The organism is Streptomyces venezuelae (assembly GCF_008642275.1).
GTDB lineage: Bacteria > Actinomycetota > Actinomycetes > Streptomycetales > Streptomycetaceae > Streptomyces > Streptomyces venezuelae_E.
In genome coordinates, this window is record NZ_CP029189.1 from 112,111 (window position 1) to 225,330 (window position 113,220).

General features: G+C 72.3%; 97 protein-coding genes and 3 pseudogenes (2 of these 100 cut by a window edge). 46 read left to right on the top strand and 54 right to left on the bottom strand.

What is annotated here, in order from left to right; translation table 11 throughout:
• The 4 genes from DEJ51_RS34815 to DEJ51_RS00455 form a co-directional block, all read right to left on the bottom strand.
• Positions 1–820: the 5' portion of a DNA/RNA non-specific endonuclease gene (locus DEJ51_RS34815; RefSeq protein WP_223835586.1), read on the bottom strand. Its footprint begins 1,064 nt before the window's first position; only the first 820 of its 1,884 coding nucleotides appear in the window; it begins with the start codon at positions 818–820; its stop codon lies off the left edge, out of view.
• Between the two features lie 346 nt (positions 821–1,166).
• Positions 1,167–2,690, bottom strand: a complete 1,524-nt coding sequence (locus DEJ51_RS00445; RefSeq protein ID WP_150255259.1) for an FG-GAP-like repeat-containing protein — start codon at positions 2,688–2,690, stop codon at positions 1,167–1,169.
• Positions 2,691–2,829: 139 nt separating this feature from the next.
• Positions 2,830–6,141, bottom strand: coding sequence for an ALF repeat-containing protein (locus DEJ51_RS00450; RefSeq protein WP_223835587.1), 3,312 nt, complete (start codon positions 6,139–6,141; stop codon positions 2,830–2,832).
• Positions 6,142–6,383: 242 nt separating this feature from the next.
• The gene (locus DEJ51_RS00455) at positions 6,384–6,842 is read right to left on the bottom strand and encodes a hypothetical protein (protein WP_223835588.1); all 459 of its coding nucleotides are present in this window, start codon (positions 6,840–6,842) and stop codon (positions 6,384–6,386) included.
• Positions 6,843–7,171: 329 nt separating this feature from the next.
• Here DEJ51_RS00455 and DEJ51_RS00460 point away from each other — a divergent pair, with 329 nt between their 5' ends.
• Positions 7,172–8,419, top strand: a complete 1,248-nt coding sequence (locus tag DEJ51_RS00460) for an AraC family transcriptional regulator (protein WP_150255262.1) — start codon at positions 7,172–7,174, stop codon at positions 8,417–8,419.
• Between the two features lie 53 nt (positions 8,420–8,472).
• Here DEJ51_RS00460 and DEJ51_RS35685 read toward each other — a convergent pair whose 3' ends face one another.
• Positions 8,473–10,197, bottom strand: a complete 1,725-nt coding sequence (locus tag DEJ51_RS35685) for an IclR family transcriptional regulator C-terminal domain-containing protein (RefSeq protein ID WP_317852441.1) — start codon at positions 10,195–10,197, stop codon at positions 8,473–8,475.
• Positions 10,198–10,205: 8 nt separating this feature from the next.
• Positions 10,206–10,781 carry an RNA polymerase sigma factor gene (locus DEJ51_RS00470; protein WP_223835589.1) on the bottom strand — a complete coding sequence of 192 codons (576 nt, stop codon included), beginning with the start codon at positions 10,779–10,781 and terminating at the stop codon, positions 10,206–10,208.
• Between the two features lie 626 nt (positions 10,782–11,407).
• On the opposite strand from DEJ51_RS00470, the gene DEJ51_RS00475 reads away from it, so the two are divergent.
• Together DEJ51_RS00475 and DEJ51_RS00480 are read left to right on the top strand one after the other, a co-directional pair.
• Positions 11,408–13,300 carry a hypothetical protein gene (locus DEJ51_RS00475; RefSeq protein WP_150255266.1) on the top strand — a complete coding sequence of 631 codons (1,893 nt, stop codon included), beginning with the start codon at positions 11,408–11,410 and terminating at the stop codon, positions 13,298–13,300.
• A 49-nt stretch (positions 13,301–13,349) separates the two neighbouring features.
• Positions 13,350–14,573: an FAD-dependent monooxygenase gene (locus DEJ51_RS00480; RefSeq protein WP_150255268.1), complete on the top strand. Its 1,224-nt coding sequence runs from the start codon at positions 13,350–13,352 to the stop codon at positions 14,571–14,573.
• On the opposite strand, the gene DEJ51_RS00485 is transcribed toward DEJ51_RS00480, so the two are convergent.
• A complete protein-coding gene (locus DEJ51_RS00485; protein ID WP_150255270.1) occupies positions 14,574–15,203 on the bottom strand; it encodes a hypothetical protein in 630 nt (209 codons plus the stop codon).
• Positions 15,204–15,338: 135 nt separating this feature from the next.
• Between DEJ51_RS00485 and DEJ51_RS00490 the strand changes: the two genes are divergently transcribed.
• Positions 15,339–16,016 (top strand): response regulator transcription factor, encoded by a 678-nt coding sequence (locus tag DEJ51_RS00490; protein WP_150255271.1) that lies wholly within the window; start codon positions 15,339–15,341, stop codon positions 16,014–16,016.
• Between the two features lie 82 nt (positions 16,017–16,098).
• Complete coding sequence (locus DEJ51_RS00495) at positions 16,099–17,475, top strand: sensor histidine kinase (protein WP_150261600.1); 1,377 nt, start codon at positions 16,099–16,101, stop codon at positions 17,473–17,475.
• A 60-nt stretch (positions 17,476–17,535) separates the two neighbouring features.
• Here the strand turns inward: DEJ51_RS00495 and DEJ51_RS00500 are convergent, their stop codons facing one another.
• Positions 17,536–18,420 (bottom strand): nuclease, encoded by an 885-nt coding sequence (locus DEJ51_RS00500; protein WP_317852292.1) that lies wholly within the window; start codon positions 18,418–18,420, stop codon positions 17,536–17,538.
• Between the two features lie 501 nt (positions 18,421–18,921).
• Between DEJ51_RS00500 and fusA the strand changes: the two genes are divergently transcribed.
• The 3 genes from fusA to DEJ51_RS00515 all read left to right on the top strand — a co-directional run bounded on the left by fusA (position 18,922) and on the right by DEJ51_RS00515 (position 21,952).
• A complete protein-coding gene (gene fusA, locus DEJ51_RS00505) occupies positions 18,922–20,997 on the top strand; it encodes an elongation factor G (RefSeq protein ID WP_150255274.1) in 2,076 nt (691 codons plus the stop codon).
• 149 nt (positions 20,998–21,146) lie between these two features.
• Entirely contained in the window at positions 21,147–21,689 is a 543-nt protein-coding gene (locus DEJ51_RS00510) for an FABP family protein (protein ID WP_150255276.1), read from the top strand.
• A gap of 23 nt (positions 21,690–21,712) precedes the next feature.
• Complete coding sequence (locus DEJ51_RS00515; protein ID WP_223835591.1) at positions 21,713–21,952, top strand: VOC family protein; 240 nt, start codon at positions 21,713–21,715, stop codon at positions 21,950–21,952.
• Positions 21,953–22,103: 151 nt separating this feature from the next.
• On the opposite strand, the gene DEJ51_RS00520 is transcribed toward DEJ51_RS00515, so the two are convergent.
• Positions 22,104–22,379 carry a hypothetical protein gene (locus DEJ51_RS00520; RefSeq protein ID WP_150255278.1) on the bottom strand — a complete coding sequence of 92 codons (276 nt, stop codon included), beginning with the start codon at positions 22,377–22,379 and terminating at the stop codon, positions 22,104–22,106.
• Complete coding sequence (locus DEJ51_RS00525; RefSeq protein ID WP_150255280.1) at positions 22,376–26,923, bottom strand: RICIN domain-containing protein; 4,548 nt, start codon at positions 26,921–26,923, stop codon at positions 22,376–22,378. The genes DEJ51_RS00520 and DEJ51_RS00525 overlap by 4 nt, the downstream gene beginning before the upstream one ends.
• A gap of 560 nt (positions 26,924–27,483) precedes the next feature.
• On the opposite strand from DEJ51_RS00525, the gene DEJ51_RS00530 reads away from it, so the two are divergent.
• The 6 genes from DEJ51_RS00530 (at position 27,484) to DEJ51_RS00555 (ending at position 34,678) form a co-directional block, all read left to right on the top strand.
• The gene (locus DEJ51_RS00530) at positions 27,484–28,278 is read left to right on the top strand and encodes a polysaccharide deacetylase family protein (protein WP_223835592.1); all 795 of its coding nucleotides are present in this window, start codon (positions 27,484–27,486) and stop codon (positions 28,276–28,278) included.
• Positions 28,279–28,375: 97 nt separating this feature from the next.
• Positions 28,376–29,080, top strand: coding sequence for a DsbA family protein (locus DEJ51_RS00535; RefSeq protein ID WP_190620097.1), 705 nt, complete (start codon positions 28,376–28,378; stop codon positions 29,078–29,080).
• Between the two features lie 124 nt (positions 29,081–29,204).
• A complete protein-coding gene (locus DEJ51_RS00540; RefSeq protein ID WP_150255284.1) occupies positions 29,205–30,125 on the top strand; it encodes a sigma-70 family RNA polymerase sigma factor in 921 nt (306 codons plus the stop codon).
• 77 nt (positions 30,126–30,202) lie between these two features.
• The gene (locus tag DEJ51_RS00545) at positions 30,203–31,408 is read left to right on the top strand and encodes an NAD(P)/FAD-dependent oxidoreductase (RefSeq protein ID WP_150255286.1); all 1,206 of its coding nucleotides are present in this window, start codon (positions 30,203–30,205) and stop codon (positions 31,406–31,408) included.
• Between the two features lie 460 nt (positions 31,409–31,868).
• Positions 31,869–33,935, top strand: a complete 2,067-nt coding sequence (locus DEJ51_RS00550; RefSeq protein WP_223835593.1) for an RICIN domain-containing protein — start codon at positions 31,869–31,871, stop codon at positions 33,933–33,935.
• A 116-nt stretch (positions 33,936–34,051) separates the two neighbouring features.
• Positions 34,052–34,678 carry a hypothetical protein gene (locus DEJ51_RS00555; protein ID WP_150255288.1) on the top strand — a complete coding sequence of 209 codons (627 nt, stop codon included), beginning with the start codon at positions 34,052–34,054 and terminating at the stop codon, positions 34,676–34,678.
• Positions 34,679–34,900: 222 nt separating this feature from the next.
• Here the strand turns inward: DEJ51_RS00555 and DEJ51_RS34335 are convergent, their stop codons facing one another.
• Positions 34,901–35,041: a hypothetical protein gene (locus tag DEJ51_RS34335; RefSeq protein ID WP_190620098.1), complete on the bottom strand. Its 141-nt coding sequence runs from the start codon at positions 35,039–35,041 to the stop codon at positions 34,901–34,903.
• A gap of 264 nt (positions 35,042–35,305) precedes the next feature.
• Between DEJ51_RS34335 and DEJ51_RS00560 the strand changes: the two genes are divergently transcribed.
• On the top strand, positions 35,306–36,250 hold the full coding sequence (locus DEJ51_RS00560) for an endonuclease/exonuclease/phosphatase family protein (protein ID WP_411757373.1): 945 nt from the start codon (positions 35,306–35,308) through the stop codon (positions 36,248–36,250).
• Here the strand turns inward: DEJ51_RS00560 and DEJ51_RS00565 are convergent.
• From DEJ51_RS00565 to DEJ51_RS00595, 7 genes are all read right to left on the bottom strand, one after another.
• The gene (locus tag DEJ51_RS00565; protein WP_150255292.1) at positions 36,245–37,213 is read right to left on the bottom strand and encodes an NAD(P)-dependent alcohol dehydrogenase; all 969 of its coding nucleotides are present in this window, start codon (positions 37,211–37,213) and stop codon (positions 36,245–36,247) included. The two genes, DEJ51_RS00560 and DEJ51_RS00565, sit on opposite strands and share 6 nt — an antisense overlap.
• Complete coding sequence (locus DEJ51_RS00570; protein ID WP_150255294.1) at positions 37,210–37,443, bottom strand: helix-turn-helix transcriptional regulator; 234 nt, start codon at positions 37,441–37,443, stop codon at positions 37,210–37,212. Before DEJ51_RS00570 ends, DEJ51_RS00565 begins: the two co-directional genes overlap by 4 nt.
• Positions 37,437–37,865: a hypothetical protein gene (locus tag DEJ51_RS00575; RefSeq protein ID WP_190620103.1), complete on the bottom strand. Its 429-nt coding sequence runs from the start codon at positions 37,863–37,865 to the stop codon at positions 37,437–37,439. Before DEJ51_RS00575 ends, DEJ51_RS00570 begins: the two co-directional genes overlap by 7 nt.
• 166 nt (positions 37,866–38,031) lie before the next feature.
• Positions 38,032–38,775, bottom strand: a complete 744-nt coding sequence (locus DEJ51_RS00580; protein ID WP_150255296.1) for an SOS response-associated peptidase — start codon at positions 38,773–38,775, stop codon at positions 38,032–38,034.
• 37 nt (positions 38,776–38,812) lie between these two features.
• The gene (locus DEJ51_RS00585; protein ID WP_150255298.1) at positions 38,813–40,816 is read right to left on the bottom strand and encodes a helix-turn-helix domain-containing protein; all 2,004 of its coding nucleotides are present in this window, start codon (positions 40,814–40,816) and stop codon (positions 38,813–38,815) included.
• Between the two features lie 103 nt (positions 40,817–40,919).
• Positions 40,920–42,311, bottom strand: a complete 1,392-nt coding sequence (locus tag DEJ51_RS00590) for an MFS transporter (protein WP_150255300.1) — start codon at positions 42,309–42,311, stop codon at positions 40,920–40,922.
• 341 nt (positions 42,312–42,652) lie between these two features.
• Positions 42,653–43,165 (bottom strand): ATP-binding protein, encoded by a 513-nt coding sequence (locus DEJ51_RS00595; RefSeq protein ID WP_223835594.1) that lies wholly within the window; start codon positions 43,163–43,165, stop codon positions 42,653–42,655.
• Between the two features lie 698 nt (positions 43,166–43,863).
• Between DEJ51_RS00595 and DEJ51_RS00600 the strand changes: the two genes are divergently transcribed.
• Positions 43,864–44,706: a metallophosphoesterase gene (locus DEJ51_RS00600; protein ID WP_190620105.1), complete on the top strand. Its 843-nt coding sequence runs from the start codon at positions 43,864–43,866 to the stop codon at positions 44,704–44,706.
• Between the two features lie 56 nt (positions 44,707–44,762).
• Here the strand turns inward: DEJ51_RS00600 and DEJ51_RS00605 are convergent, their stop codons facing one another.
• Both DEJ51_RS00605 and DEJ51_RS00610 read right to left on the bottom strand, forming a co-directional pair.
• Positions 44,763–45,791 carry a hemolysin family protein gene (locus DEJ51_RS00605; protein WP_150255305.1) on the bottom strand — a complete coding sequence of 343 codons (1,029 nt, stop codon included), beginning with the start codon at positions 45,789–45,791 and terminating at the stop codon, positions 44,763–44,765.
• Positions 45,788–47,119 carry a hemolysin family protein gene (locus DEJ51_RS00610; protein WP_150255307.1) on the bottom strand — a complete coding sequence of 444 codons (1,332 nt, stop codon included), beginning with the start codon at positions 47,117–47,119 and terminating at the stop codon, positions 45,788–45,790. Before DEJ51_RS00610 ends, DEJ51_RS00605 begins: the two co-directional genes overlap by 4 nt.
• Positions 47,120–47,520: 401 nt before the next feature.
• Between DEJ51_RS00610 and DEJ51_RS00615 the strand changes: the two genes are divergently transcribed.
• From DEJ51_RS00615 to DEJ51_RS00630, 4 genes are all read left to right on the top strand, one after another.
• A complete protein-coding gene (locus DEJ51_RS00615; protein ID WP_150255308.1) occupies positions 47,521–47,748 on the top strand; it encodes a hypothetical protein in 228 nt (75 codons plus the stop codon).
• A 78-nt stretch (positions 47,749–47,826) separates the two neighbouring features.
• Positions 47,827–48,849: a sporulation protein gene (locus tag DEJ51_RS00620; RefSeq protein ID WP_150255310.1), complete on the top strand. Its 1,023-nt coding sequence runs from the start codon at positions 47,827–47,829 to the stop codon at positions 48,847–48,849.
• Positions 48,850–49,087: 238 nt separating this feature from the next.
• Positions 49,088–49,543 (top strand): tellurite resistance TerB family protein, encoded by a 456-nt coding sequence (locus DEJ51_RS00625; protein ID WP_150255312.1) that lies wholly within the window; start codon positions 49,088–49,090, stop codon positions 49,541–49,543.
• Between the two features lie 94 nt (positions 49,544–49,637).
• A complete protein-coding gene (locus DEJ51_RS00630; protein ID WP_150255314.1) occupies positions 49,638–49,901 on the top strand; it encodes a GlsB/YeaQ/YmgE family stress response membrane protein in 264 nt (87 codons plus the stop codon).
• Between the two features lie 48 nt (positions 49,902–49,949).
• Here the strand turns inward: DEJ51_RS00630 and DEJ51_RS00635 are convergent, their stop codons facing one another.
• Positions 49,950–50,879 carry a M56 family metallopeptidase gene (locus DEJ51_RS00635; protein ID WP_150255315.1) on the bottom strand — a complete coding sequence of 310 codons (930 nt, stop codon included), beginning with the start codon at positions 50,877–50,879 and terminating at the stop codon, positions 49,950–49,952.
• Positions 50,880–50,885: 6 nt separating this feature from the next.
• On the bottom strand, positions 50,886–51,287 hold the full coding sequence (locus DEJ51_RS00640) for a BlaI/MecI/CopY family transcriptional regulator (protein ID WP_150255317.1): 402 nt from the start codon (positions 51,285–51,287) through the stop codon (positions 50,886–50,888).
• Between the two features lie 739 nt (positions 51,288–52,026).
• Here DEJ51_RS00640 and DEJ51_RS00645 point away from each other — a divergent pair.
• Positions 52,027–53,520: a M1 family metallopeptidase gene (locus DEJ51_RS00645; protein WP_411757273.1), complete on the top strand. Its 1,494-nt coding sequence runs from the start codon at positions 52,027–52,029 to the stop codon at positions 53,518–53,520.
• 31 nt (positions 53,521–53,551) lie between these two features.
• Here the strand turns inward: DEJ51_RS00645 and DEJ51_RS00650 are convergent, their stop codons facing one another.
• Positions 53,552–54,244: an N-acetylmuramoyl-L-alanine amidase gene (locus tag DEJ51_RS00650; protein ID WP_150255321.1), complete on the bottom strand. Its 693-nt coding sequence runs from the start codon at positions 54,242–54,244 to the stop codon at positions 53,552–53,554.
• A 104-nt stretch (positions 54,245–54,348) separates the two neighbouring features.
• Here DEJ51_RS00650 and DEJ51_RS35775 point away from each other — a divergent pair, with 104 nt between their 5' ends.
• Positions 54,349–54,636, top strand: coding sequence for a helix-turn-helix domain-containing protein (locus tag DEJ51_RS35775; RefSeq protein WP_411757274.1), 288 nt, complete (start codon positions 54,349–54,351; stop codon positions 54,634–54,636).
• Between the two features lie 53 nt (positions 54,637–54,689).
• Here the strand turns inward: DEJ51_RS35775 and DEJ51_RS00660 are convergent, their stop codons facing one another.
• Positions 54,690–55,424 (bottom strand): DUF6308 family protein, encoded by a 735-nt coding sequence (locus DEJ51_RS00660; RefSeq protein ID WP_223835596.1) that lies wholly within the window; start codon positions 55,422–55,424, stop codon positions 54,690–54,692.
• 76 nt (positions 55,425–55,500) lie between these two features.
• On the bottom strand, positions 55,501–56,487 hold the full coding sequence (locus DEJ51_RS00665; RefSeq protein ID WP_150255323.1) for a helix-turn-helix transcriptional regulator: 987 nt from the start codon (positions 56,485–56,487) through the stop codon (positions 55,501–55,503).
• Positions 56,488–56,744: 257 nt separating this feature from the next.
• Here DEJ51_RS00665 and DEJ51_RS00670 point away from each other — a divergent pair, with 257 nt between their 5' ends.
• Positions 56,745–59,486, top strand: coding sequence for a M4 family metallopeptidase (locus DEJ51_RS00670; RefSeq protein WP_150255325.1), 2,742 nt, complete (start codon positions 56,745–56,747; stop codon positions 59,484–59,486).
• A gap of 89 nt (positions 59,487–59,575) precedes the next feature.
• Here the strand turns inward: DEJ51_RS00670 and DEJ51_RS00675 are convergent, their stop codons facing one another.
• Positions 59,576–60,478 carry a C40 family peptidase gene (locus DEJ51_RS00675; protein WP_223835597.1) on the bottom strand — a complete coding sequence of 301 codons (903 nt, stop codon included), beginning with the start codon at positions 60,476–60,478 and terminating at the stop codon, positions 59,576–59,578.
• Positions 60,479–61,169: 691 nt separating this feature from the next.
• On the opposite strand from DEJ51_RS00675, the gene DEJ51_RS00680 reads away from it, so the two are divergent.
• Positions 61,170–61,721 (top strand): ribosome-inactivating family protein, encoded by a 552-nt coding sequence (locus DEJ51_RS00680; protein WP_223835598.1) that lies wholly within the window; start codon positions 61,170–61,172, stop codon positions 61,719–61,721.
• A 513-nt stretch (positions 61,722–62,234) separates the two neighbouring features.
• Here DEJ51_RS00680 and DEJ51_RS00685 read toward each other — a convergent pair.
• Positions 62,235–63,029, bottom strand: a complete 795-nt coding sequence (locus tag DEJ51_RS00685; protein ID WP_190620107.1) for a rhomboid-like protein — start codon at positions 63,027–63,029, stop codon at positions 62,235–62,237.
• 123 nt (positions 63,030–63,152) lie between these two features.
• Complete coding sequence (locus DEJ51_RS00690) at positions 63,153–63,677, bottom strand: MarR family winged helix-turn-helix transcriptional regulator (RefSeq protein WP_223835599.1); 525 nt, start codon at positions 63,675–63,677, stop codon at positions 63,153–63,155.
• A gap of 19 nt (positions 63,678–63,696) precedes the next feature.
• On the opposite strand from DEJ51_RS00690, the gene DEJ51_RS00695 reads away from it, so the two are divergent.
• From DEJ51_RS00695 to DEJ51_RS00705, 3 genes are all read left to right on the top strand, one after another.
• Entirely contained in the window at positions 63,697–64,800 is a 1,104-nt protein-coding gene (locus DEJ51_RS00695; RefSeq protein ID WP_411757275.1) for an EamA family transporter, read from the top strand.
• Between the two features lie 288 nt (positions 64,801–65,088).
• Complete coding sequence (locus tag DEJ51_RS00700) at positions 65,089–65,592, top strand: hypothetical protein (protein WP_150255328.1); 504 nt, start codon at positions 65,089–65,091, stop codon at positions 65,590–65,592.
• Positions 65,593–65,703: 111 nt separating this feature from the next.
• Entirely contained in the window at positions 65,704–66,891 is a 1,188-nt protein-coding gene (locus DEJ51_RS00705) for an FAD-dependent oxidoreductase (protein ID WP_150255330.1), read from the top strand.
• A gap of 40 nt (positions 66,892–66,931) precedes the next feature.
• On the opposite strand, the gene DEJ51_RS00710 is transcribed toward DEJ51_RS00705, so the two are convergent.
• Together DEJ51_RS00710 and DEJ51_RS00715 are read right to left on the bottom strand one after the other, a co-directional pair.
• Positions 66,932–67,765, bottom strand: a complete 834-nt coding sequence (locus tag DEJ51_RS00710; RefSeq protein WP_150255332.1) for a polysaccharide deacetylase family protein — start codon at positions 67,763–67,765, stop codon at positions 66,932–66,934.
• 252 nt (positions 67,766–68,017) lie between these two features.
• Positions 68,018–69,016, bottom strand: a complete 999-nt coding sequence (locus tag DEJ51_RS00715; protein ID WP_150255334.1) for an MsnO8 family LLM class oxidoreductase — start codon at positions 69,014–69,016, stop codon at positions 68,018–68,020.
• A 144-nt stretch (positions 69,017–69,160) separates the two neighbouring features.
• On the opposite strand from DEJ51_RS00715, the gene DEJ51_RS00720 reads away from it, so the two are divergent.
• Positions 69,161–70,036 carry a YwqG family protein gene (locus tag DEJ51_RS00720; protein WP_150255336.1) on the top strand — a complete coding sequence of 292 codons (876 nt, stop codon included), beginning with the start codon at positions 69,161–69,163 and terminating at the stop codon, positions 70,034–70,036.
• Positions 70,037–70,046: 10 nt separating this feature from the next.
• Here DEJ51_RS00720 and DEJ51_RS00725 read toward each other — a convergent pair whose 3' ends face one another.
• From DEJ51_RS00725 to DEJ51_RS00740, 4 genes are all read right to left on the bottom strand, one after another.
• Positions 70,047–71,327: an anhydro-N-acetylmuramic acid kinase gene (locus DEJ51_RS00725; RefSeq protein ID WP_150261607.1), complete on the bottom strand. Its 1,281-nt coding sequence runs from the start codon at positions 71,325–71,327 to the stop codon at positions 70,047–70,049.
• A gap of 5 nt (positions 71,328–71,332) precedes the next feature.
• Positions 71,333–72,685 (bottom strand): MFS transporter, encoded by a 1,353-nt coding sequence (locus tag DEJ51_RS00730; protein WP_150255338.1) that lies wholly within the window; start codon positions 72,683–72,685, stop codon positions 71,333–71,335.
• Positions 72,686–72,805: 120 nt separating this feature from the next.
• Positions 72,806–73,507, bottom strand: coding sequence for a cytochrome b/b6 domain-containing protein (locus DEJ51_RS00735; protein ID WP_150255340.1), 702 nt, complete (start codon positions 73,505–73,507; stop codon positions 72,806–72,808).
• Positions 73,449–74,114 carry a molybdopterin-dependent oxidoreductase gene (locus tag DEJ51_RS00740; RefSeq protein ID WP_150261608.1) on the bottom strand — a complete coding sequence of 222 codons (666 nt, stop codon included), beginning with the start codon at positions 74,112–74,114 and terminating at the stop codon, positions 73,449–73,451. Before DEJ51_RS00740 ends, DEJ51_RS00735 begins: the two co-directional genes overlap by 59 nt.
• Before the next feature lie 272 nt (positions 74,115–74,386).
• On the opposite strand from DEJ51_RS00740, the gene DEJ51_RS00745 reads away from it, so the two are divergent.
• From DEJ51_RS00745 to DEJ51_RS00760, 4 genes are all read left to right on the top strand, one after another.
• Positions 74,387–75,613, top strand: a complete 1,227-nt coding sequence (locus DEJ51_RS00745) for a cytochrome P450 (RefSeq protein WP_150255342.1) — start codon at positions 74,387–74,389, stop codon at positions 75,611–75,613.
• Positions 75,614–75,882: 269 nt separating this feature from the next.
• Positions 75,883–76,134 (top strand): EF-hand domain-containing protein, encoded by a 252-nt coding sequence (locus DEJ51_RS00750; RefSeq protein WP_150255344.1) that lies wholly within the window; start codon positions 75,883–75,885, stop codon positions 76,132–76,134.
• A 169-nt stretch (positions 76,135–76,303) separates the two neighbouring features.
• On the top strand, positions 76,304–78,184 hold the full coding sequence (locus DEJ51_RS00755; RefSeq protein WP_150255345.1) for a serine/threonine-protein kinase: 1,881 nt from the start codon (positions 76,304–76,306) through the stop codon (positions 78,182–78,184).
• Positions 78,185–78,439: 255 nt separating this feature from the next.
• Positions 78,440–79,342: an immunity 49 family protein gene (locus DEJ51_RS00760; protein ID WP_223835600.1), complete on the top strand. Its 903-nt coding sequence runs from the start codon at positions 78,440–78,442 to the stop codon at positions 79,340–79,342.
• Between the two features lie 56 nt (positions 79,343–79,398).
• On the opposite strand, the gene DEJ51_RS00765 is transcribed toward DEJ51_RS00760, so the two are convergent.
• On the bottom strand, positions 79,399–80,040 hold the full coding sequence (locus tag DEJ51_RS00765; protein WP_150255349.1) for a GNAT family N-acetyltransferase: 642 nt from the start codon (positions 80,038–80,040) through the stop codon (positions 79,399–79,401).
• Positions 80,041–80,500: 460 nt separating this feature from the next.
• Between DEJ51_RS00765 and DEJ51_RS00770 the strand changes: the two genes are divergently transcribed.
• Positions 80,501–81,163 carry a deoxynucleoside kinase gene (locus DEJ51_RS00770; protein ID WP_150255350.1) on the top strand — a complete coding sequence of 221 codons (663 nt, stop codon included), beginning with the start codon at positions 80,501–80,503 and terminating at the stop codon, positions 81,161–81,163.
• 207 nt (positions 81,164–81,370) lie between these two features.
• Positions 81,371–82,144 carry a class I SAM-dependent methyltransferase gene (locus tag DEJ51_RS00775; protein ID WP_150255352.1) on the top strand — a complete coding sequence of 258 codons (774 nt, stop codon included), beginning with the start codon at positions 81,371–81,373 and terminating at the stop codon, positions 82,142–82,144.
• On the opposite strand, the gene DEJ51_RS00780 is transcribed toward DEJ51_RS00775, so the two are convergent.
• The gene (locus DEJ51_RS00780; RefSeq protein WP_150255354.1) at positions 82,091–82,894 is read right to left on the bottom strand and encodes a helix-turn-helix domain-containing protein; all 804 of its coding nucleotides are present in this window, start codon (positions 82,892–82,894) and stop codon (positions 82,091–82,093) included. The two genes, DEJ51_RS00775 and DEJ51_RS00780, sit on opposite strands and share 54 nt — an antisense overlap.
• Before the next feature lie 167 nt (positions 82,895–83,061).
• On the opposite strand from DEJ51_RS00780, the gene DEJ51_RS00785 reads away from it, so the two are divergent.
• On the top strand, positions 83,062–83,430 hold the full coding sequence (locus tag DEJ51_RS00785; protein WP_150255356.1) for a hypothetical protein: 369 nt from the start codon (positions 83,062–83,064) through the stop codon (positions 83,428–83,430).
• Here DEJ51_RS00785 and DEJ51_RS00790 read toward each other — a convergent pair.
• Positions 83,427–85,163 (bottom strand): HEAT repeat domain-containing protein, encoded by a 1,737-nt coding sequence (locus DEJ51_RS00790; protein WP_150255358.1) that lies wholly within the window; start codon positions 85,161–85,163, stop codon positions 83,427–83,429. The two genes, DEJ51_RS00785 and DEJ51_RS00790, sit on opposite strands and share 4 nt — an antisense overlap.
• Positions 85,164–85,280: 117 nt before the next feature.
• The gene (locus DEJ51_RS00795) at positions 85,281–85,538 is read right to left on the bottom strand and encodes a hypothetical protein (RefSeq protein WP_150255359.1); all 258 of its coding nucleotides are present in this window, start codon (positions 85,536–85,538) and stop codon (positions 85,281–85,283) included.
• Between the two features lie 331 nt (positions 85,539–85,869).
• Here DEJ51_RS00795 and DEJ51_RS00800 point away from each other — a divergent pair, with 331 nt between their 5' ends.
• Both DEJ51_RS00800 and DEJ51_RS00805 read left to right on the top strand, forming a co-directional pair.
• Positions 85,870–86,133, top strand: a complete 264-nt coding sequence (locus DEJ51_RS00800; RefSeq protein WP_150255361.1) for a hypothetical protein — start codon at positions 85,870–85,872, stop codon at positions 86,131–86,133.
• Positions 86,134–86,424: 291 nt separating this feature from the next.
• Positions 86,425–87,936, top strand: a complete 1,512-nt coding sequence (locus tag DEJ51_RS00805; RefSeq protein ID WP_150255363.1) for a hypothetical protein — start codon at positions 86,425–86,427, stop codon at positions 87,934–87,936.
• 28 nt (positions 87,937–87,964) lie between these two features.
• Here the strand turns inward: DEJ51_RS00805 and DEJ51_RS00810 are convergent.
• The 8 genes and pseudogenes from DEJ51_RS00810 to DEJ51_RS00840 form a co-directional block, all read right to left on the bottom strand.
• A pseudogene (locus tag DEJ51_RS00810) lies at positions 87,965–88,266 on the bottom strand (dihydrofolate reductase); the annotation flags it as partial.
• Between the two features lie 121 nt (positions 88,267–88,387).
• Entirely contained in the window at positions 88,388–89,347 is a 960-nt protein-coding gene (locus DEJ51_RS00815) for a nucleoside hydrolase (RefSeq protein WP_150255365.1), read from the bottom strand.
• Between the two features lie 192 nt (positions 89,348–89,539).
• A complete protein-coding gene (locus DEJ51_RS00820; protein WP_223835601.1) occupies positions 89,540–90,898 on the bottom strand; it encodes an MFS transporter in 1,359 nt (452 codons plus the stop codon).
• The gene (locus DEJ51_RS00825) at positions 90,895–91,581 is read right to left on the bottom strand and encodes a helix-turn-helix domain-containing protein (RefSeq protein ID WP_150255367.1); all 687 of its coding nucleotides are present in this window, start codon (positions 91,579–91,581) and stop codon (positions 90,895–90,897) included. The genes DEJ51_RS00820 and DEJ51_RS00825 overlap by 4 nt, the downstream gene beginning before the upstream one ends.
• 176 nt (positions 91,582–91,757) lie before the next feature.
• Positions 91,758–92,078, bottom strand: a complete 321-nt coding sequence (locus DEJ51_RS00830; RefSeq protein ID WP_150255369.1) for a hypothetical protein — start codon at positions 92,076–92,078, stop codon at positions 91,758–91,760.
• 111 nt (positions 92,079–92,189) lie between these two features.
• Positions 92,190–92,342, bottom strand: a complete 153-nt coding sequence (locus DEJ51_RS34340) for a hypothetical protein (protein WP_190620109.1) — start codon at positions 92,340–92,342, stop codon at positions 92,190–92,192.
• A gap of 57 nt (positions 92,343–92,399) precedes the next feature.
• Positions 92,400–92,696 (bottom strand): hypothetical protein, encoded by a 297-nt coding sequence (locus DEJ51_RS00835; RefSeq protein ID WP_150255371.1) that lies wholly within the window; start codon positions 92,694–92,696, stop codon positions 92,400–92,402.
• Positions 92,689–92,979, bottom strand: coding sequence for a hypothetical protein (locus tag DEJ51_RS00840; protein ID WP_150255373.1), 291 nt, complete (start codon positions 92,977–92,979; stop codon positions 92,689–92,691). Before DEJ51_RS00840 ends, DEJ51_RS00835 begins: the two co-directional genes overlap by 8 nt.
• A 137-nt stretch (positions 92,980–93,116) precedes the next feature.
• Here DEJ51_RS00840 and DEJ51_RS00845 point away from each other — a divergent pair, with 137 nt between their 5' ends.
• Positions 93,117–93,530 (top strand): hypothetical protein, encoded by a 414-nt coding sequence (locus tag DEJ51_RS00845; protein ID WP_150255375.1) that lies wholly within the window; start codon positions 93,117–93,119, stop codon positions 93,528–93,530.
• Positions 93,531–93,688: 158 nt separating this feature from the next.
• On the top strand, positions 93,689–94,294 hold the full coding sequence (locus DEJ51_RS00850) for a hypothetical protein (RefSeq protein ID WP_150255377.1): 606 nt from the start codon (positions 93,689–93,691) through the stop codon (positions 94,292–94,294).
• Positions 94,295–94,313: 19 nt separating this feature from the next.
• Here the strand turns inward: DEJ51_RS00850 and DEJ51_RS00855 are convergent, their stop codons facing one another.
• The 4 genes and pseudogenes from DEJ51_RS00855 to DEJ51_RS35780 all read right to left on the bottom strand — a co-directional run.
• Positions 94,314–94,937: an ABC transporter permease gene (locus DEJ51_RS00855; protein WP_223835602.1), complete on the bottom strand. Its 624-nt coding sequence runs from the start codon at positions 94,935–94,937 to the stop codon at positions 94,314–94,316.
• 413 nt (positions 94,938–95,350) lie between these two features.
• Positions 95,351–96,895 carry an MFS transporter gene (locus DEJ51_RS00860; protein ID WP_150255380.1) on the bottom strand — a complete coding sequence of 515 codons (1,545 nt, stop codon included), beginning with the start codon at positions 96,893–96,895 and terminating at the stop codon, positions 95,351–95,353.
• A 195-nt stretch (positions 96,896–97,090) separates the two neighbouring features.
• Positions 97,091–97,426: pseudogene (locus DEJ51_RS34820) on the bottom strand (hypothetical protein); the annotation flags it as partial.
• Positions 97,427–97,429: 3 nt separating this feature from the next.
• Positions 97,430–98,125 (bottom strand): annotated as a pseudogene (locus DEJ51_RS35780) (hypothetical protein); the annotation flags it as partial.
• An 830-nt stretch (positions 98,126–98,955) separates the two neighbouring features.
• Between DEJ51_RS35780 and DEJ51_RS00870 the strand changes: the two are divergent.
• The 4 genes from DEJ51_RS00870 (at position 98,956) to xdhC (ending at position 105,667) form a co-directional block, all read left to right on the top strand.
• Positions 98,956–100,206, top strand: a complete 1,251-nt coding sequence (locus DEJ51_RS00870) for an esterase/lipase family protein (protein ID WP_150255384.1) — start codon at positions 98,956–98,958, stop codon at positions 100,204–100,206.
• Positions 100,207–100,795: 589 nt separating this feature from the next.
• The gene (locus tag DEJ51_RS00875) at positions 100,796–102,271 is read left to right on the top strand and encodes a xanthine dehydrogenase small subunit (protein ID WP_150255386.1); all 1,476 of its coding nucleotides are present in this window, start codon (positions 100,796–100,798) and stop codon (positions 102,269–102,271) included.
• Positions 102,268–104,679, top strand: a complete 2,412-nt coding sequence (gene xdhB / locus DEJ51_RS00880) for a xanthine dehydrogenase molybdopterin binding subunit (RefSeq protein ID WP_223835603.1) — start codon at positions 102,268–102,270, stop codon at positions 104,677–104,679. Before DEJ51_RS00875 ends, xdhB begins: the two co-directional genes overlap by 4 nt.
• Before the next feature lies 1 nt (position 104,680).
• Positions 104,681–105,667, top strand: a complete 987-nt coding sequence (gene xdhC / locus DEJ51_RS00885) for a xanthine dehydrogenase accessory protein XdhC (RefSeq protein WP_150261610.1) — start codon at positions 104,681–104,683, stop codon at positions 105,665–105,667.
• Positions 105,668–105,838: 171 nt separating this feature from the next.
• On the opposite strand, the gene DEJ51_RS00890 is transcribed toward xdhC, so the two are convergent.
• Positions 105,839–106,204 carry a hypothetical protein gene (locus DEJ51_RS00890; protein WP_223835604.1) on the bottom strand — a complete coding sequence of 122 codons (366 nt, stop codon included), beginning with the start codon at positions 106,202–106,204 and terminating at the stop codon, positions 105,839–105,841.
• A gap of 173 nt (positions 106,205–106,377) precedes the next feature.
• Positions 106,378–107,211: a hypothetical protein gene (locus DEJ51_RS00895; RefSeq protein ID WP_150255387.1), complete on the bottom strand. Its 834-nt coding sequence runs from the start codon at positions 107,209–107,211 to the stop codon at positions 106,378–106,380.
• A 141-nt stretch (positions 107,212–107,352) separates the two neighbouring features.
• On the opposite strand from DEJ51_RS00895, the gene DEJ51_RS00900 reads away from it, so the two are divergent.
• Positions 107,353–107,889, top strand: coding sequence for an NUDIX hydrolase family protein (locus DEJ51_RS00900; RefSeq protein ID WP_150255389.1), 537 nt, complete (start codon positions 107,353–107,355; stop codon positions 107,887–107,889).
• 145 nt (positions 107,890–108,034) lie between these two features.
• Here the strand turns inward: DEJ51_RS00900 and DEJ51_RS00905 are convergent, their stop codons facing one another.
• Positions 108,035–108,607 (bottom strand): TetR/AcrR family transcriptional regulator, encoded by a 573-nt coding sequence (locus DEJ51_RS00905; protein ID WP_150255391.1) that lies wholly within the window; start codon positions 108,605–108,607, stop codon positions 108,035–108,037.
• A gap of 146 nt (positions 108,608–108,753) precedes the next feature.
• On the opposite strand from DEJ51_RS00905, the gene DEJ51_RS00910 reads away from it, so the two are divergent.
• Complete coding sequence (locus tag DEJ51_RS00910; RefSeq protein ID WP_150255393.1) at positions 108,754–109,545, top strand: SDR family NAD(P)-dependent oxidoreductase; 792 nt, start codon at positions 108,754–108,756, stop codon at positions 109,543–109,545.
• Positions 109,546–109,685: 140 nt separating this feature from the next.
• Positions 109,686–112,160, top strand: coding sequence for a CehA/McbA family metallohydrolase (locus tag DEJ51_RS00915; protein WP_150255394.1), 2,475 nt, complete (start codon positions 109,686–109,688; stop codon positions 112,158–112,160).
• 134 nt (positions 112,161–112,294) lie between these two features.
• Here the strand turns inward: DEJ51_RS00915 and DEJ51_RS00920 are convergent, their stop codons facing one another.
• On the bottom strand, positions 112,295–113,220 hold the 3' portion of the coding sequence (locus DEJ51_RS00920; RefSeq protein ID WP_150255396.1) for an alanine--tRNA ligase-related protein. Its footprint extends 241 nt past the window's final position; 926 of the gene's 1,167 nt are visible here — the last part of the coding sequence; its start codon lies beyond the right edge, outside the window; its stop codon occupies positions 112,295–112,297.

Below are 113,220 nucleotides of genomic sequence, written 5' to 3' on the forward strand. Positions count from 1 at the left end.
TCCTGACGATCGGCATGACGCTGGGCACGACGCAGCCGGGGTCGGGGGCACCGGCGGTGGTCGTGTCCCGAACGGCGTCGTCACAGCGGATCTTCTTCGGGTTGCTCCAGGAGGCGTTCGGGTCCGTGATCTGGACGCCTGGAGCGGTCACGAACATCTCGTACGACGTCGTGAAGTCCACGGAGGTACCGGCAGCCGGAGTGGAGGCGTAGGCCAGGTCGCCGCTGATGGCCTTGCCCTTGATCATGTTGTCGCCCTTCCCGTACCACGGGGCGGATGTGGTTGCCTTGCAGCCGGCCGAACACGCGCCTCTGAACCTCACGTTCAGGGCGGTGACAGCCCCCGTCGCGTCGGTCATGGTGACCGACACCTTCTCCTTCCACTGGGTGCCCTTGGCGGGCAGGATGGAGCTGCTGGAGACATTGAGCGTTCCGGTACCGACCGGCTTGCCGTTGCTGTCCCTGAGCGTGTACAGGACGGTTATGCCGTACACGCAGTACCCGAAGCGGCCGTACCACCACTGCCCGCGGGTCGTGATCTCGCAGCTGCCCGAGTCGGCGGCCGGGGCCGCCGCCGGCGCGGTGGCCAGGGCCTGCCGCCCTGACGGCGTCACCGGCTCGGCACTCATGGCGACACAGGCCCGTACGGCGCCCGCCCTGCGCTCGTGGGAGCCGGCGGCTGTGGGCTTGCAGTTCTCCCCAGGCGGCACCGTGACGGGCTGAGTCCTGCTGGGGTTGGCGACGGCGTTCAGGACAGCCGGCGCCCTGCCCGGCGCGTCCTGGCCGTCGGCGACGGCGGTGCCGGTCGCAGTGAGGCTCAAAGCGAGCAGAAGTCCGGGAAGTATTCGTCTCGTGCGCGGTGAAGTCATGTCTTCTCTCGGTGGAAGGTCATCCCAGGCGCGTCCTGAAAATGGCCGCGCGATCAGTCGAGCAGCGCTGCGTTCTGACGTTCACGGCGAGGAAAAGCGCCCGTCGGACCGTCGTCATGAGCCGGCGGACGCGAGGGCATGCCGCGGGTGGAGGCGGCATGGACGATTGCGCCGGCGTCGCCCACGGCGCTGAGCGTGGGCGCGGCACTTCGGTCGTTGGAACGCCTCCGCACCCGTCGACAGGGGGCGGAGGCGTTCCCGGCCTCACGTGTGTCAGGCAGGCCGGCTGCCTCACGGGCTAGCTGATGGACTTGATGGCGCCCCATCCACCGGTGCCGACCTGGACGCTGGGCCCGTCGATGGGTCCGTGGATGTCGGCGCCGCCCTTGTAGAACTTGAGGGTGCCGTCGCCGGCGGTGGCCCACATGTCGGCGACCCCGTCGCGGTTGGCGTCCGCGGCACCGGCGATGAGCGGCCGGTTGGCGACGGTGTAGCCCCGGCCGAACTCGGTGCGGTCGCTGAAGGTCTTTCCGTCGGGCTGCCCGAGGTAGACGTAGAAGATCCCGTCCCGGGTGTCGCGGGCCAGCAGGTCGGGACGGCCGTCCTGGTTGGCGTCGCCGAGGGCGCTCAGGTCCATGACGTCCCATCCGGAGGTGCCGATGACGATGGGAGCGGAGACGGCCGCCGCGGTGCCGACGACACCCGGGTACAGGAAGAGCTTGTTGGAGTGCGTGACGACCAGGTCGGGCTTTCCGTCACGGTTGGTGTCGCCGACACCGACGACCTGGGCGCCGGAGGGCAGTCCGCTGCCGATGTCGACCGGCGAGCCTATGGTGCCGTTGCCGAGGTTGGGATAGACACGAAGCTCGCCGCCGACACGGGCGACGACGTCCTCCATTCCGTCGCCGTTCCAGTCGCCCCGATGTGTCACGGAGGATCCTGACCATCCGCCCGTGCCGATGACGGTGGGCGCACCGAGGGCGCCGGTACCCGTGCCGGGGTACAGGAGCAGCTTGCCGTCCTCGTCGACGGCGACCATGTCGGGCTTCTTGTCGCCGTTCATGTCACCGGCGACCGGGGTGACGTTGCCGCTGATCCAGGAGCGCAGGTCGTCGATGCGGGTGGCCACGGCGCCGGTGCGGGTCTCGGTGGCGGGGGTTCCCAGACATCCGCCTTGCCAGGACCGGCTGGTGACGGCGACGAGTTCCTGGGTCTGGCCGTTGGTGCGCAGGACCGGGCCGCCGGCGTCGCCCTTGCAGATCACGGCGTCGCCGGTCGGGGTCAGCGCGATGTTCGCGGAGCTGTCCCCGGTCGCGGTGAATGCGCCGGTGTGCAGGATGTCGGGTACCCAGGTGGTCCTCGTCTGGCCGAAGCCGGCTGCCGTGACGGACTGGCCTGCCGTGACGGGCGTGGTGGCCAGGGCGACCGGCTTCACACCGGCGATGCCGGTGTTCAGTTTGACCAGGACGAGGTCCCGGTCGGGGTACGGGACGAGTTCCACCGCGGTGCGCACGGTACCGGTCGAGGTCTGCGTCAGGTTGGTCCGCCCGACCGTGACGGTGGTGGCGACGGCGGGCTTGCCGGCCGCGGGCTTGGCATCCGCGGCGAAGCAGGAAGCAGCTGTCAGGACCCAGCGCTGGGAGACGAGCGTTCCGGTGCACGCGCGCTCGGAGTTGCCTATCTGGATACGGGCGGTGAAGCCGTAGGCCGCAGTGGCGTCGGGGCCGTGCAGGGCCTGGGAGGGGGAGCTGAGCAGGCTGAGGCCCACCGCGCCGAGCGCGACGGCACCGGAATACTTGGCGCGTCTTGTGAACTGTGACATGTGATTCTCCGAAGGACTGAGACGTGAGGGGCCGGGCGGGGGTCCCGAGGGTGCGCTGCGGTTCGGGGCGCGGCCCCGGCCTGGCCGGACCGCAGGGCGGGCCGGTGCTTGACGTGCGGGGTGTGCAGGGTGTGCGGGACTATCGGCGTACGAACTGGATCGTCACCGGGGAGAGGACGTCGTCGACGACTTCCTCGACCTTCTTCGCGACGGATTTCACGGCGGGGACGACGCCTCCGCCGGCGCCTCGCGTGAGCAGGTTGAGGGCGAAGCCTCCGGCGGCGTTGACGAACTCGCTGCTGGTGAAGCCGTACTCGATGCCGGTGGCGACGGCGCTGACCCCGCCGGCCACAAGGGAGACGCCCGCGAGGATGGCGGAGATGGTGACGGTGAGCGGGGCCGCGGGCAGGAAGACGGAGGCGACGGCGAAGCCGGCCGCGAGCAGGCCGGTGGCCGTGCCGACCGTCCCCGCGGCGTCAGCCCACCACTTGGCGTCTTCCCACCACTCCTCGCCCTCGGTCTGGGATCCGTTCGGATTCACCTGGTCGTTTTCGGGTGCGTCGGACGGGTTGGTCTTGGTGTCGCGGTCCTTCTTCGCCTGCGCGGCGGCCCGGGACGCCTCCTCCGCTATCTCCTGGGCGCGCATGTTCACCTGGATCTGCCGCGCTTGGCTCGCCGCGTTCGCCGCTGCGGTGGCGTTCTGGCCCGCTGTCACCGCCGCGTTGTGGGCGCTGGCTGCCGATCCGCGGGCCTGGGCCGATGACGCCACGGCGTTGCGTGCGGCGTCGATGGCGCGGTTGGCGGAGTAGTTCGCGGCGCGGTAGGCGGTGCGCGCGCTGTTGGCGGCGTTCGCGGCCTTGACCGCGGAGGCCTGGGCGTCGGCGGCCGACTTGTCCGCGGCGTTGGCGTTGGACTCGGCCTGGCCGGCGTAGAGGGAGGCGTCGGCGGACGCCCGGAGGGCCTTGGCGGCCCACTCCTGTGCGGCCTGGCCGGCCTTTCGCGCGTCCGCTGCCACCTGCGACGCGAGAGCGGCTTCCTGCTGGGCCTCCTTGGCGAGCTTGTAGGCGGCAGCGATGACGCCCTTCATGGCCGATTCGTGGCTGAGGGAATCGTGGTCGAGCTGGGCCGCCTTGTGCTGGAGCTCCTCGACCAGGACGCGTTTCATCCAGCCGGGGCCTTCCAGAGCCACTTCGGCGTACGACCGGGTGTAGGGACCGCCGGTGGTGAGGAGGGATCCGGCGGTGACGTTGTCGTCCTCCCTCACGGCCTTCTCGAGCTCGGTGTCGAAGAAGGTCTGCAGTGACTGCGGCGTGTTGGAGTTGAGGGCGTCGTTGCCGACCCGGATGACGCCCTTGCCCGGGTTGGCGTTGAGGATGCGGAAGATGTTGGTGCGGTTCTCGGTGGCCCGGGCCCTGAGTACGCCGGAGGTGTTGAAGTCCCCCACGGCCTGGGCGCCGCCGTTGGCCAGAGCCGCCGCGGCGGCTGCGGCGACCGTGGGATCGGAGACCTTGGAGATGTACAGAGCGGTCTCGCGGTCGTCCTGTGCCTCGGCGAGGGCGCGGTCCAGGTCGATCCACGAGTACACGTCCCAGTCGGTGCCCGCGAGCGCGAACTGGGCGGCTTCCCTCGTCCACGTGCCCTTCGAGCTCAGCAGGGCGATCGCGGCCTTGCGGCCCAGCGTGGCGGCGAGGCTCATGTCATCGGCGGACAGTGCCTGCTCCGCCCGGCTGATCAGGTCCTTGATCGCCGCTTCCGTCTGCTGCTGCTGCGTCCGCCTGCCCGCGGCGGCCGCGCGGTCGGCGGCGTCCGCCGTGGCGAGCGCACGTGCTTCCTGGAGGGCCTGCTTCTTGTCCTCCTCCAGGTTCGCGAGCTCGGCTTCGCGGGCCTTCTTCTCCACCGCCTCGGCGTCCACGACCGCCTTGAAGGCCGCGTCGGCCGCCTTTACCGCCTCACCAGCATGGGCGGTGGACTTGTTCGCGAAGTCGATGGCCTGGCCGGCGTGCTTCACCGCGTCCTCAGCGGCATCGGCGGCCTTCTCGGCGTGCCCGGCCGCCGAGTTCGCCGCGTCACGCGAGGCACGCGCCGAGGCGGCGGAGGCGTTGGCCAGGCTCTGTGCCCTGGCCGCGGCGCTGGTCGCCTGCTGCGCGGCGGTGCCGGCGATCTCGGCCTGCCGCTTCGCTTGCGCGGCCTCGCCCTGAGCCGCGCCCGAAGCGGCGGCGGCCTGCGCGGAGGCGGTGGCGGCCGCCGACGCGTTGCGCGCGGCCGACGCGGCCGCGGCACCCGCACCGGCCGACTGCTGGGAGGCGACGGCCGCCTGATCCGCGGCGGCGGCCGAGTTGCGCGCCTGGGCGGCCGCGTTCCGGGCGGCCACTGCGGCGTTCTTGGCCTCGCCGCTCTTGGAGGCGTCCTTCGCGGCCGCGATGGCGGCGTTGTAGGCACGGGAGGCGGCCGCTCCCGCGGCAGCCGCCGCTTGGGAGGCGGCGGCGGCCGCGGACGAGGCGCGGCGCGAGGCTTCGACGGCAGCGTTGGAGGAGCGGATCGCGGTCCGCGAGGCGGAAGCCGCTCCCTGAGCCGCTGTCGCGGCCTTCGTGGCTGCGGCGGCCGACTTGTCCACGTTGCCCTTGGCCAGTGCGGCTTCGGCAGCCGCGGTCTCGGCTGCGCGCTTCGCCTTGTCCGCGGCGTCGACGGCCCGCTCCGATGCCTCGATCGCCAGATCGGTCTTGGCCCGGGCACGCTGCGACTCGCGTGTGACGACAGCGACGAGCTGCTCGATGGATGCCGCTTCCCGGTCCCTGGCGCGGGCGATGTGCTGCCCGGTGTCGAGGTACCACTGGATGTCGTCGGCGGTGCCGCTGAGGGCGCGGTTCGCGTACTTGGTGACCTCCGGCCCTGCCTTGGCGAGGCTCGCGGTGATGTCGATGCGCATGTCCTCGAGGCGGGCCGTGTACTGCCCCGTGGCGAGGAAGGTCTCCAGCGCGCTCTGGGTGCCTGCGTCGATGGCGGCGGAGCCGTCGCGCTTGACGGCCTTCCCTCCGTTGCCGATCACCGCGAGGGCGGTGATGCGGAGGTCTTCGGATATCGCGGACCGGTAGCCCTCCCGCACGAAGGCGGCGATCGCACCGTCTCCCGCGTCGAGGGCCGCCGAGGAATCCCTCCGTACCGCCTTTCCGCCTCGGGCCAGGTAGGAGAACACGGCGACGCGGTTGTCCTCGGCCGTCGTCTTGGGCAGCTGCTCGGCAAGGAAGGCGGCGATGTCTTCGTCGGTACCGCTCAGAGCGTGGGCGGCGGCAGGCCGCGTCGCCTTGCCGCCGAGCATGTAGGCGCGGACCGCCTTGGCCCGCGGAGTGTCGGGGAGTTGGAGCAGGTCCCCGGTGTTGCCGGGGGCACCGTCCGCGCGGGCCGGCGAACTGAGGAAGGCTGGAGTGGACGCGGCGGCCACAGTGGCTGTCACTGCGGTGACGAAGCGCCGACGACTCCAGAAGGTTGTCTGCACGCAAGAACCTTCGTTCGATCGGTTGGATGGATGTATCGCGTCCGGCCCGGCAAGGGCGGCGGCGCCGTCAGAAGGGGGAGACGTCCCTCAGCACGCCGTGTCGCGGCCTGCTGCGCCGCGAAGGCGGTTCCCCGGCCGCTGGTGCGGCCGGCTGGAGAGCGCTCGGGCAGCGGACCGGATGCTCGGCGCATCAGCGCTCTCTACTTCTGCATCCGGATCTCGACGAGCATGAACTCGCGGCCAGTCGGGTCGGTGGTCTCTCCCACCGGCGTCCACTGGTTCGGCGTGACGGTGAACGACTTCTTCTCGGAGCCGACGGTCATGTCGACCGTGGTGTCGTAGTCGTTGCCCTTGACTCCGTAGACGGAGGGGATCTCAAGCGTCAGGAAGCCGGAGTCGCCGGTCACCTTGAAGCAGACGGGGACCGCGTCCTCCGGACGCCTCATGATCTGCAGCAGCCCGCTCGCACTCCCGCAGTCCGCGAGGGTGACATGTCCGTCTCCTCGCTTCAGGACGATGCCCTTCTCCTGCAGGACGCCGTCCGCGTTCGGGTACCGGAAGTCCTCGACCGCGAACCCCGGCAGTTCACCCGCAGCGACAGCCTGCGGGGCTCCGACAGCCGGATTCGACAGTCCTGAAAGGGCAGCCAGCGCACCCATGGCCACAACCCCGCCCAAAGTGGCGATTCTTCTTATGTAACGCAATTTCCTTCTCCTTCTCGCACGCTATTGACCCGATGCAGCCACAGAGGGCAGCCACCGCTGATCGCACCCGGCCTGGTGGCCGAGTGCGCGTGTACGTCGTATGGCTGAGCGACCGACAATGAGTGGAGTGGGAACTCCAGATCGTTTGCCGTACCGGGATCGGAATACGGCAACAGCACCGATGCCTGACGGTTGCGCGCACGCAACCGCCGGCCCGGTGCGAACAGCACCTCGCGCGGCAAGCTCCGGCAGACACCCCGCAACGACCCCGCACAAGGACGGACATGACGCTAGATCGACCCCTGACACCGGACAACGGCCTCACGCGCCAGGAACAAGGCCCCACGCGCCACGAGGACGCGGCTGATCACCACAGCCGTTCGGGCCGGATATCCGGACACCCCCCGCTGCTGCCGGGAACGACCCCCGCCGCGTTCACCCGTCTCAACGCACGCGCCGCCCGACGAATCGGCGTCAGCCCGGCCAAGTACGCGCCCCTGCTCGGTATGTCCCCCCAGCACCTGTCGGACGACCGCTACCGCACACCGGCATCCACGAACATCCGCATCTGGGAACTCATGGCACTGCAGGCCCCCTGGCACGAGGTCTCGCTGCACATGGCCCACGAGAGCGCCCTGGGAACCCTCGGCATCTGGGACTATCTCCTCACCCAGGCTCCGACACCGCTCGAAGGCCTCCACGACGCCTACCACTACCTCGCCACCGTCGCCGACGCCGGCACGGAGACCATGCGCATCGAACAGACCGAGCAGCACGTGACCATCAGCCACGTCAACGCCGCCGACCTGACCGACGAGGTCGCCTCCGCCATACGCGCCTACTCACTCGGCCTGCTCCAGCAGCGCGTCGGCGAAGCCACCCGGCGCTCCGTCATCCCCACCAAGGTCGCGCTCGCGGCTCAGGCTCCCCAGACCCACCAGGCGCTCGTGGACCTCTACGGCACCCGCGCCATCGACTTCGCGTGCCCCGTCAACTCCATCACCTTCAAGGCCGCGGACCTCACCACCCCCCAGCCCCATGCCCCGGGCCTGTCCGGTCTTCTGCGAAGACACGCCGAACAGACCCTTGCCGACGCCATCCCCCTGCGTGACTGGCTCGACCTCTTCCGCGCCACCCTCCGGACCCCACCCGACGCCGGCATGCCCACTCTGCGCACCACGGCCCAGAGGATGTCCCTCAGCACCCGCACGCTTCAACGCCGCCTTGAGGAGCACCAGACCACCTGGTCGGAGGAACTCCAGGGCCTGCGTCGCGAGCACGCCCTCCGCCTGATCACCACGACGGAGATGACCCTCGAGTCCGTTGCCAGAGAGACCGGCTACGCCGATCCCGGCGGCCTGCGTCGCGCCGTGCACCGCTGGACCGGGCAACCGATCGCCTCGGTCCGCTCACACGGCGACACCGAATCCACTTCAGCGGCCTCTTCCCAGGACCCAAGTCAGGCCGGCGTCGACCGCGGACCGGACCGGCCGGTGTCAGCGGCGCGATCCGGTCCCACGTCACATCTGTGATCACCCATCAGACGGGCGCATCCGATCAACTGATCAACCCGTCGAAAAACGCGTCAGGCCGTCGGCGACAGGATGGTGTCCTCCGGCCGGCGTGCGGTCGGCGGGGTGCTGCCGGTGACGATCAGGGCGAGTAAGACCGCGGCCGCCTCGCTCTGCAGGAGCCGTGCGGCCTGCTTCAGGCGGCCGGGGTCGGGGACCGGGATGGACAGGGCCACGCATTCCGCCTTCGGGCCGGCGGTGATGGGCACCGCCGCGCACACGGTGCCGATCGCGTACTCCTGCAGGTCGAGGAGGGGGGCGTTCGGCGGGCGGTCGTCGAGCTGGTGGAAGAGGTCCTGCTGGGTGGTGAGGGTGTGGGGGGTGAACCGGGTGAGCCGGTGGCGGGCCAGGTGGTCCTTCCGGTCGTCGTGGTCGAGCTGGGTCAGCAGCGCCTTGCCCACCGCGGAGGCGTGGGCGGCGATGCGGAAGTCGACCCACTCCTCGACCACGGGTGCGCCCGGTCCGTCGGCGTACTGGCTGATGGAGACCTCGCCGTCGGTGTAGCGGGCGACGTAGACGGCGGCGCCGACGGCGTCCCGCACCCAGGCGAGGGTCTCGTGCAGATGGCCGCGGCCGTCTCCGTCCGCCGACGCGGCCAGCATCAGGGCGTTGCCGGCGATGTACGCGTCCGGTCCGGTGGGGGTGGCCAGGTTCGCGCGGATCAGCTGCTCCATGGCCCGGGCGAGGACCAGTTGCGGCAGCGCGGTTTCCCGGGCGATCTGGGTGAGGTTCACGCCGCCCGAATAGCGGTTGACGACTTCCAGGACGCGCAGTGCCTGGTGGGCGGATTCGAGTGCGACGGGGGCGGGGCGTCCTTCGGGGGGCTGGCGGACGGCATGGGCCGGCTGCGGCTGTTTCAGTGCTTCGAGGGCCCAGGAGTGCGCCTGGCCGGTCAGGTGCGGCGGGCTGAGCCGGGCGTTCTGCGCGACGGCGACCGCCACCTGCGGGCCGGGGGTGACGACCTCCCCGAGGTCCGGGTGCTCCTTGCGGGGGCGGGCCCCGAGCGCCTGGCGCAGACGTGCGGGGAGCCGGCACGGGGCCCGGCCGGCCCGGCCGGGGCCGGTGGTGAGGGCGGTGAGGTCCTGGGTGGTGATGGGCGGGGTGGTCCAGATGACCGATGCTCCGAGGGCCTCTTCGAGGTTCTCCGGGAACTGTGGCAGCGGCGGCAGGTGCTCCTCCTGGGGGAGGCTGCGGGCCTGGCGCATCCAGTGGCGGGCAGTCCGGACCTCGGCTCGGGCGAGGTGCAGGAGGTAGAGGCAGTGTGCGGCGGTCCGCGAGCCCGCTCCGGCCGCGTACTGGAACCAGAACTGCGCCTCCTCCATGCGGTCGGCCAGGTGGAGCAGGCAGCCGAACAGCAGGGCCGAGTCCACGCCGTGGGGCCAGGAGCCGGCGTCGAGGGCGAGTTCGGCGAAGGCCCGGCTCTCCACGAGGCACCAGGTGAGGTCGTCCAGACCCCGGGCGGCGCGCACGTGGCAGGCGGCGTCCAGGACGAGGTCGTCGGCGGTCGCTGATGCTGTGGACGCGGATGCGGGTACGGGCCACCCCCGCGACGGCGGGGGCACCGAGCCGGGCGGGCCGGTGGTGCCGGCCGCCGAGCGGGCGCGGTCGGCGACGATCCGGCGGGCGATCCGACGACGGGCTGCGCCCTCGTCGTATCCGGCGTACTCCTCCGCGAGTACCGTCGCGTCCGCAAGGGCCGCGTCCAGTTCGCACAGCGGCATGTCGCGGTGGCGGGGCATGTCGCTCACTAGTCCTTCTCCTCTCCGGGGATCCAGTCCACCCCGAGCTTGCGGGACAGGGTTCGGCGTGCGCCGCGGATGTGCGAACGGACCGTCGCGGGGGTGATCCCCATCATCCGGGCGACCGTGTCGGAGTCGTTGCCCATGAGGAAGGCCAGCAGCACGACGTCGTACTGCCGCTCGGACAGGCCCGCGATCGCCGCGTACAGCCCGAGTTTCGACTCCAGCATTTCCAGCCGCTCTCTGGAGGAGCGGCGCAGCGCTGCGAACCACGCCGTCTCCACCATCGCGACCTGCCGGCCCAGGGCCGCCAGCCGCCTTTCGACGTGCTCGCGCAGCACCGCCCAGGCGAAGCCGTGGAGGCTCGCCTCCTTCAGGGCCTGGCGCCACACCTTCAGCAGGAAGGTGAACACGTCGTCGACGACTTCCTCGGCGTCCTTGGGATTTCCCAGCTGCAGGTGGGCGTACCGCAGATAGGCGCGGTGCTGCTGGGAGTGGAAAGCGGTGAAGTCCACCGGCAGCACTCCGGCCAGTTCGCTGGAGACCGCCTGGTCCCCAGACGGATCGAAATCGCCTTCGCTCATACGCTCCCCCACAGCTGTTCGCCGCCGCTCACCGGGGTGGCGGGGACCTCATGGTGGCGGGCTCGGGGAACGGCACGCCGACGGCCGGCGGCTGGTCCGCCGGGCCCCGTCCGTACCCCCGCGCCCGGCGGGCGCATGGGCGCCCTGAACACATCGATCACGAGATGGCGTGCAGTGGTGGCTAACAGCGCGAGGGCGGCCGTCTCGGCAACATTCACGTCGGCGCGGAACCTTTCGAGTGGATCATGAGAGACCGGCATGCCTGCCCCCGAACCGGCAGCCGTGGAGCACCGGGCGCTCCCATTCACCACCCCATCGGAAAGCGAACCCGATCGTGCAAGCCGGTCCCCGGGAATCTTCCGGAGAAAGCGCATCCGCGTCTTCGCGCGCCCCGGTCCGCCCGCGCGCGCCCCGGCGCGCCTGCCGGGCGCGGGCTCCGCCGACACGCGCCCGAACGGGTCTCCTCCGCCTGTTCTGTCACACGATCGGATGCCACTGCGGCCCCATCCGGTGGGACACGTCCCGACTCCCCCCTCACCGGCGCCGGATGCCTGCATGGTGGGTCCAGCTTTCGGCGCCCCGGCCCCCGGGCCCGCGCGCCCGTCGAGGAGGAAGGGGCTGTACCCATGGCGTTCGCGAGGACCTTGCTGCCCGCCGTGCTCTGCCTGGCACTCACCGGGGTGCCCGCCGCGCTCCCGCATCCGGTGGCCGCCGCGCCCTACGACGGCCAGGCCGGCCACGAGAGCGCGCTGTTCGGCGTGAAGGCCGCGAACAACGCGGCGGCCCAGGAGTTCACGGTGGACGGCACCCGCCTCTCCCGGGTGAGCGTCTGGCTGGGCAGCGGGGCGGCGACGGGCACCGTGACCGCGCAGGTCCGCCGGGTCCGGGAGGACGCGGGCTCGGTCATCGCCTCGACGACCCTGGACCTCGCGGCGCTGGGCGGCGCCGGCGCCGGCTGGGTCGAGTTCCCGATGAGCGCCGCCGTCACCGCGGGCACCACGTACCACCTGTTCCTCCAGGCGAGTACCGCGGAGAGCGGGCCGATCGCCTGGTACGGCACCACCCGGCCGGTGCCCGGCTCACTGACCAGCTGGAACTACGACCGGGCGTACTGGGGCGGCTGGCACGCCTACGGCTCCCGGCTCGCCTTCCGCGTCAACCCGACCGGGAGCGAGCGCTGCGGGGAGACCGAGCCCTGCTACGTACCCGTCTCGGCGCTCGCCGCCCGTACGTCGGGGCTGCTGGGCAACCGGGTCGCCACCGAGGCCGTCCTGCCCTCCTTCGCCGTGGGCGCCTCCTACGTCGACGGGAGCAACGTGCTGCGCCTGCCCTCCGGCCGGTGGCGGTACCTGCCCGAGGGGGCCTCGGCGTCGGCGGTGGTCGAAGCGGAGGACCCGGCCGCCCTGGAGCAGATCGAGGAGAGCCGCGCATGGCTGGCGGCGGGCGAGGTTCCCGGGACCACCGCCGTGCAGCGGGCCGCGTCGGAGCGCGCCCTGCTGTCGATGCGGGCGCTGCTCAAGCCGAACGGCGCGTTCGCGGCGGCGTGGGCGCCGCCGTGGGAGTACTCCTGGCCCCGCGACGGAGCGTTCGCGGCGGTCGCCTTCGCCGCCACCGGGCACGACGAGGAGGCGTACCGGATCCTGCGCTACGACGCGCTCACCCAGCGGGCCGACGGGACCTGGGAGGCCCGTACCGAGCTGGACGGCAGCGGGCCGCCGGACGCACGGAAATGGCAGCTGGACGGCAACGGCTGGGTGCCCTGGGCCACTTGGCAGTGGTACCGGTCGGCGCCGCCCGGCGGGCGGGACGAACGGCTGCGCGAGCTGTACCCGATGGTGCGCAAGGCGGCCGACTACGCGGCCCGCTCCCTGGGGCCGGACGGCCTGCCCCCGGCGTCCCCGGACTACTGGGAGCTGGACACGGCCACGGCCAACATCGGTACCGCCGCCCCTCTGCTGGCCGGGCTGAACTCCGCGGCAGACCTGGCCGCACGACTGGGCGTGCCCACGGATGCGGAACGCTGGGGTGGGGCGGCCAGGCGGCTGTCCGCCGCGATCGCCACCTCCTTCGCCCCGCTGGGGTACCAGCGGACCGTGGACGCAAAGCACGGCCGGGACAGCGCGGTGGCGTTCATGGCGCCCCCGTTCAACGCCGCCCCCGACGGTCTCGGCGAGGCGCTGGACTCCACCTACCGGGCGCTGCTGCTGCCGAACGGCGGGGTCTCGCCCGGCAACGACCCCTCCTTCAGCTGGGGTTCGTACGCGTGGACGGCCAGCACCTCCTTCTTCGCGCTCGCCTGGGCCGGTACCGGTGAGCCGGCGAAGGCGGGCCGGGTGCTCGACTGGGTGCTGTCCAAGCGCAACGGGCTGGGCGAACTGCCGGAGACGGTGAACGGGGCGGGGCTGCCGTCCGCCGTGGCTCCCCTGGGCTGGACGGACTCGCTGGTCGTCCTCACCGCACTGGCCCTCCAGGGTTCCGGGCGGCCCGCTCCCCCGGCGACGCGGTCGACGGGGGAGTGAGCGGCACCCGTGACGGGAACGACAGTGGTTGCATCGACAGGAGGCGGTTATGCGGGGCGGGACGATCGCGGTGGTCGGCGGGAGCATCGCGGGGTGCGCCGTCGCGGCGGCGGTGGCGCGGGCGGGCGCCGGTGACGTGGTGGTGCTGGAGCGCACGCGCGGGCGGCTGCAGGACCGGGGCGTCGGCCTGTGCATCCACGACGAGCGGGCCGCCGAGCTCGGCGCTAGCGGAGCGCTGCCCGTGGGCATCGCCGCACACCGGCTGGAGCGGCGCCGCTGGGTGGTCCGCGACGATGCCCACGGGGCGGGCGGCCGGGTGATCTGGGAACAGCCGTTCCCCTTCCACTCCTACCACTGGGGCCTGCTCTGGCACGGCCTTCGGGAGTCCGTACCGGAGTCGGTGGTCTACCGCCACGGGGAAGCGGTGGCGGGAGTCGCGGAGGTCGGGGACGCGGGCGTCGACGTACGGCTCGCGGGCGGATCCGTCGAGCGGTACGACCTGGTGGTCGGCGCCGACGGATACCGGTCGGTGGTGCGCACCGCGCTGTGCCCTGACTCCCGTCCCCAGTACGCCGGGTACGTGTGCTGGCGCGGCAACTTCGACGCGGCACGGCTGGCGGGGCTCGGCAGCAGCCCGGCGGACTCCGTGCCGGAGGCGGTGACCACGGTCTGCTTCCCGGGCGGTTCCTGCGTCGTCTACCGGATTCCGGGGCCCGGCGGACCGCGCGTGAACTGGGTGCTCTACGGCTCTCCGCCGCAGGACGGGCAGCTGCGCCTGGACGATCCGACGAGTTTTCCGCCGGGCGGCCTCACCCCCGCGCTGTCGGGGCATCTGGCGGCGTTGCTGGACCGGGAGTTCCCGCCGTACTGGGGGCGGGCGCTCGCGCTGACGGACCCGGCGGACACCTTCGTGCAGCCGATCTACGACATGGAGACGGCACGCACCGCCGCCGGCCGGCTGGTGCTGGCGGGGGACGCCGCGAGCGTCGTACGCCCCCACAACACGAGCGGGGCCGCCAAGGCGCTCCAGGACGCCACCGCCCTCGCCGACGGCTGGCGGCGCTGCGGGTCCTTCGAGGAGCTGACGCGCTGCTACGAGGGGACCCGCGGTGCCGCCGGACGGGAGCTGGTCGCCCTGGCCCGCCGACTGGGCCGCGCCCAGGTCGAGCGGACCCCGGCCTGGGCGGCCATGGACGGCGAGGGGATGGGTTCCTGGTGGCGGGGGCAGCTCGGCGGGGCCCCCGGTATCGGGGGCCGGACCATGACCCCGTGACTACCGGTCCTTGGTGGTGTTGCTGGTGATCGTGCCGTCCGTGCCGGACACGGTGACCGCGTGCCGGACCCCGTCGGAACCGATGACCACGGCCAGCCAGGCGCTGCCGCCGCCCTCCTGGGCGACCGCGCGCAGACCCGCCACCTTCCCGCCCGGTACGGCGGCGGCGGCCTTCTCGGCGGCCTCGCCGATGGCCAGGGAGGGGATGGGCGCCGGGGCGGGGGCTTCCTTGGCGAAGCCTCCGCGCCCTTCGGCGCCTCCGGGGCGGGGCTCGCCGGGCGTCCTGGGGCCCGCGGGGCGGCCGGGCTCGCCCTGCTGCCGTTCGTGCTGCGGTCCGGCGGCGTGCGGGCCGCCCCGGAGGCCGCCCTCGGGTCCCGGTACGGCCCGGGCCGTGTGCGGACCCCGCTCGACGCGCATGTGGTGGTCGTGGTGTCCGGCGACGGCGACCGCCGTCGCGCCTCCGACGACCACCACCGCGACCGCGCCCGCCGCCGCCCAGCGGGTGCGCTTTCCGCGGGGGACGAGGCGGCCCAGGGCCGCGGACTTCCTGGCTCCGGCCTCGGGGGCGGTCACCGGGGCGGACAGGGCGGCGGTCTCGGCCTGCCCGGACGGCGGGACAGAATCAGACATACATGCACTCCTCAGGACAACCGGGCGCGGTGCGCGGCTCGTTCCAGAGCATGCTGAGCGGAACCTGAAGCCCCGCTGAAGCCACCTGAAGACCTCTTCAGCCAACCGCGGGACGGCCCTGAGATCCTGTCCGGCATGCGCGTACTGGTGGTGGAGGACGAACGTCGGCTCGCCGTGGCCCTGCAGCGAGGGCTGCAGTCGGAGGGGTTCTCGGTGGATGTGGCCCACGACGGGACCCAGGGCCTGTGGATGGCCACGGAGCACGACTACGACCTCATCGTGCTGGACATCATGCTGCCCGGGCTGAACGGGTACCGGGTGTGCGCGAAGCTGCGCGCGGCCGGGAACGAGGCGGGGATCCTGATGCTCACGGCGAAGGACGGCGAGTACGACGAGGCGGAGGCGCTCGACACCGGCGCCGACGACTTCCTGTCCAAGCCGTTCTCCTACCTGGTCCTGGTCGCCCGGCTGCGGGCGCTCGGCCGGCGTACGGGACGCCGCCGGCCCCAGGTGATGCGCTTCGGCGACCTGCTGCTCGACCCCGCACGGCACTCCTGTTCCCGCGGCGGCACGGAGATCCGGCTGACGGCGCGCGAGTTCGCGGTCCTGGAGTACCTGGCCCGGCGCTCCGGCGAGGTGGTGCCCAAGCGGGACATCCTGGAACAGGTCTGGGACAGCGCCTTCGACGGCGATCCCAACGTGGTCGAGGTCCATGTCAGCGCCGTCCGCCGCAAGATAGACGCGCCCTTCGGCCGTGCAGCGGTGGAGACCGTACGCGGAGCGGGATACCGGCTGGCGGCCGACGGTGGCTGAGGCACGGCGGCCCGGCCGGGGAGAGCGCGTGCGCGCCGCCCTGCGCGCGCTCCCGGGCACGGCCTTGCGCAGGTGGCCGGTGCTGCGGCGGCTGTGGCCCACGACGGTGCGGGCGCGGGCGACCGTCGGCGCCAGTGTGGTCGTGGCCGTGGCCCTGTCGCTCGCCTCGTTCGCCCTCCTCGGGCTGCTGGAGGCGAACCTGCTCCGCAACGCCGAGAACGACGCCCGGCGCCAGGCCGAGACCGTGGCGCAGCTCGCCGCCGCCGGGAAGCTGGGCCGGGTCCGGCCGCTGGCCCGCGCCGTCGACTTCGTCCAGGTGGTGGGCGCCGACGGGCGCGTCCTGTTCGCCAGCCCGAACCTGGCCGGCGTGCCCGCCTTCCCGCCGCCGTCGCCCGGCGTCCCGGGCACCCGGTTCCACACGTGGCGGGTGCGCCCGGTGGACGGCGAGTACCGGCAGCGGGTCGTCCAGGTCGTCACGGAGACCCCGGACGGCATGGCCACCGTCTACGCCGGCGCCTCCCTGCGGGACGCGGACGCCGCCGACGACACGACCACCGCCGCTCTCGTCATCGGGATGCCCCTGCTGCTGGCCACCGTCGCCCTGGTGACCTGGCGGGTCACCGGCCATGCGCTGCGCCCGGTGGAGGAGATCCGGGCGGAGGTCGCCGAGATCTCCGCCCGTGGCCTGCACCGCCGGGTGCCGGTGCCCGCCACCCACGACGAGGTCGCCCGGCTGGCCGAGACCATGAACGCCACCCTGGACCGGCTGGAGGCCTCCGGGATCCGCCAGCAGCAGTTCATCGCCGACGCCTCCCACGAACTGCGCAGCCCCATCACCGTCCTGCGCACCCAGCTGGAGGTGGCTCTGGCCGTGCAGGACCCGGAACTGTGGCCCGAGCTGATCTCCGGAGCCCTGGAGGACATCGAACGGCTCCAGCACCTCACGGCCGACCTGCTGCTGCTCGCCCGGATCGACGCCGCCCAGCCGGTGTCCGCCGCCCCGCTGGACCTGACCGCCCTGGTGCGCGAGGTGGTGGAGGGCCGGCTCGGCGACCGGGTCCCGGTACGGCTGCGGCTGGAACCGGATGTCGAGGTCACCGCCGGCGCGCTGTGGCTCGGCCGCATCGTCACCAACCTCGTCGACAACGCGCAGCGCTACGCGGAGGGGCGCGTGGACGTCACGCTGCGCACGACGCACGACGGGCGGCCGGGCACCGCCGTACTGGAGGTCGTCGACGACGGCCCCGGCATTCCGGCGGCCGACCGGGAGCGGATCTTCGAGCGCTTCACGCGCCTCGACGACTCGCGCAGCCGCGACCACGGCGGAGCCGGACTGGGGCTCGCCATCGCGCGCGACCTGAGCACCCATCACGGCGGGACGCTCAGGGCCGAGGCCGGCACGGGCGGAGCCACCGGTGCGCGGCTGGTGCTGCGCCTGCCGACGAGGTCCCGGCCCTGACGGGGAGGGCGGGGTGGCCGCCGGGGCGACCGGGGCGACCGGGGCGACCGGGGCGGCCGCTCACCCCTCCACGAAGAGGAGGTCCTCGCTGGGGTGGGTCATCCGCAGGATCTGGTCGTCCGTGATCTCGACCACCCGGTGCAGACCCGTGAGGACCTCGTCGCCGGGCAGGATGCGGAACCTGTCCCCCGCCCCGGCCAGGAAGGCGGGGAAGCCGGTCAGGGAGCGGTTCGCCGGGTCGAAGTCGAAGTAGTCCTTCAGCCGGCGGAACAGTTTGGGGAGGATCACCACGCCGGTCTCGTCGTGCGTGATCGAGGAGATGCCGTCGATCTCCGCCCCTTCGACGGTCACGTCCTTCGCCCACAGGCCCGTCGGCGGCGTGCTCTCCTTCGCCGCCAGTGCGGCGGCCCTGAGGGCGTCCCGCAGGTCCGTGGGCAGGCCCCCGTAGAAGGTCGGGTAGGCCAGGCCGATCGAGAGCAGGTGGTGGTTGGCGGTCCGCTCCAGCTTCTCCTTGTCCACCTCGATCCGGTAGCCGCTGTACGCGGGCGGGGTGCCCCGGCCGACCAGGGCCACGCAGCGGCCGAACATGTCCGTACCGCTCGTGAGGATGTAGCCGGGAACCCGGTCGGGGGTGGTGGTGACCGTCTCGTCGTCGTGCCGCTGGATGCTGGTGAAGCGGAGCCAGGTCAGCAGGGCGTCGGCGGCCTCGTGCGCGTACGCGAGGGGCTGGTGCCGCTCCGGCCCGTAGCTGCCGTTGGTGTAGTGGGTCTCCAGCGCGTCGATGCCCTCCAGCCGCACGGAGGCACGGCCGTCCGCCTTGGGCAGGACCCCGGTGCATCCCGGTACGAGCTTCCAGTCCGCCACGTCGTCCGGGATGAAGGGGATGGTGTCCCCGTCCGGCCTGGCGCCGCCGTTCACCCGGAACGACCCTCTGATCAGCAACATGGACACGACGACTCCCACGGACGCAACCGAGCGATCACTTTCGGTAGCAGTATGTCACTCAGCGTGCACATTTCGTCCGGTGGGCCGCGCGGGGAAAACCCGGTGCCCCGGCAGGACGTGATCACTAGACTCGCCGTGCGCGCTTCCGACAGGGCACCGCGCACCTGATGCCGAGTGAAGAGAAGGGGAGCCCGCGCCATGTGCACGTACCGCACCGCCGCCTTCGCTCCCCCGACCCGGTACGACGTGATCCCGGTGTCTCGCAGCGGGCGGTGCCGGCCGCGCGGCCGTCACCGTGGCCCCGAGACCCGCTTCTAGGGTTCCGTCCCCTTCCGCCTTCCGTACTCCCGCGAGCCGGTGAGCCCGTACGTCCTCCTGCCCGGACTCCTTCCGGACGCGGCGGCGACGGCCGCCCCGCGCCGCGGCCGCCCGGAAGGCCCGGGGCCGGTATCGGGGAATCGCGCCGCCCTCTTCCTCAGCACACTCGAAAGGCCTCGGGCCATGCGCGCCAACAGGCAGCCCCGTACCACCTCTTCCGCCACCGCCGTCCGCAACCTGGGCATCCTCGCCCACGTCGACGCCGGCAAGACCACCGTCACCGAACGGATCCTCTTCGCGACCGGTGCCATCCACAAGCGGGGCGAGGTCCATCACGGCACCACCGTCACCGACTACGACCCCCAGGAACGCGACCGCGGGATCACCATCTTCGCCGCGGCCGTGAGCTGCGCCTGGGGCGGGCATCGCGTCAACCTGATCGACACGCCGGGTCACGTCGACTTCTCCGACGAGGTCGAGCGTTCCCTGCGGGTGCTGGACGGGGCCGTCGCGGTGTTCGACGCCGTCGCCGGTGTCGAACCGCAGAGCGAGACGGTGTGGCGGCAGGCCGACCGGCACGGTGTGCCGCGGATCGCGTTCGTCAACAAGCTGGACAGGGCGGGCGCCGATCTCGACACGGCCGTCGCGTCGATCCGCCGGCGCCTGGGCGTCGTTCCGCTGGTGGTCCAGCTGCCCATCGGGGCGGAGGACTCCTTCTCCGGCGTCGTCGACCTGCTCGCGATGCGCGCGCTGCACTGGCGGACCGGCTCCGACGGCTACCAGGCGGGCGCGATCCCCGAGCCGCTGCGGGAGGAGGCGGCCCGGCGCCGCCGGCTCCTGGAGGAAGCGGTGGCGGAGCTGCACGCCGAGGCCCTGGAGGAGTTCTGCTCGGCCTCGGCCCTGACGGAGCGGACCCTGGTCCGCGCCCTGCGGGAGCTGACGCTGCGCGGGGACGGCGTCGTGGTGCTGTGCGGATCGGCGTACCGCAACCGCGGGATCGAGCCGCTGCTGGACGCGGTCCTCGCGTACCTGCCGTCGCCCGCCGACATGCCCCCGGTACGAGGCCTGGTGGAGGACGGCGTGGAGCAGGAGCGCGCCCCTGACCCGGCGGAGCCGTTCACGGCCCTCGCCTTCAAGGTGACGGCGACGACGACCGGCCGGCTCACCTACCTGCGGGTCTACGCAGGCACCCTGCGCAAGGGCGCGACGGTACTGGACGCGGCCACGGGCCGGACCGAGCGGGTCGGCCGGATCCTGCGGGTCCAGGCCGACCGGCACGAGGAACGGGAGGAGGCGGTGGCCGGTGACATCGTCGCGGTGGTCGGGCTGAAGGCCGCCCGGGCGGGCACTACCCTGTGCGCGCCGGGCGCCCCGCTGGTCCTCGAACCGCCTTCGGTGGCCGAGCCGGTGGTGTCGGTCGCGGTCGAGGCCCGCAGCAACGGCGACACGGGCCGGCTCTCGGCGGCGCTGGCCCGGCTCGCCGAGGAGGACCCGTCGCTGGTGGTGCGGTCGGACCCGGAGAGCGGCCAGACCGTGCTGTCGGGGATGGGCGAGCTGCATCTGGAGGTCGCGGTGGAGAAGATCCGCAGCGGCCACGGGGTGGAGGTCGTCGTCGGCCGTCCGCAGGTCTCCTACCGGGAGACCGTCGTGCGCGGGGTCAGCGGCCTCGTCCACCGGCATGTCAAACAGGACGGTGGCGCGGGCCAGTTCGCGCACGTCGTCCTCGACGTCGAGCCGCTGGAGGAGCCGTGCTTCGAGTTCCGTTCGACGGTCGTCGGCGGTCGCGTTCCGCAGGAGTACGCGCGGGCCGTGGAGGCCGGCTGCCGGGACGCGCTCGCCGAGGGCCCGCTCGGCGGGTTCCCGGTGACGGGGCTGCGCGTGACGCTCACCGACGGGGCGACCCACTCCAAGGACTCCTCGGAGATGGCGTTCCGCCAGGCGGGCCGGTTCGGGCTGCGCGAGGCCCTGCGCCTGAGCGCGATGGAGCTCCTGGAACCGCTCGCCGAGGTCACGGTGACGGTTCCGGAGGACGGCGTCGGGGGCGTCCTGGGTGATCTCGCGGCCCGCCGCGGCCGGGTCTCCGGTTCCACGGCGGAGGCCGGAACGGCGGTGATCACGGCGGCCGTGCCGCTGGCCGAGCTGTTCGGCTACGCGTCCCGGCTGCGGGGCCGGACACAGGGGCGGGGCACCTTCACCACCCGGCCGGCCGGTCTCGCGCCGGTACCGGCCTCGGTCGCGGGGGCCCTGCCGGTCCGCTGACGGCCGGATGGCCGCCGGGTGACGGCCCGACGGCCGCCCGAGGGCCGTGCAGAGGCCACCCGCCCCGTCCCCGTCCGCCGGGGGCGGGGCGGGCGGACCTGCCGCTAAGCTGCGGAGTTCGGCGGTACCCGCAGACAGACGAGGTCAACATGTTCGAGTCGGTGCAGGAAAATCCCTACCCTGACAGCCACGTCCTCGGCGAGGGACCCGAGCCGCACCCGCTGCTGCGGCCCGTACTGCCCCTGCTGGGACGCTGGCACGGCCGGGGGCAGGGCGAGTACCCGACGCTCGATCAGGACTTCCGCTACGAGCAGGAGATCACCTTCAGCCACGACGGCCGCCCTTTCCTCCGCTACGAGGCACGCGCGTGGCTGATCGACGGATCCGGGGCCGCGCTGCGGCCGGCGAGCCGTGAGACGGGATGGTGGCGGGTGACTCCCGGCGCCGTGCTGGAGGTGGTACTCGCCCACCCGACGGGCATCGTGGAGACGTACGTCGGGCTGGCCTCCGGTACGGAGTTCCAGATCGAGACCAAGGACGTGGCGCTGACCCCGCTGGCCAAGGAGGTCACCGGCACCCGGCGGCAGTACACGGTCGGGAACGGCGAGATGACGGTCGTCCACGACATGGCCGCCGTGGGACAGCCCCTGCAGCACCACCTCATGACGCACCTGCGGCGGCGCCCGTCCTAGGAACCGGGTTCGTCGACGGGGGCGTGCACCCGCGGTTCGGCACCCGCAATTTCATTCTCCCGCTGAGCGGCGGCACCTACGTCGAGGTCGTCACCACACTCGACCGCCCCGCCGCCGACCGCGCGCCCTTCGGCCAGGCGGTCGCGCGCCGCGCCGCCGAGGGCGGCGGCTGGCTCGGCTGGGTGGTCTCCGTCGACGACATCGCCCCGGTCGAGACCCGCCTCGGCCGCACCTTTGCCGAGGGCCATACGGACGCGCCGTGATGGCTGCCGTCTCCAGTCGATTCTCGGGCTTCCGGCTCACGGCCTTCCGCCGGAGGGTTTCCCCCAAGACTGCCGAAGGCGGACGTCCGGCCGGGGTGGGTTCCCCGGCCGGACGTCCGCCTGTCGGATGGTCAGCTTCCGCTGCTTGAAGTCAGGACTGGTGTCTCAGCGGCACGATGTAGGGGTCGAGGCTCGCCCGTACATCGGCATCCGGAACCTCTCGGTTGCCTCCTACGCCGTTCCACCCCTCCAAGTGCCTGATCGCGTGGACCGGAACTCCGAGTCCTAGGTAGAAGCAGTGCACGAAAGCAAAGAAGGTCGCTTCGCTTCCCAGCTCGTCCTTCACCCATAGCGCGATGTCCACCGCGTCGTCACCGCGGATCGCGCGCTCGCGAATGCCGGAGCCGATCAGCTTCGGATTGATCATTTCCAAAAAACGACCTCAACCCTGGTGTAGTTACCCGGAGTTCCTTCCCGCTTAAGGAATTCGACCCGTCCGGTGAAGCCGTGCTTCGTGGCCATCTTACCGGTGAACGTCAGCCGTGCTGCCTCCTCCTCGGTCAGCATGAGGCTCTGGATGCCGGCGTTGAAGCTGTCCAGGTTGTCCTTCATCTCACCGCCGCTCAGCCAGGTTCCCGCCATTCCCTTCGCGTTTCCGCCTACGTGCTCCATCACGTCGTCGATCATGACGCTGCCGACCGGAGTCTTTCCCTCCTCGGCAAGAACGACGAGATGCAGGACTCCCTCCTTGTCGATGGAGCCCGATATCCCATGACTTCCGCTGCCGTAGTCGTCTCCCCATTCAAGGCAAGGGGATGTGCTGGCCGGACCGGAGGCCGCAGCGGCCCGGGGTGCGCTCTTTCCGACAGGGATCTTGGTCTTGCAGGCCTCGCGCAGCTTCTGGAGGGCCTTGTTGGTGATACCCGCGATGGCCGCTTCGGGTACGCCGAGGGTCCGCAGGGCCTTGTAGGCATCGGTGAATCCGATACCCGTCATGACGGCGGCGTCGGCCGCCCGGACGGCGTCCGCGATGGGCTTGAGGATCCTCCCCGCGAAGAGGAGCCCGACGTCCAGGGCCGCCCATGCGCAGCCGCCCCAGCTCCCCCGCTCGAAGCCGGAGGAGAACTTCTCGCCGCACTTGATCCAGTGCCCGAAGAGGATGTCCACCGGATCGATCCCCGCCTGGTACTCGGCGATCGTGATGGTATGCGTGACCTCCTGCGAGAGCTCCTTTGACGGGTACTGCCCCATGTACTTCGTCTCGCCCGCAGGACACGTGGCGCTCGACGGGTCCATGACCGGCGTGTTGCACAGGTACACGTCGAGGTACGCGATGTACCGGATCTTCACCGTCAGCGTGCAGTCGCCCTTGTAGAAGAGGGCGTCGATGATGCCGTCGCAGCCAGCCGTCTTCTTCAGGGTTTCGGGCTTGCCGATGTTCTCGGTGTGGTCGATGACGTAGAACATGCTGCCGATCGACCCGCCCGAACCGTCAGGGACGGTTCCGGCGTTGACCTGCTTGCCCTTGGCGGCCTTCTCGGCCCTGTCGGCGGCCTCCTGGGCTTCCTTGGCGTACTTGTCGGCGTCCTTCGCCGCCTGTTCGGCTTCGGTCGCGGCGATTGCTGCGCGGTCGGCGGCCTCCCGGGCGAGCTTCGCGTCCTGTTCGGCCCGGGTCGCCGCCGCGCGGGCGGCGGCCGCGTCGAGGGCGGCCTGGTCGGCGGAGTCGCGGGCTGCCTTGGCGTGGCCCTCGGAGCGTCCGGCGGCCTGGTCCGCGGCCACGGCGTCGGCCGCGGCCTGACTGGCGAACTCGGTGCTGCGGGCCAGTGACGCAGCGGCCAGGGACGCCGACTTCGCGGCGTCGGCCGAGTGGCCGAGGGCCTCCTTGGCGTAGGTACGGGCGTCCGAGGCGTACTTGGTCGCGTTCGCCGCGTGCTCGTACGCGGCCTTCGTGTCGCCCTTCGCCTGGTCGGCGAGGGCCTTGGCCGCGGCAGCCTCCTCCTGCGCGTTCTTGGCGTGGGCGTCGGCGATGGCCTTCTGCTGCTCCGCGATGGTCTTCGACGCCTGCCCGGTCAGCACGACCAGGCCGGCCGCCGAATCAGTGGTGACGTACGGCGAGCCGAGCTGGACGGCGTCGTTCGCGGGCTTGGCGACCTGTGAGGCCGCCTTGCCGGCGTCGGCCGCGGCCTGGGCTGTGACATGGGCGAATCCCGCCGCCTTGGCGGCCGCGGCCCGGGCCTTGCCGGTCTCCACGTTCGCCTTGTCCGCGTTGGTCTTGGCCGTCTTGGCCTGCGCGTCCGCCTCGTTGGCCGCAGAGACGGCCGCCCGGGCCGAGAACGCGGCGCGTTCGGAGGCGTCGATCGCCTCTGCGGCGGCGGTGGTCGCGGTCCGCACCGCGGCGTCCGCCTTCAGCTTCTCGGCCTGGGCGGCGTCGGCGTCCGAGCGCGAGCGCTTGGCCGCGGCTTCGGCACGGGTCGCGGCCGCGTCGGCCTCGGAGGCGGCCTTCGTCGCCGCGTCGGCCTCGCCGCGGGCCCTGCCGGCTGCCGTCTCCGCGTCGGTCGCGTGCTTGGCCGCCTGGTCGGAGGCCGCGCGTGCGGCGGTCGCCTCCGGGCCCGCGTCGAGCGAAGCGGCGTAGGCGGCCTGGGCGTCGGCCTTGGCGCGCGCGGCGTCGGCCTTCAGTTCCGCTTGCCAGGCGTCGTCGCGCTTGGCCTTGGCGTTGTCGCGGGCCTTGACGGCGCCGTTCTTCCGCTCGACCGCGGTGGCCTCGGAGGCCTCGGCCTGCTCCCTGGCCGTCTTGGCCTTGGTCGCCTCCGCTTCGGCGTTCTTCTTGTGCTGTGCGGCCTCGCCCTGCTTGGCGGCCGCGGTCTCCTTCTCCTTCTTCGCCGTGGCCTCTTCCGCTTCGGCGGCGAGCCGCTTGGCGTGGGCGTTGGCGGCAGCCGCCTTGGCGTCGGCCTCCGCCTTCAGCGCGTCGCCGAGCTTCGCCTTCGCGGTGTCCGCTTCCTTCTTGGCGTTGTCCCGGTGCATCTTGGCCGCATCCGCGGCGGCCTTCGCCTGCAGCTCGGCCGTCTTGGCGGCCTCCCTGCGGAACTCGGCCTTCGCCTGCGCGGCCTGGGCCAGGGCCCGCTGCGCGATGGTGTCGCTGTCCGCGCCGGAGGCACGCGTGGCGGCCTCGGCGGTCTCACCCGCCTTCACCATCGCGTCCAGTGCGGCCACCGAACCCTTGGTGACCTGGGCCTTCTGCTGACCGACCAGCAGACCACGCCCTCGCGGCGCACCGGCGGAGTCCGCGACCGCGTAGGCGGCCTGCTCGGCGGTGTCGCTGCTGGCTGCGGCCTTCTTGGCGGCCGCGGCCTGTGCCTTCAGGACGTCGAGCTGCTTCTTGGCGCCCGTCTGGGCGTCCGTGACGGCCTTCTTCGCCTTGTCGAACTCCGACTTGGGCGGAACGGAGCCGGTGTTGGCGGACGGCTTCACGTCGAACTGCTGCGGGGCCGAGGCGTTGCAGTCCCACAGCCGCGCGTCGACGCTGTTGTCGTACGCCGGCAGGTCCACGCACTTGCCGGTGCCGACGCTCTTCAGGCCGGTGGTGGCGCGCAGGTTGAAGTCCCAGGTCTGGGCCGGCGAGCTGTTGCACGTCGAGATCTGGATCTTGGTGCCGTTGGCGTTCTTGTTCGACGCCACTTCGAGGCACTTGAAGGACTTGCTGTTCCGCAGGTGCAGTCCGTGGTCATCGCCGAAGAGCTGCCACGACTGCGCTCCGCCACCGTTGCAGGTGTACACCTGTACGGGCGTGCCGTCGGCCGTGCCGCCGCCCTGCACGTCGAGGCACTTGCCGCTCGCGCCGCGCACCTGGATCGTCGCCGGGCTCTCGCCGACGGCGCCGACGCCGCCGGGAGACCAGTAGTCCTGGAAGCGGGCGGCGTGGTCGGCCACCCACGAGTGGCCCAGCAGCTCGCCGAGGGCCTTGGCGCCTGCGGTCAGGGACTGGGTGGCGTTCTTGTTCGCTGCCAGGATCTGGTTCCGCTGCGCCTGCTGGGAGGCGATCTCCTGCTGCCATTCGGTGGCGGCCGTCTCGGTGATCCCGCCCAGCACCTTGGCCGGGTCCATCGGGTCACGCCAGGCGCAGGAGGCGAAGCGGGTCTTCAGGTCCTCGACGGCGATGCGGTACTCCGTCGTCCCCGCCTTCGGCGCCGTACGGGCGAACCCTCCGGAAGCGAGGAACAGACGGGCGTTGTCGGCACCCGTCGGCTCCAGGGACCAGTCCGTGAGGTGCTTGTACGCGTCGCGCTCCGCGATCGCGCGGATCCAGGCGTCGCCGGTGACCTGCTGGGGGTCGGGGTCCTTGCCGTAGAGGGGCGCGCCGAGGTTCTTGACGGCGGTGACGGTGGCCGGTGAGGCCTGGGGCGTGGGGTCCTTGTAGAAGTCGCTCTCGGAGGTCCAGAACCGTTCGGCGGTCCACTTGCTCAGCCCGGTCTGGGCGTAGAAGTCCTGCTTGCCGTCACCGGGCGAGCCCGGGGGCCAGTGGAAGTCGGCGTTGTTGATGCCGCCCGGAGTGGTCAGCCCCTCCAGGGGCTTCTTCCACGTGTCCCGGAGGGAGGCGAGCGCCGTCATGGCGCTGCTCGCCGCGTCCTTGTCCTTCTGGTACGCGGCCGCGAGCGGGGTCTGCTCCCAGTGCTTGCGGTCGGCCAGGGCATGGAGCTTGTCCTGCGGCTGGCTGAGGCCGTCCTGGGCGACCTGCGCCATGGCCGGCCCGCCCAGGCGCAGGACGTCGGCCATCAGGCACTGGTCCTGCCGCCACTGCTCGGCGGCGGTGTCGTCGAGCCAGTCCTCGGAGCTGCCGGCCGCGGCGGCGCGTAGTGCGTTGGCGCGTTCCAGCACTGCGGGATGGACGGCCAGACCGGCCAGAACGGCCAGCGTGCCTATGGATGTGACGGCGGGGGTGAGGAGCCGGGATCTGAGCGATCTCCGGGAGAACATGCCTGGTCTTGAGCGCACGAATGCTGTCCTTCACGGCAGATGAAGGCAACCGAGGAGCGGAGCGGATCGAGCTCGAAGACGCAGCACTGCGGTCGGTCCGTGGACCCGAAGGCACACCGGAGCGCACCGGACGATCCGGCGGCCGGTGTTGCGGCGAAGCGAGTTTTCATCCCCCGAAGCGGCGCCCTTCCCCCGGCCGCCTGTGACGCGCGCCATGAGCGGCCTGGTCAGGGCTGCCATCGGCGCGCTGATCACCTTACCCGCGGTTAACTTAGTTCAGCCATACCCAATCTGAGGTAATCCCTGGCGGGGATTCCGAGGTCGACCGCGAGGGCCCGGGTGCAAGTACAAGGACGAGCTGCCGGTGTACCTGCCCCCGGCACCCACCGAGAAGACCCATGTGTAACCAACGTCCGGCAGTTTTATACCTGGGCCCGGGAGTTCACCCGGGTGCACCGGCACGGGCTGCGAGGGCCGTGGCCCGGGCCGGCGCATAGTCGGCTGCAGAGCCGGAGCCGAAGGCCGGCCGGGACCTGAGGGAGTGACCGACCGTGGTGGATGTGGAACGGCGTTCTGCGCTGGCGGGCCTGTTGTGCGCGGGATTCGCGGGATGCGCGGGATCCGCGGGGCTCGCCGGGTTCGTGCCCGCCTCGGCGGCCGCGGCGGCGGGGCGCACCGCAGCGGCCGCCGGTCCCCGCCCGCCGGCGTCGCTGATGGGCGACGAGATCCGCCGGCTGCCCACCGACCGCAAGGTCGTGGCCCTCACCTTCAACGCCGCCTGGGACGTCGACGGGATCGACACGGTGCTGGCCGAACTGCGCCGGCGAAAGCTGCCCGCCACGTTCTTCCCGACCGGCCGCTTCGCCGAGTCCCGGCCCGCGGCGGTGCGCGCCATCGCCGAGGCGGGGCACGGCCTCGGCAACCACTCGTACAGCCACCCCTCCTTCGCGGACCTCGGCAGCGCCGAGCGGGCGGACGAGGTACGCGGCGCCGACGCGGCCATCCGGGCGGCGTCCGGGGCCGAGCCCCTGCCGTTCTTCCGTTTCCCCTACAGCGAGACCAGCCCGGAGTCCGTCGCCGACGTCAACGACCTGGGCTACGCGGCGATCGAGTTCAGCGCCGACACGAACGGCTACCTCGGCCCGCAGGGAGGCATGACCGTGGAGAAGGCCGTCAAGCGGGCCGTGGACGCCTTCGCTCCCGGTGCGATCATCCAGATGCACGTCGGCAGCAACGGCGCCGGCGTCGTCCTCGACGCCGAAGCCCTGCCCCTGATCGTCGACGCCGCCCTGGCCGACGGCTATGAGGTCGTCGACCTGCGCCGGTTCCTCGAAGCCGCGGCGGGGGGCCGTTGACGGCTGCCGTCCTTCGGCGCGGCCGGAAAATACCGGTGCGCGCAGGGGTCGCCGACCACGTACTGTCCCCTCTGTCGATCACGGGGAGGGGTCACTCATGAAGGTCGGATCCAGACGCGGCTTCCTGGTCGGGGCGGCGGCCTTCACCGCCTCGGTCTCCGTCGGCGCCTGCCGCAGCAGGAGCGGCGGGAACGGCGACCCGCTGGACGTCTCGGCGAGCGCGAAGCTGCCCCCGGCCCCCGAGTCGCTGGCCGCCGACGGGACCACCATCGTGCTCGGCGACCCCGGCGCTCCGCTCGCCGTCCGCCTGTACGAGGACATGAGCTGCCCGGCCTGCGCCGAGTTCGAGACGGAGGGCACCGCTCCGTACCTGAAGCGCGCGGCCCGCAACGGCGCGCTGCAGCTTCAGTTCACGCTGGGGTCCTTCCTCGGCCCGGGATCGGAGGTCGCGGCGAACGCCCTGCGCGCGGCCCTCGACCAGCACAGGTTCGCCGACTACCACGACCTGCTCTACCGCGAGCAGAGCAGGGTGCGGAAGTCCGGAGGGTTCACGCGGGACGTGCTGCTGGGCATGGCCATCATGATTCCGGGCCTGCGCGGCCCGGAGTTCGACGCGGCGGTGCTGGAGACGAAGCACCGGGACTTCGTGGAAGCCTCCGACGAGGTGCTCCGCACGTCATCCGTCGTGGGGACTCCGGCCATGGCGGTCGACGGGGCCCTCGTCTCCTCGGACAGCCACGAGCTCTACACCGATCGCAGCCGCCTCTACCGGCACCTCAAGAAGGCGTCCCGGGCCCGGTAGCCGACGGGGCCGCAGTGCCACAAGGAGCCGCGCCCCCTCCCCAACCCGCCTACGGGCGACGCTGGTTGCCGGTCGGTTATCGTCCGACTCGGCACTGGCGGATCGGAACACGGGGATGTGACGGGTGAGCGAGAAGGAAGTTCTGGCGCAGCGCTTCGAGGAGCACCGCTCCCACCTGCGGGCGGTGGCCTACCGGATGCTGGGCTCGCTCGGCGAGGCGGAGGACGCCGTACAGGAGGCCTGGCTCAGGCTGAACCGCTCCGACGCGGCCGTGGTGGAGAACCTGGGCGGCTGGCTGACCACCGTGGTCGGACGGGTGTGTCTGGACATGCTGCGCTCGCGCGGCACGCGGCGCGAGGATCCGCTGTACGACCAGGACGGGCTGGTCCGTCTTCCCGACCCGATCGTCAGCCGTGCGGACGGGCTCGACCCCGAGCAGGAGATCCTGCTGGCCGACTCGGTCGGCATCGCCCTGATGGTCGTCCTGGACACCCTCGCCCCGGCCGAGCGCCTGGCCTTCGTCCTGCACGACCTGTTCGCCGTGCCCTTCGACGAGATCGCTCCCGTACTCGGGCGTTCCGCCGCCACGACCCGGCAGCTCGCGAGCCGGGCCCGCCGCCGCGTCCAGGGCGCGGCGCCCGCTCCGGACCCGGACCGGTCCCGCCTGCGCTCGATCGTCGACGCCTTCCTCGCCGCCTCGCGGGGCGGGGACTTCGACGCGCTGGTCGCGGTCCTCGATCCCGACGTGGTGGCCCGGTCCGACGGCGGCACACTGCGTCCCGCGCTGCTCCGGCGCGGGGCCGCGGAGGTCGCCTCCCAGGCGATCACCTTCGCCCGGTTCGCCGAGGCCGCCCACGCGGTGCTGGTCAACGGGGTCCCCGGGGTGGTCGCGATGGCGGAGGGCCGGGCCTTGTCGGTCATGGCCTTCACGATCAGGGACGGCAGGATCACCGCGCTCGACATCCTCACCGACCCCGCGCGCCTGGCACGCATCGACCTGGGCGTCCTCGACGGGACGGGGGTGACCGGACAGCCCGGACAGTGATCCGCCTCACACCATGTCACACCTGGGGAGGGCGCGGTGTCCTGATGTCGAACCGGTCGAGAAGAAGGAGAGACACCATGACTCAGCACACCGATGTGGTCGTGATCGGCGGCGGATACGCGGGTGTCATGGCGGCCAACCGCCTGACGCAGCGGGACGGCGTGTCGGTGACCCTGGTCAACCCGCGTGCGGCGTTCGTCGAGCGGATCCGCCTGCACCAGCTGGCGGCCGGGACCGACGACGCGGTCGTCGAGTTCCACGAGGTCCTGGCCGCGGGCGTCCGGCTGGTCGTGGACACGGTGACGCGGATCGACGCCGCTGAGCGCAGCGTGACGCTGGGGGCCGGAGCCACGGTCGGCTACGACTACCTGGTGTACGCGGTGGGCAGCGGCAGCGCCGATCCGCGTGTACCGGGGGCCGCCGAGTTCGCCTACCCGGTCACCACCCTGGAGGAGGCGCAGCGGCTGCGGCCGGTCCTCGACGCCGCCGCCCCGACGGCGGCGGTGACGGTCGTCGGGGCGGGCCCGACCGGCATCGAGGCCGCCGCCGAGCTCGCCGAGCAGGGCCGCCGCGTGACCCTGGTCTGTGGCGGTGTGCTCGGCCCCTACCTGCACGGCCGGGGCCGCCGCTCGGTTGCCGGCAGGCTGGCCGGGCTCGGGGTGACCGTGCTCGACGGTCCCGGGACGAGGGTGACGGCGGTGACCCGCGATGCGGTGGAGCTCGGCGACGGCCGCGAGGTGCCGAGCGAGGTGACCGTCTGGACCGCCGGTTTCGGCGTGCCGGACCTGGCCGTGCGCAGCGGACTGAGCACGGACGCCCTGGGCCGCCTGCTCACGGACGAGACGCTGACGAGTGTGGACGACGAACGCGTCGTCGCGGCGGGAGACTCGGCGGCGCCTTCGGACCTGCCGCTGCGGATGAGCTGCCAGGCCGCGATACCGCTGGGCGCGCGGGCCGCCGACACGGTGCTCAGCCGGATCGACGGCGAGCGCCCCGCGACCCTCAACCAGGTGTTCGCCGGGCAGTGCATCAGTCTGGGCCGCCGTGCCGGCATCTTCCAGTTCGCCCACAGGAACGACGTGGCGCTGTGGTTCCACATCGCCGGCCGGCTCGGTGCGAAGGTCAAGGAGCTGGTGTGCAAGGGCACCGTCAAGCACCTGGCCGACGAGGCGGGCAAGCCCGGTTCGTACGGCTTGCACCGCGTCTCGGGAGGCGACCAGCGCGGGCGGCGACTGCGGGCCGAGCGCGGCGAGGCGGTGGCCCCCGCCGGCCGACGGGTCTGACCGAGGCTCGCCCACGGCCGGTCCGGACCGGGTGTCCGGGAGGTGCGTCGCCGTGCCGAAGGTCCCGGCCACCGCGCCGGACGAGCACCGCCCGGCCGAACTCCCGGGGCCCGGGCCGCCTTCCGCGGCGCTCCGGCGCGTACTCCGCCCGCAGCACCTCACGGGTCGTGACCGAGGGAATTCAGCAGGTAGCAATTAGATGAATTCCTGACTGAATTCCCGTCAACAAGCCTCCGGTTCATATCTCGATTTGATAACAACCCGCCCGGAAAGGACTGGACCATTAGGATGCGACGCGCGTAACTCACCTTGATTTATTGCGAGTTGATTGTTCGTCAAATCAGGCCGACAGGTAACGGAATGATTTCTCGGAGCGCGCCCCCGTTTGTCCGAATTCTCCTCAGCATTCGTCTGGCAGGCTTCCGCGCACCCAGTCTTCCGACAACGATTTGAGGTGCCCATGACAGGACGTCGCAGACGGCCTGCCGCCGCCGACCACCGCCGCAAACCGCGCCGGTTGATACTCGTCACCGCCGCCACCGCAGCGGCGGGGCTGATAGCCGCAGGCATCGCCTACTCCGGAATCGGCGACGGCGCCCAGGCCGCGGCGCCCGAGGTGGAAGCAGCGGCAGCCGCTCCGGCCGCCGCACCGGCCCGTGACCACGAGCCGGAACCGATCGCGGCCGCGCCCGCCAACGAGACGGCGCGCGGCATGATCTACGACGGCCTCCAGGCCGCGCCGAAGGGCGACCGGTGCGTGGGTGTCTACCGCACCGACACCGGGCTGTGCACCCACGGCCCCGACGCCCCGCCCAAGGGTGTCGACATCACGAAGGACATCGAGCCCGCCGTCAAGGAGACGGCTCCGGCGGCCGATCCGGCCCGCCCCGCGGCCGATGACCCTGCGAGCAAGGAAGGTGGCGGGCGTCCTCAGGACGCGCCCGCGGCCGACGCGTCGACGGCCACCAAGGCCTCCGCACCCGAACCCGCGGCCGGTGCCGCGGCCGGCAGCCAGACCGTGGCCGCCGGCCCCGCCGGCCAGACCGTCCAGTGCGACGGCGACGGCAGCACCGGCAACCGCGTACAGGTCGTATACGTCCACGCCCCGGGCAAGGACCGCTACTCCGAGTACGTCGCCTCGTTCCGCAAGTGGGCGGCCGACGCCGACCTCATCTACTCGGCGAGCGCCAAGGAGACAGGCGGTGTCCGGCACATCCGCTACGTGACCGCCGCGGACTGCACCCCCACCGTGCTCAACATCGAGCTCCCGGCCAACGCCCTGGCCGAGTTCAGCGCGACCAACAACGCGCTCGCCGCCAAGGGCCTCGACCGCCGCGACCGCAAGTACATGATCTTCGCCGACAGCCAGGTCTACTGCGGCATCGGCACCTTCGCGGGCGACGAGCGTCCCGGCCAGGCCAACCAGAGCAACTTCGGCCCCTCCTACGGGCGCACCGACTCCGGTTGCTGGGGCGGTCACACCGCCGCGCACGAGCTCGGCCACAACCTGGGCGCGGTCAACAACAGCGCCCCGAACACCAGCCGTGGCGCGCACTGCACCGACGAGTACGACGTCATGTGCTACTCGGACACCCCGTACTACCCGCAGATGCGCAACGTCTGCACCAACCAGGCCGCCGAGAACATCCTGGACTGCAACCACGACGACTACTTCCACACCAGTCCCAAGGCCGGAAGCTACCTGGCCACGCACTGGAACATCGCCGACAACCAGTTCCTGATGAAGACCCAGGGCGGCGGCACGGACCCGGGTCCGAACCCGAACCCGACGCCCACCAAGAAGCCCACGCCGACGCCGACCAAGAAGCCCTCCGGCGGACCGGCCGTGACGGCGGCCCAGATCCAGACCACCTCGGTCGTGGTGAGCTGGCCCAAGGTCGACGGTGCCTCCTGGTACGCGGTGCAGCTGAACGGCAAGCACCTGACGTGGGTGCAGTCCCAGGTGCTCCGCATCTACAACCTGCAGCCCAACACCGCCTACAAGGTCACCGTCTCGGTCCGCGACAGCTCCGGCCGTGACAGCGGACCCGGCAAGGCCGCGTCCTTCCGTACGACGGGAGCGGGCGGCGGCACCACCACTCCGGGCACCAAGTACGTGCTCGGCAACGGCAGCAGCGGCATGGCGGCGGAGCTGTGGGGCGGCCGCACCGCCGACGGCACCGTCCTCGTGGGCGGTCGCGCCAACGGGTACGCCCAGCAGCAGTGGTACTTCGACGACGCCGGCAACGGCCAGGTGCGCATCAAGTCCGCGGCCTCCGGCAAGTGCCTCCAGCCGGGCGGCACGCCCGCCGCGGGCATGTGGGTCGCCCAGCAGCCCTGTGCCAACGGCAACGGCGCGCAGGCCTGGAAGGTGACGTCCCGCGGTGGCGCGGTGACCGTGACGGACCCGAGCGGCGGCTTCGCCCTCACCGTCAGCAACCGCCCCTACTACGGGTACTGGCTGCTCGACCTCCAGCGTGCGGACGGCCGCGCGACGCAGGCCTGGACCCTGCAGAAGTCCGGCTGATCACCGCCACGGCGCAGCACGCCCTGACGCCCTGACGGCGTGAACCCACCCCGGCGGACGGCCGCACCGCGCGGCCGTCCGCCGGTACCCCTCATCTTGACCGGAGCACCCCGACGATGCGCATACGAATCGTTTTCTCGGCCGCCCTGGCCGCACTCGGCCTCATGTTCCTGCTCCCCACCGCGGCCCACGCCCACGGTGACACCGTGAAGGTGGTGGTGACCGGGCAACGGAACGGTCATGTCACCGCCGACGTCACCTGGGAGAACGACGGGGACGCCGTGGACGAGGCCGTCGCCGCGACCGTGAACGCGGTCAGCGTGGACGGCTCCCGCACCATGGGGCCCTGGCGCCTGGTGCGCGATCCCGCCGCGGCGCCGGCGGGCTGGACCACGGCCGAGGCGCTGCCGCCGGGTTCGTGGAAGGTCGGCGTCGACGTGGGCTTCCCGGCTCTGGGGCACGGCGAACTCGAAGTGGGCGTACCCGTGGTGGACCCGGCTCCGGTCGCCCCGACCCCGGTCGCCTCGGCCGCGGCGCCCGCCCCGTCGTCCGCGGCGCCGGTGTCCTCGGCCGTCTCGGCGCCGGCCGCCTCCACCGCGCAGGCCGCGGAACCGGCCGCCGATTCCCAGGGGTACGCCGTCTGGTGGACGACGGCGGGTGTGGCCGTGACCGCCGTGGCGGGTGCGGCCGTGGGTCTCCTGCTCCGCCGCCGCCGGCGCGTACGGCTCGACCGTCTCGGCTAGGCCGTCTCGGCTAGCCGTCACTTTCCAGGCTTTCAGATCCTTCGGATCCTGCCCGGCTCCGGGCAGGTCCGCGAGGCCCCGGTCACGGGGGGCCGGAGCGCCAGGGGGTGTTGTGTCGATCGGCTCCGGCCCGATCGGCAGGACACCCCCTGTGCCGTGCTCTACCGGCCCGTGGCGACCGCGGCGGAGACCGCCTCGGCGAGGCGCTCCAGCCCGTGCGGGTTAGCCCGGTGAGTCCGCGTTCCGGGCCACCGCCTGCGCGGACAGGCCCGCGGCGTGCAACGCCGACAGGATCAGCGGGAGATCCGCGTCCTGGTCGGCGCCGCCCCGGCTCGTCACGACCGCGACCCTCGCCGTACCCATGGGCCTCTCCCGTCCACTCCTCGGACCGCCCCGTGCGGCCGCACACCCGGACGATCACTCTTGCACACGCACCGTGGAGGGAACCCGGCCACCCGATCATGCGTCGTATCCGAGGTGGAAGACGGTGCGAGGCGGACAGGCGGGGCTGCGGCGGTGGTGAGCGTGGCGGGAAGCGGTGCACGGCGCACCGCGCGGCGGCGCTGGGGCACCGACGGCCGGAGAGGTACGCCCTGGACGCGCGGACGCGTTCCGGCGGGGCTCGCGCTGCTGAGCGCCGCGCTGCTGGTGTTCCACTCCGCGGTCCCCAACGCGGTGGGCCGCCTGGGCAGTGCGCTGGAGGCCTTCCTGCCCTGGCTGGGCCTCGCGGTCCCGGTCCTGCTCGTCTCGGCGCTGGTGCGCCGCTCGCTCACGGCGCTGGTGGCCGTGGTGCTGCCCGCGGCCGCGTGGGCGGGCCTCTTCGGCGGGCTGCTGCTGCCGGCGGGACGTGTCCCGCACGACATCACGGCCCTCCAGCACAACGTGAGTGACGAGAACCCGGATCCCGCCGGCACCGCCCGCGCCCTGATGGAGCCCGCGCCGGATCTCATCGCTCTGGAGGAGCTGACGCCCTCGGCGCTGCCGGCCTACGAGGCCACGCTGGCGGCCGCGTACCCGTACCACGCGGTCGAGGGCACGGTCGGGCTCTGGTCGAAGCACCCGTTCACCGACGTCGGACGCGTGGACATAAGGCCCGCGGGCATCGGGGAGGGCTGGAACCGCGGTCTGCGCTGCGGTGTGCGCACGCCCCGGGGTGAGATCGCGGTGTACGTGGCGCACCTGCCCTCGGTCCGCTTCCGGGCGAGCGGTTTCGGCTCCGGCCCGCGGGACGAGAGCGCGCGGCTGCTGGGCGCGGCCGTCGCCGCCGAGAAGCTGGAGCGGGTGATCCTGCTGGGGGACCTCAACGGCACGGTGGACGACCGGGGGCTCACCCCGCTGACTTCCCGGCTGAGCGCGCCGCGTCGGGGACTGGCCTTCAGCTGGCCCGCGACCGTCCCGGTCGCCCGGATCGACCAGGTCCTCACCCGCTCGGCGACAGCTGTCGAGGTCTGGACGCTGCCCGCGACCGGCAGCGATCACCTGCCGGTCGCCGCCCGCATCAGGCTGGACGCCTCGGACGCCTCAGGCGCCTTGGCCGCCTCAGGCACCTCGGACGCCGCACACGCCTCATAGCCGGATGGCGAGCTTGCCGCGTACGTGACCGTCCCGCAGGTAGCGGATGGCGTCGGGCACTTCGGCCAGCGGGTAGGTCCGGTCGACGGCGGGGGTCACCGATCCGGCCTCGATGAGCTCCGTGAGGGCTTCGAGGTCGCGGCTGCGCACCAGGGTGCCGTGCGCGCGCAGCCGGTGGCCGACGAAGGGCGAGAGCAGCATCGCGCCCAGCTGCCGCTGGTTGCCGCCGATCCAGTTGCCGCCGCCTTCCCCGCCGACGATGACGAGGGTGCCGCGGGGGGTGAGGGCGCGGCGCAGGCGGGCGATGGGCCGGTTGCCCGCGATGTCGAGGATGACGTCGTAACGGTGGCTGCCGTCGACCGGGTCCTGCTGGGTGTAGTCGAGGACCTCGTCGGCGCCGAGGGAGCGGACCAGGTCGGTCTTGGCGGTGCTGCACACTCCGGTGACGTTGGCGCCGTAGGCCTTGGCCACCTGTACGGCGAAGCTGCCCACGCCGCCGGAGGCGCCGAGGACGAGGACGCTCTGGCCCGCCTTGACCCGTCCGCTGTCCCGTACCGCGCCCAGGGCGGTGCACGCGGAGACGGGCACGGTCGCGGCCTGTTCGAAGTCGAGGGAGGCCGGCTTCGGCGCGAGGGCGCCCTCCTTGGCGCGGGCGTACTCGGCGAACGACCCCGTGCAGTTGCCGTACACCTCGTCGCCGGGCCGGAAGCCGGTGACGTCGGGGCCGACGGCTTCGACCACTCCCGCGACGTCCAGGCCGCGGACGCGCGTCCTGGGTCTGCGCAGACCCGTCACGGCGCGGACCGCGTAGGGCATGCCCGCCATGAGGTGCCAGACGCCCTGGTCGACACCGGCCGCGCGCACGCGTACGAGGACCTCGCCCGGGCCCGCGACCGGCCGTTCCGTCTCCTCCATCCGCAGGACCTCGGGCGGTCCGTAGACGTCCTGGACCATGGCCTTCATTCTTCGTCTCCTTCGGTGGAGGTGTACTGGAACACGGTGTCGAGCGGTACCCCGAACACGCGGGCGATCTCGAACGCCTTCTCCAGGGAAGGCGAGTAGCGGCCCTGCTCGATGGCGATGACGGTCTGACGGGTCACGCCGATCCGGCGGGCGAGCTCGGCCTGGGTCATCTCGCCGTTGGCGAAGCGCAGGGCCCGGATGCTGTTGGTGACCCGGGTGGGCCTCACCACGGGTGGAAGCCGAGCCGGTAGGAGGCGATCTTCGCGGTCGACGCGAGGAGCGCCGACAGGACGAATCCCAGATAGATCGCGTTGGCGATCCAGAACCGGTCCGCTTCGGCCATCGCCAGGAGCATCCCGGACACGGCGCCGATCGCGATGAACGACTGGCCGATGTGCTCACCGAACTGGTTGATCTCCCGGTCCCGCTGGTCCTTGACCTTCCCCTCCTCGGGTGAGAGCAGTGACACGGCGATGTGGAGCACGATCGAGGCGACGATCGCCGCGCCGACCGTCCACAGCAGTGCGGCCGCGTACGGCTGCTGGGCCAGGGGTGCGCTTCCGGAGCGCCCGAGGACGACGGCCAGATACGCCCCGTACGACACCACCGTGACCACGATCATGATCCACGCGCGTTTCTCCTCGACTGCCACTGCCACTCCCCATGTAAAGAAAACCCGACATCGGCAGTGTCAAAGAATCAGGACACCATGTCAATATTTCTTTACCTCGCCCGGCAGCGGAGCGGACGCCGCGCGCGACGGGCCGACGGCGGGAGCGGGTTTCAGGAGCTGGTTGTCAGCGCGCCGGCGCTGGTTGTCAGCGCCCCGGGGCGGACGGGGCTTCGAGGAGCTCGGGCCCGTTGTTGCGCACGTTGTTCACCGCGGTCGACACGGCGCGGACGTCGAGCCGGCCGCCCGCGGGTGCGGCGAGCAGGGCGCGCAGCGCGTCCGGGTCCTGGTGGGACGGGTCGAGCCAGGCCTCGTAGTCCGCCGGGGCGAGCGCGAGCGGCATCCGGGGGTGGACCCGGCCGGCGGCGTCGGTGGCCTCGGTGGTGATGATCGTGCAGGTCGCCCACCACGCCGCCGGATCGTCGTCGGCGGCGACCGCGGGGTCGCGCCAGAACTCGTACAGCCCGGCCATCGCCATCACCTCCCCGTCCTCGGGACGGATGAAGTACGGCTGCTTGTACGCCTTCACGGAACCGGAGGCGGGCACGGGCTCCCACTCGTAGAACCCGTCCGCCGGCAGCAGGCACCGGCGCTTGGCGAAGGCACGCCGGTAGGCCGGCTTCTCGTGCACCGTCTCCACCCGAGCGTTGATCATCTTCGCGCCGCCGGACACGCTCTTCGACCACGAGGGCACCAGCCCCCATCGCAAGGGGCGCAGGTGCCGCTCCAGTACGCCGCTCTCCCGGTCGGCGCGCTCCAGCACCGCCCACACGGCATCGGTGGGGGCGACGTTCCAGCTCGGCTCCAGCGCGTGCCCCGGGTCGGGGGGCGTGGCCTGGAACAGGCCGGAGAGGTCCTCGGGACTTCGGGTGGAAGCGTAACGGCCGCACATACCGTCCACCCTGCCAGCTGAACCGGGTCCGTGCAGGCTACGCCGCGAAGTCCCCCGGGCCGGGGCCGTCGTGGCGGTTCACCTGCTGGATGCGCAGCGCGAGTTGGAGCTCCAGCGCCCGCTCCGGGCGCTGCCAGTCACGGCCGAGCAGGCCGGCGATCCGGTCCAGGCGCTGGACGACGGTGTTGACGTGCACGTGGAGGGCCTCGGCGGCCCGGGAGCGGCTCGCGCCCGCGTCGAAATAGGCCCGCAGGGTGTGGGTGAGGTCGGTGCCGCGCTTCGCGTCGTACGCGAGGACGGGGCCCAGGGTCTGCCGTACGTAGCCCCCCAGATCCGCCTGGTCGCCGAGCAGCACCCCGAGGAAGCCCAGGTCCCGGAGAGCGGCGCCGCTGCCTTCACGGCCCAGGGCACGCAGCGCGGTCCGGCAGCGTCGGGCCTCGGCGTAGGCGTCGGCGAACTCCGCGGGACCGCTGACCGGACCGGCGGCTCCGACGGTGACGGGACCGGCGAGGACCTGGCGCAGCTCGTGCGCGAGGCTCGCGGCGGCGGGGCCGGCTCCCGGGGCGGCTCCGGGGGCGGGGGTGCCGGTGGGGATGTCGGCGGGGGTGCCGGTGGGGATGTCGGTGGGGCAGACCAGGACGACGTCCTCGTGGTGCAGGCCGGCCAGCCCCTTGCGGGCCCGGGCGGAACGGGCGGCGGCGGCCAGCAGCCGGGGCCGCGGCACGGCCCCGGCATGCAGGACGAACACCGCGTGCGGACGGCCCAGGTTCATGCCGAGCCGTCGGGCCCGGGCCGACAGTCCGGCCGGGTCGGCGGCCCGGCCGAGCAGGTCCCCCAGCAGTTCGCCCCGTATCCGGTCCTCGGTCTCGGCGACCGAGCGGCGCAGGAGGAGCAGCAGGGCGGTGACCAGGCTGGCGCGCTCGAAGAGCCGGCGGTCGGCGTCGTCGAGGTCGGCGCGGCCGGTCAGGGCGATGCTGCCGAGCGGTTCCTGCCCGGCGAGGACCGCGCACACCCAGGTTCCGTCGACGAAGACGGCGCGGCCGCCGGCCCGCGAGGCGGCGACGGCCTGGACGGACGGGGGCCGCGGGTCGGTGCCCGCCCGGGCGAGCTCGGCCCCCTCGGCATCGTGCACGAGGGTGCCGCCCTGCAGGACGGCACCGATGGCGGTCGCCACGTCGGTGACGTCGCCGCCCCGCAGCACGAGGTCGGTGAGCCGGTCATGGGCGTCCTCGGCCCGGCGCATGGCCTCGCTGTGCGCCTCGATGGTCTTCGAAGCCGCGTTGAGGTCGACCAGAGCGGTACGCGTCTCGTCCAGCAGGCGGGCGCCGTCGATGGCGATGGCGGCGTGGTCGGCCAGGGAGGACAGCAGGGCGACCTCGTCGGGCGTGAACGTACGGGCGGTGCGGTCGGCCGCGTAGAGGACGCCGATCACCCGGGTGCCCAGGCGCAGCGGGACGCCGAGGATGGCGCGCAGGCCCTCCTCGGTGACGGCGGTGTCGATCGTCGAGGTGTGCCGGAAGCGCTGGTCGTCGCGGTAGTCGCCGGTGGAGTACGGGCGGGCCGTCTCGGCGACGAGTCCGCCCAGCCCCTCCCCCATGCCGAGGCGCACGCGCTGGAAGGCGGCGGAGACCGAGCCGTCGGTCACCCGCATGTACGTGTCGCCCGCCTCCTCGTCATTGAGGGACAAGTACGTCACGTCGGTGCCGAGGAGCAGTTTCGCCCGGTGGACGATCGCCTTCAGCACGGCGTCCGGTTCCCTGAGCCGGGCGAGGTCGCCCGCGGTGTCGAAGAGGGCGGCGAGCTCGGCCTCGCGGCGGCGGTGCTGGCCCAGGGTGCGGCGGATGCGGAGCGCGACACGGGTCGCGTCCGCGATCAGCGCCGCCTCCGCGGCCGCCTCCGGGCCGGCCGCCGCGCCGGGGAGTTCGACGTCCTGGAACGCCTCGGCCGGTGCGCCCTGATCCAGCAGGTCCAGGAGGCTGCGCAGCCGCTGCAGGGCACTGGTGCCGGTGCCGGCGTTCCCGCTGTTTCGGGTGGTGGGCATCGGGTGCTCTCCGTGATGCTCGACGCGGACGGCGGCGGCACCGTTCGAGCCGGTGCCGCCCCCGCTCGGAAGGCCCGTACGGCTCGGAGGGCCTGCCGGAAGGTCAGTTGTCGGCCGGCACCGGGTCGTTTCCGGCCCGACGGGCGGCCGGGACCGCGCCGCGTGCCGGGGCGTGTTCCCGGGCCAGGCTACGCCCGCGGGTCTCCCTGGCCACCAGGACGGTCAGCGTGGTGACGGCCGCCGCCGTGGCCAGGTAGACCGAGACGGGCAGGGACGAGTCGTAGTCGCGCAGCAGGGCCACGGCGATGATCGGTGCGAGCGCGCCGCCGATGACGGAGGCCAGCTGGGACCCCATCGAGGCACCGGAGTAGCGGACCCCGGTGTCGAACATCTCGGAGATGAAGGCCGCCTGCGGTCCGTACATCGCACCGTGCAGGAGCAGTCCGAAGGTCACGGCCGCGGCGATCACCGGGAAGGAACCGGTGTCCAGCAGAGCGAAGAACGCGAAGGCCCAGCCGATCATGCCCACCGAGCCGATGAGGGTGACGGTGCGGCGCCCGATGCGGTCGGACAGCGCTCCCCAGGCCGGGATGGTCACGAAGTGGACGGCGGAGCCGATGAGTACGGCGTTCAGGCCGTCGCTCTTGGGCAGGCCGAGGTGGCTGGTCACGTAGACGAGGAGGAAGGCGGTGATGACGTAGTACGAGACGTTCTCGCCGAGGCGGGTGCCGATCGCGGTCAGGACCCCGCGCCAGTTGGTCCGGAACACCTCGGCCACGGGCGGCTTGGCCTTGGCCCCGGCGGCGGCCCGCTCCGCGGCCCTGGCCTGTGCCTCCAGGAAGACCGGGGACTCCGAGACGGACACCCGGATCCACAGGCCGATCATCACCAGCACCCCGGAGAGCAGGAACGGGATCCGCCAGCCCCAGGCGAGGAAGGCCGCGTCGGACTGCACGGCGGCCAGGACGGCGAGCACCCCGGTGGCCAGCAGGTTCCCGCCGGGCGCGCCGGCCTGCGGCCAGGACGCCCAGAAACCGCGGCTCTTGTCGTCGCCGTGCTCGGAGACGAGCAGTACCGCCCCGCCCCACTCGCCGCCGAGCGCGAACCCCTGGATCAGGCGCAGGAGGGTGAGGAGGACCGGGGCGCCGACGCCGATGCTCGCGTGGGTGGGGAGCAGGCCCATGGCGAAGGTGGCCCCGCCCATCAGGAGCAGGCTGAGCACGAGGAGCCGCTTGCGGCCGACCTTGTCCCCGTAGTGGCCGAAGACCAGCCCGCCCAGCGGCCGGGCCGCGAAGCCGATCGCGTAGGTCAGGAAAGCGAGGAGGGTACCGACCAGGGGCTCACTGCCGGGAAAGAACAGCTCGTTGAAGACCAGTGCGGCGGCCGAGCCGTAGAGGAAGAAGTCGTACCACTCGACGGTGGTCCCGATCAGGCTCGCGGCGACGATCCTGCGGATTCCGGTTGCTGATGGTGCGGCTGTCGCGGGGGAGGTCATGTGCACCACTTCCGGGGTATGCGGGGACGTTTGGTGTGGCCACACCGTAGAAGCCTGCAGGTCGGCGGCGTATGTGGCGGGACATCACATTCAGGCACCGCCTTGTGTACCCGACCACCACACCGTCGCCGTGGACATGCTGAAGGCCTCCCGAACGCACTGCCAAGGCCTGCCGCAAACGCGATCTTCCTGCACATCCGCCCGATTCAGGCCCTGACCCACTGTGCCCGGCGGTGCCGTCAACCGCCGCTGGGCGGTCTGCCGGTAGGCCCTGTCCGCAGTACTCATGGAGATGGCCGCGGGGGCGCACGAGGACGTCCCGTGGTCACGCACCAGCGTGATCACTTCCGCGGTCGGTCGAACTGTGCCCGGGGGCCGCCGTCCCGGGAGGTGCGGTCGAGCAGGACGAGGGAGGTGAGTCCCTCCACTGCTGCCGATCCGTCGCCGTCCACTGAGGACAGGAGTCTCGCGAGACCTCTGCGGTGTGTGGCGAAGACCCGGCGTGAGGTCAGACGCCGTCGAGCGTGCTGGCCCGACAGGGCCTCCTGGAAGCCGACGTCGAGCAGAACCATGTGCAGGGGTCGCCCGGCTCGGTCGGCGTTGCCGGCGAGCCATCGGCGCATCCAGGGCCTGCTGCCGCAGTCATGGACCAGCAGCGGATGCGCTCGGCGTATCTCGGTACGTATCCAGTGCATGTGCCTCAGCCGGGCCCAGGGCTGGTACATCCGGTAGGGAAGCCAGGACGGCATCACCGCCTGGTGAGCCGCGCGGGTGGCACGGGGGTCGACCACCGTGGCGAGAGGTGCCCACGCATTCAGCAGGGTGCTCTTGCCGCTGCCGGGAAGGCCGGCCACGATGACGACCGCGTTGTGCGGGAAGGACAGCCGGACGCCTGACTCTCCTTGGCCCCTCAGATCGACGATGCCTTTCGGGCGTATGGGGTCAGCGGCGCGTCGTTCTCGGTCTGCGGGGTCCGTCATCCCCGTTCCGCTCGCGAGACGCGTGACAGGGGCCTGGTCCTCGCGGCGAGGCCGTTCCCCGACCCGCTGCACGTCCGGCTGTCGTTCTATCGAGTACTTGATGGTGATGGGTGGCTCACTTTTCGCGGCTGATGAGGGTGGGGACCCTGTGGAAGGTGCTGTTCTACCGCGACGGATCTGGGTGGGGCCGACCGGGCGAAATGGCTTCCTGCTGACGTTTCAGCATGCCTCACGCGGTGGATCCCGGTGTTCAAAGGGGGGCAAAAGAAGGTCACCGGCGGCCGGGCCTCACGCCGGACTCACGACCATCCGACCTCCAGGCCGAGAGAGCCTGGACTCACTCGCCGTGATGCGTTCATCCCCAACTTCCCTGTCGATACCGCGCAGTCGAACGGACTTGCCACCGTGAAGCGACCGCCCGTTCGACGTCTACGGAGATGGTGATGACGCGTTTCAGGGCACGGGTACTCGGCGTTGTCGCGGCTGCCTTATCGGTCAGCCTCGCAGCGCTCCCCGCAACCGCAGCCGACCGGTCCGCTCCACAAGCAAGGGCGCTGGAGAACTTCAGCATCGTGGTCCTCCCCGACACGCAGTACTCGGCGGAGAGCTTCCCGCGGGCCTTCACCTCCCAGGGGAAGTGGATCAAGGAGAACACGGTCGCGCGGAACATCAAGTACGCGATCCACGAGGGCGACATAGTCGACGACTCCGATCAGCCCCGTCAGTGGACCAATGCGACCGGTGCGCTGGGACAGCTGAACGGCACGACCCCGTACATCCTCGGGGTCGGCAATCACGACATGGACGCGATGCCCAAGGGCCAGAACCCTGCCGTGGTACGCGCCGCCGTGGCGTTCAACCGCAACTTCCCCCGCAGCGGCTTCTCGAACCTTCCGTCCTTCGGCGGCAGCTACCCGGCCGGACAGAACGACAACAGCTTCCACATGTTCTCGGCCGGGGGCACGAACTGGCTGATCCTCGCGCTCAAGTACGCCCCCACCGATGACGAGATCGCCTGGGGCAACAAGGTGATCTCCGACCACCCGGACCGCCAGGTCATGATCGTGACCCACGCCTACCAGAACGGCACGACCAAGGACTCCGTCGGCCAGAAGCTGTGGACCAGGATGGTCAGCAGGCACCCCAACGTGGCCATGGTGTTCTCCGGCCACTACGTGAACCAGGGGGTGATCGTGGAGAAGGGGGTGAACGGCAACACCGTCCACCAGATCCAGGCGGACTACCAGAACCCCAGCACGCTCGGACCGAACAGCTACCTGCGGATCCTCGAATTCAACCCCACGGCCAAGACGGTCAGCGTGCAGACCTACTCGCCGTACCTCGACAAGAACCTGACCGACGGCAAGAACCAGTTCACGCTCCAGAACGTGAGCTTCCCGCGCGCCCGCCGCTGACCGAAGCAGCCGGTGGCCGGCACCGCAGGGGGGTGCCGGCCACCGGCCGGGGAGGGTCAGGCGTCGCCGTCGTGGGCCGCGGCGCCGACCAGTTCTTCGAGCAGGTCCTCCATGGTGACGAATCCGATCACCGTGCCCTTGCTCCCCGCGACCGCCGCCAGATGCGTACCCGCCGACCGCATCGCGGTCATCGTGTCGTCCAGCGGGGTGTCGAGGGAGACCTTGATGATCGGGTGGAGGGCGCTGCGCGGGAACGGCGTGGTGCGGTCGGCTGCCGCGAGGGCGTCCTTGATGTGCAGGTAGCCCAGGATCTCCTCGCCCGGTCCGGTGACCGGCAGGCGCGAGTACCCGTGCTGCGCCGCGGTCCGCTCCAGGTCCCGCGGCGTGATGTCGTGGCCGACCGTCACGATGCGCTCCAACGGAGCCATGATCTCGCCGACGGGTCGGGTGCCGAGTTCGAGTGCGTCCTGGAGGCGTTCCCCGTCCTCGGGCGCGAGGAGGCCGGCCGCACTGGAGTCCTTCACCAGGCGGGCGAGCTCGTCGTCGGTGAAGACCGACCCGACCTCGTCCTTCGGCTCGACCTTCAAAAGACGCAGGAGGACGTTGGCGAAGGCGTTGATGCCGAACACGAAGGGGCGCAGTGCCCGGGTCAGCGCGACCAGCGGGGGGCCGAGCAGCAGGGCCGTCGGCGCAGGAGCGGCGAGCGCGATGTTCTTCGGCACCATTTCGCCGACCAGCATGTGCAGGTACGTCGCCAGCGTGAGCGCGACGACGAAGGCGATCGGGTGGATCAGCCCCTCCGGCACGCCGATGGCATGCAAGGGCGGCTCCAGCAGGTGTGCGATGGCCGGCTCGGCGACGGCACCGAGGACCAGCGAGGACACGGTGATGCCGAGCTGGGCGGTGGCCATCACCGCGGAGATGTGTTCGAGGCCCCACAGGGTGGTCTTCGCCCGGACATTGCCCTTGGCGGCTGCCGGTTCGATCTGACTGCGGCGTACGGAGATCAGCGCGAACTCGGCGCCGACGAAGAAGGCGTTGGTGATCAGGGTGAGGAGGCCGATCAGCAGCTGGATCGCGGTCATCGGCCCTGCTCCTCGGTCGTGGTCTGCTCTGCGGGCGCGGTGATGTTCACCCGGTCGGCACGGTGGTGGTCTATGTCGAGCACCGTCAGCTCCCACCCGTCGACGGCGACGGTGTCGCCCTCGGCGGGGATGCGTTCCAGCTCTGTGGCGATGAGTCCGGCGAGGGTCTCGTACGGGCCCTCGGGGACGTCGAAGCCGATCTCTTCCAGCTCGTCGAGGCGAACGCTGCCGTCGGCCTCCCACACGCGGCGGCCCTCCTGCTCCGGTGCCTCGATGAGATCCGGAACCTCTATCGGGTCGTGCTCGTCGCGGACCTCACCCACGACCTCCTCGACGATGTCCTCGACCGTGGCCACGCCGGCGGTGCCGCCGTACTCGTCGATGACGACGGCCATGGTGCGCGACGTGCGCAGCCGCCCGAGCAGGGTGTCGACGGGCAAGGAGTGCGGGACCAGCAGGGCGGAGGTCATCAGGTCGGCGACCGACGTCACCGCGCGCTCCTCGTCCTCAAGGGCCAGGACGTCGCGGATGTGGACCGTGCCGACCACCTCGTCCAGGCTGTCGCGGTAGACGGGGAACCGTGACAGGCCGGTGGCCAGCGTCAGGTTCGCGGCGTCGGCCGCGGTCGCGTGGAGCTCAAGCGCCTGGACGTCGACGCGCGGGGTCATGACGTTCTCCGCGGTCAGTTCGGCGAGGTGCAGGCTCTTGACGAACAGCTCGGCCGAGTCCGCCTCGATGGCTCCCTCGCGGGCGGAGTGCCGGGCCAGCGCGACCAGTTCCTCCGGGGTGCGGGCAGAAGCCAGCTCCTCGGCGGGCTCCAGGCCGAAGCGGCGCACGAGCCGGTTGGCGGTGTTGTTCAGGTGCCGGATCAGCGGGGCGAAGGTCGCCGTGAAACCGCGCTGCGGTCCGGCGACGATCTTGGCGACGGCCAGCGGACGGGAGATCGCCCAGTTCTTGGGCACCAGCTCTCCGACGACCATGAGCACGACGGTCGACAGGGCGACGCCGAGCAGGGTCGCGGTGGTCGGCACCGCACCGGACGGCAGGCCCACTGCCTGCAGAGGTCCGCGCAGGAGGGCGGAGACGGACGGTTCGGCGAGCATGCCGATCACCAGCGAGGTCACGGTGATGCCCAGCTGGGCGCCGGACAGCTGGAAGGTGAGGCGCTTGGCGGCCTTCAGGGCACTTTCGGCACCCCTCTCACCCGCTTCGACGGCGCGTTCGAGCTCGCTCCGCTCGACCGTGGTGAGCGAGAATTCGGCCGCGACGAACACCGCACACGCGAGTGTCAGGGCCAGGGCCAGAAGCAGCAGCAGGATTTCGGTCACCGTGCCACCCCCGCTCCCGGCTCCATGATCTGCGGGCAGGGCGTGGCACGGCGTGGACTGGGAGGTTCACCCATTGCGGGTCTGCTGCTCCTTCTTCACTCGGCGGACCGCTGTTCGACGGCCCGGCAGGGTTGCCTGGCGGGGAGAGTCCCCACCACAATCGTAAAGGGCGAGCAAAGACGCCACATCAGGCACCCTGCTCCCCCGTAGGGACGCTTTCCGGACTTCCTCCCGGAATCATCCGAGATGAGACCTCCCGGCGCCCCCACCACCCCTATGCTTCTACAGCTGTGTAGAAAAAGCGAGGGGTGTCCGAATACTGCCCGACCGCGCGTCGCGCCGGGGGGCTTGGCATGCGCACACCCCAGAGCCTGACCGTATGGACCTGTGGAGGGACTGCTGTGGCCTCGATCGATCTGAGCAAGGTGCTGGACAAGGCGTGGGCGGACAAGAGCCTGCCGGAAATCCTCGCCGCTCCCGTTTCCGCGCTCAAGGGCGTCAGCGACCGACAGGGCGATCTGCTCGGAGAGGCCTTCGGCATCAAGACCGTCGCCGAGCTCGCCGACCTGAAGTACGCCCACTGGGCGCAGGCTCTGGCAGCGCTGGACGGCTCCACCAAGCAGGCATGACCGGCGGGGTGGCCGGCGCGGCCGCGCCACCCCTCATGTTGGGAACCACAAGCACAATCAGAAGGAGTGAACGCCACCATGGTGTTCAAGCGACTGCTCGGCTCACTCGGTGTGGGCGGCCCGGCCGTGGACACGGTCCTGGACCCGATCTCCGCCGTACCGGGCGGCACTCTCAGCGGCCAGGTGCACCTCAAGGGGGGCAATGCCGACTACACCATCGACCACATCACCCTCGAACTGATCGCCCGCGTCGAGGCGGAACACGACCACGGCGAGTCCGAGGGCGCGGTCGTCTTCGACCGGTTCACCGTCGGCGGCAACTTCCGCCTGCCCGAGGGCGAGCACCGTACCATCCCCTTCGCGATCACCCTGCCGTGGGAAACACCCATCACGGAGCTGTACGGGCAGCCGCTCGGGATCGTTCTCGGCGTGCGCACCGAGCTCGGGGTGGCCGGCGCGAAGGACAAGGGCGATCTCGACCCTCTCATCGTCCGCCCCCTGCCCGCACAGGAAGCCGTCCTCGAAGCCCTCGGGCAGCTCGGCTTCGGCTTCAAATCCGCCGATCTGGAGCTGGGACGTATCCGCGGAACGGGGCAGCATCTTCCCTTCTACCAGGAGATCGAGCTCACGCCGGCCCCCGCGTACGCGCACCAGGTCAACGAGATCGAGGTGACCTTCCTCGCCAACCCGGCAGGCATGGAGGTCGTCATCGAGGCCGACAAGCGGGGCGGCTTCATCTCCGAGGGCCACGACGCGGTCAACCGGTACACCGTCAGCCACGCCGATGTCCCGCACCGGAAGTGGAACGCCGAAGTGGACGGCTGGATCAAGCAGCTGGTGGAGCACCGCGCCTCGTACGGCACGCACGCGTCGCACATCCCTTACGCCCATAGCGACCCGCTCGCCGACAAGGGGCACGGCGGACAACACGGCGACGGGCACGGACACCGCTCCGGCCCCGGCATGGGGACGGTCGTCGCCGCCGGCGCCGCGGGCCTTGCGGTCGGGGTGGTCGGCGGCATGGTGGCTGCCGAAGTCGTCGACGAGGTGGGCGACTTCTTCGAGGGCGACGAGGACGACAGCGAGGAGTACGAGGACTGACCGCCCTCCCACCAGTCCGGCCGAAGACCGCTTGACACTCAAGCGACTTGGGCCGAGTGGCAGCCTCGACGGCTTCGACTCGGCCCCCTGCCGCCACCACACTCACCGCCCCGGGCGGGTGCTGGCAACGGCCGCCGAGTCCACAGGCACACGCCTACTGATAACTTCTACAGCGTTGTAGAAATTGATGGTTTCGGGGCATCGCCCGTAGCCATCGCCCGATGAAGACGGAGTTGACATGGCACTGTGGGACCGGATCAAGGAATCCGCATCGACGATGCAGACCCAGCTGGTGGCGAAGAAAAACGACTTGAAGAGCGGCGCGTTCCGCGACGCGAGCATGGCGATGTGTGCGCTGGTCGCCGCGGCCGACGGCACGATCGACCCGTCCGAACGGCGCCGCGTGGCACAGCTGATCACCACCAACGAGGTGCTGCAGAACTTCGACGCCACCGACCTCCAGGGCCGCTTCGACGACAACCTCGACAAGCTCGCGGCCGACTTCGACTTCGGCAAGGTCGCCGTCCTGCAGGAGATCGCCAAGGCGAAGAAGAAGCCCGCCGAGGCGCGCGCCGTCGTCCAGATCGGCATCGTCATCGGCGGCGCCGACGGCGACTTCGACAAGACCGAGCAGGCTGTCGTACGAGAGGCCTGCTACATCCTCGACCTCCCGCCTCACGAGTTCGACCTCTGAGCGCGGAACAACGAGTCGGCCTGCGCACTGCGTCGGACATGCGCCGGCCCTCTGCGGGCATCAGGCCTGGGAGACGAGCGGGAAAGGACCCGGCGTGGAAATCTCCGGAATCGTCAGTGCGATCTTCATCGGCATCATCATCGGTGTACTGGGACGGCTGGTCCTGCCGGGCCGTCAGCACACCGGATTCCTGTGGACCGTCATCATCGGCATCGCTGCGGCACTGATCGGCACAGTCATCGCCGCGGCCCTGGGCGTAGCCGACACCAAGGGTGTCGACTGGATCGAGTGGGCCATCCAGATCGCCCTCGCGGCCGTGGGCGTGGCGGCCTTCGAGCGGGTCAAGGCCCGCGCCTGACGCTCGCCCCGGCCCGCCGCCCCGAAGGCCGACGAGCCGTCGGCGTCCCTAGAGGGGTGTCGCCGCCTTCAGGATGAAGAACAGGGTGAACGCGGCGTTCGCCGAGGACAGGGCGGACGCCGCGGCGCCGGCCGTGGCGCCCCACGCGGCGAGGCCGGCGGGTGTGAACACGGGCGGCCAGTGCAGCGCGGCGGGGGCCGGGGCCAGAAGGGCGGCCACACGGCGCGGCACCGGACCCACTGCCGCGAAGTGGGCGAGCGTTGCGCCCGGGGCGCCGCGGGTCACCAGGGCCGCCTTGGCCACGGCGCGAGCGACGGTCTGGCGATTGCCGGTCGCGGCCGCCGCCTCCTCGTCGGCCCACCTCTCGGTGGTGTAAGCGACCGAGGTGCGCAGCGGACGCAGGAAGGGGTTGGCGCGTGCGGCCAGCTGGGTGGCCAGCAGGAAACGGTGGTGCCGCCCGGACAGGTGGGCTCTCTCGTGTGCGAACAGGGCCCGCCGCTCGGGCCCGTCGAGTTCTGCGAGCATTCCGGCGGTCACCACGATCCGGTCCCGGTCCCCTGGCAGCGCATAGGCGTAGGCCGTGTCGTCGGGCAGTACGGCCACGCTTCGGTCGGGCAGGCCGGCCAGAGCCCGCAGCGCCTCGCGGCGCACTCGGAAGTGCCGCCAGGTGATGCCCGCGCATCCGGCGAGGACCGCCAGGAGTGCCGGAATGGCGACCCGGCCAGCCACTTCGTCGTAGGGCACCGCGTCGCGCACCTCAGGATCGGACCAGCCGTCGGGCAGCGGGTTTCCGGGGAGCTGGGCCGTGCCGACGACCATCAGCAGGCCCAGGCACAGGGTGCTGCACACCGCGAGAACGGTGGCGATGGTGGACAGCAGCCAAGTCGCCGTGCGCGGATGAAGGTGATGCTCGGCGAGCCGCGCGATGGGCCACGCGGTGAACGGCAGTACGAGGGGCAGGAAGACGAAGACTCCCATGGGAGTTCAGCCGTCCCCTTCCTCGTCCGTCTGCGCGAGAAGGCCTCGCAACAGCCGCTCGTCCCCCGGGGAGAGCGAGGTGACGAAGCTCGTCAGCACCGCCTCGCGGTTCGCCTCGCCGTCCAGGACCTTGCGCATGCGAAGCGCGGCCAGGCCGGCCTCGTCGGCAACCGGGGTCCACTCGAACGAACGGCCCGCTCGCTCGCGGGCAACCGCACCCTTGGTGTGCAGCCGGGTCAAGATCGTGATCACCGTGGTGTAGGCGAGGGTCCCGGGCAGGCGTTCCTGCACCCAGGCCGCGGTAACGGGTCCCGGGGCGGTACCGAGCACGGCAAGGACCTGGGCCTCCAGCTCTCCTTGGCCGCGTCGTGGGGACAGCGCGTCCCCCGTGCTGTGCCGGGCTGTCATTCTGAAGCCTCCTGTCCGGGCATCGCGGTTTCCACGTGCAGTGCGGATCATCGTACTGAGCAGCGCGCCCTACCCGGACCGCCTCCTCCGCCGGCGGCACTCGTTCGCCGGGTGGGTCCTGCCGGGGCGGCTCCTCCAGTGTGCCCCCGCCACCACCAGAGTTCTACATCGTTGTAGATTCCTGACTTCCGCGTCGCCGGTCAGCGCGGAGGCGCAAGGCAATGAGAGGCCCACGGCCCCGCAGGCGGAAGGCGTCAGACCATGGGCGGGGAGCCTCACGCAACACGCAAGCGCAGCAAGCCGGTGCCGGGCAGCCGCCGGCGCCAGAAGGCTGCCCGCCTGACCAGGCGTGGCCGCGTGGTCCTGTGGCTCACCGTGCCGCAAGAACGGAGCGTGCGCAGCCGCGCCCTGATCAGTTCCTTGTTCGCGGAGATGTACTCACGGCGCCCGTCGTCATCATTTCCGAGTGGTCGGGGACGTCGTCGTGTCGCCACACCATGGGAACGCTCAGGTCGGCGGTGTATGTGGCCGGCCACCACCATCCGCGCCACGGGCATCCCCGCCGGCACCGCATGGGAGCCGGGCCAACCCCCTGGTGGGCCCGGACCACGTCGCCCGCGGGGTGTCGCGCCCGGCCGGTCCGGCGGGCGGCGGGCACCCGCGGCCGTGCCCGCCCGAGGGGCCATGGGCACGGCGTGGCGAGGTCGGGGCGCTCACGGGCTGGGTCATGATCGGCTGCGTGAGGACCTCCGGACGCCTGACCGCCTTCGCACTCGTCTGCCTGCTCGGCGCGCTCCCCGCGTGCTCGGAGTCCGTCGACCGCGGCAGCGGCGCGGCCGGGGCCCGCTCCGGCGCGGACGCGAGGGCGGGTGCCCGCAAGGGCACGGACCCCGCTCGGACGGAGGCACCCGGCACGGTGTTCCGGGGCGGGCACCCCGGTGCCGCAGGCGCTGGCGACCCGTACTTCCCGAAGCTCGGCAACGGCGGCTACGACGTCACCCACTACGCCTTGACCCTGGACTACGACCCCGGGAACGGCCGCCTCGAGGGCACTGCGGAGATCACCGCGAAGGCCACCACGGACCTCAGCGCCTTCAATCTCGACCTCCTCGGCATGGAGGTGCTGAGTGCCACGGTCGACGGCGCCGAGGCGCGGGTTCGGCAGGACGGGCAGGAGCTGACCCTGAAGCCGCGCCATCACCTCAGGAAGGGCGCCGCCTTCCGCGGCGTCGTGCGCTACGCGGGCACGCCGGAGTCGATCACCCATGACCACGGGTGGCGCGAAGGCTGGTTGCGGACGGACAACGGAGCGGTCGCGTTCGGCGAGCCGACGGGCTCGATGTCCTGGTTCCCGGGCAACCACCACCCCTCGGACAAGGCCTCCTACGACATCACCGTCACGGTCCCCAAGGGCGTCCAGGCGATCTCCAACGGGCAGCTTCGCGCCCAGCACACCAGCGGCAACCGCACCACCTTCCACTGGCAGCAGGCCGAGCCCATGGCCAGCCATGTGGCGACCGTGGCCATCGGCAGCTACGACGTCAGGACCTCCCGGACCCGGTCCGGCATCCCGGTCGTGTCGGCGATGGACACGACCGCGGGCGTGGACGAGGACGGAGCGGTCCTCGGCCGGTTCCCGGAGATCATGGAATGGGCCGAGGGAAGGTTCGGCCCCTACCCCTTCGCCTCCGCCGGGGTGATCGTCGATCAGGCGGCCGATGTGCCCTACGCCCTGGAGACCCAGACCAGGCCGACCATTCCGGCCGGCATCTTCCACACCACCAACGTGGTGCACGAGATGGCCCACCAGTGGTTCGGCAACTCGGTCACCCCGCGCACCTGGCGGGACATGTGGCTCAACGAGGGCTTCGCGACCTATGCGGAGTGGCTGTGGACCGAGGACCACGGCGGGGCCAGCGCCCAGGACCACTTCGACCGCAACCACGCCAAGGCCGCGGACGACGACGAGTGGGACTTCCCGCCCGCCGAGCCGCCCAGCGCCTCGGACATCTCCGGCCAGCCGGTGTACGTGCGCGGGGCGATGGTGATCCACAAGATCCGCCAGGCCCTGGGCGACGAGGGCTTCCGTGCCCTGGTGCGGGGCTGGACCCTGCGCCACCGCCACGGCCACGCCTCCACGAAGGACTTCACCTCGTACGTGGAGGCCAAGGCCGGACGGGACCTGGACGCGATCTGGGACTCGTGGCTCTACGGCGACGGCAAACCCTCGTGACGGGGCGACGCGGTGTCAGGTCCTCAGGTCCTCAGGTCCTGATGCGCCGGCGCGCGGTCCCGACGAGATTCATGTACTTGTCCCAGTCCCACACGGTCCCGGGGTCGTCGTGAGTGGACAGCGGGACCTCGACGTGGCCCAGGATGTGGTCCCGGTCGACCGGCACGTCGTACTTCGCGCAGATCGTGGCCGTGAGCACGGCGGACGTCTCGTACATCTTGTCGGTGTAGACGGGCTGATCGGTCCAGCCCTCGTGCTCGATGCCGATGCTGCGGTGGTTGTACCAGACACTGCCGGAGTGCCAGGCCACGTCGCGCTCGCGCACGCACTGGGCGATCCGCGTGCCGGTCGCGCTGATCATGTAGTGCGCGGAGACCCGCTCGGCGGGGTCCTTGAACTTGTCGAACATGACCGGGAGGATGTCCGTCGTCAGATGGATGACGACGTACTCGATGGGATACTCCTCGGGGCGGTCGGAGACCGTGTAGTTGGACTCGGACGCTTCGACCCAGACGGCAGGGGCGTAGTCCACCGAGGCGTCCGTCCGCCGTGTCGCCGGCGGCCCTGCGGCGGCGGGAGCTTTGCGGCCGGGGACCGGCAGGGCGGCTTTCGCCTCTCCCCCGGGGCTCGTCAGCAGGGGCAGCCCGGCAGCGGCCAGAGCCGCACCCGCCGCGCCGGCAGCACCCCCCAGCAGCTGTCGACGACTCAGCGGGCTGTCTTCCATGGCCACTCCTCGTGACGTCGAACAGGCAGGCGGAAGGACGACGCGCCGCGAATCCCCGGATCACGATACGGAGGTGGCACGTCCGGTAATCTGATGCTTCACCAGTGCCCACACCCCGGCAACCGCTCCGCCACCACTCGGCGCTGTTGCGCGCCACCCTGCTACGGCCGTCGGACCGCCCGGCCACCGGCGCAAGCCCCGGCGGGGCGGTGCAGTCGGCTCCGTTGCGCCCGTCGCCGACCTGCGGCCTCCGGCCGGTCCACCGACGCATCCTGGAGCTCCTCGCGACGGGCGTCAACGACGAGACCATCGCCGAACTCCTCGGTGTCAGCCGCCGTACGCTGACCCGGTTCCAGATGGCCCTCTACGCCGCACGCAAGGGCTGGATCTGACCTGCCCGCCCCGGCACCGGTCTCGGATGACAGCGGGTCAGCGGGTCAGCGGGTCAGCGGGGACAGGCGTGGGCCTCCGCCCGGTGGCCCATCCACACCACCACGTCGCACACCCGCAGCGCACTCACCGTCTGCGCCAGCCCCGCGGCTTCGCGCAGCGCGAGCAACCGCTGGTGCAGGGCGCGGTCGTCCGCACGCAGCGCGGCGTGCAGCGCGAGCCAGAACGAGGGGCGGGGGCGGGCCAGAGCACAGCGCACCACCCTGTCGTAGACCGGCAGCAGCCGTGGGCGCTTCCGGGCGAGGAGTTTGCCCGCGATCACGTAGTTGACGTCGTGCTGGTCGTACAGGAGGTGCCAGGCCCGGTCCGCCGGGGAGCCTTCGGACAGCACGCCCGCTTCGACATCGGCCATGTCGACGCCATGAGGCACGGCCTGCAGGAGTTCGGACAGCCGGGCTCCGAGGCGGCCCTCCAGGAGGTCCAGTGCGACCGGCGCGGGAACGGTCACGGAGAGGGTCTGCATCGCGACGAGGTCCTCCGCGGTGATGCGGTCGGCGACGTCCGTGCGGTCTCCCCCGCCCGCCAGGTGCTCGAACCGTCTGCCGGTGTACACGGGTGCGCCGGGGGCCCGGCTGATCCCGAAGTAGTCCTGGAGGTCGCCACGGGCCCGGGGGGCGTTGACGAAGGCGTGCAGTCGTTCGGTGAAGGGCTGTGCGAGAACCGCCTGGGTACGGGCCGCGGCAGCGGCAGCGGCAGCGGCAGCGGCAGCGGGGCGATCGTTCGTACACATGGTGCACCAGGCCATGGCGCGGCGGGCCCGAAACGGCCTGCTGCCGGGTCGGCCCCCCGTTCGCGTCCCTTGCGGGTCAGCCGTTCGCCATCGCGGTGGCCCCGGGGCCGCCGGAGGCGGTGAAGGCTGCTGCGGCCGGGCCGGGGGGCGGGGTGAGCCAGCCGCGGATGGCGGCTTGGACGCCGGCCTGGAAGCGGGTGTCGGCGTCGAGTTCCTCCAGCATGCGGGTGATCCGCCGACGGGCGGTGTGCACGTGCACACCGAGCCGGCGGGCGATGGTCTCGTCCTTCAGGCCGGAGGCGAGCAGCCCGAGCAGTTCCCGCTGGTCCGTGGTGAGGGGGCCGCCGGGGCTGCCGAGAGGGGTGGCCCGTGCCCACAGGGACTCGAACAGCGGCAGCGCGGCCCGGTGCAGCAGGCGGTCGCCGAGCACCAGGGCCGCCGCGTCGGCGCCCTCGTCGTCGCCGGGCGGCGGGGGCAGCAGGCAGGTACGCCGGTCCACGAGGACCAGGGCGGTGGGCAGGCTCTGTCCGATGCGGGCCTGGAGGCCGAGCCCGGTGAGGGCGATCAGCTCCTGCGCCCGGTCGGGGAAGTCGCTGCCGCGCCGGTCGACGACGGTCCGTACGGCGACACCGCGCGCCAGCAGGCGGCGGATGCGGTCCGCGCCGGGCTCCCCGCTGCCACCGGGTGCCCCGCTGTCGCCCGGCTCCCCCCTGCCATCGGCCGTCCCGGCCGTCCGCGTCGCGCGGTCGAGGATCAGGACCTCCGTCTCAGCGGCTTCGAGCATCGTGTCGAGGCGGGCCCCGGCCGCCTCGGGGCCGGTGAGCAGCTCGATGCCGGCCGGGGTTCCGGGGGTTCTCGCGGGCTGCGGGGGAAGCCGGTGGGCCAGCCGTTCGGCGTAGGAGCGCAGGGACTTCAGGTCGGCCGACTCCTGGTGCAGGAGGGCCTGGCGGCGCTGGATGAGTACGTGCAGGACGGCGGCCGGGTCGGCGGGCGGGTGGATCACCGCCCTGCTGTCGTCCTGCGTGCGGGCCGGAGTCCGGTCGTGCGGGTCGGTTTCGATCATGCGGGGGATTTTGACCGCCTTCACAGAGCCCCCACAAGTGTGCATGGCCACTTCTGAGGGGGGCCTGGCTCTGGTCGTGAGCCGTCGGCGGCGCTTGCATGGCGGCGACTCACAGCAATGCATCAGGCACTCATGGTTGAGGAGACCCCTTGCCCAAGTTCAGCGCAGGTTCGTCGGCACCCACCCCCGCCACACGACGGATATGGCGGAAAGAGCTCCGCTCCGCCGGAGGAATAGCGGTTCTGCTGGCCGCCGCAATGACCTTGCAGGCGTCACCGGCATGGGCCGCGGACCCCGGCCCCTCGAACGCCCTGCCCGGCCAGGACACCGCCACCCCGGTGCTCGTCGAGGGCCTGCGGGAGCCCGTGGACGCCAAGGCGGCCCCGGCTGACGCGGCACGGCAGCACCTCGCCGCGAACAAGAGCCGCTACAAGATCCCGCGGGCGGGCAGCGACCTGGTCCCCCTGGCGGCGTCGGCCACCGGGTCCAAGGACGAGACGGTCCGGCTGCAGCAGAAGCACCGCGGTGTCGACGTCCTCGGCGGCCAGTACGTCGTGCGCATGCAGAAGCAGGACGGCAAGCGCGTGGTCACCGGTACCTCGGGGCACTACTTCACCGCCCTGAGCACCGACGTCACGCCTCAGGTCAGCGAGGAGGTCGCGGTCCGCCGTGCGGTGGCGGCCACGGCCCGCCGGCTGTCGGCGGCCCTCGACAAGAGCCAGGCCCCGAAGTCGGAGGCCGGTGATCCGGCGGCCACCGGCATGACCGGTGACGCCAAGGGACTCGTCGTCCTCCCCAAGGGGGGCGGCGTCCTCGCCTACCGCGTCACCGTACGGGGTACCGCGCCCGGAACCGGGGCGCCGGTCGTGGACGAGGTGTACGTGGATGCCCGCTCCGGCTATCCCGCGCTCCAGTACAGCGCGTTGAAGACGATGACCGCCCCGGCTGCGGCCCGTACGGCCGGTGAGGCCGGCGAGGGTCCTGGCGCGGCCGGCCCGCCGGCCACTCCGCCGAACCTGGTCCCCGAGACCGGGTCCGGAACCCGGCTGAGCGGCGCCGCGACCTCGCTGGACATCGCCTACGACCCGGCGGCCGGGCAGTACCTGCTCGCGGACGCGGGCCGGATGCGCGCCACCAAGGGCCTGCTGGCCACATGGGACGCCCGTGGCAAGTCGGTGTCGGAGACCTCGGGCACGTGGCCCGCCGGCATCACCATGTTCTCCTCCCCGAACACCGCTTTCGGCGCCGCGGCGACGGATTCGGGTGCCGTGGACGCCCACTGGAACGCGGGCCAGGTCTACGACTTCTACAAGAAGAACCTCGGGCGCGACAGCCTCGACGGGAGCGGCGGAGCCGTCAACTCCCTGGTCGGCGTGACGTACTACGGCCTGCCCTACGCCAACGCGTTCTGGGACGGCACCAAGATGGTCTACGGCAACGGGGACGACGAGTTCAAGCCGATGTCGGCCGACACGGACGTCGTCGGCCACGAGATGACCCACGGGGTCATCGAGCACACGGCGAACCTGGTCTACGCGGGCCAGTCGGGCGCCTTGAACGAGGCCCTGGCCGACTACTTCGGCAACGCGATCGACGTCACCGCCAGCGGGACGCCGATGAACGATCCGGCCGCGGGCCTGATCGGCGAGAACCTGTGCCGCACGAAGGCGGCCGCCGACTGCGCCCTGCGCGACCTCAACGACGGCGCCACCACCTCGAAGAGCTTCCTGGGCGTGTCGTTCGCCACCGACAACGGCGGCGTGCACCTGAACTCGACGATCTTCTCCGGCGCGCTGTGGGACATGCGCGAGGACCTGGGCGGCGCCCTGGCCGACAAGATCGTGTACAAGGCCGTCACGGAGTACATGACGCCGATCGACGGGTTCACCGAGGCCCGGGGCGCGGTGCTCGCCGCGGCCAAGGCGCTGGGCGCGACCTCCGCCCAGCAGAACACGGTCAAGCGGTCGTTCAACGCCCACGGCATCGTCCCGGACTGGGAGCAGGCCCTGGGTATCGACACCGACACCCTCTTCGGGAAGCTGAACACCACCGATTCCGGAGTGGGTGCGGGCGGCGGCTGGTGGACGGCGTCCAAGTCCAATGACGACGGCTCCGAGCCCTACTCGGTCTACGCCGGCCGCCTGGACGGCAAGGGTGCGCCGAAGGTGATCAGCCCCAACGACGGCCGCTACCACACCGCCCCGGCGACCGACGGCAAGACGGTGGTGTGGACGGCGTACGGCCCGACCTCGGTCGACGTCCTCTCCCGCCCCGTGGCGGGCGGTCCGATCAAGACCCTCTACAGCTCGGTGACCGGGGTCGCGGGCCTGCGGGTGGAGAAGAACACCGTCGTGTTCGAGGAGTACGACATCCTCGGCGGCCGGCACGTGGGCTACATGCGGCCCACCGACAAGGCTCCGGTCTTCACGGACGGCCGGAAGTGGAACACCCTGACGGCCCTGCCCTCGATCAGCGACAACAAGATCGCCTACGCGAAGCTGTATCCGCAGAACGGTACCTACCGGCTGGGCGTGGAGGTCGTCGACCTCGCCACCGGCAAGGCGGTCATGACCGAGCAGCTCGACGAGCCGGTGAGCCTCGGCCAGACCGGCATCAACGGCAAGAACGTGTTCTGGCTGGCCGACACCGACGAGAGCGACGGCGGTCTGATGTCGGTCGTCAGCTCCGGCCTGGACGGCCGCGGTTCCTTCATCGTCAGCAGCGAGCGCAAGCCGGGCGCCTTCATCGCCTCCGACCTGACGGTCTCGCAGGACGCGCTGACCCTGGTCGCCCAGACGCCCGACACGCGGTACCGCAACGAGTCGCTGCCCAAGCTGTGGCAGCTGACCACCGACGGTTCGCGTCGTGAGCGGGTCTCCTGCAACCGCGGTGAGCAGAGCTACCCGGCGGCCGGCGCGGGCCGTCAGGTGGCCTGGCTGGACGCCACCACCGGCTCCACGGACCTGGTGGTCCGGGAGCGGCCGGCCGGAACCTGCTGATCCCCACCCGTGACCGAAGGGGGCCGACGGCGGTGCCGTCGGCCCCCTTCGCGCATGCCCGGAGGGTCCGACCGGGGTGCGGGCAGGGTTCAGGGGCAGGTGGGTACGCCGTCCAGCCAGGCGGCGCCCTTGACGTAGATGTTGGTGATCCAGGACCCGTACTCGGGCAGGTAGGACCAGGCGTCGTTGGTGTAGCCCTCCGCCGTCACCGGTTCGGCGTGCTTCTGGCACTGGATGCGCACGCCGGTCGGGCCGGGGAAGCGGTGTACCCGCGGGCTGCCGGTGGAGGGTTCCTCGTGGGTCCACACGTCCGTTCCCCAGGTGCTGTGCGTGCCGGGTGCCGTGGCGGGCGCGATGCGGACCGCTCCCGCGTAGTCCCCGCCCAGCCGTACGTCGCTGACGGTGATCCGGGTGCCCGATTCCCGGGCCTCGACCATCTTCCCCGCGCCGAGGTAGATCGCGATGTGGTGGACGGAGCCCCCCGATCCCCACGCCAGGAGGTCCCCGGGGAGCAGGGGCCCGGTCCCCTGGTCCGCCGTGAAGCGCCGGTCCACCCGCGGTGAACGGAACTGGTGGTAGGCGTTGCCGGGCAGCGGGTCACCGCCGAGCGCGCGGGCGTAGGCGTACCGGACCAGGCCCGAGCAGTCGAAGCCCAGCCGCTCCGGGTCGTGTGCGCTGTCCGGGTCGCTCGGGTCGACCTGACCGTACGTCGGCCCGGGCTCCTGCCCGTGGCCGCCGCCCCAGGTGTACCAGACGCCGATCTGTCCGCAGGCCGCTTCCACGGCCTTCTCGGCGGTGGCGGAGGCTCCGGGGGTGAGCACACCGCAGGCGTCCGCCGCCCGCACCGGCTGTACCGCCTGCATCGCCTGCACCGTCTTCGGTGCCGTGGCCGCCGTGGCCGCCGTGGCCGCGGTGGCGCCGTGGGCCCCTCCCGCTGTGGCCACGAGGGTGAGCACCGCCACCGCCACCGCCGCGCTCGTCCGCATCGCCATGTCCGATCCCCCTGTCCCCGCGACGTGCTGTCCTGCGGGTCGTCGTGTTCGTCGTGGCAGCGCGGTGTGCTCGTCGTGCGGAGCACGGACCGGCCGCCCTCGGGCACTCCGAGCCTGTGGCCCCCGCTCCTCCGTGTCGAGGAGGCGCGGGTAGCCCGTCACGACGGGAAACGGGAAACCCCTGGGAAACCCCCTCCCACCAGGCTCTTTGAACAACCGTCAACCGGGTGTCGACCGAAGGCTCCGACCGGTCACACGACGTGGACGACGGCCCTGTCGGGAAGCGAAGGGCCCGCCGGCGCAGGAACACGGCGGCACCGGCCAGGACGAGGGCCAGGCCCGCCGGCACGCAGACAACGCGCCCTCGACGGCGCTCGTCCGGGTGCCCTCAACACGACCTACGGCAGGGCTTGTTGGGCGACCGGTCCGGCCGTCCCGGCCTTTCGGATCACGCGCTGATTTCTTAGCATCACGGGCCAATAATTCTCTTGACCGCGCCCCGTCCGACTAGAAAGGAGCGCATCGGACCGAACCCGGCACCGACGGGGTGAAGAACCCGTCGTCGGATTATGGCGAAGGTGGTGATGTGCATGCGTGAGTGCAGCAGGATCCAGGCGGTTGTGGTCAGATCCCACACGGAACATCCGAGTTCCGGGCCTCTCCCCCGATAGGCCGGCCGATGCTGATACCGATGCTGTTTTCCCCGGCGCTCGCCTCGGCCGACGAATACCGGACTCTGACGTCGACCATCCGGTCGAAGGCGCAGGACGCGCAGGGATTCTTCGGCGGAGCGGCGCGCAAGCCGGGCGAGATGCCCTACCTCCCCCTCCACGTCCAGTTGCGCGGCCTGTTCATCGAGCTCTACATCGAGCTGCGCCCACGTAACACCAGCCTCCGGATCGCCGGTTTCCGGAACATCTTCGAGAACGGCCAGGCCCCGCCCGAGGCGTACGTCCGCCATGTGCGGGACTCGGTCGCGCCGCCCGGCCTCCGACGGACGGAGACCCTGCCGTTCGGCGGAGGACGCGCCGAACTGGAGAGGGCCGCCGCCGTCCGGCGTTCGGGAATCCTGCTCGGGCGCCGGCCCTTGAGCGACGCGGTCATCCGGTTGCACCAGAACCGCGATCCGAAAAGCACCGCTCACGGAATGCTCGTGCTTTCGGAAATGCTCTGCGAGGCCGCCCGATATCCCGCGTTGGCCGATGCGATGTCACGTATCTGGATGACCGGAGGGCGGTTGTAGTCCGAGGCGCCCCCGCCTGCGATTCCCACGCGCGGCGGCTCGCCACCCGTTCGAAGGCAAGGGAGCACCTCGCGGGGGCGGGCCGCCCGTCATCGGCCCCGGTCGGGCCCGGACCCCAGCGGCCGGCGGGCCGCCCGGGGCTCGGTCTCGGGCGGGGCGGCCGCGGCCGGGTCCTCGGAGGCCCGCTCGGCGGCCGTGCCACCGCGTGCGAGGCGGTGCTCCTGATCCTCTCGGAGGGGAACCGGTCCGTGCCCGAGCGGGCGGCGCCTTGTGTTCATCAGCGAAGTCTCGCAGCCTGCCTGACGGGCCCTTGCGGGAGGGGCCCGTGAGAGTCCGGGGACGGCCGGCCGTGTCCTCGCCCCGGCGGACCGTACCCCGTCGACCGCGTCGACGCGGGCCTCCGTCCTGTCCGTGGTGACCGTCCGCGGAGCCGGGCACCGTCAGGTTCCCTGAGCGCGGCCGCAACCGACCCGCCGGCGCTCGCCGCCACCGGGCCCTCGGCGCCGTCGGCGCTCAGGCCGACCGGGTGGTCTCCGGTCCGGCCGCCGATGAGGCCGCTTCCGGCACGGAGCCCCGGCGCGTCCCGGACCCGCTCGCGTCCGAGGACGGTCCGGAGGTGCGGGAACGCTGCCGTCTGAAGGCCGGCACTCCCAGCAGTCCGAAGCCGAGGACAGCCGCCAGGAGATGGCCGATCGTGGTGAAGTCCGGCAGCGGCCCGGTCGTCCATTCGGCACCGCCGAGGGGCCATGCGAGGACGAACGCGGCCCAGGGGATGCGGCCCCGGCGCGGCAGGGCGAGGGTGCCGACCGCCAGCACTGTCTGGGATCCGTAACTGACCCCGTAGTCCACGGCCTGGCGCACGGCCGTGGGGTACCAGCCGTGCCGCAGCCCGACGCCGATGACGGCGGCGGTGAGCAGCGTGGCCGCGAGATGCCCGCCGAGGAAGACGGCTACGGCACGCCGCTTTCCCCAACGGTGTTCCGCCCAGGCCAGGAAACAGCAGACACCGAGGCCCAAGGTGATGAAGGTGCCCACGAAGTCGGTGGAGGTGACGTCCGTGAGCGTTCCGTCGAAGAACAGCGCACTGCCGAGCAGCGAAGGCAACGGATGGTCGCTCAGGTTGTCCAGGTTGGTACTGACGTAGCCCAACACGGTGTCCGCCCGATCGCCGGTCGCCCCGTAGACGACCCATGCGTGGCCGGCCAGGAGCAGGCAGACGTAGGCGAGGGTCAGCGGCGCGCGGCGCGGATACGCCCGCACGGCGCGGAGCGGGATGTCCCAAGGGCGCGGCGGTGACTGAGAGTTCATAGGGCGGCATTCTCCAGGTCGATCCGCGGGCGGGATCCGGTGGGTGTCGGCGGGTGCCGGCCGCCACGCCGGAGGGGGCTGCCGCGCGGCGTGTGCCACCTCACCCGGGTCGCCCTCTTCGCGTCAGCCCTCCAGTCGGGACTGCCAGGTCGTGAGCAGCGTTTCGAGCGCGGCGGCCTCCTCGGGCGTCACGAGGTCCAGCAGCCGGTGTTCGTTGCGCATGTGGTCGGTGAACGCCCGGTCCACGAGGTCGCGCCCGGCCGGGGTGAGGGCGACGATCCGGCCGCGCTGGTCGTCGTCCGAGCGCCGGCGGGTGACGAGTCCGGACCGTTCCAGGCGGTCGATCCGCTTCGTCATCGCACCGGTGGTGACCATGGTGTGCGCGGCGAGCTCGCCCGGCGCCCGTTCGAAGGGCTCCCCTGCTCGGCGCAGTGCGCACAGGACGTCGAACTCCCCTTCGCTGAGGCCGTAGCGGTCGTAGACGAGGCGGAGTTCGGCACCGAGGCGGTCGGCGAGGCGGTGCAGTCGCCCGATCACGCCCTGTGGGCCGACATCGAGGTCGGGCCGCTCACGGCGCCAGTCGGCCTGGATCCGGGCCACGTGATCCAGGGGTGGGCCGTGCTCCGCGGACGCCACATTTGCTTCCATGGAAGCTATATTACCTTCCATGGAAGCAAATATGCGCTGGGTGGCCCTGACCGCAGTGGCGCCGGTGGCCTGGGGAGCCAACTACTTCGTCACCCACGCGTACCTGCCGGCCGACCACCCGCTGTACGGGGCCGCCCTACGGGCGCTGCCGGCCGGCCTGGTCCTGCTTGCCCTGTGCCGCCGGCGGCCGCACGGCGCGTGGTGGGGGCGGTCTGCGGTGCTCGGGTTGCTCAACGTGAGCGTGTTCTTCTTCCTCGTGTTCACGGCCTCCCAGCTGCTGCCGACGAGTGTGGCCGCGACCGTCATGGCGGTCTCCCCGCTGATCATGATGCTCGCCGCCTGGCCCCTGGTCGGCGAGCGGCCCGGCGTCGCCCACCTGGCGGGTGCCGTGACCGGGCTGGGCGGGGTGTGCCTGATGCTGCTCGGGGGCACGGGCGGGATCAGTGTGCCGGGTGTCCTGGCCTCGGCCGCCGCTGTGCTGGTGTCTTCCGTCGGCCACGTCCTGGCCAAGCGGTGGAACGCCGGCTCCGACGGCACCGGCGGCATCGCCGACGGCGGTGTGCTCGCCTCGACCGCTTGGCAGCTCACCGCCGGAGGCCTGCTCCTGCTGCCGGTGGCCGTAGCCGTGGAGGGCGCCCCGCCACCGGTGTCGCCGTCGGCTCTCCTCGCGTTCTGCTACGTCGGCCTGGTCGCCACCGCGCTGGCCTTCGCCGCCTGGTTCGCCGGGCTGCGCCGCCTGCCCGCCGGAACGGTCGGCCTGATAGGGCTGCTCAACCCGGTCACCGGTGTACTGCTCGGGACGGTGGTCGCCGGCGAGGTGCTGACGGGCCGGCAGCTGTGCGGACTGGCACTCGTACTGGGCGGGGTCGCTCTGGGTCTGCCGCCGCGGCAGGGCCCGCCCGGCCGGCGTCGGAGTCCGGGCGCGAGGAAGGTCGGGCGCAGGACGGCGGCGGGAACCAGCACCGCGGGCCGGGGGAACGGTCACCTGCGCAACACCTCGGCCATCGCGAAGACCCATGCGGGCAGGTTCGTCGCGAGCGCCACGGCCAGAGCCCGGCCGGCTGCGAACCCCGAGCGGGCGACGGCCTCCCCGTCCCGGGGACCGGCCGACTCCGCCGCGTAGCCGAGCAGCAGGCCGCCCATGCCCGCGCAGACGGCACGGGCGGCGCTCGGGGGCACCTCGGTCACGGCCCGCGCCTCCTCCCGTCTCCTCCTCCGCACGGGTCTCCCCTGCGACGGTTCCGGGAATCGCCCGCCGGATTTCCGTTACGCCCCCGCACGGCCTGCCGAAGGCAAGCTCGGCACCACCACTCCTGACCTCGGCTCACATCGGCCCTGCGACAGCAGGATTCGGGCCATGGGCCGGAAATAACTCGAAGCGGTACCAAAAGCGCGCCGCTACGATCCGATCATGGGACCCCTGAAACCGAACCTCATCGAGCTCATGGTCACCCTCATCGCCTTCCTCGCGGTCTTCGCCGCTCTGGCCAGGGTCCTCCTTCCGCGGATCGACCAGACCCTCGCCGCACGCGAAGACGCGACCGTGGGCATGTCCGAGCGGGCCGAGGCAGTCCGGCTGGAAGCGAAGCGCGTGCGGTCCGAGTACCAGGCGGAGTTGAGCGCCGCCCGTCACGAGGCCTCGCAGATCCGCCAGGCCGCACACGAGGAGGGCCTCACCCTGCTCGCCGCCGTTCGCTCGGAAGGCCAGAAGGCGCGCGAGGAGATGATCGCCTCGGCCGCGGTGCAGCTGGAGGCCGACCGGGTGATCGCCCAGGCAGAGCTCCGCGAACACGTCCTCGGTCTGGCCACCGAGCTGGCCGGGCGCATCATCGGTGAACCGCTCACCGACATGGAGCGTGCCCGCACCGTCGCCGACGCGTTCTTCGCCGCCACGGAGAACGATTCCCCGAGCTGAGCTCCCGGTCCGCCGCCTCCGCGTACGTACGCAGGTCCGGGACGGGCGCGAGCTCCGTCAGCCACCGATCTAGAGTGGGTCGTCACCGGGCCCCGAACGGAGAGGTCAGTCATGACGAACCGTCACGCGGTGGTGGTCGGAGCCGGAATCGGCGGCCTCACGGCCGCCGTCGCGCTGCACCGCCGGGGCTGGCACGTCACCGTCTGCGAACGCGCCCCCGAACCCCCCGTCACCGGCGCCGGCATCGGCCTCGCCCCCAACGCCCTGCGCGCGCTCGCCGCCGTGGGCATCGACGTCGCCCGCGCGATCGGCGGCTCCGTACCCGAGGCGATGGGCGTGCGCCGCCCCGACGGCCGGTGGCTCACGCGGACCGGCACCGCCGACATGGCGGCCCGCTACGGCATGGCGCCGCTCGCCGTCCCGCGCCCGGCCCTCACCGCCACCCTCGCCGCCGCTCTGCCCGCCCCGGCCCTCCGCTACGGCACCGAGGTGACCGGCGTGGACGATGCCGAGGGACGTCCGGCCGTCCGCACGGCGGCGGGCCCGGACCTTCCCGCCGATCTCGTGGTCGCCGCCGACGGCATCCGCAGTCCGCTGCGCCGCGCGCACTTCCCCGCGCACCCGGGACTGAACTACATCGGCGAGACGGCCTGGCGGACCCTCGTGGACGCCCCGGACCTGCGGATACCGGCCATGAGCGAGACGTGGGGGCGGGGGCGGCGATTCGGGGTGACCCCGCTCGTGGACGGCCGCTACTACCTCTACGCCACGGCGGTCGTCCCGCCGGGCACCCGCTTCGCCGACCCGCGCGCCGAACTGCGGCAGCGCTTCGGCTCATGGCACGATCCCGTTCCGGCCCTGCTGGACCGCGTCGCACGCCTCGACCCCGCCGACGTCCTGCGCAACGACCTGTACGACCTGGCCGCCCCGCTCCCGTCCCTGCACCACGGCCGGATCGCCTGGCTGGGCGACGCGGCCCACGCCATGGCCCCCAACCTCGGCCAGGGCGGCTGCCAGGCCATCGAGGACGCGGTGGTCCTCGCGCATCTGCTGCCCGCGGGAGAGCGCGGCGACGGCCGGGACACCGCCGTTGCGGCCGGCCTGGCCGCCTACACCGCCGCGCGCCGCGACCGTACCGACACGGTGCGCCGTCGCGCCCGGCGCGTCGGACGGCTGGGCGTCCTGCGCAATCCGGTCGTGGTGGCCGTACGTGATCTCGCCGTGCGCGCCACGCCGGCCCGGCTGGCGCTGCGCGGCATGGACGACCTCTTCGACGGTTTCCGCCTCCCCGTCGCATGACCGGGAGACCGATCCCAGGCAGGCAGGCCCGGACCGGGTGCTACGGGGTGGTGCGCGCCGGGAAGGAGAAGCCGTAGCCCTGCTCGGTGAGCCAGGGCAGGTACTCCTTCAGCGCGGCGACGGTCTCGCTGCGGTCGCCGCCCCCGTCGTGGAAGAGCACCGTCGGCTGCTGCGGGAGCTTGCCCTGCACCGTGGAGAGGATGGCCTTCAGGCCGGGCCGGCTCCAGTCCTTGGGATCGACGCTCCAGCCCAGCGGCCGCATCCCGCTCGCGGCGGCGATCGCGCGGCTGTCCGGGGTGAAGGCTCCGCCCGGCGCACGGTAGTAGGTCACGGGGACCCCCGGAACGGCCTTCTCGATCATGGCCTTGCCTTCGAGGATCTGCTGCCGCTGGTAGGCGACGGGCTTGTGGTCCATCGTGACGTCGTGGTCGACGGAGTGGTCGCACAGCTGGTGCCCGTCGGCGGCCACCGCGCGGACGAGCTCCGGGTACTTCTGCGCCTTGGTGCCGATCATGCAGAACGTGGCCTTGACGTGGTTCTTCCGCAGCGTCTCCAGGACCTGGGGCGTCCAGCGGGGGTCCGGGCCGTCGTCGATGGTGATCGCGACCTGGCGGCCCGCGCCCTGCGCCAGCCGGGAGATCCCCAGCGGGACCCCGGAGGCTCCCTGGGCGGCGCCCTGAGCCGCCCCCTGGGCGGCGCCTGCGGTTCCGGCCGGTGCGGAGTGTCCGGCGGGAGGCGCGTCCGGCGTGCGGCCCACCGAGCCGTCCGTGGCGGCGTACGCCGGGGTGCCCGCTGCCGCCAGGAGGCCCAGGAGTGCGGCCGCGGCGACGTACCCCGCCCGTCGACGACGTGCGGAACTGGTGGTGATGCGCATGGACGTGCTCTTCCTTTGCCCTCAGCCCCCGGATCTCGCTGGTCGGTCCAGGCTAGGTCATCCGTTCGGACCCCCACCTAGACCAAATGGCCCGATTCGTGTGGTTCAGTGCACACGGGTCCGGGGGCGGGAGGCCGACGACCTCGGAGCGCCAACGGGTGTGGCGGCCTCCGCGGTGCCGCGCCACCTGTGAGGAGTGTCACGGCCCCCGGCTCCGCGGGGGTCGCGGGGACCGCTGCGATCTCCCCCGGCTTATGTCGTCGGCGCCGTCGCCGTCGCAGCTCGCCAGTGCTTCGCGATGAGCGCGTAGGAGGCGATGCGGTCACCGAGGTCGTGGACGGGTGTGGCCAGCATCAGCTCGTCCGCCCCGGTCCGGGCGGCCAGCTGCGCGAGCCGTTCCACGACGGCCTCGGGCGTCCCGACGGCCTGCTGGGCGCGGAAGCCCGCCAGCGCCTGCCGCTCCTGCTCCGTGAAGGGGTGCACGGCCGCCTGCGCGGGCGTGGGGAACGGCGTCCGGCTCTCCCCCTTCAGAAGGCCTGCCTTGACGACGTTCATCGGCCCGGCACGCCGGACGGCTTCCTCCTCCGTCTCGGCGCACACCGCCTCCACGCACAGCAGCACCCGGGGCCGGTCGCACCAGCGGGACGGGGAGAAGGCCGACCGGTAACACTCCAGAACCGCAAGGGTGTTGTCCGGCCGGATGTGGTGCGCCACCGCGATCGGCAGGCCGAGTTCCGCGGCGAGCGCGGCCCCCGCGGGGCTGGAGGCCAGCAGCCACGGCTCCGGCAGCGGCCCCAGCGCCACCTCGTCCACCAGGAACGAGAGGATCGCGGCCACGTCGCCCCGGTACTCGGCATCCGTGGCAGGGCCGGCGCCGCGGCGCAGCGCCCGCGCGGTGGCGTCGTCGAACGTGCCGGGTCCGCGGCCGATGCCCAGGTCGACACGGTCCTCGTGGAGGGCGGCCAGCGTGCCGAACTGCTCCGCGAGCGTGATGGGCGCGTGGTTCGGGGCGAGCACCCCGCCCGACCCGAGGCGGATGGCCGAGGTCGTCGCGGCCGCGTGCGCCACCAGTACGACCGGTGGGAACGCGCCGATCGCGGGAGAGTGGTGGTGCTCCGCGTACCAGATGCGGTGGTAGCCGAGGCCCTCCAGTCCCTGGGCGAAGGCCGTGGTGTCGCGCAGGGTGTCCGCGGCCCGGGTGCCCGTCTGCACCATCGCGACTTCCAGCGCTGAAAGAGGTATGTCGAGCATGGCGTCAGCATAGGGAGCGCGGCCGACGGCGCGGGCGGGCGTGATCGTTTTCGCGCCACTCCGCCCGTGCCGCCCGCTCCGCCCTCGCCGACCACCGCAGGCCACGCCGACCGTCCTGTCAGTGCTCTCCTGCATGATCGTCCCATGACGCACGCTCCCGCCGAGGCCCTGCACGACCTCGCCCACCGCCATCTCCAGCCCGACGACGCCGCACGATGGATCGGCCTGCTCGCTCCGGGCCTGCGCCTGACCCGCGCGGGTGACGGACCGGTGGCCGGGCAGCTCGGCGGGCTCCCCCGGCTTCCCCTCGGCCTGCCGTGGCCCACGTGGGAGGGACACGGGCCGCTGTCCCACATCGCCTCGCTCGACTGCGGTGCCCTCGCGGCGGCCGGCGACTGCGGGCTCGCCCTGCCCGACTCCGGGACCCTGCTCTTCTTCCTGTACGACGGGCGTCCCGACGACGGCGACCCCCTCGTCCACGCCTCGGACCCCGGCACCCGGCCCGGTGCGCAGGTGCTGCACGTCCCCGCGGACACCCCCACCCACCCGTGTCCCGCCCCGCCCGAGCTCCCCCCGTACCCCGTCGTACCGCTGACCGTGCAGGCGGGGACGACGGTACCGGCGTACGACGCTCCCGGCGTCCGGGCCGCGTTCGGCGAGGTCGTGGACTCCGACCGGTGGCGCCACCATCCCGTGAACGCGCGCCCGCTCGCCGTCGCGCTCACCGCCCTCGACACCGCCCCGGGCGACGTGCGGCACCGGGTCGGGGGCCACCCGGTACCCGTGCAGGGCTCCGTGGAGTGGGAGATCGCCCACGCGGTGCTCGGCCCCGGCGTCCCCCGGTCCGACCCCCGCGTGGGCGAAGAGGCCGCCCGGTGGGTGCTGCTCGCGCAGTTCGACACCGACTACGAGGCGGAGATGATGTGGGGGGACGTCGGCACCCTGTACTGGCTGATCCGCCCCGCCGACCTCGCCGCGGGCCGCTTCGACCGCGCGCGCTTCGTCTGGCAGTGCTGCTGACCCGAACCGGCTAGGAAGGCCGCAGGTGGGGGGTGGGAAGGCCGGGGCGGGGGCCGCCGCCGACGGTCAGCCGGACCGGCGCCGTGTGAGGCGGCCGGGGCAGGCACAGGCCCGGACCTCCAGGCGTGATCGAGCCGAGGACGCTCGCGCGCCGGGCGCCCGTGCACGAGGGAACGGTGCCCGGCAGGCCGTGCGCGGTGAGCCAGCCCAGCACGGCGAAGGCGTACGCCTCCTTCGCCCCCGAGGGCAGACCGAGTTCGTCCGAGGACCGCACCACGCATCCGCCGGCCCGGCCGGCCCCGCCCGCGGCGCCGGCCCCGCGCAGTTCCTCCCTCAGCCAGTCCATCAGCACCGGGTTGCGCGTCCCCCCGCCCGATGCGATCACCTCGGTCGCCCCGAACGGCCGGATCGCGTCGGCCACGGTCCTGGCCGTGAGCCGGGTCAGTGTGGCGACGACGTCCTCGGCGGGCAGTGGCCCGCAGGAGTCCAGCACCGTGCGCAGATAGGGCAGGTGGAAGAGTTCCTTGCCCGTCGTCTTGGGCGCGGGGCGGGCGTAGTACGGGTCGTCCAGCAGCCTTCGCAGCAGCTGTGGGTGGACCGTGCCCTGCGCGGCGAGAGCGCCGCCCGTGTCCATCGAGTACGCCTCGCCCGAGGCGTCGCGGCCCGCAAGTGCGCGTACCGCCACGTCGATCAGCGCGTTGGCCGGGCCGGTGTCGAAGGCCAGCGGTTCGCCCCGGGGCCCCTCCTGCGTGCTTCCCGGAACGACCGTCACGTTCCCGATCCCGCCCAGGTTGAGCGCGACCGGTACCCCGGGCCGTCCCCGCAGCCACATCACGTCGACGATGCTGACCAGCGGCGCGCCCTGTCCCCCGGCCGCCACGTCGCGGGTACGGAACCCGGAGACGACGGGCCGGCCCGTCGCCTCGGCGATCCAGGCCGCCTCGCCGATCTGGAGCGTGCCGTGCACCCGGCCGTCCTCGGACCAGTGGAAGACCGTCTGCCCGTGCGACGCCACCAGGTCGGTCCGTCCGCCGCACAGCTCCTCGTCCGCCCGTACCGCCGCCGCCGCGAAGGCCCGTCCGATCCGGGTGTCGAGCCGGCACACCGTGGCCAGATCCGTCGCGGCGGGCGGCAGGGCCGCGGCCAGGTCCGACCGCAGTGCGTCGTCGTAGGCCGTGCTGATCATCCCCAGGGGCGTCAGTACGAGCGTGTCGCCGTCGAGGGAGAGGTCGGCGGCGGCCGCGTCGATCGCGTCGTACGACGTGCCCGACATCAGTCCCACCACGCGCAGGGCGCTCACCGCAGCGCCCGCTCGTGGTCGTCGCCCCGCAGCGTCAGCAGCGCGGCCACGCTCACGGCGCAGGTCGCCGCGGCGTAGTAGCCGGGGACGTCGGCGTTCCCGGTCCGCTCGACCACCTCGGTGATGATCAGGCCCGCGCAGCCCGCGAACACCGCGTTGGACAGGGCGTACGCGAGCCCGAGCCCGGTGCAGCGCACCCTGGCCGGGAACATCTCGGCCAGCATCGCGGGCCCCGGCCCCGCCATCAGCCCGACACCGGCCCCGGCGGCGAACAGCGCCGCGCCCTTCGCGTACGCCGGCCCGCCGGGGTCCTGCACCAGGTGCAGCAGCGGGAGGGCGAGGCCGGCCACCAGCAGGGCCCCCGCCACCATCACCGTCCGCCTCCCGATCCGGTCGCTCAGCCTTCCGGCGGGCAGGATCGAAGCCGCGAATCCCAGGTTCGCCAGGACGGTGCCGAGCAGGGCCCGCTGGAAGCTGGTGCCGAGCGTGCTCTGCAGGTAGGAGGGCATGACCACCAGGAAGGTGTAGCCGGCCGCCGACCAGCCCATCATCCGCCCGACGCCCAGCACCACGGCGCGGACCGTCTCCCGAGGACGCGGCCGGGCCGGGCCTTCGGGTGCGGGAGCGGACGGTACGGAAGTGAACGGCAGGGGGGCGGGCGGTACGGGGGCGGACGGCTCGTCCGGTGGCAGCCGCAACCTCAGCCGCAGCGCGACGAGCCCCAGCGGCAGGGTCAGCAGGAACGGCACCCGCCAGCCCCACCCGTACAGCTGCTCGGCGGTCAGTACGCTCGCCAGGACCACCGCCACCCCGGCGCCCGCGAGCAGACCGACCGCGACCGTGAACGACTGCCAGGCCCCGTAGAGTCCCCGGCGGCCCGGCGGTGCGCACTCCGTCATGACCGAGACCGCCCCGCCGAACTCCCCTCCCGCCGAAAGCCCTTGCAGGATCCGCAGCAGGGTCAGGAGCCACGGCGCGGCCGCACCGATCGAGGCGTACGTCGGGAGCAGCCCGATCGTCGTCGTGGCACCGGTCATCAGACAGACCACCAGGACGAGTGCGGGCCGCCGGCCCACCCGGTCACCGAACCGCCCGAACACCGCGGCCCCGACCGGCCGGAAGAAGAACGCCACGGCGAACGACGCGTACGCCTTGACGAGCCCCGCCACCTCGCTGCCGCCCTCCGGGGTGAAGAACTGCGCCGCGATGACGGTGGCGAAGTAGCCGTAGATCCCGAACTCGTACCACTCGATGAAGTTGCCGACGGATCCCGCCACCAGTGCCCGGCGCGCGTCGTCCGGCCGGGCCGTCGCGGGAGGCCGCACCGGGCCGGGGGCGGGTGTGGTCATGGACCAAGCGTGCTGACAGCGGAGCGGCTCCACAAGTGCCGTCCGCCATCTGCCGTAAGGTGCCCCGCGCCTGCGGTCAGGCCCGCGCCCTTGCCGGTGTCTGCGTCGGCGAGCCCGCGATCAGCGGGGCTCGTCCGGCCGTTCGGTGGACGTGTCCTGCGGCTCGTCCCGCAGCCACAGCGGGTGTTCCCGCCGCGCCCAGGGGCGCTCGACGGACCCGGTGCGCATTCCCCTGCGTGCCTCCGGGTCGGCGAGCGCCATCCTGATGTGCCCGGCGAGCACCACCCCGATGGCCAGGGCCAGCCAGTCGTGGACGAAGGTGGCACTGGTGCGCCAGACCAGCGGCGTCAGGTGGGTGAACCACATCAGCAGGCCGGTCGCCAGCATCACGAGGACGGCACCGGCGATCCACGACGCGTAGATCTTCTGGCCGGCGTTGAACTTCCCCGCGGGGCGGGACGCGCGCCGGTGATCGCGTCGCAGCATCGCGCGCAGCCACGTCCTGTCGTGCGGTCCGAACCGGTTCAGCCTGCGCAGGTCGGCCCGGAAGGCGGGATCGGCGAGACCGGCGAGGAACGGGGCGGGCAGCAGGATCCCGGCCCATTCGTGGACCGTCACCACGAGGGCCCGGCGGCCGACCAGTTCGGCGAGCTGCGGCACGTACAGCGCCGCCGCCGTCGCCACGCACAGCAGGGCCAGTGCGGCGGTCAGGCGGTGCACCCAGCGCTCGGTACGGCTGAACCTGCCGACCCGCCGGGCCGGATCAGACCGTGGGGGTGTCACTGCGCCCGTTGGACCCGCCGACCCAGGCGTCGACGTCATAGCCCCGCTCCTCCCAGTAGCCGGGTCGCACCTCGGAGGTGACGGTGATCCCGGAGAGCCATTTCGCCGACTTGTAGAAGTACATCGGCGCGACGTAGAGCCGGACCGGGCCACCGTGCGAGTGGCTGACCGGCTCGTCCTGCATCTGCAGACAGACCAGCACGTCGTCGCGCCGGGCCTGTGGCAGGGTGAGGCTCTCGCTGTACTCGCCGTCGAAGCAGGTGAAGCGGATCGCCCTGGCCTCGGGACGGACCCCGGCGGCGTCCAGCAACTGGGACAGTCTGACGCCGGCGAAGGGGGTCGCGGGGACCCGCCAGCCGGTGACGCACTGCACGTCCCGCACGACCCGGGTCTGCGGCAGCGCGCGCAGGGCGTCGAGGGTGTACGTCGCGGGGCGTTCGACCAGCCCGTCCACGGTGAGCCGGTAGTTCTGCTCGTTCTTGCGCGGTACGGAGGTGGCGACGGAGTAGTAGCGGAAGCCGCCCCCGTTGGGGAGCAGCCCGGTGAGCCCGGTCGGGTCCTTGTCCGATGCGGCGCCGAGGAAGGACTCGATCCCGCGCTGTACGTACGGTGCGGCCGCGAGGCCCGCGGCGCCGAGCCCGAGCATGCCGAGCACCAGGCGGCGACCGACGGGGCTTCCCTCGAAGTCGGGGTGGTCTGTCGTCACCCCTCGATTCCAGCACCCCGGCGTGCGGGAGACCAGGGAGACGGGTGCGACGTCAGACTTCCGTCACAGTTCGTCCCGCTCGCGCGGGAGTGTGCCCCGGCGGGCGCCCTACCGGGCCGGGCGGGTTTCGGGCAGGATGACCCGGCGCACGCACCGGAGGTCACCCGCGGCGGTTGCCCCGGCCCGGTCCCGATCCCGATCCGGAGGTCCCAGTGGCTCGGCAGGACGACCAGGCGCGACGGGACGAGCTGTACCGCGACCCCTATCCGCTCTACGCCCGGGCCCGCCGGGCCGAGGGGCTGACGTACGTACCCGAGTTCGACGCGTGGCTGGTCGCGCGGGACCAGGACGTACGGGAAGTGCTGCTGCGCGCGGGGGACTTCTCCTCGGCCCGTGCGCTCCTGCCGGACGTGAGCCTCTCGGAGGCGGCGCTCGGCGTCCTGCCACGGGGGTTCGGCCCCCGCCCCACCGTCGTATCCAGCGACGGCGCGGCCCACCGGCGGCACCGGGCTCCGCTGAACCGGGGGCTGTCCGCCGGCCGGGTGGCGGCGCTGCTGCCGTACGCGCGGACGTGCGCGGGGGAGCTGGTGGACGGCTTCGCGGCCGACGGCTCCGCGGAGCTGGTGGAGGCGTACGCCCGGCGGCTGCCCGGAATGGTGGTCGGGCGGCTGATCGGGCTGGACCCGGCCGACGTGCCCGCTGCGGTGCACGGCGGCTACCGGGCCGAGGAGCTGCTGTTCCGCCCGTTGTCGCCGGAGGGGCAGGTGGCCGCCGCCGAGGACGTGGTGGCCCTCCAGCACCTGCTGGACGGGTACGTCCGCGACCGGCGCGAGCGTCCCCGGGACGACATGTGCTCGACGATGGTGGCCGCGCTGGCCCCCGGCGACGCCGAGCTCACCCTCGAACAGCGCCACGAACTGGTGACGAGCCTGCAGAACCTGCTGATCGCCGGATTCCTCACCACGAGCGCCCTCATCGGCACGATGCTGCTGCACCTGCTCGAAGACCCGCGGCGGTGGCGGCTGCTCCGCGCCGATCCGTCCCTGATTCCGGCGGCGGTGGAGGAGGCCGTCCGCCACGACACCGCCATCCAGGCCTTCCGGCGGACCACCACCCGGGCCGTGACGCTCGCCGGGACGAGGCTGCCCGCGGGGGCCACCCTGCTGGTGGCGTACGGTTCGGCCAACCGCGACGAGCAACGGTACGAACGGGCCGACGAGTTCGACGTCACCCGGCCCGGCAGCCGGCAGCACCTCGCCTTCGGGTACGGACCCCACGGCTGCCCCGGCTCGCAACTGGCCCGCGACCAGCTCCGCCTGACCCTCGACCTCTTCGTCCGTCGCATGCCGGAGCTGCGGCTGGACCGGGACCGCCCACGGCCACAGATGCGCCCCACGCTGATCCACCGCTCGCCGCAGGCCCTGTACGTCACCTGGTGACCCGGCGGCCGTTCACCCGTCCGGGTGTGCGGGACCGGTCGTTGCCCGGCGGCGCCCGTTGTCCGGGCTGTCCTTCGCCCGGTGGGGCGCCGGGTGCCGTCCGCGAGGACCCCGGCCGTTGCAGCACCGAAGCCGGCACCGACGCCGGCACCAACGCGGGCACCGAAATCGGAACGGCCGGCGGGCAACCCGGCGGGGATCCACGGCGTCCTCACGTACAGGACGCGCCGCCCGAGAGGCGGCGCGTGTACCGCTGAGAGGACCACGTGATGAGTGAGAAGGCCCGGCGCCTGTTCGACGCCCTCGACCTCGATCAGGACGGCACGCTGACCCGCGCCGAGGTCATCGGCGCCCTGCGTTCCAAGGGGCCGACCCTCGCGGCGCAGGGAGCCATCCCCTTCTGGGGTGTCGGGGACACCGAGGCGTCCTCGGCTCTCTTCGACGCGGCCGACCAGAACGGCGACCGGGTGCTGACGTTCGAGGAGTTCGCGGCCGTGGTCGACCGGCGCTTCGGCTGGTAGCGGCCGCACCTGCGGAGCAGGCGGCCCGGCCGCCAACTCCCGGATCCGGCACGGGGGTCCGGGCGGCCATGTGCCGGGCAGGCGGGGCCGGTGCGGGCATTGGGTACGCTCTCGGTTGACTTCGGGGCGCCGGCAGGAGCCGGATCGCCGCAACCAGAGATGGGTCCCCATGGGCAGCGCACCTTCCGCCGACTTCTTCCAGCCGCTCAAGGCGGACGACCCTGCCGTCGTGGGCGGCTACCGCCTGGTGGCCGTTCTGGGCTCGGGCGGCATGGGCAAGGTCTACCTCTCCTACACGCCGGGCGGCCGTCCCCTCGCCATCAAGGTGATCCGGCCCGAGTTCAGCGAGGACCCCGAGTTCCGCCGGCGCTTCCGGCAGGAGGTGCGGGCCGCGGAGCGGGTCCAGGGGCTCTACACGGCACCGGTCATCGACTCGGACACCGAGGGTGCCCAGCCCTGGCTGGCCACGGCCTACGTACCGGGTCCCTCGCTCGCCGACGCCGTGGCCCGGCACGGCGCGCTGCCGGTGCGCAGCGTGCTGCTGCTGACCGTCGGTGTAGCCGAGGCGCTGCACGTCATCCACGGCGCGGGCATCGTCCACCGGGACCTGAAACCCGCCAACGTGCTGCTCGCCTCCGACGGTCCGCGCGTCATCGACTTCGGCATCGCCCGGGCCGCCGACTCCACCGCCCTGACGAGTACCGGCGTGAGCGTCGGCACGCCGGCGTTCATGGCGCCCGAGCAGGCCTCGGCGGGCACGGTCACCCCGGCCACCGACGTCTTCGCCCTCGGGCAGATCGCCGCCTTCACCGCGATCGGAGCGTCCGTCTTCGGCGACGGGCCCTCGCACGCGGTGCTCTACCGGATCGTGCACGAGGACCCCGACCTCAGCGCCCTGCCCGCGGAGCTCAGGCCGGTGGTGACCCGCTGCCTCAGCCGCGACCCGGCCGACCGGCCGACGCTGACCGAGGTCATCGAGCTGTGCCACGCGGCCTCGGAGTCCCCGCTGCGCCAGGGCGAGGACTGGCTGCCGCAGGCCGTTGCCGGTTCCCTCACCGAGCGGCTGCAACTGCCCGCTCCGGCCCCGACTCCGGCGCCCGCCCACGCCCCCGCCCCCGCCCCGACTCCGACCGAGGTCTCGGCGCCTGGTGCGGCCGCCGTACCCGCCGCGCCCGGGTACACGCCGACCGGCGTGGCCGCCTCGGCGCCGACGCAGACGGCTCCGGCGGCGGGCGCTCCCGGGGCCGTGGTGCCGGGACACCCGACGCCGCCCCCGTACACGCAGCCTTCGCATGCACAGCCTTCGTACGCGCAGCCTTCGTACGCGCAGCCGTCCTACCCGCCGCCGCAGCACGGGCACCCCCCGTACTCGCAGCCGTCGTACGCCCCGGGCCACGGCACGCCGCCGCCGTTCCACGCACAGGGCTTCGTGCCCGGTCCGCCCGCGGCACCCGCTCCGCCGCGTCCCAAGCGGACGGGGCTGATCGTCGCCGGGGCGGTCGTCGCGGCGGTCGTCGGGCTCGTCGTCCTCGGGTCGCTGCTGCCCGACGGCAACGCCGACAAGGGCGGCGACAAGGGATCGGGCGGCGGCAGCGCCTCGCCGGGTGCCGCGCAGAAGCGGCCCGACCCGCAGCCGGTCTCGTACCAGGGCATCGAGATGCCCCAGAACCACCAGCTGATGTTCGCCGACAACCCGCCGCGTCCGGCGGAGGAGCCCACCGGCGCCGGGGTGCTCTACGGGCACGGGGACCTCTTCTACTACCGGGACACCATGTTCGGGGACGAGAAGTTCGGTACCGCGAACGGCAAGCTCGTCCTGCTGAACAACTCCGAGAAGGGCTCCCTGGAGACCTGCCGCGCCGTGACCCGCTTCACCGAGAAGATCGGCCTCGACCAGCTGACGGACGGTTCACAGGTCTGCGTACTGAGCAAGGCCGGCCACATCACGCTGGCGACGTTCCGTGGCCGTTCGGGCGTGAAGGAGGAGACCAGGTTCATCACCGTCGACCTGACGGTCTGGCGCAACGCCGAGGCCTCGGCGAAGGACTAGGACCCTTCCGGCCGGTCACTTGTCCGGAGGAAGGCAGTCGCTCTCCCCCGGCCTGTCCACCGCACTCGCGGCGGTCCGTCCGTCTGTCTGTCCGTCCGTCCGTCCGTCCGTCCAGGTTGCGCGACGTCGCTGCCTCGTAGGTGCGGCCACAACGGGCTGCCGTGTCGGGGAAGATGGCTACTCGAAGATCGGCGACGAGGGGCGGCGGGATCCCTGCCGGCCTCGTCCGACGGGAGGATGGCAACCGTGCGGGAAGTGGCACGTCACGAGGTCGGCGAGAACGTGGCCTTGCGGGCCCTGGAGAACATCGGCAGCCGGACCTTCGGCCGCTGGCACAGCCTGCGCTACGGCAGCCTGTCCATCAAGGGGATACAGGAGATGGGTGACGAGCTGCTCGACCACGTCGGCGCCCTTTCCCTCCAGGACCCGCAACTGGAAAGCGCGCCGGGCCGACTGGCGCTCGCAACGGCGGCGGAGTGCGCGCTCGGTGTCCTGACGCTCGGAACCTGCCCCGGCGGGGACTTCGAGATCTCCTTCCCGCTCATCGACGAGGAGCTCAGCAGCGAGGACTTCGCCTTCGGCGACGCGGTCGACCTGGCACCCACGGCGCAGGTGTGGGTGGACGCCTTCGCACTGACCGTGATCACCGGGCTGGTCCGGGAACCGGCCCGGGTGATCGGGCCCCTGCTCAAGACGGACTACGCTCCGATGTTCCACGCCGGACTGCCGCATTCGTCGCTGTCCTCGGTGTCCGACCCGGCCGAACTCGCCGAGATGGACGCGCTCTGCGGCTACCTCCACCTGGTGGAGAGGCCCAGGTCGCCCTGGGTCGCGTCCGGGGTGTCGCCCCTGCGCAAGCCGGACGCGCAGGAGCGTGCGGCGGCCGCCGCGCGGCTGGACGGGGCGGGCACGCTCACCCCCGACCAGCGGCTGCTGCGCGTACTGCTCGACGACGACCGGCCCGCGTTCGAGCGGGCCCTGGCCGGCCGCCTCCTGGAGCACCGCGACAACGCCGACGGTGCGGGTGCCGCGCCGAGGACGCTGCTGCCGGTCACGGTCATCGCCCTGGCGGCACTCGCCGTACAGGCGCACGGCTGGGAGCTGGACGTGCACTCCGGATACCTGCCGGCGGGGCTGCTGCGCGCCCAGAGGGCTTAGGACCACGGACGCGGCGACCGCCCCGCGCTACGGGCCCGGTGGCTCCGGCACCCGTGTCAGGCGTGCTGCACGACCGCCACGGCGGCCGGGAGTACGGCGGGGCGGTCGAGGAAGGCGAGCACGGCCCGCTTCTCCGGGAGGTACACCTCGGGCAGGTCGATCTCCGGGAGGGTGATCTCGCCCTGCCGGACGAAGCCGAGCCGGTTCAGCAGCGAGAGCGCCTTGGCGTTGGAGGCGTCGGGCTCGGCCACCGCGCGCAGGACGGCCGGGTCGCGGAAGGTGAACCGGATGAGCGAACCGATCAGGGTCCTGCTGAATCCGGGCCGGGGCCGGCCGGTCATCGGGGCCAGCATCAGATGAACGCCGATGTCGCCCTCGCGCACCGCGTAGCAGTCGCCGACCCGGTCCTCGGTGGGCTCGTACGTCTGGAAGAGCGCCACGGGCTCGTCATCCAACCGGACCATGTACGCGTGGTGCGTGTCCCGGCGGTCCACGTCCTCGTAGATCTCCTGGACCAGTTCCCGGCTGACGCCGTTCATGCCCCAGAACCGCGCCCTCTCCTCGGCGACCCAGGAGTGCAGTACGGCGGAGTCCGCGACCGGGTCGACCGGGGTGAAGCGGACCGTGCCGAAGCCTTCGACGGTCTCGGTCAGGACGTCCGCGCGGGGGGAGACGAGGAAAGTGGACTCGGGTCTCATACGGGTTCCGTTTCTGCTCGGCCGGGAAGGACCGGCGAAGGCGGTGAGCGCTCGCACGGCCCAGAGGCGGTTAGGGTGCCCTAACTATAGGTGGCTCTAGAAGGAAATCCGGAAGGGACCCCACACGCGTTCGCGTCCTCGCGGCTGCCCTCCACGGCGGCCTCGGACACCGTGGCCGGGGCGGCGGAGGGCGACGGCCACCTGGCCGGTCGGACGCTGATCATCATTTAAGATTCAAGGCGGCCGTTGGGCTGCGGCTCGTCGCTGTGAGGGCGACCGCGGAACGGTCAGGCCGACCGGTCGGGGAGCAGCCTGAGTCAGGGCCCTGGTCCGGACGGCGACCACTGACGCTGATCATGCAGATCCCGGGGAATCACGTGACCGCCGGCGTGCGTCTCGGTGGGGTGGGGTGCGTGGCCCACCCGCCCACGAACAGAAGATCCCCAGGGAGAAGTGAGGTATGCCAGTGATCTGCGTCGGAGGCATGATCGGAATCGGCAAGACGAGTGTGGCCGAGCTGCTCGCCAAGGAGCTGGGCAGCGACGTCTTCTACGAGAGCGTGGACGACAACCCGATCCTGCCGCTCTTCTACACGGCGAGCCCCGAGGAGATCCAGGCGAAGCGCTACCCCTTCCTGCTGCAGCTCTACTTCCTGCAGACGCGGTTCGCCTCGATCAAGGAGGCGTACAAGCAGGGGGACAACGTCCTCGACCGGTCCATCTACGAGGACTGGTACTTCGCCAAGGTCAACCACGACCTGGGGCGGATCAGCTCCCTCGAAATGCAGGTGTACGAGGGACTGCTGGGCGAGATGATGCGCGAGATCGACGGCCTGCCGTACCGCAAGGCGCCCGATCTCATGGTCTACCTCAAGGCGGACTTCGAGACGGTGCTGCACCGTATCGGGCTGCGGGGCCGCGGCTTCGAGCAGGACGAGAGCCTCGTCGAGTACTACCGGACCCTGTGGTCCGGCTACGACGACTGGGTGCACAAGCACTACTCGGCCAGCGAGGTCCTCGTGATCGACATGAACCACACGGACGTGGTGAACAAGCCCGAGGACGCGGCGCGCGTGGTGCGGGAGGTCAAGGAGACCCTGGCGACGGTCGCGCACCGGCGCTGAGCCACGGCCGGCCGGCGGCACGGACCGCGGGAACGCGCGGGCGGGCGTTCCCGCGGGCGGGCGGCCGGTCTGTCTGCCGGCCGGTCCCGGCTCCGTCGGCACGCGGACACCGTGGCAGCGGGGGCAGCAGTCCGGGGCGCGGCGGTGGCAGCCGGGGCGAGCGGTTCGTACAAGACCGGTGCCGCCCGGCCCCCGGACACTGCCGTCATGACCTCGTCGAGTGAAACCCCCGGTCCTCTCCGTCAGGCCTCCGCGCCCGCCGTGCCGGCCCGGCCCGCCGTGCCTGCCGCGCCCGCCGGGTTCCGGCCCGGCGACACGGCGCGCCCTCCCCGAGCGTTCACCCCCGCCGCCGGCCGCTTCGCCCCCACCAGCTTCTACGACCCCGTGGCCGCCCTGGTGCGCGAGCGGCTCTGGCGCGGCCTGCTGGCCATGCACGTCGCTCCGCGTCCGGAAGAGGTGATCGTCGACGTCGGCTGCGGCACCGGCTCCCAGGCCCTGCTCCTGCACGACATCGAACCCGCCGCGCACATCGTCGGCATCGATCCGGACCCCCGCATCCTGGCCGTCGCCCGCCGCAAGGCCCGGAGCACGGGCGCAGCCGTCGACTGGCGCCAGGGCATGGGCGACGAAGTGGCCGAGCTGCTCGGGGCGGGCAGCGCGGACACCGCCGTCTCCAGCCTCGTCCTGCACCAGTGCCCCCTCCCGATGAAGCGTGCGATCCTGGCCGCCCTGCACACGGTGCTGCGGCCCGGCGGCCGACTGGTCCTGGCCGACTACGGCCTCCAGCGCACCCGTCTGATGCGCACCGCGTTCCGTGTCGTCCAGTTCGCCGACGGCCGGGCCGACACCCAGCCCAACGCCGACGGCATCCTGCCCTCCCTCGTCACCGAGGCCGGATTCGACCGGGTCCGGGAGGCCGAGGTGGTCTCAACCGTCACCGGGTCCATCTCGGTGTACGTCGCCCGGCGCGCCGGCGACTGACGCCGTCGGCTCCCGGAGCGCCCGCAGCACGGCCGCCGGGGTCATCCCGATCATCTCCCGCATCCGGCGGGTGAGATGGGCCTGATCGGTGAAGCCTCCGGCGGCCGCGGCCTCGGCCGGGCCGCGCCCCTCCCCCAGTGCCTCCGCGCTCCGGCGCAGCTTCAGCCAGATCCGCCGCCGCACCAGCGGCATACCCAGCTGCTGCCGTGCCAGGGCCCGCAGTCGCTGCGGCGACAGACCCACCCGGGCCGCGAGCACGTCCATCGGGACGGACTCCTCCAGCCCCTCCAGCAGGGCCGCCGCCGCGAGCAGCCGCGGGTCCAGCCCGGCCGAGGGCAGCGCTGCCGCCCTCCCCAGCTCGGCCTCGTCGAGCCGCCCCAGCTCGGGCACCGCCACGATCCCCGGACCGGTACCGCACCGCCTGCGCAGCCGGTCGGCCAGGGCCGAATGCGGCTCCACGAAGACGGTGAGCAGCTGCCCCGCCCCCGGCAGCATCCGGTGCGCGGTCATGGGCGGCACCAGCAGTGCCGCTGCGCGCACGACGGTGCCGTCCGCCCCGGCGAGCGCGGCCTCGCCCCGGGGGGACAGGACGAGCTGGAAGGCGGCGTGCCGGTGAACGGATCCTCCTTGCGACTCCCCCCGGTACCACGCGTACCCCTCCTCGACCCCGAACCGCGGCCCCGGCTCCCGTCCCACGCCCCGCTGCACGTGCCGCACCGCGTCCGGCACCTGACCGCCCCCCGTCCCCATGCGCCCAGACTGCCAGAGCCCGAACCCCGGCCCGGAGGGGTACGGGCTCGCGCGCCCGCTGCCGCCACGTGCTTGCCGGGACGGTCGAACTCGTCGACGATGCTCCCTAGCCACGGCCTTCCGGATCCCGTCGGGCCCGGCCGGGGCAGGGGAGAACAGGGGAAACAGTGACAACGAACAGAGATCAGAAGAAGCGCTCGACGGTCGCGACGGTATTCGTCCCGCTCCTCGTGGTCGCCGGGCTGCTCCTGGGGCCCGCGGCCACCGCCTCGGTGGCCGCTCCGGCCGCCCGGCAGGCACCCGCCGCCGCGGCGCTCGCGCAGAACGGTGTCCTCGCCGGTGCCGGCGTGGCGACCGGTCTCCAGGTGCCGATGTCCTCCCAGGTCCGGGCCACCACCGGGACCAAGAAGGGCAAGAAGAGCAAGAAGAAGAAGGGCGGGCTGTTCAAGACGCTCTTGATCGTCCTGCTCGTCGTCGTGGTGCTGGTCGTCGCCCTGTACCTGGTCCGCCGCTCTCTGCGCCGCAGGTCCGCCTAAACCGTCGTGGGCGACGTGGGCAGCGCGTGCCCAGCGGGTGGGCAGCGCTGAGGGAGCGCGAGCGCCCGGTCGATCCGGGCGCGGATCTCCTCGTCCTGGAGGACCGCCCGGTAATCGCCGTACTCGGAGAACCGGCGGTCCGCGGCGCGCAGTGCCGTGAGGGCGTCCCGGACCGGCGGGGTGAGGTGTCCGTGCTGGGTGAGCGCGTCGAGGGCCGTGGAGAGCGTCCCGTGCCACTCCCCCTCGGCGGCATGGGCCAGCACCGCCGCCGCTGCCTGCGCCGGTTCGGGCAGCGGCGGTTCCCCCGGCTGACGGTACGGCGTGACCTCGCCGGGCAGCAGCGGGTTCTCCCCCCATGCGTGAAGCACGTCCCGAAGGTCCCGGACCAGCCATCCCGCGCGGGAGACCTCGTCCCGTAGCGCCTCTCGTACCGCGGGCAGCAGGGCTCCGGCGTGTGCGCGCAGCGGCCGCAGGACATCGGCGACGTCCGGCTGCCGCGGGTCGCTCAGGGCGTAACCCCGCCCCTGCATGTCCCGGTAGGGTGCCACCAGCCGCTCGACCAGATCGGGCAGGACGCGAGGGTCCCCGATCCGCGTCAGGGCCCACCGCGCGTGGTCACCGACGGTGCCGTCGAAGAACCGTGATTCCCCGGGGTCGTCGAGGAGGGCGGCGAGCCGGTCGGCGTACGGCGCGGCCTCGTGGCCGAGCACCGCCAGCAGATGCGCGGCCTTGTAGCGCACGTCGTCGTCCGGGTCGGCCAGCAGCCCGGCCGCGAGCGGCAACACGGCCGCTGCCACGGAGGGCCTGCGCACCAGCAGTCGCCACGCCTCGTCCAGCGCGCACCGGCGCAGCTCCGCATCGCCGATCCGGCTGCCGGTGTCGGCCAGCGCGGTCACGAACGAGGCCGCCTCCGTCGTGTCGGGCGCCAGCAGTTCCACGACCCAGGAGGCGACGTCGTTGCGCTCGTAGGGGAGTTCGCAGTCCAGGGTGTACCAGACCGTGCCGAACTCCGGGGCGAGCACGGGGTCGGTGAGGATCTCCAGCAGCATGGGGTGGGCGCGCGGTACCGCCCGCGGGTCAAGGGGTGCCGAGGCGATCACGGCCGCTACTCGGAGCACCGGGTTCTCGTCGTGGAGGAGCCCGTCCAGCACGGCGCGTACCTCCGCGGCCGTCCTCTCCGTGAGGTCCTCTTCGGCCGCGATCCGGCCCAGCGCCAGCAGCAGGGCCACCTGGACCGAGGGGTCGGTCTCCGCGGTCCACCGTTCGAGCAGGGGCGCGGTCCGGTCGCTGATCAGCCCTAGCGCGGCCCGCCGTGTCACGGGGTCGCCGTCGTCGAGCAGCCTCCGGACGCGGGGCCACTGCTGCCACCACACCGCGGCCCGTCCGGAGCCGGCCTCACCGGCCTCGCCGTCTGCGGGCTCGCCCTCTGCGGCCAGGGACGCGAGCAGATCGACGAGGTCCGGCCGGAGGACCGTTTTCGGGTCGAGTGCCAGATCGACCACGAACGGCAGCGCGGCCGTCCCCACCTCCGTGCTCCCCAGGAGGAGGTTCTGCAGGTCGCAGTACGCCCGCTCCAGGGCCTCCGGGCGGGTGGTGGGGTTCGCCCGGGCGATCCGGCGCAGCAGCTTCGGCACGTCGGTGGCCGGATGGCCGTCCGGCCCTACCGCGCCCAAGGCCCGCCAGTCCACCGCGTCCAAGGCCCGCCAGTCCACCGCGTCCAGCGCGTCCCGCATGTCCCCCGCCTCACCGCCGAGCGTCCGTTCCCCCGCCCGGGCATCCTGCCAGTGCGGGAACGGGCACTGCGCGGCAATTTCCCGGGCGACTGCGGCGCGGCTGCGGCAGGGCCCGTGTCAGTCGTCGACCGGGTCGGGCAGCCGCCTGAGTTCGAGCAGAGCCACCGAGATCTTCACTGCGGTGGAGATGGTCAGAGCTTGGAGGAAGGGCATACCCATCAGCCACAGGGCCACCATCATGACCGTGAGCACCAAGAAGGCCGGGATCAGATGGGTCCGCCTGATCGCGGTCCGCAGGTGACCCGCTCGACTCCGATGCCGGTCGTCCGTGGCGATCGCGCGCGTGGCGACGCCCTCCTCTTCGGCATGCTGCATGGGCTGCCGGCCTTTCCTTGTGTGCTCGTCCGGGAGAACGAGCCTCCAGTCCGCGGGAGCGGACTGCCACTGCTGCCACCGGCACCGCCGCCATCCGACGTACAGGTTCACCTCACCGGCCCAGGCGCGTGACGTCCCGGCCTCCGAGGTCCCGATCACCTCCGGGTGCGGGCGCGATCCCCGGGACCGGGGGGCCGGTGCGGGCCGAGTAGCCTTGGGGGCCATGATCACGAACCAGTGCCGTGCCGCGACGAAGAAGGGTGAACGGTGCCAGGTCGACGCGCGACCGTCGGGCTTGTGCCACGTACATGATCCGGTGGTGCGATGCCGAGTGCCGAACACCAGGGGCAAGCCCTGCGTGATCGCGACGGGCGGTGGCCCGTGCGAGCGGCACGAGGGGCAGCAACAGGCGTCCGTCGAGGCAGCCATGAACCTCGTCAAGCTCTGCGAACCGGCCGGAGCCGATCCCCTCTTCGCGGTCGGCGAACCCGCCGCCGAGGGCCGCTGCCCCGCTCCTGAGCCGTCGACCGCCGGAGAGCCGGGCCCGACCCGGCTGTCGCCGGCGTTCGTGGCCCGCACCATCAATCTCGGCTGAACGGGCGGTCCGGGAACGACGGCGGCCGGCCGCGGCGTGAAGGGCCCGGATCCCTGCGGCACTTGGCGGCACTCCCGCCGTCGAGCGAAGTCCGGGCACTCCGTCTACGAAGCCCTGGGCGACGCGCTGCCCAGCGCCGGGCACCGCGCGGCAGGCACCGCGCCTCGGGTGCTGCCGCGCAGCGGGTCCCGCGCTGCTGCCGCCGCGCAGTGGGCGCCGTCGCCCGTCGGTGCCGCCGGGGCGGTGACCTCCGTCCGGCCCACGTCACACGGCGGCTGACATGATGGCCGAATGCCCAACTCGCCCTCTGCCGTGACAGATCTGTGGTTGCGCGGGGTCGCCGCCAACACCGGAGCCCCTGCCGACGTCCTGCTGCGCCTGCTGGACCCGGACACCACCGGGGAGGCCTGGCGGATCCTGTGCGAGAAGCGCTGCGTTCCGCCGGAGGTCGTGGACGCGGTGGTCGCGCACCCGGATGCCAAGGTACGCAGGTCCTTCGCCCGCAACCCCCACGTCCCGCCGGCCCAGCGCGCACGTCTGGTCGCGGACCCCCATGACCTGGTCCGCGCGCAGGTCGCCTCGGGGCCCCGCCCGCTCCCGCGCCAGCCCAGCCCGCTGCCCGACGACGCCCTCGTCTTCCTGCTGACGGCCGAGGCCGCCGGCACGGCGGGGCTGCTCACGGCCAACGAGATCATGCAGGAGCTGGTGGGCTCTCCCCAGATACCCAATTCCTTCCGGCGCAGGATGCTCCGGCACGAACTGCCCGCACTGCGGGCCTTCGCGGCGCAGTCGTGGTCCTGGCTGACCCCCGAGGAGCAGAAGGCCCTGCGGGCCGACCCCCACCCGGACGTCCGGGCGTGTGTCGAGAGCAGCCTGCGGTGGGAGGATCCCGCGGCCATGGAGGCGGAACTCCCGGAACACAGCTGCCACCACCGGTGGGCGATCCTCCTCCACCACGCGCTGTCGGATGCCGTCGTCGAGGCGGCCCTGGCCGATCCGGAGTCCCGGTGGTGCCTCGCCGGCAACCGGTACACGCCCCGTCATGCCTTGGTCCGGCTCGCCCGTGACGCCGACCCGCGGGTCCGTGTACGCGTAGCCGCCCGGGCCGACCTCGATCCGGCGCTGTGGGCGGAACTCGCCGAGGATCCCGATGCCCAGGTACGCACCCGTGCCCGGGTGCAGCCGCTCCCCCGTACCCCGGAACAGTGCGAGGCCGTCGACCACGAGATGGGCGACGGGCACGACTGCACCTGCATGATCCCGGAGCCGGCTCCGGACCTGGACATGGACTGGTACCGGGCGTGTGCGGTGTCCGAGGAGGTGAAGCTGCGCCTGGTGGCGGCCAGGTGCTCCACGCTGCCCGCCGACCTGGTCGCACGACTGGCGGAGGACCCGGAGGAGGAAGTGCGTCACCGGTTGGCCTCGTGGCATCCCCTGGCACCGGCCGAGATCGTCCTCGCTGCCTTCGTCGCCCGCCCCTCCCAACGCTCCCACCTGCTCACGCAGTCCCGGTTGCCGCGGACCGGCCTCGCCCACCTGCTCGGGCACGAGGACCCTGAGGTACGGGCGCTGGCGGCCGCCGATCCGACCGGGCGGGCCCCCGTGGAGCTGCTGTCGGATGGGGACGAGCAGGTCCGCCGGGCGGCCGCATCCCACCCGCTCTTCTCGGGGGACACCCTGGAGAGGCTGCTCCAGGATCCGGCGACGGCCGAAGGCGCGGCGGCCAACCCGGGGCTGTCGGCCGAACGGCTGCACGCCTTGCTGGACTCCGCCCGCGTGCCGCGCCGTCCGGTCGCGTCGTGATCGAGGGTGACCGGCGCGACGTCGGTCGACGGCGCACCCGGTAGCGCCGGTGAAGCACCCGGTCGCCCTGAACCACCACGTCGGGATCCTCCACCAGGTGCTGTGCCTCGACCGACCCGACGTAGCGCTTGCCGGACCCGATCACCCCGGGTACGACGTCCAGGGCCGCCTCGACGCCGTCGGCGAGGTGGAACGGGCCCCGGTGTCCCGGCCCTCGGGCTGCGGCCGGTGCGTCACGACGACCACGTGGTCGAACCCGCCCGGAGGCTTCCCGTCCCAGCCGTCCGTCAGGTCGAAGACGTGGCGGCCGACGACGGTCTCCCCGATCTGGACCAGCGTGTCGTGAGCCGTCCCCTCCGGCAGGAAGTCAACTGGCGGCTGTCCGGCGCGCGGCCGGGGTGTTCGGGCCTGGTCGGAGCAGCCCGCGCCGGCGGTGAGGTCGCCCCGGCCGTCAGGAGGGCGCCGGCCCGTTGACCCGCGCGCCGAGAGCCGCGACGGCGGCGACCATGCGGTCCCAGAACGGGCCGGTCCGCAGGGTCACCGCCACGCGCGCGTTGTCCGGGCGGCCCGTGGAGTGGTGCAGGTCCACCACGGTGGCTCCGCGTGTGTACCTGCCGTGCAGTTCCACGGCCACCTGGGCGTCCACGCAGTGCACCAGACCGGGATCGATGACCCGGGCCACCGCCACGGGGTCGTGCAGTGGCGGGCTGGGGAACCCCCAGAGCTCGCGGTACGTGGACCCGAAGAAGGTCAGGAGGTCCGCGCAGGTCCGCCCGAGGGGCGTGCCCAGGGCCACGAAGCGGTCCACCACTTCGGGCGTGGCCAGTGCCTGGTGCGTGACGTTGAGCCCGCACATGGTGACCGGCACACCCGAGCGGAAGACGATGTCGGCGGCCTCCGGGTCGGTGAGGACGTTGAACTCGGCAGCCGGCGTACGGTTGCCCCGCTCCGTCGAACCGCCCATCAGGACGATCTCCCGGATCCGGGAGGCGTCCTCGGGGTAACGGATGAGCAGCAGGGCGATGTTGGTCAACGGGGCGGTCGGGACCAGGGTGACGGGCTCGGGATGCTCGGTGAGCAGCCGGTGGACGAGGTCCACGGCGTGCTCCGGTACCACGTCCACCGTGGGGTCCGGGAACAGCGGCCCGTCCAGTCCGCTGACCCCGTGCACGTCGGCGGCCACGCCGAGCGGCTGGACGAGCGGCCGGTCGCAGCCGGCCGCGATGGGGACGGACGTGATCCCGGCGACCGTGCAGACCCGGCGGGCGTTGAGGGTGGTCTTGTCGAGCGTCTGGTTGCCCGCGACCGTGGTGATGGCCAGCAGGTCCACCGCCGGGTCCCCGGCGGCCAGCATGATCGCGAGTGCGTCGTCGTGTCCGGGGTCGCAGTCGATGATGATCGGGACGGGCACGTCACTCCTGGCGCTGAGGCGGGGCGTGGAGCTCCAGTGTGCCGCCCGGGCGACCCCCTGACCACACCGCCTCGCCCGGGCCCTCGCGGGTTCCGTTCCGCGCGCGTGCTCGCCGCCCGCGCCGCCCGCGCCGCCCTCGGCGGCAGCGGCGGCAGCGGCGGCAGCGGCGGGACCCGGCTCGCCGTGAGGTGGTCAGATCTCGCTCGGGGCGGTTCTTCCGGGCCGGGAGGAGGAAGCCGCGGGTGGCCTCGGCGTCGCCTGCCGAGCCGGCGGCGTGGGGCTGCTGCGGCGAGCCCACAGGAGGGAGCCCGCCAGCAGTGCGATGCCGCCCAGCAGCCAGGGCACCGGGCCTGGCCGGAGGACCCCGACGACCAGGCCCGTCAGTGCTCCCAGCAGCTGTGGGGCGAGGGACTGGACGGACAGCGCGGTGGCCCGGCCCGCGCTGGTGACACGGCGGTGCAGGATGTCGTTCTGGTTCGGTCCCGCTGCACCGAGCCCGAGGTAGAGCAGGCCGTACCCGGTGGCCGAGAGCACCAGGGCGCCCGCTCCGGTGAAGGCCGCGGTGGCGCCGAGCAGAAGCAGCCCGCTCGCGCCGGCGCCGAGGCTCACCATGACCGCGCGTTCGCCGCTGCCCGCCAGTCGGGCGGTCAGGGGCGCGAGCTGGCTGCCGAGACCGGAGCAGATGAATCCGCAGCAGGCGAGCACGGAGAAGAGCACGGCCCCCGATTCGGACGCACCGGTCACGGCCGCGGCACGTCCCGGCACGAGCAGTTCGATCGTGACGAGCGCACTGCCGGCCGCACCCGCGCCGAGGAACACCCGTCGAACCAGCGTGTCCCGGCCGGCCAGTCGCAGTCCGCCCACCACGGTGGACGGAATGCCTCGGAGTACGTCAGGGAGGGTGGCCGGCGGCCGGGGCGGCTCGGGCAGGGCGGTCCAGACGTACAGTACGAAGCCGATCTCGACCACCGCACCCAGCAACAGCGGGACGGAAAGGGGCAGTACCAGCCCGGACGAGGCCTCGCGCAGCCGCGCACCGAGGTCCGGGCCGGCCCCGAGCAGCCAGGGAAGGACGCCGCCGAGCAGGGTTCCCGCGGCCAGCGCGGCGGAGCTCGCGGACGCGCCGCCGGCCAGGCCGGGGCGCAGATCGGCGTCGGGCCCGGAGTGGGCGTGGACGGTGTCGACGTACCAGGCTTCGGCCGGCCCGCTGGCCAGGGCCCGGCCCGCGCCCATCAGCACCATGCCCACGCCGAGCAACCAGGGATCGGAGCCCAGCCCCACGAGGGCCAGGGCGGTCAGGTTCAGCAGGCCCGCGGCCACGAGGACGGCACGGCGTCCGAGGACGTCGGCCAGTCCTCCGGTGGGCAGTTCCAGTGCGGCGGCCGTCAGCGAGTGCGCTGCGAACAGGCCGGCGATCGTCGCCATGGCCATGCCTCGCTCGGTGAGCAGCAGGATCAGGGGGGCGAGGCTCAGACCCGGCGCAAGCCAGAAGAGCGCGCAGAGCGTGACGTAGCGGCGGCGTGCGGCGGGGAGGTCCAGCGACCCGGTCACGACGCGCACTCGCTGTCGCTGTCGCTTTCGTTCTGGTCCGCGTCCCCGTCCTCCGCATCGGTTGCGCTAGCCGTTGCCGTTGCCGTCGCCGTGGAGGGGTCGCGTGACGCGAGGGCCAGCCCTGCCGTGAGGAGTACGACCTGTGCCGCGCGAGGATCCGCCGCATCGCGGGCGGTGAGTTCCTCCAGCTTCCCGGCGAACGCCTCCCAGAGCTCGGTGAGCGATTCGGGCGTCAGACGGGGTAGCAGGTCGCTGATCCCGGAGGGCTCCACCCACTCCTGCGGCAGCCGTCCGTCGGCGAGGTCGGCCTCGTGCCGCACGAGCGAAGCCTCCAGGTGCTCGATCTGCGCCCGGCGAGACAGGCTGAGCAGGGCGCGGCTGCCCGCTGAGGATTCCATGGACTTGTTGCTCCAGGCGGTCGCGGAGTGGACCGCCCGCCAGCGCCGCTCCCGCCCGTCCCGGTGCTCGGCCTCGGTGACGAACGCGTACTTGGCCAGGACGCGCAGGTGATAGCTGGTGGAAGCGGACGACTCACCGGTCCTGACCCCGAGTTCGCTCGCGGTGGACGGGCCGTCCTGCCGCAGCAGCCCGAGCAGCCGGATGCGCAAAGGGTGCGTGAGGGCCTTGAGGGCTGCGGCGTCCCGCTCGGGATCGAGGACGCGTCTCTGTTCTTCGCTGACCATGCAGGGAGGTTAAAGGCCTCGGCAGACTTTCCAAAAGTATTTTTGCAGAACTTCTTTGGGGAAGCGGCTGGTTGGTCGGCCTCGGTCACGAACACCCCGGCGGACGAGAAGGGGCCGCCACCCCGCACGGGAGGCGGCGGCCCGGCTTCTGCGTGGTCCGCGGGGACCGCGGGGCGCTACTTGCGGATGATGTTGCCGGTCCACTGACCGGCGGCACGCTGCATCAGCGCCTCGTTGCTGAGGATCTGGGTCCCGGGTACGGACATCATGCCGACGTCACCGGCCGGAGCCGTGCCGTTGTGGGAGCCGACCGTGTTGTCGTGGCCCGCGTTGAAGACGTCGTCGCCGGCCACCTGGCTCAGGTCACCGAAGACGATCGAGTACGTGTTGCTGACCGGTGCGTAGACGGTGAAGTCGTCGGCCGCGGCGGCGGACGCGCCCGCCAGGATGACGCCGCCGGCGGCGAGAGCGGTCAGGGCACAACGGATCGATCGCACGAGTACTGCCTTTCGTGGAGGGTGGTCGAGCAGTGCGAAGGTAGGCCGCTCCGCAGGGCAGGGCCCCGTACCGGCCGCCGACCGGCCCGAGTCCATCCGGACGGCGCAGCCTCAGCGGCGTCCGTTGCGCTCGCCGTCCCGCTCGAAAAGGTGGCGGCCGTGGAGTTCCTGGTTGAACCGGTCGCCCCAGCGGCCGATCGCCTGTGCCGGGGCTCGGAAGTGCGGGGCGGCCGCCTGTCGGTCCGCATCGTCACCGCGCTTCACGCAGTACCTGCGTACTGACGTACCGACCCAGCGGCGAGCGTGGTCACGCCGAGCGGTTCAGTACAGCAGGATGCGGGTCACGATCACCTGGGGTGGGACCGCTTCCTTGGCGATCACATACTCGATGATGCCCAGCGCCCCGTCTTCACCGAGCGGCAGGAGCCGGCACTCCGGCCAGCCCTCCGCCGCCGTGCTTCCCGCGGCCAGTCCCCGCGTCTCGCCGATCTCCACCATCGCGGCGACGACGGGACCCATCGACCAGGGCGGAAGCGTCGGGTCGATCATGAAGGCCGTGACGTCCTCGGACAGCACGCACGGCAGGCCCTCGGAGCCGTCGTCGAAGGTCTCACTCAACGGGCAGTCCCGCTGCCCGTCGCCGGTCGAGCATGTCCTGCACGGCGACCGTCGCCAGCGTTCCCCCGAGTGCGGCCTCGACCCGGCGCTGCCGGCCCGGATCGGTTTCCAGCATCGCGCGCCCCCACCAGCGCAGCAGTACGCCCTTTGCCTCATCCGGCTGGGCGGCCAGGAGTTCGGCGTAGAACTCCTTCCCGGCCTCCGGCGTCAGCGCGTCGGCGATGCCCCTCGCATTGCGCGGAACCCGCTCCGGCTCGTGCCGGTGAATCGGCAGTGCGGTCATCGCCCGCCCCTTTCCGTCTCCTCAGAGTCTGCCCTGCCGGTGCCCCCGCGGTCGACCGCTCCCAGCAACTGCCGACCAGCCGTGGTGCCGTGACCGGACATCGGATGAACAGGCCGGGCGGCCGGGGGCGGACCGCGATGGGTGACGACTACCTGACGGTGATTCCGACGACCCGTACCGGCAGCCCGGTCAAGGATGCGGCGGATCGTGCTGCGGCCGTGCCGGCCGGGATGCTTCCCGACGACGACGCCCGCCGCGGTCTGGCCGCGCGGTGGCACGACAGCGTCGAAGGCGTCGACTGCGGCTCCCGCCTCGAAAGCATCGGCTGTCCGCACTGCCCCTGCTGCGGCATCCGGCTGCGGCCGGCGAGCTCCTCCCCTGCCTCGACGCACCGGACCCGGCACGTCGTGGGCAACCTCCGGGGCATCACCCTCCCCGGAGCCCTCACCCGGCCACGGGGTCAGATCGCCCCGCGCCGGGTACCCGGGCTGCGCGGGCGCCGGGTGACGGGAGGGCTCTCCACCGCCAACACGGCCGGCATGTCCCCGTAGGCCAACCCGGACGGGGTGCGCCGACCAGGCGTCGCGTGGCGGACGTTCGTCCGCAGAGACCGGTGCGACGGCCGAGTCCGGCGTACGGTCGACCGACCGGCCGAGCTTCGCCCGGGGGCCGGCCCTCCTCGACGTCCGACCCGAACGGGAGCCCGCCGATGCGCCTCTACGCACAGACTCCAGCACGTCGGAACCGCCAGATCCTCGCGGACCTGATCGCCGTGGCCCTGGTGGCCGCCACCGTGTGGTTCGCCCTGACCGTGCACGACGCCATCATGCTGCTGGCCGAACCCGGGCGGAGGGTCGAGAGCTCGGGCGACAGCCTCGCCACCGAGCTCGGCAACGCCGGGGACGCGGCCTCGAACGTGCCGTTCGTCGGCGACCTCCTGAAGAAGCCGCTCCAGTCCGCCGCCGATGCCAGTACCGGGATCGCCGACGCCGGACAGTCCCTGCAGGACGCCGTCAGCCAGGTGGCCACCCTGACGACAGTGGCTCTGATCGCCGTCCCCGTGGCCGTCGTGCTGCTGCTGTGGCTCCCCGCACGCCTGCGCTGGATCCGGCGCAGCATGATCATGCGGCGCCTCTTCGACGCACCCGGAGGTGCCGACCTGCTCGCCCTGCGTGCCCTCACCGGCCGGCTGGGCGACCTCGCGGCGGTCCCCGCGCCTCCGGGCGGTCTCGCTGACGCGTGGCGGCGCGGGGACCAGCAGGTCATCGCCGACCTCTCCGAGATCTCACTCAGGCGGGCCGGGCTGCGGCCCTGACGCGGCGGTGGGGCGGCCGTCAGTCGCTGCGGTGTCCCGTGAGGGACCGGAGGCGGCGGTGTTCGAGGGCGGCGGCGAGGGTGTAGGCCCCGCCGCCCGCGACGGCGAGGACCCCGTAGAGGCCTGGGGCGGTCAGCGAGAGGGCCGCGGTGGAGGTCAGGGCTAGCCAGACGCCGAGGCCGTAGTGCAGGAGGTTGCGGCGTACGGCGCCCTCGGCGAGGTAGAGCAGGCCGACGATCAGACCGGAACCGGCGGGCCAGAGGACGGACTGGAGTGCCGGCTGGTCGAGCGCGGCTGTGAGGCCGGTGATTCCGAGGAACAGGGCGGTGAAGGCGACGATCCACGCGGCGCCCAGCAGCTTGCCGGAAAGGATCTCCGCCGGGGTGCCGCCTCGCTGCGCCCGCAGGGCGGCGGCGGTGGACAGCACGATGCCGACCACGAGCCCGGCTCCGAGCAGCGTCATGGGCAGCCAGCCGGGGAGGTCGAGGAGGGTGGCGTCGCCCTGGGAGGCCGCTGCGGCACCGTGGCCGAGTACGTAGGCCAGTCCGAAGCTGAGATAGGCGGCGCGGTTGTCGACCTCGCGCGGGTGACCGGGGGGATGGGCACGGGCGACGGGCGGCGAGACGGTTGCGGGGCTGGACAAGGTGGAGACCTCCATCTGGGACGGCGCGGGCGAGTGGACGGCTGGCGGAGCGGAGAGGTGGTGGGGCTGACAAGTGGGTGTGCGGACCGGTGGCGGACCGGTGGCGGGCCCCTGGTCCGGCGCTGCCGCGGTCGGCTGGGCCGCCTCGTTCGGCTCGGGCCGGCCGGGTCAGGGGCGTCCGGTGCCGGGGCCTGCGATGCGAAGCGCGCCCGTGTACCCGTGTACTGGACGTACACGGCCGGCCCCGGCCACGCGGCCTGGAGCGGTGCCGGGCGTTGTCGGCCCGGCGGGGCCCGGAAGAGACGACCTGGCGGATGTCGGCGGCGGCCGGTACCGCGCCGCTCCACGGCACCGCTCCGGGGCGCATCGGCGGGGACGGCCACGCGTGGACGGCTACGCGTACGGGGGCGTACTCATCGGTTCTCACCGTTTCCCGGTACGGACCGGGCCGTCGGGTTCCGGGGCAGGGGACGGCCGTGCGGTGGGCCGCCCGGCCCGGCCGGGGCGGTGTCCCGCGGAACGCGTGAACGGCGGGAGGCGCAGGTGAGGAGGAGTGCGAGGAGGGCGGTGGTGGCGAGGAGGGCGGCTGAGGTGGTGAAGGCGGCCTGGTAGCCGGCGGTGAGGGCTTCCAGGGGTGGGGTGCCGGTGGGTGTGCGGTGGGTGACGGAGCCGGCCAGGGTGGCGAGGGCGGCGAGGCCGATGGCGCCGCCGACCTGTCGGGTGGTGTTCACGAGGCCGCCGGCGAGTCCGGTGTCCTGGCGCGGTACGCCGTCCACGGCGAGTGAGGTGAGCTGGACGAAGGCGATGCTCAGGCCCAGTCCGACCAGGATGCTCGGTCCGAGGACGTCGACGAGGTAGCTTCCGTCCGCCCGCATCCACGACAACCACAGCAGACCGGCCGCCTCGGTCAGCAGGCCTGCGGTGAGGGTCGCCGTGGCGCCGATACGGCGCGCGATACGAGGTGCCATGACCGCGCCCAGCATGTTGGCGACGGCGAGCGGAAGCTGACCGGCCCCGGTGGCCAGCGGGCTCATGCCGAGGACTTGTTGCTGGTAGAGGGGCAGGAAGAAGAACAGGGCGATCCATACGGACCCCAGCAGCGCCATCAGTACGTTGCCCGCGGCGACCCGGCCGGCGGTCAGCAGCCGCGGCGGGACCAGGGCGTCCGGCCGGCGGCGCTCGATCACGCAGAACGCCGCGAGCAGCACGACGGCCGCGCCGAGAGAGCCCAGGACCGGGACGCCGGTCCAGCCGGCACCGCGGGCGGTGGTCAGCCCCCACACCAGGCAGGTAAGGGCCAGGGTGACGGTGACCGTGCCCAGCAGATCGAACCGCCCGGACCCGAACCGCCCGGACCCACGGTCGTCGGCCCGGGGCACGAGCGTCACCACGGCGAGGAGCACCGCCATCGTCCCGAGCGCGACGATGTGGAAGATCCAGGGCCAGCCCCAGGCCTGGGTGAGCACACCGCCCAGCAGCACACCGCCCGCTCCCCCGGCGCCGGACACGGCGCCCCACACGCCCAGGGCCCTGCCGCGCCCGGGGCCGGGAGGGAACAGGTTCAACGCGAGGGCGAGCGCGGCGGGGGCGACGGCTGCGGCGCCGGCACCCTGGACGGCGCGGGCGGCGATCAGCAGGCCCGGAGAGGTGGCCAGCCCCGCCGCGAGCGAGGCTCCCGCGAAGACCGCGAGGCCGGCGAGCAGCACCCGGCGGCGACCGAGCAGGTCGCCTGCCCGGCCCCCGGCCAGCAGCAGCGCGCCGAACGCCAGACCGTAGGCGTTGACCACCCAGGTCATGCCGCCGTCCGACAGGCCCACCCCGGAGCGGATCTGCGGGAGCGCCACGTTCACGATCGAGGTGGCCAGCAGCACGGTGAACTGTGCTGCGGCCAGGGCCGCGAGTGCGGCCGCCTGGCGGGGTGGGGCGTCGGGCCCGCCCTTCGTGCGTCCAAGGTTCATGGCGCACAGACTCGACGCGGGCGGTGTCCACTATCCATGCCCGGCGGGGGCGGTCACCGTCCAGTCCTGTCCGCCCCTGTCCACCTCGGCCGGCCGCTGCAGCGGGCTCGGTGGAGTAGCCCGGTGGCGCTACGGCGGGGACGGCACGAGCCGTGCCCCGCCGCAGCATCGGTGGCCCGTACGGGCTCCGGCCGCTCAGCCCACGCGTTCGATGCGTGCCCGCCGGATCAGGTTCTTCCCCGGCTCCCGCACCTTCTCGAACGCCGCATTGTTCAACAGCACACAACTACCCGACGGCCCGTTCACCGCCACCGTCGTCGACTGACCGTTGTCCAGATTCGTCACCTTCAGCTTCGTCCCCACCGGGAACGTCCCACTCGACGCCGCCGGCGCACCCGCCTCACCCGACAACGTCACCGTCGACCCCGGACACACCACCTCACCGGTCGCCGGCGGCACCTGCGCACCCGCCCCACCAGACGCACCCGCCGCCGGAGCCGCCGGAGCCGCTGGCGCCGCCGCGTCACCGCCACCACCCACGCGTTCGATGCGTGCCCGCCGGATCAGGTTCTTCCCCGGCTCCCGCACCTTCTCGAACGCCGCATTGTTCAACAGCACACAGCTGCCCGACGGCCCGTTCACCGCCACCGTCGTCGACTGACCGTTGTCCAGATTCGTCACCTTCAGCTTCGTCCCCACCGGGAACGTCCCACTCGACGCCGCCGGCGCACCCCCCTCGCCCGACAACGTCACCGTCGACCCCGGACACACCACCTCACCGGTCGCCGGCGGCACCTGCGCACCCGCCCCACCAGACGCACCCGCCGCCGGAGCCGCCGGAGCCGCTGGCGCCGCCGCGTCACCGCCACCACCCACGCGTTCGATGCGTGCCCGCCGGATCAGGTTCTTCCCCGGCTCCCGCACCTTCTCGAACGCCGCATTGTTCAACAGCACACAACTACCCGACGGCCCGTTCACCGCCACCGTCGTCGACTGACCGTTGTCCAGATTCGTCACCTTCAGCTTCGTCCCCACCGGGAACGTCCCACTCGACGCCGCCGGCGCACCCGCCTCACCCGACAACGTCACCGTCGACCCCTGGCACACGACGTCGGGGACGGCGGCGTTGCCGATCGCCACCGTGGCGGCGACCCCGCCGATCACCACGGCTCCCGCGACGGCGGAGAGCACGAGCTTCTTCTTGAGACTAATCGTCCGTTTCCTGGACACCTGACACTCCTCGATCCGATGGACGTTGCCCCCTTGACGTCCTGCATACGGCCGGCTTCCCGGACGAGTTCAGTCCTGTTGCCTTTTTACGAATCCGGCCGCGAGGAGGTTTGGGGCGCCGGGGAGCGTTCCGGCACACGCCTCGAAATTCCCGGGTTCTCGACCAAAGGAGCAGGTCACAGCCCCGAGGCCCCTACAGGTCGGCAGGCGTACGGCACCCGTGGGGCCGGTCCGGACCGACCGGGTGCGAAGAGATCAAAAGGCACCTTTAAGGTTCGGTTGATCTGCCCTTAAGCCATTCCCGTGCGGGGCTGAACCGCCCCGACTGCCGTGGTCACGGACCGCCCCGATCACCGCTCACCGGTCACAGCTCACCGCTCACCGCCGCAACGGACCTCCCCCAGCGATCACTGCGGCCGCGCGCCCCGACCCCTGCGGACGTGGGGGGCTCCGGCGTCGACGTGTCGGACCTGCATGACCAGCATGACCTGCATCATCGTTTCTTCCCTTTCATCCCCTGTGACCTGCAAGGAAACCCTGTTCCTCGTACGAGTGACATGGTCGGGATTCGGTGGTTTTGGGGTATCGGCTTCGGGATCATGGGTCCAGTTCCGCACATGACGGAGGCATAACGCGTTTGTCATTTGCACGCCGCCCTCGCGCCCGTGTCACGCCGCGCGCGGGCGGCCCCGCCGTGCCCCTGTGCCGGGGGCGGGCGGTAGCGCACACCGGACGCAGGGTCGTGCCGCCGGTTCCGGGGATACGCCGTCAGGCGAGGCCCCACCGGTGACGCGGCTCGACCGCACCACGAGACAGAGGAGCCGGACTACATGTCCATGCCTGTTGTGAGCATCTGGGACAACACCATCCCGGGCGCCCAGCCCCACCACCCCAGGGCATCCGCGTGGGACACCGTCTGGCCCCTCACAGGGGGAACCGCCTGGGTGTTCTACAGCAGCCCGGGCCAGACCCGTGTCAGGAAGCCGGTGATCCTCGCCGACGGCTTCTCCTCCGGGAAGAGCGACCCCGACGCCCTGTGGAACGGCCTGGAGAACGGCGAGTACCCCTTCATCTCCAAGCTGCGGGAGGCCGGCTTCGACCTGGTGCTCCTGGGCTTCGACGAGCGGTCCGCGTCCATCACCGACAACGCCGACGTCGCGATCCAGTGCATCGAAAAGGCGATCGTCGACCGGGAAGGGTCCGCCAAGCTGACCGTCGGCGGCTTCAGCATGGGAGGGCTGGTCACCCGCTACGCCCTCGCCAAGATGCACCACGACGGTGCCGAGCACGAGACCGCGACCTACCTCTCCTACGACACCCCGCACTGCGGAGCCTGGCTGCCCATCCCGGTGCAGGCGTTCGCGCACTTCGTGAAGGACAACTGGGGCACCCTCCCCGGATTCGGCGAGCTCCTCGGCAGCTTCTCCCGGATGGTCAACAGCCCGGCCGCACGCCAGCTGCTGCGCTGGCACATCGAGACCGTCACCGCCGAGCCCGGCCAGGACCAGGCACGGACCGACTTCCTCGCGGAGCTGGAGCGGGTGGGCAGCTGGCCCCCCGGCGTGCGACGGCTCGGGGTGGCCAACGGCACGGGCACCGGTGCCGGGAACAACATCCCGGCCGGCGTGACGGCGATGCGCACCACCGGTGCGGAGCTCACGGGCACCCGCCTGGACACGCAGGACACCGGAGAGCAGGTCGTCGGCATCCTGAAGAAGACCGGAGCCGCCGAGATCCGGATCACCACCAGCGGCCTGCCGGACGTCGACGGCGCCCCCGGCGGGCTGTTCCCCGAGGCCCTGAACCTGCCGGGCCGGCCCGCGAACTTCGGAACCGCCGCCATGCTGGCCGGTCTCCTCGAAGGTGAGCCGGCGGAGCTCACGTACAACGCGACCACGTTCGTGCCGAGCATCAGCGCCGTGGCGGCGGGCGAGATCGACGACCGCGACGCGCTCTACAGCAAGATCGATCCCGCCGGCAGCGAGCTCGACCACTTCATGTGCGCGAGCGACAACCAGGGCCACACGGTCATCACCGTGGAACTCGGCGAGTGGATCGTGGACAAGCTCCAGACGCCCTGACCCCTGCCCCGACCGTGACCGGACCCCGCCCCACCCTCGAAACCGGGGCGGGGCCGGGGCCGGGAGCGAAACGGCCCGGTGGCGGGCAGCCGCACCGCCACCGGGCTGCACCCGTCCGGGCGGAGCCGGCGCTACGACCCGTTCGGACGTCCGTTCCGGCCCGTGACCGGGGCGCCGGATCCGGCCTCGTGCCGCAGTCCGTCCCCGTACCCGGCTCCGACGGCCCGAAATGGTCCCCGCGCGGTGGCTTGACCGATGTACCTGCGGCAACGTAACTTCGAGCGGACCGGACCGTGAACTGAATGGAAGGAGGCGGAGTCGGATGTCGATCATCTCCGAACTGCACCGCCCCGCCCATCAGGTCGCCTGGACTCCCGGTCTTGTAGCACACGGCTGCTGAACAGCCTTCTTCTCCGGAGTGCCCGTCTCTGTGGCCCCGGCATCTTTCGATTTCTCACACCGCCTGCGGCACGTCGTCGCGTGCCGAGTCGCGCTCCGGATTCTTCCGGGCTGCGCCAGCGAAATAGAAAGCCCCTGAAATGGCTACTAGCATAATCAGCTCAACCATGCACCGAATCGAGGATGTGCCATGGTAGAGGCCCGGATCACGGTCAACGGGAAAGAAACACCGCTTTCACCGGCCGCACCGCACACCACAGTGCTGGACCTCCTGCGCGAGCGCGGCCTCACCGGCACCAAGGAGGGCTGCGCGGAGGGTGAGTGCGGCGCCTGTTCGGTCCTGGTGGCCCGTCCCGGCGTGGACAAGCCCACCGACTGGGTGGCGGTCAACGCCTGTCTGGTGCCGGCCGCGGCACTCGACGGCCAGGAAGTCATCACCTCCGAAGGTCTCGCCACGGTCGGTGAACCCGGTACGCGCCCCACCCTGCACCCGGTGCAGGAGGAGATGGCGGTCCGCGGCGGTTCCCAATGCGGTTACTGCACACCGGGGTTCATCTGCAGCATGGCCTCCGAGTACTACCGTTCCGACCGCTGCGCGCACGCGGAAGCCGACGCGGAGGCCGCCGACGGCGGCGACCACGAGCACGGTCCGAACGGCTTCGACCTGCACTCGCTGAGCGGCAACCTGTGCCGCTGCACCGGCTACCGTCCGATTCGCGACGCCGCCTTCGCGGTCGGTGCGCCCACCGAGGACGACCCGCTGGCCCAGCGCCGCGAGCAGGAACCGCCCGCGCCGGTCGCCACCGAGTACACGCGGGACGGCGCCACGTTCCTGCGGAAGGACACCCTGGCCGAGACCCTGCAGCTGCTGCGCGAGCGGCCCGACGCGGTCGTGGTCGCCGGCTCCACCGACTACGGCGTCGAGGTGAACATCCGCTCCCGCCGGGCCGGGTGCGTGGTCGCCATCGACCGGCTGCCCGAACTCCGTGAGCTGCGCGTCGAATCCGACCACATCGAGATCGGGGCGGCGGTCACCCTCACCGAGATCGAGCGCCGGCTCGACGGCGATGTCCCGCTGCTGGCCGAGCTGTTCCCGCAGTTCGCCTCCCGACTCATCCGCAACAGCGGTACCCTCGGCGGCAATCTGGGTACCGGCTCCCCCATCGGTGACAGCCCGCCGGTGCTGCTCGCCCTGGAGGCGTCGCTGGTGCTCGCCGACGCCGACGGTGAGCGCGTGGTCCCGCTGGCGGATTACTTCACCGGCTACCGGCAGAGCGTGCGCCGCCCCGACGAGCTGATCCGCGCGGTGCGCATCCCGCTGCCGCTGTCGCCGGTCACGGCCTTCCACAAGATCGCCAAGCGCCGCTTCGACGACATCTCCAGCGTCGCGATCGGATTCGCGCTCGACATCGAGGGCGGCACCGTCCGCAAGGCACGCATCGGTCTGGGCGGCGTGGCCGCCACCCCGATCCGTGCGCTCGCCACCGAGGCGGCCCTGGAGGGCAAGCCGTGGTCGGCGGAGACCGTCGAGGCCGCGGCCCGGGTGCTGCGGGGCGAGGGCACGCCGATGAGCGATCACCGTGCCAGCTCCATCTACCGTTCCGCGATGCTCGGCCAGAGCCTGCTGAAGCTGCACGCGCAAACCACCGAGGCGGTGTCGTCATGAGCCATTTGTCCGAGCGTCCCGAGAAGCCGGTCGTCGGCGTCTCCATGCCGCACGAGAGTGCCGTACTGCACGTCACCGGCACCGCGCTCTACACCGATGACCTGGTGTACCGCACCAAGGACACCCTGCACGCGTACCCCGTCCAGGTCATGAAGACCCGGGGCCGGATCACCGCGCTGCGCACCGAGCCCGCGCTCGCCGTGCCCGGTGTGGTCCGCGTACTGACCGTCGCCGACGTGCCCGGCGTCAACGACGCCGGCATGAAGCACGACGAGCCGCTCTTCCCCGACGAGGTCATGTTCCACGGCCACGCGGTCGCCTGGGTGCTCGGCGAGACCCTGGAGGCGGCCCGGCTCGGTGCGGCGGCCGTCGAGGTGGAACTCGACGAACTGCCCTCCGTCATCACGCTGAAGGAAGCGATCGCGGCCGAGAGCTTCCACGGCGCCCGGCCCGTCATGGTGACCGGTGACATCGACGCCGGCTTCGCCGACTCCACGCACGTGTTCAGCGGCGAGTTCCAGTTCTCCGACCAGGAGCACTTCTACCTGGAGACGCACGCCGCGCTGGCCTACATCGACGAGGCCGAGCAGGTGTTCATCCAGAGCAGCACCCAGCACCCCTCGGAGACCCAGGAGATCGTCGCGCACGTCCTCGGTCTGCACAGCCACGAGGTGACCGTGCAGTGCCTGCGGATGGGCGGCGGCTTCGGCGGCAAGGAGATGCAGCCGCACGGCTTCGCGGCCATCGCCGCGCTCGGCGCGAAGCTGACCGGACGGCCGGTCCGGGTACGCCTCAACCGCACCCAGGACCTGACCATGTCCGGCAAGCGGCACGGGTTCCACGCCGACTGGAAGATCGGCTTCGACGCCGACGGCCGCATCCAGGCACTGGACGCCACGCTGACCGCGGACGGCGGCTGGAGCCTTGACCTGTCGGAGCCGGTCTGCGCCCGTGCGCTGTGCCACATCGACAACACCTACTGGATTCCCAACGCGCGGGTCGCCGGTCGCATCGCCAAGACCAACAAGGTCTCCAACACGGCGTTCCGCGGCTTCGGCGGACCGCAGGGCATGCTGGTGATCGAGGACATCCTGGGCCGGGTCGCGCCGCTGCTCGGCCTGGACCCGATGGAGCTGCGGAAGCGCAACTTCTACCAGCCGGGTCTCGGCCAGTCGACGCCGTACGGCCAGCCGGTCCCGCAGGCGGAACGTATCGCCGCCGTCTGGCAGCAGGTCGAGGACAACGGCGGCATCGCCGACCGCAAGCGCGAGATCGCGGCCTTCAACGCCGCGCACCCGCACACCAAGCGGGCACTCGCCATCACCGGCATCAAGTTCGGCATCTCGTTCAACCTCACGGCCTTCAACCAGGCCGGCGCACTGGTGCTGATCTACAAGGACGGATCCGTCCTGATCAACCACGGCGGCACCGAGATGGGCCAGGGCCTGCACACCAAGATGCTGCAGGTGGCCGCGACCACGCTGGGCATCCCGCTGCACAAGGTGCGGCTGGCTCCCACGCGGACCGACAAGGTGCCCAACACCTCGGCCACTGCCGCGAGTTCCGGTGCGGACCTCAACGGTGGTGCGGTGAAGAACGCCTGCGAGCAGCTGCGTGCGCGGCTGCTGCAGGTGGCCGCCAGCCAGCTGGGTTCGAACGCCTCGGACGTGCGCATCGTCGACGGTGTCGCCCGCACCCTGGGCAGCGACAAGGAGCTGGCCTGGGACGACCTGGTGCACACCGCGTACTTCCAGCGCGTCCAGCTGTCGGCGTCCGGCTACTACCGGACCGAGGGGCTGCACTGGGACGCGAAGAGCTTCCGGGGCTCGCCGTTCAAGTACTTCTCCTACGGCGCCGCCGCGGCCGAGGTGGAGGTGGACGGCTTCACCGGTGGCTACCGCATCCGCCGGGTGGACATCGTGCACGACGTCGGCGACAGCCTGTCCCCGATGATCGACATCGGTCAGGTCGAGGGCGGTTTCGTCCAGGGTGCCGGCTGGCTGACGCTGGAGGACATGCGCTGGGACACCAGTGACGGGCCGAACCGCGGCCGGCTGCTGACCCAGGCCGCGAGCACGTACAAGCTGCCGAGCTTCTCGGAGATGCCCGAGGAGTTCAACGTCACGCTGATGGAGAACGCGACCGAAGAGGGCGCGGTGTACGGGTCCAAGGCGGTCGGCGAGCCTCCGCTGATGCTGGCGTTCTGTGTGCGCGAGGCGCTGCGGCAGGCCGCAGCGGCGTTCGGGCCCGCCGGGGTCAGCGTGGAACTCGCCGCCCCCGCGACCCCGGAGGCGGTCTACTGGGCGATCGAGGCGGCCCGGGAGAAGGGCGTCCTCGGGGGCTCCGACGACCACGCGCTGGGCGGCAGCGAGATCCGTACCGACACCAGCGCTCTGAGCCATGCCTGACATGACGTGGATCGCCGCGGTCACGCGGTTGCGAGCCCGCCGGGAACCCGGTGTGCTCGTGACCGTCGCGACCGTGCGCGGCCATGCGCCCCGTGGGGCCGGCGCCAAACTCGTCGTGGGACAGACCGAGACCTGGGGGTCCATCGGCGGCGGCAACATCGAGGCCGTCGCCATCGACCGGGCCCGCCAGCTGAACGTCGAGCCCGATCCGGAACCGGAACTGATGGAGTTCGCCCTCAACGACAAGGTCGTCGGGCCCCACGGTGTGCAGTGCTGCGGTGGCGCCGTCAGCCTGCTCCTCGAACCGCTGCCGGTGGTCCAGGCGGTGGCCGTCTTCGGTGTCGGGCACGTCGGACTGGAGCTGGCCCGCATCCTGGCCCGGCACAACATCGATCTGCACCTGATCGACACCCGCTCCGACATGCTCACCGACGAGCGGCTCGGCGTGCTCTCGGATGCGGTGGCGCAGGTCCACGTGCACCACACGCCGCTGCTTCCGGAGGAGGTGCTCACGGAGCTGCCGCCCGGCGCCCACGTCCTGATCATGACCCATGATCACGCCGAGGACGCCGCGCTGTGCGACGCCGCCCTGCGGACCCCTGGTCTCGGCTCGATCGGACTGATCGGCTCGGCCGCCAAGTGGGTGCGGTTCCGCAAGCGTCTGGCCACCGAGGGCGGCCACGACGAGGCCACCATCGACCGGATCAAGACTCCGATCGGGATGACCGAGATCACCGGCAAGGAGCCGGCCACGATCGCGGTGAGCGTTGCGGCGGACCTGCTCCGTACCTTCGAGCAGGACCGTCCCGCGGCGGTTGCGGACACGGCCGCCGGGATCGCCCGGGCCCCCAAGGCCCCGGAGGTCCCGGAGGCCCCGGCGGCGCCCATGGCTCCTGAGGTGCCCAAGGTGTCCAGGGCACCCGAGGTCCCGAGGGCCCAGGTCGTCCGCGAGGTCCCCGGGGTCCGCGTCCGCTCCGGTATCCGCTGAGGCACGCTTCTTCCGGATCATGCCCGCCCGGCAGGATCCGGAAGAGACGGCCTTGGCCGGGCGGACCACCCGCTCGACGCGGTGGACATCGCTCCGTTTACCGGTCACCAGTACCGGTACCGGTTATCGGTACCGGTCTGAGCGACGGCCGGCCACGGCGCCCGTGCGAGGTCAGGAGGTGCGCTTCAGCGTCCAGGTGTTGGGGTTGAAGCTGGGGACGGCCGAGTAGCGACAGCCGCTGGAGTAGTAGGTGCTGGTGATGGTCCAGCCGGCGGGCGGCCACGTGGACGCGCAGGCGTTGACCTGGGTGCCCACCGGATAGCCTCTGAGGTCCTTGATCTGCTTGGTGTTCGGCGTGAAGCCGGAACCGCACCCGCCGCTGTTCCACCACTGGGCGTCGACCCAGCCGTCCGGGGTGAGCGTGCTGGAGCACATGGTGAGCGTGTCGCCGGGGGCCGCCGAGGCGGGGCTCGCGGCGACGGCGAGAGCGGTGACGGCCATGGTGGCCAGAGCGACGGCGTGACGGATGCGGATCACGGGACGTTCCTTCCTGTGCGCGCCCGGGTCACCGCCGACCGTCGGCGGGCCATTTCAGGCGTCGCGTCATTGCTATCCGACCGGTTCGGGCTGCAGAAAGTCACCTTTTGGGCATGATTCCGCGGTGATTTAGAGCCGCCGCCCACGCAGTCACCTGCTTCGAAGCAGCACCGTCAGCCGATCGGCTGCCGCATCTCCGCACGCACCTGCAGGGTCGTCCGGGCGGTCTTGTCCAAGTCGACGGAACCGGGCTGCTGCCGCGCGGTCTCCTCGCTGACGAACCCGACCGTGGCACCGGTGTTCGCGTCGGCCCAGGCGCACATCGGGAAGGAACTCTCGGCCCCGCCCCGCCGCAGCGTCAGGACCTGGCAGGACAGCGTGACGTCGGAGCCGGCCGGAGTGACGTCCCGCGCGGCGACCGCCAGGGTCGCGCCCTCGGATTCGGCGGCACCGCTCAGCATCTTCCTGCGGGCGTCGGCCGGGTCCTTGAACTGGCCGTACATCCCTGAAACGGCCAGGGCTCCCGCCTCCTTGGGCGACTCGGAGACGTACTGACCGACGACCGGCTCCGGATTGCGGACCTTCGAGTCGGAGGTGCCCTTCAGCGCTTCCTTGCCCTCGGTGGCCGAAAGGTCCTGCGTCAGCTCGTACTTGCCCTCGACCAGGGTCTTGGGGACGATCAGCCGGTACTGGGCTTCGGGGAAGCCGGATCCGCTCACCGCCCTCGTGCCGACCGACACGATCGCGCCGAGCACCAGCACCGCTCCGGCGGCGATCCCGATCACCATGCCGATCCGGTTCTTGCGCGGCTGCGTCGCCGTCGGGAACTGTCCCCACGCCCCTTGGCCGGGGTACGGCTGCGGCGGACCGGGCTGTCCCGGGTACGGCTGCCCCGGGTACGGCTGCTGGTGCGCGTGCTGGGCGGCGTACGGCTGTCCGCCGTGCGGATGCGGGGGCTGCGGGGGTCCGTACGGGCCGGGGGGTTGCTGGGGCGGCGGCATGCTCATGCTCAAACGTTACGTCAGCCCCGCACGGCGCATGATTCCGGCCGTCCTCGGTCGCGGGCACCGTCCTCGAACTCCGTTCCCCCTGGGCCGGGTGGACGCGTGATCTGGGCCGGAACCCGCCCAGGAAAGTAGGATCAAGGAATGTCTGACACGACCGAAACTACGCCCGGCTGGCTGAGCAGCGACGAGCTGGAAATGGCCCGGGCCCAGATGCCGATCCTCTACGTCGAGGCCGTCCCCGTACGCGTGGACGACACCGGCGAAGTCACCACCATCGGACTGCTCCTGCGGATCGACACGGACGGGGCGATGAGCCGGACCCTGGTGTCCGGCCGTGTCATGCACCACGAGCGGATCCGCGACGCGCTGCTCCGCCACCTGGAGAAGGACCTGGGCCCCGTGGCCCTGCCCCGCATTCCCGCTTCCCTCCAGCCCTTCACGGTCGCCGAGTACTTCCCCACGCTGGGCGTCACCCCCTACCACGACCCTCGCCAGCACGCGGTGTCCCTCGCCTACATCGTGCCGGTCACGGGTGACTGCCGGCCCCGTCAGGACGCCCTGGACCTGGTCTGGTTCAGCCCGCAGGAAGCCCTCTCGGCAGCCGTGCAGGGCGAGATGCCGGGCGGTCACGCGGCGCTGCTGAAGCAGGCGCTCGCGCATGTGGGGTACACGTACTGAAGTCGCCGCGCCCACCGCGCGACGTACCGCGCCCGATTCCGGTCGCTGCCGGCAGCGGCAGCGACCGGACCGAGCCGAACCGAACCGGCCTGGGCACAAGGGCGGGTCCCGTCCTGCACTGCCCCGGTTGCGGCGGGCCCGCCCGCTACGGGGCCGGCGTCGGGGTGAACTGCGTGAGGACCAGCAGGGTGTCGACGAGGTCCTCGGCAGGCGCGCCCGTCGCCAGGCGGCGCAGCTGCTGGCCGAACACCATGGCCACGGCCACCCCCGCCAGGCGTTCGGGGTCCGGGACGCCGAGCCGGGTCAGGATCCGGGTGGCCAGCAGGTCGTAGGCGGCGAAGCACTCGGCCGCCGCGGCGCGCAGCCGTTCGTCCCGGCCCGCCTGGACGTACAGCTCGAACGGCGCGATGTGCCGGCTGTCGAAGGCGTTGCCGCCCGCCACCTGGGCCACCACCTCGGCCGCCTGCCCGATGTCGAACGCCTCGTCGGCGCATTCGTCGGCGAGCGCCGTGAAGTGCCGGGTCTCCTCGGCCACGAAGTGCAGCAGGCTCTCGCGCAGCAGTTCGTGCTGGGTCGCGAAGTGGTAGGTGACGGAGCCGAGGGAGACTCCGGCCTCCTTGGCGATCCGCCGGTTGGTGACGGCGGCGATGCCGTCCTGCCCGATGATCCGCAGTACGGCGTCGATGATGCTCTGGCGGGTGTCGGATGCATGGGACATGGCGTAATTCTGCCCCACCGGCCGACTCGACCGGCCAGTCGGGGCAGCCGAGTTGGGGACGATGAGGTGTGGACAAGGAGCGGAGCCGTCCATACTGTTCGTTCGAACGAACAGTTGAGGGTTCTGCCAGCCGCACGGGAGTGGTCGTGGACATATCCGGATCGAACGTTCTGCTCACCGGTGCCACCGGAGGCATCGGCGCCGCCCTGTCCGCGCGCCTGACCGCGCAGGGGGCCCGGCTCACGGTCACCGGGCGGCGTGAGGAGGCGCTCAAGGCCACCGCCGACGCCTGCGGCGCACGTACCGTGGTCGCCGATCTGGCCGTACGGTCCGACGTCGTGCACCTCGCCGAAAGCTGTGCGGACGCGGACATCCTCGTCGCGAACGCCGCCCTGCCCGCCAGCGGCGACCTGCTGGACTACACCGAGGACCAGATCGACCGCGCCCTCGACGTCAACCTCCGTGCACCCGTCCTGCTCTCCCGGCTCTTCGCGGAGCACATGGCGGGCCGAGGTCGCGGTCACATCGTGCTGGTGGGCTCCCTCTCCGGCAAGGCGGCCACCAAGTCGACCTCCCTGTACAACGCGACGAAGTTCGGGCTGCGCGGCTTCGCGCTCGCGCTGCGCCAGGAACTCAGGGGTACGGGAGTGGGGGTGTCCCTGGTCCAGCCCGGCTTCGTCCGCGACGCCGGAATGTTCGCGGCCACCGGCGCCTCGACCCCGAACGGCATCAGGACCGTCACGCCCGGGCAGGTCGCCGACGGCGTCGTACGAGCCGTCCTCCGCGACCGGTGCGAGGTCAACGTCGCGCCGCTGGAGCTGCGGCTGCTGAGTGCCATCGCGGGGCAGTTCCCCGGGTTCGCCGAGCGGATCCAGGCCCGTACGGACGTGGACGGGTCCGTACGACAGATCGTCGAGGCCCAGCGCTCGCACCGGTAGCCGGGCGCCCCTCCCCCTGCAGCCTCTCCCCTCGCGCGCCCGCACCCGCCGCACGTCAGCACGTCAGCACCTGCGCACGTCAGCACCTCCGCACCTCCGCACGCCTTCCACGCCACCCCACGTGAACGGAGAGCACGGCTGTGCCGAGTGAACACCTTCCGAGCGATGCGCCCGACGCCGACCCCGCACCCGGCTCCGGCCCGCGTGTGGAGCGGCGGTCCCTGCTCCGCTTAGGGGCCTTGCTGGCGGCGGGCGGAGCCTCCGCACTGGTGCCCGCGCCGATCGCGCACGCCGCGACGCGGGGGCAGGGCACCGACACGGTGACCACCACCTACCGCGGCCACTCCCCGTACGGCAACGACCAGTGGGCGTACGTCGCCTTCGACGTCCCCGCCGGGGTCCAGCGGATCTCCGTCGCGGCCACCCACGACGCCTCCGCCGGGATCCTGGACCTCGGCATCTTCGGCCCGGCCGGTTTCCGCGGCTGGTCGGGCGGCGCACGGTCCGGTTTCACCCTGTCCGCCGCGGACGCCACCCCCGGCTACGTGCCCGGCCCCGTCGAACCCGGGGCCTGGTCGGTCATCCTGGGGCCGATGGTCGGCAGTGCCGGCGGCATGGCCTGGCAGGTCGACGTGACCCTGCACCACGGCGATCCGCTCCCCCGGACCCCCTACGACGTCCTGCCGGCCGCGGTGCCGGGGCGGGGGCCCGGCTGGTACCGGGGCGACCTGCACCTGCACAGCGTCCACTCCGACGGGCAGCGCACGGTGGAGCAGATCGTCGCGGCCGCCCGTCAGGAGGGGCTGCACTTCATCGCCACCTCCGACCACAACACCAGCTCCACCGGCGTGACCTGGCGCGGCAACGTCCCGACCGACCTGCTGGTCGTCAACGCCGAGGAGGTCACCACCCGCCACGGCCACTGGCTGGCCGTCGGCCTGCCGCAGGGAGAATGGGTGGACTGGCGCTACGGCCCGGCGGACCAGGGCGCGTTCGAGAACCAGGCCCGACGCGTGCACAGTCTGGGCGGACTCACCATCGCGGCGCATCCGCTCACTCCGGCGGCGGGATCCTTCTGGGAGTTCGGCCTCGACCGCGTGGACGCGCTGGAGGTGTGGAACGGGCCGTGGACCCTGGACGACGCGGCCAACATCGCCGCCTGGCACGTGATGCTCTGCCTCGGCAAACGGGTCGCCGCCGTCGGGAACAGCGACGCCCACAGCCCGGCGGACGCGGTGGGCCGCCCCCACAACGTCGTGTACGCCCCCGGTCTGTCGACGCCCGCGGTGCTGGACGCGCTCCGCCGGGGCCGGTCGTACGCCGTCGAATCCGCGGCCGTGACCCTGGACTTCACCGCGCGCGCCGGCGGTGCGGTCGCGGGCCCCGGTCAGGAACTGCCCCTGTCGTTCTTCGACGCCGTCGACGTGACCTTGAACGTGTCGGGTGCTCCGGACAGCATCGCCACTCTCTACACCGAGTGGGGCATCATGGCCGCCACCTGCATCGACGGCAGCGGCAAGGGGCAGCTGCGCTGGCGCGGCTGGGGGAAGGCGTCCCTGTTCGCCCGGGCCGAGGTCCGCCGGCCCAAGCCCGCCTCGACCACCTTGGACCAACTGGTCGCCATCACCAACCCCGTGTGGTTCTACTCCGCCCAACTGCCCCCGTACGACGTCGAACGGCGGGTGCTCTTCCACACCGAGCGCCGCCCCGACGGATCGTGGAGCGGCATGCGTCCGCTGCCGGGTGCCGCCGGCGCCGCCTCGTTCGCCGGGGTGCAGTGCGCGGCGGCGGGCATGGCGGACGGCTCGGTCGTGGTGCTGGGCATCGCACCCGACAACGGCCTGTGGCTGACGGCCGTACGGGGTTCGGCCACGCCGCAGCCCTGGCAGCGCGTCACGGGGCCGGACGGCTCGGCCGGATTCACGGTGCGGGAGGCGGACATCGCGGCCTTTCCCGACGGCACCTGCCAGATCGTGGTGACGGCCATGGACGGCACCACCTTCCACCAGCAGCGCCGCGCCGACGGCGGGCTGCCCGGGTTCCGGGCGCTGCCCGGACTCACCGCGAAGAGCCGCTGGGGCGCGACGAAGGTGTCGATCGCCGCCATGCCCGACGGGTCGGCCCAGCTGCTCAGTTACGGCACGGACGGTGCCATGTACCACTGTGTGCGCGGGCGGGACGGCGTGTGGACGGCCTGGGGGCGCCTGGCCGGCTGCGGCGGGGCCCCGACGTTCTCCGGTCCGGCCCTGGCGATCACCGGGATGCCCGACGGGTCCTCCCAGGTCCTCGCGATCGGGCTCGACGGAATGGTGTACCACCAGCTGAGGCGGCCGGACGGCTCGTGGACCGGCTTCCGGCCCCCGCGGGGTGTCACGACGTCGACCATGGGGGCCAGCGCCATCGGCATCGCCGGGGCACCGGACGGCTCCGCCCACGTCGTGGCGGTCGGGCTCGACGGCCGGATCTGGCACGACGTCCGGAGGCCGGACGGCTCCTGGACGCCGTTCTCGCAGATACCCGGCCCGAACGGAAGGGACCCCTTCCCCGCCGGCCAGGTCCGCATCACCGCCCTGCGCGACGGCTCCGCACACGTGGCCGCGATCAGCGCCGGCTAGACGCCGCCGCCTGGCGCGTCGGTACGGTGCCCGTGCCCGTGCCCGGTGGAGCGAAGGTCCACCGGGCACGGGACACCAGACCGCACCGTTTGCACGCCCCGCCCGCCTGCTCGCCCCGTCCGCAGGCCGCGTCGTCACTCCTGCCGAAGGCTGGTGACCAGCTCGCGCGGCAGCCCGTAGGTGTCGTGGAGGTGGTGGAAGTCCTCCTGGCTCAGCGGGCCTCGGAACCGGGGCTTGGCGAGCACCTGTCGCCCGCGCTCCAGGAGCCGGCGGAACCGGCGCTCCTCCTCGGTCAGGATCCGCAGCACGTCGGCCGGGTCCATGTCCTGCCGGAAGTGGTCCAGGGTGTGCCGCACGAGTTCGCCGGGCAGGTCCTCGATGCCCCACGAGGCGTCCTGCCGCCAGAGCACGGTGAGCAGCCGCCGCACCAGGCGTCGAAGTACGTACCCCTGACCGGTGTTCCCCGGGCGCACGCCGTCGCCGAGTACCACGACGGCCGACCGCAGGTGGTCGCAGACCACGCGCAGCGACCGTTCGTCCAGGGGCCACAGGGCCGGTACGAGACTGCGCCACGGGTCGAAGACGTCGCATTCGAACACGGACGGCTTGCCCTGGAGCAGGGTGGCGAGCCGTTCCAGGCCGAGGCCGGTGTCCACGTTGCGCTGGGGCAGGGGCACGAGGGAACCGTCGTCGAGCCGGCGGTGGGTCATCGTCACGTGGTTCCACACCTCCACCCAGCGGTCGTCGCGTGTGGGCGTCGACTCGGGCGGGCCGTCTCCGCTCCACAGGAAGATCTCCGAGTCGGGGCCGCACGGTCCGACGGGCCCGTTGGACCACCAGTTGTCCTCCACGGTGAGCTCGACGGGGACACCGAGGTTCTGCCACAGCTCCAGGGAGGCGGTGTCCGGCCCGGTCCGGTCGTCGCCGGCGTGGACGGTGGCGTGGAGCCGGCCGGGATCCACACCCAGCCCCTCGGTGAGGAGCCCGTGTCCCCAGTCGAGACTGAGCGGGCCGGCGTAGTCGCCCAGCGACCAGGTGCCGAGCATCTCGAAGACCGTCA

What these genes read in the sequence shown, in the direction of transcription:
- DEJ51_RS00445 (WP_150255259.1), bottom strand. Translation starts at nt 2,690, where the DNA reads ATGTCACAGTTCACAAGACGCGCCAAGTATTCCGGTGCCGTCGCGCTC.
- DEJ51_RS00455 (WP_223835588.1), bottom strand. Translation starts at nt 6,842, where the DNA reads ATGGGTGCGCTGGCTGCCCTTTCAGGACTGTCGAATCCGGCTGTCGGA.
- DEJ51_RS00460 (WP_150255262.1), top strand. Translation starts at nt 7,172, where the DNA reads ATGACGCTAGATCGACCCCTGACACCGGACAACGGCCTCACGCGCCAG.
- DEJ51_RS35685 (WP_317852441.1), bottom strand. Translation starts at nt 10,197, where the DNA reads ATGCCCCGCCACCGCGACATGCCGCTGTGCGAACTGGACGCGGCCCTT.
- DEJ51_RS00470 (WP_223835589.1), bottom strand. Translation starts at nt 10,781, where the DNA reads ATGAGCGAAGGCGATTTCGATCCGTCTGGGGACCAGGCGGTCTCCAGC.
- DEJ51_RS00475 (WP_150255266.1), top strand. Translation starts at nt 11,408, where the DNA reads ATGGCGTTCGCGAGGACCTTGCTGCCCGCCGTGCTCTGCCTGGCACTC.
- DEJ51_RS00480 (WP_150255268.1), top strand. Translation starts at nt 13,350, where the DNA reads ATGCGGGGCGGGACGATCGCGGTGGTCGGCGGGAGCATCGCGGGGTGC.
- DEJ51_RS00485 (WP_150255270.1), bottom strand. Translation starts at nt 15,203, where the DNA reads ATGTCTGATTCTGTCCCGCCGTCCGGGCAGGCCGAGACCGCCGCCCTG.
- DEJ51_RS00490 (WP_150255271.1), top strand. Translation starts at nt 15,339, where the DNA reads ATGCGCGTACTGGTGGTGGAGGACGAACGTCGGCTCGCCGTGGCCCTG.
- DEJ51_RS00500 (WP_317852292.1), bottom strand. Translation starts at nt 18,420, where the DNA reads ATGTTGCTGATCAGAGGGTCGTTCCGGGTGAACGGCGGCGCCAGGCCG.
- fusA (WP_150255274.1), top strand. Translation starts at nt 18,922, where the DNA reads ATGCGCGCCAACAGGCAGCCCCGTACCACCTCTTCCGCCACCGCCGTC.
- DEJ51_RS00510 (WP_150255276.1), top strand. Translation starts at nt 21,147, where the DNA reads ATGTTCGAGTCGGTGCAGGAAAATCCCTACCCTGACAGCCACGTCCTC.
- DEJ51_RS00520 (WP_150255278.1), bottom strand. Translation starts at nt 22,379, where the DNA reads ATGATCAATCCGAAGCTGATCGGCTCCGGCATTCGCGAGCGCGCGATC.
- DEJ51_RS00525 (WP_150255280.1), bottom strand. Translation starts at nt 26,923, where the DNA reads ATGTTCTCCCGGAGATCGCTCAGATCCCGGCTCCTCACCCCCGCCGTC.
- DEJ51_RS00535 (WP_190620097.1), top strand. Translation starts at nt 28,376, where the DNA reads ATGAAGGTCGGATCCAGACGCGGCTTCCTGGTCGGGGCGGCGGCCTTC.
- DEJ51_RS00545 (WP_150255286.1), top strand. Translation starts at nt 30,203, where the DNA reads ATGACTCAGCACACCGATGTGGTCGTGATCGGCGGCGGATACGCGGGT.
- DEJ51_RS00550 (WP_223835593.1), top strand. Translation starts at nt 31,869, where the DNA reads ATGACAGGACGTCGCAGACGGCCTGCCGCCGCCGACCACCGCCGCAAA.
- DEJ51_RS00555 (WP_150255288.1), top strand. Translation starts at nt 34,052, where the DNA reads ATGCGCATACGAATCGTTTTCTCGGCCGCCCTGGCCGCACTCGGCCTC.
- DEJ51_RS34335 (WP_190620098.1), bottom strand. Translation starts at nt 35,041, where the DNA reads ATGGGTACGGCGAGGGTCGCGGTCGTGACGAGCCGGGGCGGCGCCGAC.
- DEJ51_RS00565 (WP_150255292.1), bottom strand. Translation starts at nt 37,213, where the DNA reads ATGAAGGCCATGGTCCAGGACGTCTACGGACCGCCCGAGGTCCTGCGG.
- DEJ51_RS00580 (WP_150255296.1), bottom strand. Translation starts at nt 38,775, where the DNA reads ATGTGCGGCCGTTACGCTTCCACCCGAAGTCCCGAGGACCTCTCCGGC.
- DEJ51_RS00585 (WP_150255298.1), bottom strand. Translation starts at nt 40,816, where the DNA reads ATGCCCACCACCCGAAACAGCGGGAACGCCGGCACCGGCACCAGTGCC.
- DEJ51_RS00590 (WP_150255300.1), bottom strand. Translation starts at nt 42,311, where the DNA reads ATGACCTCCCCCGCGACAGCCGCACCATCAGCAACCGGAATCCGCAGG.
- DEJ51_RS00605 (WP_150255305.1), bottom strand. Translation starts at nt 45,791, where the DNA reads ATGACCGCGATCCAGCTGCTGATCGGCCTCCTCACCCTGATCACCAAC.
- DEJ51_RS00620 (WP_150255310.1), top strand. Translation starts at nt 47,827, where the DNA reads ATGGTGTTCAAGCGACTGCTCGGCTCACTCGGTGTGGGCGGCCCGGCC.
- DEJ51_RS00625 (WP_150255312.1), top strand. Translation starts at nt 49,088, where the DNA reads ATGGCACTGTGGGACCGGATCAAGGAATCCGCATCGACGATGCAGACC.
- DEJ51_RS00635 (WP_150255315.1), bottom strand. Translation starts at nt 50,879, where the DNA reads ATGGGAGTCTTCGTCTTCCTGCCCCTCGTACTGCCGTTCACCGCGTGG.
- DEJ51_RS00640 (WP_150255317.1), bottom strand. Translation starts at nt 51,287, where the DNA reads ATGACAGCCCGGCACAGCACGGGGGACGCGCTGTCCCCACGACGCGGC.
- DEJ51_RS00650 (WP_150255321.1), bottom strand. Translation starts at nt 54,244, where the DNA reads ATGGAAGACAGCCCGCTGAGTCGTCGACAGCTGCTGGGGGGTGCTGCC.
- DEJ51_RS00660 (WP_223835596.1), bottom strand. Translation starts at nt 55,424, where the DNA reads ATGTGTACGAACGATCGCCCCGCTGCCGCTGCCGCTGCCGCTGCCGCT.
- DEJ51_RS00665 (WP_150255323.1), bottom strand. Translation starts at nt 56,487, where the DNA reads ATGATCGAAACCGACCCGCACGACCGGACTCCGGCCCGCACGCAGGAC.
- DEJ51_RS00670 (WP_150255325.1), top strand. Translation starts at nt 56,745, where the DNA reads ATGACCTTGCAGGCGTCACCGGCATGGGCCGCGGACCCCGGCCCCTCG.
- DEJ51_RS00675 (WP_223835597.1), bottom strand. Translation starts at nt 60,478, where the DNA reads ATGGCGATGCGGACGAGCGCGGCGGTGGCGGTGGCGGTGCTCACCCTC.
- DEJ51_RS00680 (WP_223835598.1), top strand. Translation starts at nt 61,170, where the DNA reads ATGCTGTTTTCCCCGGCGCTCGCCTCGGCCGACGAATACCGGACTCTG.
- DEJ51_RS00685 (WP_190620107.1), bottom strand. Translation starts at nt 63,029, where the DNA reads ATGAACTCTCAGTCACCGCCGCGCCCTTGGGACATCCCGCTCCGCGCC.
- DEJ51_RS00690 (WP_223835599.1), bottom strand. Translation starts at nt 63,677, where the DNA reads ATGGAAGCAAATGTGGCGTCCGCGGAGCACGGCCCACCCCTGGATCAC.
- DEJ51_RS00695 (WP_411757275.1), top strand. Translation starts at nt 63,697, where the DNA reads ATGGAAGCAAATATGCGCTGGGTGGCCCTGACCGCAGTGGCGCCGGTG.
- DEJ51_RS00700 (WP_150255328.1), top strand. Translation starts at nt 65,089, where the DNA reads ATGGGACCCCTGAAACCGAACCTCATCGAGCTCATGGTCACCCTCATC.
- DEJ51_RS00705 (WP_150255330.1), top strand. Translation starts at nt 65,704, where the DNA reads ATGACGAACCGTCACGCGGTGGTGGTCGGAGCCGGAATCGGCGGCCTC.
- DEJ51_RS00710 (WP_150255332.1), bottom strand. Translation starts at nt 67,765, where the DNA reads ATGCGCATCACCACCAGTTCCGCACGTCGTCGACGGGCGGGGTACGTC.
- DEJ51_RS00715 (WP_150255334.1), bottom strand. Translation starts at nt 69,016, where the DNA reads ATGCTCGACATACCTCTTTCAGCGCTGGAAGTCGCGATGGTGCAGACG.
- DEJ51_RS00720 (WP_150255336.1), top strand. Translation starts at nt 69,161, where the DNA reads ATGACGCACGCTCCCGCCGAGGCCCTGCACGACCTCGCCCACCGCCAT.
- DEJ51_RS00730 (WP_150255338.1), bottom strand. Translation starts at nt 72,685, where the DNA reads ATGACCACACCCGCCCCCGGCCCGGTGCGGCCTCCCGCGACGGCCCGG.
- DEJ51_RS00735 (WP_150255340.1), bottom strand. Translation starts at nt 73,507, where the DNA reads ATGACGTCGACGCCTGGGTCGGCGGGTCCAACGGGCGCAGTGACACCC.
- DEJ51_RS00740 (WP_150261608.1), bottom strand. Translation starts at nt 74,114, where the DNA reads ATGCTCGGGCTCGGCGCCGCGGGCCTCGCGGCCGCACCGTACGTACAG.
- DEJ51_RS00750 (WP_150255344.1), top strand. Translation starts at nt 75,883, where the DNA reads ATGAGTGAGAAGGCCCGGCGCCTGTTCGACGCCCTCGACCTCGATCAG.
- DEJ51_RS00755 (WP_150255345.1), top strand. Translation starts at nt 76,304, where the DNA reads ATGGGCAGCGCACCTTCCGCCGACTTCTTCCAGCCGCTCAAGGCGGAC.
- DEJ51_RS00765 (WP_150255349.1), bottom strand. Translation starts at nt 80,040, where the DNA reads ATGAGACCCGAGTCCACTTTCCTCGTCTCCCCCCGCGCGGACGTCCTG.
- DEJ51_RS00770 (WP_150255350.1), top strand. Translation starts at nt 80,501, where the DNA reads ATGCCAGTGATCTGCGTCGGAGGCATGATCGGAATCGGCAAGACGAGT.
- DEJ51_RS00775 (WP_150255352.1), top strand. Translation starts at nt 81,371, where the DNA reads ATGACCTCGTCGAGTGAAACCCCCGGTCCTCTCCGTCAGGCCTCCGCG.
- DEJ51_RS00780 (WP_150255354.1), bottom strand. Translation starts at nt 82,894, where the DNA reads ATGGGGACGGGGGGCGGTCAGGTGCCGGACGCGGTGCGGCACGTGCAG.
- DEJ51_RS00790 (WP_150255358.1), bottom strand. Translation starts at nt 85,163, where the DNA reads ATGCGGGACGCGCTGGACGCGGTGGACTGGCGGGCCTTGGACGCGGTG.
- DEJ51_RS00795 (WP_150255359.1), bottom strand. Translation starts at nt 85,538, where the DNA reads ATGCAGCATGCCGAAGAGGAGGGCGTCGCCACGCGCGCGATCGCCACG.
- DEJ51_RS00805 (WP_150255363.1), top strand. Translation starts at nt 86,425, where the DNA reads ATGCCCAACTCGCCCTCTGCCGTGACAGATCTGTGGTTGCGCGGGGTC.
- DEJ51_RS00825 (WP_150255367.1), bottom strand. Translation starts at nt 91,581, where the DNA reads ATGGTCAGCGAAGAACAGAGACGCGTCCTCGATCCCGAGCGGGACGCC.
- DEJ51_RS00840 (WP_150255373.1), bottom strand. Translation starts at nt 92,979, where the DNA reads ATGACCGCACTGCCGATTCACCGGCACGAGCCGGAGCGGGTTCCGCGC.
- DEJ51_RS00845 (WP_150255375.1), top strand. Translation starts at nt 93,117, where the DNA reads ATGGGTGACGACTACCTGACGGTGATTCCGACGACCCGTACCGGCAGC.
- DEJ51_RS00850 (WP_150255377.1), top strand. Translation starts at nt 93,689, where the DNA reads ATGCGCCTCTACGCACAGACTCCAGCACGTCGGAACCGCCAGATCCTC.
- DEJ51_RS00860 (WP_150255380.1), bottom strand. Translation starts at nt 96,895, where the DNA reads ATGAACCTTGGACGCACGAAGGGCGGGCCCGACGCCCCACCCCGCCAG.
- DEJ51_RS00870 (WP_150255384.1), top strand. Translation starts at nt 98,956, where the DNA reads ATGTCCATGCCTGTTGTGAGCATCTGGGACAACACCATCCCGGGCGCC.
- DEJ51_RS00875 (WP_150255386.1), top strand. Translation starts at nt 100,796, where the DNA reads ATGGTAGAGGCCCGGATCACGGTCAACGGGAAAGAAACACCGCTTTCA.
- xdhB (WP_223835603.1), top strand. Translation starts at nt 102,268, where the DNA reads ATGAGCCATTTGTCCGAGCGTCCCGAGAAGCCGGTCGTCGGCGTCTCC.
- xdhC (WP_150261610.1), top strand. Translation starts at nt 104,681, where the DNA reads ATGACGTGGATCGCCGCGGTCACGCGGTTGCGAGCCCGCCGGGAACCC.
- DEJ51_RS00895 (WP_150255387.1), bottom strand. Translation starts at nt 107,211, where the DNA reads ATGAGCATGCCGCCGCCCCAGCAACCCCCCGGCCCGTACGGACCCCCG.
- DEJ51_RS00900 (WP_150255389.1), top strand. Translation starts at nt 107,353, where the DNA reads ATGTCTGACACGACCGAAACTACGCCCGGCTGGCTGAGCAGCGACGAG.
- DEJ51_RS00905 (WP_150255391.1), bottom strand. Translation starts at nt 108,607, where the DNA reads ATGTCCCATGCATCCGACACCCGCCAGAGCATCATCGACGCCGTACTG.